Raw genomic sequence first — 111520 nt, 5'->3', positions numbered from 1 at the left:
TCTTCGGGCTGGTCGCTATCGCTCTGACCTGGATGCACCTGTCGATCCGCGCGATGGAGCGCGCTGCGCATGGTGAAGTGCTCGACCAGTTGCCGCAACTGCCCGAGATGCAGGACATTCACCACCCCGAACGCACCGCCATGCCGCGCGTGCTGGAGGACTGGCGGCCGGAGGACCAACAATTCTGGGCCGAAAAGGGCCGTGCCGTTGCACGCCGGAACCTGTGGATCTCGATCCCGGCGCTTCTGCTGGCCTTCTCGGTCTGGATGGTGTGGTCGGTGGTCGTGGCTCGCTTGCCCGCCATCGGGTTCGACTTCACCCCGGGCCAGCTGTTCTGGCTGGCGGCCTTGCCGGGCCTGTCGGGCGCAACGCTCCGCATCTTCTACAGCTTCATGGTGCCGATCTTCGGTGGGCGGCTGTGGACGACGCTGTCGACCGCTTCGCTGCTGCTGCCCGCCATGGGCATCGGATATGCGGTGCAGAACCCCGACACGCCTTACCTGATTTTCCTCGTCCTGGCCCTTCTGTGCGGTTTTGGCGGCGGCAACTTCGCCTCGTCGATGGCCAATATCGGCTATTTCTTCCCGAAGGCCGAAAAGGGCAACGCACTGGCGCTGAACGCGGGGCTGGGGAACCTCGGCGTGTCGGTCATGCAGTTCCTTGTGCCCATCGTCATCACGGCGGGTGTCTTCGGGGCACTTGGCGGGCAACCGCAGACCATGTCCGACGGCGGTCAGCTGTGGATGCAGAACGCAGGCTTCGTCTGGGTGCCCTTCATCCTCGCAGCGACCATAGCGGCCTGGTTGGGCATGAACGACATCGCAGATGCACGCGCCAGCTTTGCCGACCAGGCAGTGATCTTCGGACGCAAGCAGAACTGGTTGATGTGCATCCTCTACACCGGCACCTTCGGCAGCTTCATCGGCTATTCGGCGGGTTTCCCTCTGCTGACGCGCCTGGCCTTTCCCGAAGTGAACGCACTCAACTACGTGTTCCTTGGGCCGCTCGTGGGGGCGCTGAGCCGCGCTGCCACCGGCTGGATCTCGGACAAGTTCGGGGGCGGTCGCGTGACCTTCTGGACTTTCGCCCTGATGATCGTCGCCACCTTCGGTGTGATCAGCTTCCTTGGATTGGGCTCCTTCGTCGGCTTCTTCGCCTGCTTCATGGCGCTCTTCTTCCTGACCGGTGTCGGCAACGCGTCGACCTTCCAGATGATCCCGGTGATCATGGGTCGCGAAATTCCGCGCTTGATGCCGCACTTGGGTGCTGAAGAGCGCAAGCGTCAGATCGCGATGGAGTCCGGCGCGATCGTGGCCTTCACCTCGGCCATCGCGGCCTACGGCGCCTTCTTCATCCCGAAGGCCTACGGCACCTCGATCGCGATGACCGGGTCTGCCGTTGGGGCGCTGTGGGGTTTCCTGATCTTCTACGTGATCTGCGTCGTCATCACCTGGGTGGTCTACACGCGCCCCGGCGGCCTTCTCCACGACATCGAACATGGCCGCACGCCGCAGGGCACCGCAGCCCAGCCCGCTGAATGATTCAGTTGATTTCCCGGGCGGCGGAGCTCGCCGCCCGGACCCAGACACCCGAAAGGACAGCCAAATGAGCCATCTGCTCGACAAACTGAACTTCTTCCAGAGCAAGGAACTGGAGCAATTCTCCGACGGTTGGGGTCAGACCACCCGCGAGAACCGCGACTGGGAGGACACCTACCGGAACCGCTGGCGGCACGACAAGATCGTCCGCTCGACGCACGGTGTGAACTGCACCGGGTCCTGTTCCTGGAAGATCTACGTCAAGTCCGGGATCGTCACCTGGGAGACGCAGCAGACCGACTATCCGCGCACCCGTGCGGGCCTGCCCAACCACGAGCCGCGCGGCTGTGCACGGGGTGCCTCTTACAGCTGGTATCTCTATTCCGCGAACCGGGTGAAGAACCCGTTGATCCGTGGTGCGCTGATGCGGGCGTGGCGGAAGATGCGCGAGACGATGACGCCGGTGGCTGCCTGGGCCGCGATCCAGGGCGATCCTGCCCTGCGCAACTCGATCAACAAGACGCGGGGCAAGGGCGGGTTCGTGCGGGCCACCTGGGACGAAGCGACCGAAATCATCGCCGCCGCCAACGCTTATACCGCGAAGACCTACGGGCCCGACCGTGTCTTCGGTTTCTCGCCGATCCCGGCCATGTCGATGGTGAGCTATGCTGCCGGCTCGCGGTATCTGTCACTTCTGGGCGGCACCTGCATGTCGTTCTACGACTGGTACTGCGACCTGCCGCCCGCTTCCCCCCAGACCTGGGGCGAACAGACCGACGTGCCGGAATCGGCCGACTGGTACAACGCGGGCTTCCTGATGCTCTGGGGCTCGAACGTGCCGCAGACGCGCACGCCCGACGCGCATTTCTACACCGAGGTCCGCTATCGCGGCACCAAGTCGGCCGTGGTCAGCCCCGACTATTCGGAAGCCGCCAAGTTCGGCGACATCTGGTTGAACCCGCAGGCGGGCACCGATGCGGCGCTGGCAATGGCGATGGGTCACGTGATCCTGCGCGAATTCCACCTCGACCGGCAGGCCGAGTATTTCGAGGAGTATGCCCGCAAGTACACGGACATGCCGATGCTCGTTCGGCTCGACGAGAAGGACGGGCATCTGGTGCCGGGCCGGATGCTGCGCGCCGACGACTTCGACGGCAAGCTGGGCGAGGCTAACAACCCCGACTGGAAGACCGTCGCTTATGACGAGGCGTCGGGTCAGATTGTGGCGCCCAACGGGTCCATCGGGTTCCGCTGGGGCGAAGAGGGAAGATGGAACCTCGAAGAGAAAGCGAAGGGCGCTGAAAGCAAGCTGCGCCTCAGCCAGATCATGGATGGCGATCACGATGAGGTCGTAGGCGTCGACTTCCCGTATTTCGGCGGTGCGGCCACGGGCGATTTCGTGAAATGCGATCACCCAGAGGTGTTGACCCGGAACATTCCGGCGCGCCGCGTGAAACTTGCCGACGGTTCCGAGGTGCTGGTTGCCACCGTTTTCGACCTCTTCTGCGCCAACTACGGTCTCGACCGGGGTCTTGGCGGTGACTGGGTGTCCAAGGATTTCAACGACGACAGCCCCTACACCCCCGCCTGGGCCGAAAAGATCACCGGCGTTGAGAGGGAGAAGATCATCGCGGTCGCCCGCGAATTCGCCGGCAACGCCGAAAAGACCCATGGCAAGTCCATGGTCATCCTCGGGGCCGGTCTGAACCACTGGTACCACATGGACATGAACTACCGCGGCATCATCAACATGCTGGTGATGTGCGGCTGCATCGGCCAAGAGGGCGGCGGCTGGTCGCATTACGTGGGTCAAGAGAAACTGCGCCCGCAAACGGGCTGGCAGCCGCTGGCCTTCGCGCTGGACTGGAACCGCCCGCCGCGGCACATGAACTCCACCTCTTGCTGGTATGCTCACACCGACCAGTGGCGCTATGAGACGCTGCGCGCCGGTGAAATCCTGTCGCCCACGGCACCCGAAGGCGACTGGGACATCTCCCTGATCGACTACAACATTCGCGCGGAACGGATGGGCTGGCTGCCCTCGGCCCCGCAGTTGAAGACGAACCCGCTGGAGGTGTCAAAGGCCGCCAAGAAGGCCGGGAAGGAGATCAAGGACTACGTCGCCGAACAGCTGAAATCCGGCGATCTGGAAATGTCCTGCCAGGATCCGGACGCCCCGGAAAACTGGCCGCGCAACCTGTTCGTCTGGCGGTCGAACCTGCTGGGGTCCAGCGGCAAGGGGCACGAATACTTCCTCAAGCATCTCTTGGGCACCGACCACGGGGTGATGGGCAAGGAACTGGGCGAGGAAGGCGGCGTGATGCCGAAGGAGGCCCGCTGGCACGACGAGGCGCCGAAGGGCAAGCTCGACCTGCTGGTCTGCATCGACTTCCGCATGTCCACGACGGCGGTGTATTCCGACATCGTCCTGCCGACGGCCAGCTGGTACGAAAAGGACGACCTCAACACCTCGGACATGCACCCCTTCATCCACCCCCTTCAGGCGGCGGTGGACCCGGCCTACGAGTCGAAATCGGACTGGGAGATCTTCAAGTCGATCGCCCGGAAGTTCAGCGAAGTCGCGCCTGAGGTCTTGGGGGTCGAGACCGACATCGTCCAGCTGCCGCTTCTGCATGACACCGCCGCGGAATTGGCGCAGGCGCATGTGAAGGACTGGAAGAAAGGCGAATGCGACCTGATCCCCGGCAAGACCGCGCCGAACTACATCGCGGTGGAGCGGGATTATCCCAACCTCTACAAGAAGTTCACCTCGGTCGGGCCGCTGCTGGAAAAGCTCGGCAACGGTGGCAAGGGGATCAACTGGGACACCAAGACCGAGGTCAAGCATCTGCGCGACCTGAACGGGGTCGTGCTGGACGAGGGCGTGTCCAAGGGCCAGCCGAAACTCGAAACCGCCATCGACGCGGCCGAGATGATCCTGATGCTCGCCCCGGAAACCAACGGCGAAGTGGCCGTGAAGGCCTGGGAAGAACTGGAGAAGCCCACGGGGCAGCACCATACCCACCTCGCGGAGGGCGCGCATCACACCAAGATCCGCTTCCGCGACATCGCCGCGCAACCGCGCAAGATCATCTCGTCGCCCACATGGTCAGGCATCGAGAGCGAGGAGGTCTGCTACAACGCGGGCTACACCAACGTCCACGAACTGATCCCGTGGCGCACCCTGACGGGCCGCCAGCAACTCTATCAGGATCACGAATGGATGCGCGCCTTCGGCGAGGGCTTCGTCAGCTATCGCCCGCCGGTGGACCTGAAAACCATCACCGCCGCCGTCAACAACGACGCGGCCGAGGGCAGCCCGCACGTGGTGCTGAACTTCATCACGCCCCACCAGAAATGGGGCATCCACAGCACCTATACCGATAACCTCCTGATGCTGACGCTGAACAGGGGCGGACCGGTGGTCTGGATGTCCGAGGTGGACGCGGCCAAGGCGGGCCTTGTCGATAACGACTGGGTCGAAGCCTACAACACCAACGGCGCGCTGACCGCGCGGGTGGTGGTGTCCCAGCGGATCAAGCAGGGGACGCTGTTCATGTATCACGCGCAGGAAAAGATCGTGAACACGCCCGGTTCGGAAAAGACCGGCAATCGCGGCGGCATCCACAACTCGGTGACCCGCGCCACCCTGAAACCCACGCACATGATCGGCGGCTACGCGCAGCTGTCCTACGGCTTCAACTACTACGGCACCGTGGGCAGCAACCGCGACGAGTTCGTGATCGTGCGGAAAATGAAGAAGATCGACTGGCTCGACAAACCCGCAAGCCGGTCCGCAACCCAGAACGTGGAGGCAGCGGAATGAGAGTTCGTGCACAAATCGGAAAGGTCCTGAACCTCGACAAATGCATCGGGTGTCACACCTGCTCGGTCACCTGCAAGAATGTGTGGACGACGCGCGAAGGTGTCGAATACGCGTGGTTCAACAACGTCGAGACCAAGCCCGGCACCGGCTATCCGACGGACTGGGAAAACCAGAAACGCTGGAACGGTGGCTGGGTCCGCTCGGCTTCGGGCAAATTGCATCCCAAGCAGGGCAGCAAATGGCGCATCCTGGCGAACATCTTCGCCAACCCGGCCATGCCCGAGATCGACGACTACTACGAGCCGTTCGATTTCGACTACGACCACCTGAAATCGGCGCCCGACATGACCGCGTTCCCGACCGCGCGCCCCCGCTCGAAGATCACAGGCGAGCGGATGGAGAAGATCGAGAAGGGTCCGAACTGGGAGGAGATCCTCGGCGGCGAATTCTCGAAGCGGTCTCAGGACTACAACTTCGATCAGGTGCAGAAGGACATCTATGGAGAGTATGAAAACACCTTCATGATGTATCTGCCGCGCCTGTGCGAGCACTGCCTCAACCCGACCTGTTCCGCCTCCTGTCCCTCGGGCGCGATCTACAAGCGCGAGGAGGACGGCATTGTCCTGATCGACCAGGAGAAGTGCCGCGGCTGGCGGATGTGCGTCTCGGGCTGCCCCTACAAGAAGGTCTATTACAACTGGGACACCGGCAAATCCGAGAAATGCACCTTCTGCTATCCGCGGATCGAAAGCGGCCAGCCGACGGTCTGCTCGGAAACCTGCGTCGGGCGCATTCGCTATCTGGGCGTGATCCTTTATGACGCAGACAAGATCGCAGCTGCGGCCAGCGCCGAGCGCGAGACCGATCTCTACGGCGCGCAGCTCGACGTCTTCCTCGACCCGAACGACCCCGAGGTGATCGCCGCGGCGCGCCGTGACGGCGTGCCCGAAGACTGGATCGAGGCGGCGAAGGTCAGCCCGGTCTGGAAGATGGCGATGGATTGGAAGGTCGCCTTCCCGCTGCACCCGGAATACCGGACGCTGCCGATGGTGTGGTACATCCCGCCGCTCAGCCCGATCCAGAACGCCGCTCAGGCGGGCCAGATCGCGATGAGCGACCAGATGCCCGACGTCCGCTCCCTGCGCATCCCCGTCAAATACCTCGCCAACATGCTGACGGCGGGCGACGAGGAGCCCATCGTTCACGCCCTCGAACGCATGTCGGCGATGCGGCTCTACATGCGGGCCCTCAGCGTTGACGGCGTGCGCGACGAGGCGATTGCCGCCCGGGTCGGCATGTCCGGTCGGGTGATCGAGGACATGTACAAGATCATGGCCATCGCCGATTACGAGGATCGTTTCGCGATCCCCACGGCGCACCGCGAACAGAACGAGCATGGCGCCGACATCCGCGGCGGCTGCGGCTTCACCGACGGCAACGGCTGTTCCACCGGCGAGGCGGGCAAGACGACGCTCTTCGGCGGCAAGAAAAAGAAATTCGCCCTTCCGCAGGAGACCTTCTGATGCTGGACCGTTCCCTGAAAGCCCTGTCGCTGATCCTGAGCTATCCCTCGCGGGAACTTCAGGAGGCGATGCCCGAGATCGGGACAATTCTTGGTTCCGATCCTCGCATCGCCACCGATACACGCGCTGCGCTGCGCTCGTTGACCGATGGCTTCGCAGACGCCGACCTCTACGATCTGCAGGAGAGTTATGTGATGCTCTTCGACCGCTCGCGGACGCTGTCGCTCAATCTCTTCGAGCACGTTCATGGCGAAAGCCGGGACCGCGGCGGTGCAATGGTCAGTCTGATCGAGACCTACCGGGCAGGCGGGTTCGAGCCCGCCACAACGGAACTGCCGGATCACCTGCCGGTGCTGCTGGAATTCCTGTCGACGCGTCCCTTCGCAGAAGTGCAGGAAACCTTGGCGGACGCGGCGCATATCATCGATGCTCTCGCGGCCCGGCTCGTCCGGCGCGACAGCGGATATGCCGCCGCGTTCGCCGCTCTTTTGCAGCTGTCAGGTGACAAGGCCGACGCCGAAGCGGTGGCCGACATGCTGGCCCAGCCCGATGATGATCCGACCGACCTCGCGGCGCTCGACGCTGTCTGGGAGGAAACGGAAGTCACCTTCGGCCCAGATCCGAACGCCGGTTGTCCGCAGGTCCGCGACATGCTCGCGGCGATGGACAAACCGACCCCGCAACAATTGAACAGGAGTGCATGACATGTTCGGCGACTTCGACATCAACTTCGTCATTTTCGGGGTCATGCCCTATGTCGCGCTGACGATCTTCCTGGTGGGATCGATCGTGCGCTACGAGCGGGACCCCTTCACCTGGAAGAGTTCCTCGAGCCAGCTCCTGCGTCGCAAGCAGCTGATCTGGGGTTCGATCCTGTTCCACGTTGGCATCCTGACCGTGTTCTTCGGGCACCTTATCGGCCTCTTCACGCCGATCTGGGTGCTGGATGCCATCGGCATTCCCTATGCGCTGAAGCAATGGATGGCGGTGCTGATCGGTGGCCCGGCTGGCATCGCCGCCCTGATCGGATCGACCATGTTGATCCATCGCCGCCTGGTCGATCCGCGCATCCGCGTGACATCGACTTTCCCCGACATCCTGATCATGGTCCTGATCTGGCTTCAGCTTGCCATCGGCCTGCTGACGATCACCCAGACACTGCAACACATGGACGGGTCGGAAATGGTCCGTTTCATGACCTGGTCGCAGAGCGTGGTCAGCTGGAACATCAACGCGTGGGTCAACGTCGTCGACGTGCACTGGCTCTACAAGCTGCACATCTTCCTCGGTCTCATCATCACGGCGCTGTTTCCGTTCACGCGGCTCGTCCACATCTGGTCCGGTTTCGCCGCGCCGTTCCGCTACCTGCTGACGCGGCCCGGCTACCAGATCGTGCGGTCGCGCCGCCACCGTCCGCTGGAAGAACGCCGCCGCGCCTATGACAAGGTGCAAGCCAAGCGCGGTCCTACCGCCACGACGCCAGCGGAGTGAGCCAGATGAACGTGGCCCTGTTTCCCGATGTCGTCGTGAACGGCGAAACCATCCCCTCGGCGGCGATCGCCGCCGAGGCCCAGAACCACAGCGCCCCTAAAGACAAGCCGGGGATCGCTTGGCGCAAGGCGGCGCAGGCGCTGGCGATCCGTACGCTGCTCTTGCAGGAGGCGAAGCGGCGCGGGTTGACGCCCGACCCGCTCGAGCTGGCGCCGGGGCGGTTCGAGACGGACGATGAAGCCCTGATCCGCGCCTTGCTGGACGAGGCGCTGGTGATAGAACCCGTCGGTGAAGAGGCCGTGCGCGGGGAATGGGAGAAGGACCCCGCCCGATATCGTTCGGCACCGCTCTGGGATGTCTCGCACATCCTGTGCGCCTGCGATCCGCGCGACGAAGCCGAGTGCGCCGCGGCCGAGGCACGGGCCGTTGCCCTGCTGGCGCGACTCGACGGCGATGCCAAGGGATTTGCCGCTGCCGCGCGCGAAAGCGATTGCGGTTCGAAAGCTTCTGGCGGCCATCTGGGTCAGCTTGGCCCTGGCGACACCGTGCCGGAGTTCGAGGCAGCCCTGCGCTCCCTGAACGAAGGGGCGGTGACCCCGGCGCCCGTGTTGTCGCGCCACGGCTGGCACATCATCCGACTGAATGCCACGGCGCCTGGGCAGGTGCTGCCTTACGACACCGTTCGCTCGAAGATCGCACAGGCGTTGGAAAAGGCAGCCTGGGCGCGCGCCTCCCGCGCCTTCGTGGAGAGCCTCGGCCAAGGGGCGCAGATTTCCGGCGCAAGCCTGACGCCGATCTGAACCACGCGAAAGGACGTGTGATGAAACCGTCAGAGACAGTGACGCGCGGAAGTGGCGACAAAGCGACGAGTCCGAGCCTGCTCGCAAATCCTCTGGACTTCATCAGCGAAGACCACCTGCGTGAACGTCAGATTTGCGCAGTTATCGACGCGCTGGCAACGGCGGACGCTTTCAATCGCCAAAAAGCGACAGCGGTGCTGCGCTTTGTGAACGAGGAACTGAACGTCCACCTGCGCGACGAGGCTGAGGACCTGTTCCCGCTTCTTGCCCGGCGCTGCACAGAAGAGGATGCGATCGAGGGTGCGATCGACCGGATCAGGGCCGATCAGGATGAGGCGATGCGTCTGCTGCCCGAAGTGCGAGCGATGCTCACTCGTTGCCTCGATAGAGGGGCCGATCTGTCCGCCAAGGAGCGCGGAGTGTTGTCCAAGTTTGCGGGGCACGTGCGGCGGCACCTCGTTGCCGAAAACGCGATCCTCTTGCCGATTGCCCGCGCCCGGCTGACCCGGGCCGATCTGCGGATCCTGTCGAAACACATGCGCTCAAGACGCGGGCTGCCAGATTTCCCGGAGACGACCGATGTTGAATGACCTTCTAGCGCGCAATGTGGCGTGGTCGAAACAACGTCACGACGAAGAGCCTGACTATTTCACCCGCCTTGCCGCCCTTCAGGCGCCCGAGTTCTTCTGGATCGGCTGTTCGGACAGCCGGGTGCCGGCCAACGTGGTCGCGGGGCTCGATCCGGGCGAGGTTTTCGTCCATCGCAACGTCGCCAACATCGTTCATTCCTCGGACATGAACCTCCTGTCGGCGCTGGAATTCGCGGTCGATGCTCTGCATGTCCGCGAGATCATCGTTTGCGGCCACTATGGCTGCGGCGGGGTCAAGGCCGCGACCGAGGATCTGCCACACGGTCTGGCCGATCACTGGCTCGAGCCGATCCGGCGCCTGGCCCGCGCTTACGCGGTCGATCTGGGGCGCGAACCCGACCTCGAAGGACAACGTGACCGGCTGGCCGAACTGAACGTCGTCGAAGGCGTTCGGCGTGTCTGCGAAACGCCGATCCTTCAGAAGGCATGGCGTCGCGGGGCTGATGTCCGGGTGCACGGCCTGATTTACGGGCTCAAGGACGGGCGCCTGCGCGATCTCGATTGCAGCATCGGGCCCGGGCATTTCCAGCCTACCCATTCCGCCGAGGAGGCAGCACAATGACCATCCATCAAGCCATCGCGTCACCGGGCTGTGGTTGTGACAGTCAGGACATGCTTCACGCGCTGATCAGCATCGACGAGGCACTGACCCGGATTGCAGGAAATGTAGCACCGGTCGGCCGCACCGAGGCCCTGTCGCTCGACCACGCCTTTGGCCGCATTCTTGCCCAGCCGGTCCGGTCCCGGTCCATGGCACCGGCTTTCGATAATGCGGCAATGGATGGCTATGCAATCGCGACATCGGCCCTCACTGGCGCCGGACCCTGGGTGCTGCCAGTCGTTGCGCGCGTGCCTGCCGGGCAGGCGGTGACGACACCGGTCGCAGGGGCCGTGGCGGCCCGAATCTTTACGGGCGCGCCAGTCCCGGGTGGCGCGGACGCGGTGGTGATGCAGGAGGAAGTTGAGCGTAACGGGGACGTGGTTCATCTGTCCCGCCGACCTGAACCAGGTTTGAACATCCGCCGCGCAGGCAGCGATATGGCGAAGGGCGCGACCGTCCTCGAGAACGGTCGCAGGCTCGGTACTCGAGAGATCGCCGCCTGTGCCGCCGCCGGTGCAGGCATCCTGCGCGTTCGGCGCAGGCTGCGCGTGGCACTGCTTGTCACCGGCGACGAGGTACGCCGCGCCGGGGGCGCGCGCGAGGAAGCCCAGATCTGGGACGTGAACACACCGATGCTGACGGCAGGCCTTGCAGCTGCGGATGTGGACGTCGTTGCCTCGGCTCATAGTGCCGACAACCTTGCCGGTCTTGTCCGTCAATTGGGCGACATGGCGGCGCAGGCCGATCTGGTCATCACCACGGGCGGTATCTCGGTGGGCGAAGAAGATCATGTGAAGTCGGCCGTCATGGCATTGGGCGGCGAAACCCTGTTCAGCGGCGTTGCGATCAAACCGGGCAAGCCGGTGTCGACCGGGCGCATTGGCAAGGCGCACTGGCTTGGCTTGCCCGGCAACCCGGTATCAGCCTTCGTCACGTGGCAGGTCTTCGGGCTGGCGTTGATCCGTGCCCTGAGCGGCGAGGGAGCCACCGCAACCCGGCGGCATGTCGTGACCGCAGGCCCGATCCGCCGCAAGCCCGGGCGCTGCGAACTCCGACCTGCCACGCTGACCGGTTTCGATGCCCAAGGTCGCGAGATCGTCTGTTTCGAGGATGCCACTCATTCGGCCCGTGTCGGCCTGCTTTCCCTCGCGGACGGGCTGATGTTCCTGCCCGCCGACGTCGAATCCTTGCCAGCCGGTGCGCTGGTCGAATTCCAACCTTTCTGCCAATCCTGAAGGAGCCCAGACATGAAACTCGCCTACACGATGGCGCCAGGACGCGGCGATACGGATCTGGTGCTTGAACGGCTGGCAGCGGACCTTGCAGCCCGGGGCCTCAGATGCTGTGGCACCGTCCAGATCAACAGCGAGCGCGCCGATGCCGGCCCCTGCGACATGGATGTGCGGGTGCTGCCCGATGGTCCCGTTCTGCGCATCAGCCAGGATCTTGGCCCGCAGGCGCGAGGGTGCCGCCTCGACCCTGCCGCGCTGGAAACGGCGGTCGGTCTGGTCAAGGTCAGCCTCTCATCCGGCGCGGACCTGCTGATCGTCAACAAGTTCGGAAAGCACGAGGCGGAGGGGCGGGGGTTCCGCGACGTGATCGCCGAGGCGGTTGCGATGGAGATCCCCGTTCTGGTCGGCCTCAATGCGCTCAACCGACCGGCCTTCGAGAGTTTCGCGGAAGGGATGGCAATCCAGTTGCCGTCCGAACCCGCAGCGCTGATGGCGTGGGTAAACGAGGTGACAGCGTCGGCGAACGAACTGGTCTGATTTCGACCGATTGCCGGGATCTACTTTTCCGCTTTCCGAGTTGAAGGTCGGGCGGTCACTGAAAAGAGCATGTACTGCCCAATTTCGGAATTGGGCGGAGCGCACGCCATGCCAATTGGCACGAAAATGTGCGGCTAGGTCCACGCGGGCGTCAAGCTTGATCACCGGACCGGGATCATGGAGGATCGGACCGACTTCAAAGCAACATGAGACGGGTAGGGAATCCCGATGTGCGATCCGTGTGCAGGTCTTCGAAAGCCGGGCGGAGATTGTCTGCGCCGCAGCGGCCATCATTTAACCATGTACTTCTATGATTGATCGCGTCGTCTGAACAGCTGCCGCCAAGACTGACCTGTCTGCCTCTTGGATCCCCAGTTTAGCCAGATCGACCGACAGCTGACCTGAGCCTCCACCATCTGCAGCGGCCCGTGCAGCCCGCCCGCGCGCCCGGCCTTTCAGTGCAGGTTTCGGATCGACCGCCACTGTCGAGGAAGATTGAGGCGTTTTGGACGACACAGCAGTCTCAGCCCCCTGCGCCCCTGAAGCCGCCCGAACCTCCTGCAATTCCTGCTTCAACCTCTCCACCGTCTCCCGCGTCTCGGACAAAGGCGTCGAGTCGTGGCCGAGAGCAGGTCAGAGAATACTGGAACCCCCAAAGGCCGGTGAGGTCGAGCTCTTCAGCAAGACGCAGGACGAAGCGGATGACGGCTTCTACATCGCGGTTCCCGTCATCATGGATCCAGAGGCTGCTGCCCTCGGGGGCATCTTCCAGCCAGCCTCCGTCATCGCCCTGGAAGAGGTCATGCAGCATGGTGCCGCCAGCAGCCTCATAGGCCTCGACGCCAACAAAGACCGCGCGACGATCGGAGGCCCGCACAGAGGTTTCCGTCAGCATGCGCCGGATCTGATAGGGCTCCTTGTTCCAGGACGACCGGATCGCCTCCCAGACCTGCACCTGGCGCTCGTGATCCGGATTGACTGTGAAGGCCATCAGCTGTTCCAGCGTCATTTCATCCTCGGCATAAAGCTCGAGCAGGGCAGGGGCCACGGCTGCGAGTTTCAGGCGCTGTTTGACCACCTGCGGCGTGACGAAGAAGGCGGCTGCGATCTCTTCATCGCCTTGACCCTTCTCCCGCAAAGCAACGAAGGCGCGGAACTGGTCGAGCGGATGCAGGGCTGCGCGCTGCATGTTCTCAGCGAGCGAGTCGTCTTCGGCGAGGATGGTGGACTTGGCATCCCGAACGATGCAGGGAATGGGCGTGGTCTTGGCCAAGCGCTTCTGCTTTACCAGGAGAGACAGGGCCTGGAAGCGTCGGCCGCCAGCGGGGATTTCGAACTTGCCGATCTCGGAACCATCATCCGCCAGAACGGGCCGGACGCTCAGGCTCTGCAACAACCCGCGGCGGGCGATGTCTTCGGCCAGTTCCTCGATGGAGATGCCGGCCTTGATGCGCCGGACGTTGGACTGGCTCAGTACGAGCCTGTCGAAGGGAATGTCCCGGGACGGGGACAGGGTGACTTTCTGGGCAGATTTCGCCATCAGATCTTCTCCACGACGGGCGCCGGAAGCCACTCTTCCGTTCTCACTTCCCGTCACCCCTTTCACAACCCCTCTCTCCCTCTCGACATGTCCACCGCGGTGGACATCACGCAGTTGCTGTCCCAGAACGAGAAAGCCTCTCCAACAACAGTGATGGGTTGAAGTCAGTTTCTCTGCGACCGAGCGTGATGCTGTGGAAATACGCTCCAAAGTCTCGGATGCGATTGCTCATCTGGAGAATTATGAAGATGGCGCATGATGCTTTTTGAGAGCCTATCTTCTTAGCAGCCTTTTCGAAGGTGCTTTCGTGGATTCCCATCATTGGAGCGAGCGTTCTCGCGTGGCTTTCGACATCGTGCCAGTTCCTAAGTGAGTTCGTTGCGAACGATGTAGCCTGGTCACAAACTGTTGTGAGCGTTTGCAGGGGAGGTGTTTGGCTGTTGGTTCCCCTTTCTAAATCTTTTTGTTCTTTTTTAGACTTAGAATGGTGGCGGACAGTTTGCCCGTCATTGGCGGGCAGTTTCATTGTTTCTGGTGCGTCCACCGCGGTGGACATCTGTTTGCATTGAGCCTCCAGTTCGCCGAGCAAAGTACGATACTCCGCGATCGAGAGCTTCCTCCGAAGAACTCGGCGTACCTGATGAGTGAGTTCGTTCTCGGGGTCAGCTTCGTCGATCTGAGCAAGTTTGGTTAGGATTTGCTTTCGCAAAAACACGCGATCCCGACGAGCGTTTTCCATCGCTTGGGCTGTCGCAAGTAGTTCGCCGGCACGCGCGAGCAACGGAGCCAGCGACAACCCATAGCTAATGGACTGACCTTCGGAGGACTTCACTCGGTATCTCTTGCGATTTGGGCTGTCGTGGCGCTTCATGAAACCGAGTTCAACAAAGCGATCGATGTGCCTACGGAGGGTTCGTTCATCGATCCCGCCAACTCGACGGCAGATCTCGTCGTTGGAAGCGAAGACTGTGTCTCCATGCCCAGGCTTGAGAAAGCTCAGCATCGCTTGGAGTGTTTGAACATGTCCTGGACGGAGACCGAACAGGCTGCGAGTATCTCTGAGCGCGCGGAAGACTGCCCAGATGTCGGTTTCAGGTGTTGACGTGGCGGGGGTGCCCTTGCCGACGCCAAAGGTCTGAACGGAAAGCTTTGTGAATGCCATGTTTGTTGAACGACGACCGTTGCGGCCCACAACTTCCCCGGCTCTTCTCGCTGTTCTTGGCGAGAAAAGGCAACAAAATGACGTCCACCGAATCGGTGACTCTTGACCGGTATGTCGGAGATTGCTACATCACAGGTGCTAATCAGATGATGAGGGCTCTCCGGGGGAAACCTTGGGGGGCTCTTTTCTTTTTGGTCTTCGCCTTTCTCCTCTGCTCGTGTTTTTGGTTATGACCGGGGATCAGCTCCCCGAGCCTCTCTCATTCTGCCATTGTTCAAAAAGCTGTCGCAGCGTGGTTTCCGCGCGCTCTTCGAGCCATTGGCCGAATTCCGGGTTGTCCTTGCGGGTGATCTTGATAGCGATCGACTTGCCATCGACTGAAAGTGTGCCGACAGGGCTACCACTATTGTCCTTTACCACGGTCGTTTGGCCACGGGCGCTTTGGTCGGCTGCGCCACGCGCCTTGCTGGAGCAAGCAACATAGACGGCTTGAAACTTGTCCGAGCTTGGAGTGGTGTCAGGCAGAGAGGCAAGTGTCTCACGCGCAATGTCGACAAGCGGAACCTTCTCTGAAAGTGCAGCAAGATCACCCCATTGGCGTCGACCTACGCCATGAGCCGGGCCGATAAGCCGGACAAGTTCGTCAGGCAGCTGCTCGATGACTACACGATGGTTCGACACACCTTGCCGGGTGAGGCCTAGGGCGTCCTGAATGACGCCAGGCTTGTAACCGGCCTCCTGCATCTCTTTGATAAAAATAGATTTTTCAATGAAGGACGGATCCAGCCGCAGGTTGTTTTCCTGACCTTGCGCGATCAGAGAAGCATCATCATCGAGCGTTCGAACGATCGCTTTGACGGTTCCACCAACTCTTCGAATGGCTGCAAGCCTGCGACGCCCGTAGATGATGCGGTATCGATCCGGTTGGTCAGAGGGGCGAACCATGATCGGCACTTGCTGACCATGCTTGCGAATGCTTTCGGCGAGATCTTCAATGCTACTATCTTCCAGGATCAGGCGATCTCGGAGACCATCCATATCGATCCGGTCGGGTTCGATATCTCGGATTGAGTTGGCCGTGATTTCCCGGAGAGAATCCCGCAATCCGCCAACCGAGCCAGGTAGCTTCGAGGATTTGACCGGGGCAGGGGAGGGGGCTGCCGACTCTTTTTCGTCTTTCGGTGGCTGGTTGAAGATATTTCGAGCCATCAGCGACGCCCCCATGCCATTTGGATTGTCTGCTCCAGCTCATCGGCAACGCTGTTCACGCTGGTCAAAGCCCGATCAATGGTCTTCCGAATGAGCTGGCTCGGGTCTACCTCATAGATGGTTTGCTGAGTCATGCCGGCGTCAGAAATGGCTGTCGACTTCAGCATCGGTTCAGTCATGACTTGGCCCGCAAGGATTGAACGCAGGTAGCGTTTCTTTTCTTCTTCGCGATACTTCTTGATGCGGCGGGCCGGGTTCGATCCCGGCTGCCGCAACCCCCAGTCTTCGGCCAGGTTGAACAGCTTGGACAACATCGCCGCCGCCCGGTTGGCCTGATACGGGGTTTCGCGCAAGGCATGCTGAAACGCAACCACATCAGCGCGGGTCACTTCCGCAATGGGCAACGGGCCAAGCCGGGGCCGGATGAAGCGACGGATGATGCTGTGATAATCGCGGGCGGTGGTCGGCTTGCAATGCTGCTCGACATATTCTTCCAGAAAACGGTCGCAGAGCCCCGCCACGGTCGGTGCGCGGCGCTTGGCCTGTCTCTCGGCGGATGGGTCGGAGCCGCGCGCTACGTCGCCCAAAAGCTGCTTGGCCCGTGTCCGGGCCTCGTCGGCGGTCAGGACCCCATGCTGGCCGATGGTGATGCGTCGGGTGCGGCGTCCGGCCCGGTACTGGATCAGGTAGGTCTTCTTGCCGGAAGGATAGACCCGCAATCCGAAGCCGCGCATGTCCCGGTCCCAGACGAAGTATTCTTCATCTGAAACGGTAAGCCCTTCGACGGCACGCTTGGTCAGTTTGAACATATCCAGAACACTCCTTGCTTCCGGCCTGCTTCCGGAAGCTATACGGAAGCAAATGGCGGCGAATTCTGGCGTTAGTCATGGCGTCAGGGCGCAGTCACGGTCAATGTAATTATTTGTTTTTGCGTGATTTTTGTCAGTGTGGCGAAATCTGGCGAAATGCGGCGAAATCGCACTGGCCGTTCTTTTAATCAGTGGGTCGCAGGTTCGAATCCTGCACGGCTCACCACTTTTTCCTAAGACTGACCAGGACGCCGCGTGGCGTGGTTACTTCTTTTCGAAGAACAGCACGACTTCGCCCAGCCGGATGCCAAAGCGCGACACGTAGGCGCGGTTCAGCAGGCGGTCATCGTCCAGCAGCCACATCCAGTCATCGAAATCGACGCGCATCGTTCCGTCTTTCACCGGCAGGTCGATGCGGTATTTCCAGTTGAACGTATCGCCGCGCTCGGTTCCTGACGCGGTGCCCAGAACGCCGGGCGCGGTGCCGGTCCAAGTATCCTCGCCGGTTTTGGTCAGGGTCCAGATGCGCTGTTCAGTGGCGCCGTCGTCATAGACGAAATCTTCGACCAAGGTCAGCGTCTGGCCGTCCCATGTCCCGTTGATGTCAACCGTGAACCGACGGGGGATGTTGCCTAGTACGTCCTGGAACTGCCCATAGGCCACGGTGTGGCCCTCAAAGAACTCTTCGAGGTTCAGCTGGCGGTCTGACAGAAAAGTGGTCGGAACTTTTGGTTTGAAGGCGCAAGCCGCCGTCAGCAGCAGGCAAGCGAAGGCCAGTCGTTTCATGAGACGGGTCATTGCAGGGCCCTCGGGTCGGCGGTGCGGGCATGACCGTTTGCGCCGGGCACATGCGCCGTCTTTTCTGGCGGGGCGGGGCGCATCGTGGCGACCAGCTCGGCCACCTTCAGGCCGAACTTGCGCATCTCCGAGCGGTTCATGATCGCGCCGCTCTCGGTCAGGTACATCCAGTCGGTGACGTCCAGGGTGTGGCCCCCGGCATCTTCGGGCAGAACGATGCGATAAGTCAGCCTGACCGTCGCGCCCGAGATCACGCCGCGGCCTTCGCCGACGATGTCGTCGGCGGTTGCGGTAAAGCTGTTGCCTGCGCCCATGGTCAGGTACCATTTTCGGTTCATCTGCTTACCGTTCGAATAGGTGAAATACTCGGTCAGAGTGCCGGAACTGCCGTTCCATTCCCCGATCATCCGCGCCACGAAGCTGTTCGACATCTTGCCAGTCGGGCCATAGATCAGCCCTTCGGACAGGATTTCCCCGTTCAGATTGTCCTTCAACGAGAAATCGGGGCCGGTTCCGGCATAGTCCGACGGCGATTGCGAGCGAAAGCTGAGAAGGCGGGCTTTGACCGTGATCAGGGCCAATACGGCCAGTGAGGCAATCAGGAGGAATGTCATTTTGCGGGTACCTCTGTAGGCAGCGTCAGGACCATTCCGAACGCGCCGAGTTTCAGGATGCAGGGCAGCACGGCATAGGCGAGGTTGAGCGTTTCCAACGCCTGCGCCGAATTCGCCTGACCGGGCACAAAGCCGCTGCGTTCCAGCAGCGGAAGGGTGAAGAATGCGGCCAGAGCCAGCCCCAGTTTGCCGGCGAAAGACCAGATGCCGAATGCGGCCGAGGCATTCAGCCCCGCGCGTGTCAGCACCACCGAGAACATGGCCGGCAGCACCACCATGTCCGCCCCCAGCGCCGCCCCCGACGCCAGGCAGATCACCGCGAACCCGACCAGGTTGCCGGGCGCCAGCATGGCCGCGCCGACAAAGCCCAGAATGGCCAGCGGCATCGCAATGATCAGTGTCTGTTTCGGGCCAATCCGGTTGCTGAGCCGCGCCCAGAGCGGCACTGTGGCCCCGGCGCTGAGGAAGAACAGGATCAGCAGTGGCCCGGCCTTGCCCGGCAATTGTAGCCGGTCCTCGACGAAGAACAGGAACAGGGTCGAGGTGATCGCAACCGGCAGGCTGTTGACCAGCGCCAGCGCCAGCAGACGCAGGGCCCCGGCCTGACCCAGCCCGTCGAACGAAAGCCCCTGCCCGGTGATGGGCGCGCGCCGCCAGATCGGCAATGTCAGCACCATCGTGGCCAGTGCCAGCCCGCCTAGAAACAGCCCGAAGGCCGGGTAGCCCTGCGCGCCCGCGCCCAGGGCCACGAACAGCGCCGGAGCACTGGCGGCCAGGACCACGCCGGCCAGTTGCCCGCCTTCACGAAAGGCGGCGAGGGTCATCAACTCGCGCGGGGTGGCCTGTTTCGCCAGCGTCGCGCTGCGGCCATAAAGCAGAATGGTGCCCAGGCTGTAGGCGGAAAACAGCAGGATCAGGATCGCCACGAGGGCTCCGACGCTCGCCCCCTGCGGCAGTGAGAACAACAGTGGAAAACCGACCGCCAGACCCCCTGCGGCCAAGACGGCAAAACCCATCTGTGCGCCGGGCCAGCGGTCAATGGCCCAGCCGATCAGCGGGTCTTGCACCAGATCCACCAGCCGGATCAGCAGCAGAACCGTGCCGATCACGCCCAGGCCGATCCCGAGGTTCACCGCTGCGAAACGCGGCAGGTGGATGTAGAGCGGGATACCCGCCGCAGCAAGCATCAGCGCATAGAGGCTGACACGCGGATACAGCATCACTGACCCCGCAGCTGTCGCGTAAAGGCGGCGGACCGGGTGTTGTTGCCCAGGAAGATCGACATGAAACTGCGCTTGATCCCCGGATGGGACAGGGTGCAGGTCTTGCGCCCGTTGCGCCAGAACTCGATCGCGTCGGGGCCTTTGGTGACAGCTACATAGCTGTCACCGGCACCGACCGCCTGATAGCAGGTTTTCAGCTGCGCCTCGATCGGGGCGCTGTTGCCTTGCCGGGCCATCTCGTCCAGCGTGGAGTCGATCAGCGCCTTTTGCTTCAGCGATTTCCGATAGGTCAGCTTCAGCCCGAAATCCTGCGACCAGTTCAGCGGACCGCCGCCTTTGGTAAACAGCTGCGCATCATAGATCGGCAGACCAAGGAACCGGAAGGTGGCGGTGCCACGCTGTTCGGCATCGGGCAGCACGTTGGTGACGGGCGTGGCCGCCAGCCCGGCAGGGGCCAGCAGAACCAGGCTCAGGAGCGCTGCGTTACGGGCTGGCCGTAACTGGGACAGCGACGCTTGGATCAGGTCTCGCATTTTCAGCTCCGATGGTTTGCGGATCGCCGTTCAACAGCCCGACCACATGCATCGCGCTGGCGATTCCGTCTTCGTGGAACCCATGCCGGTTGTAGGCGCCGGCGAACCAGGTCCGATTGCGGCCCTGCATCTCGCGGATCTGGCCCTGCGCCTTCAGCGCGGCCTTGTCGAACACCGGATGGGCGAATTCCACCTCGTCATAGATCTTGTCGGGTGCGATGTCGGTGGACGGGTTCAGGGTGACGAACAGGGGGTCGCTTTCGGGGATGTTCTGCAACCGGTTCATCCAGTAGGTCACGCCCACCTTCCCCGCCTGCGAGCGGTAGGTCCAGCTGGACCAGCAGGCGCGGCGGCGCGGCATCTGGCTAGGATCGCAATGCAGCACCGCGCGGTTGGGCTGATACCGGATCGCGCCCAGCGCCGCGGCCTCGTCGGCGGTGGCGTTCTGGCCCAGAATGGCCAGCGACTGGTCGGAATGGGTGGCCAGGATGATCTCGTCATATTGATCCGAGCGTCCCTGCGTCTGAACGGTCACGCCCAAGGCGTCGCGTTCGACGCTCGAGACCGGCGCGCCCAGGCGGATGTCGCAACCCCGGCCGCGCAACGCGGATTCGAGCCGCCGGACATATTCGATGCTGCCACCCTTGACGGTCCACCACTGGTGCTGGGCGCCGCGTTTGCTGGACAGCAAGGCGTGGTTGCGGAAGAACTGCACCAGCGACCGCGCCGGGAACTGATCGACGAACTCCACCGGAGTGGACCAGATCGCGCCGCACATCGGCATCAGATAGTTGTTGCGGAACCAGTGGCCCAATCGCATCTGGTCAACCAGTTCACCAATCGTAGTGTCATCATCCCGAGCGGCCTCGGGCGCTTCTTTGCCAAAGCGCAGGATGTCGGCGATCATCTTGTAATAGGACGGCCGCACGAGGTTGCGCTTCTGCGCGGTGATGGTGCGCAGGTTGTTCAGGCCATATTCGATGCGTCCATTGTCGATGGTGGCGCCAAAGCTCATCTCGCTTTTCATGACCGGCACGTCCAGTTCACCGAACAGCTTGGTCAGATAGGGATAGGTGGCATAGTTGAATACGATGAACCCGGTATCGACCGGTTGGTCGCCGTTGCGGCCTGCCATCACAGTGCGCGCGTGTCCGCCCAGACGGGGTTCGGCCTCATATAGGGTGACGTCGTGACTTTCTGACAGGTAATAAGCCGCTGATAATCCTGAGATGCCTGCGCCTACAATTGCGATTTTTTTCCGTACGCCCCGGGTTTCGTCGAACATGCCATCCTCTTTATGCGACATTTTACAATAGGATACGCAGGGTAGGCCGGAGCGGATCAAATCCGCGCCATGTTTTTCCCTGATTCCCGCTGATCGGTGGGCAGTGCGTCAGGATTGCATCAATCGCGGTTGTTGGTGATCCGAGGCCCGCCCGTCCGCGTAATGAGCAATGTTATGATCGAGACAACCCAACCCAAAACCGCGGCTGTTCACGCTTCGGCATATGCGAACCGCCCGGCATGAGCAGTTTTGACCGAAAAACCTACTGGATCGTAGGCGCCAGCGAAGGGCTGGGCAGGGCGCTCGCCGAGGCCTTGGGCGGTCAGGGCGCACACCTTGTGCTGTCCGCGCGCAGTGCCGAGCGGCTAGAGCAGATCTGCGCCGCGCTGCCCAATGCTCGCGCGGTGCCGCTGGACGTGACCGATCTGGCGCAGGTGCGCCGCGCCGTCGCCGAGATCGGCCCGGTGGACGGTCTGGTCTACAACGCCGGGGCCTATGAGCCGATGCGCGCGCAGGACTGGCAGACCGAAGCCGCGCTGGCCATCAGCGACGTGAACTATTCAGGCGCGCTGCGGGTTCTGGGGGAAACCGTGCCGGCCATGGTGCAGGCGGGGCGCGGGGATATTACCCTGATCGGGTCGCTGGCGGGCTATCACGGACTGCCTGCGGCGATCGGGTACGGGTCCAGCAAGGCGGCGCTGATATCGCTGGCCGAAACGATGCGGCATGACTTGGCCGGAACCGGGGTGACGGTGCGCATCGTCAATCCGGGGTTCATCAAGACCCGGCTGACCGACAAGAACAGCTTCAAGATGCCGATGCTGATGGAGCCCGAAGACGCCGCGCAGCGCGTGCTGCGCGCAATGGCGCGCCGGCGCTTCCGTACCGACTTTCCGGCGCCGTTCTCGTGGGTCATCCGGCTGATCGACTACCTTCCGGATCTTCTGGTCTATCGCGGAAAATAGACTCTAACTAAAGCGCCCTTGGCAGAACCAGCCTGCCGACATGGTGCCGCCATGGCCGTAGAACAGCCATAGCCGCTCGCCCTGCTCGGTCACCACCACCCAGTAATCGCGCACGCCGCTGCGCCAGTTGGGGTCATCCAGCCACCATTCCGGCGCGATCCGTTCCGGGCCGGTGGCCTGCGCCAGTTGCCAGTCGCGCCCGCGCCAGCGGAAATTGGCGGGCACATCGGGGCGGTCGGGGGCCATCACCGGCTCGGGCCGCCACATCAGCAGGGGGCGCGGGCGCGGCGGGGCGGGCCAGTCGCGCGCCGGTTCCGACCAGGCCGCCGCCAGCGTCTGGGCGGTTTTCTCGGGGATGTGCGAGGCCGCCGGGTGTTGCCGCGTGATCGCCTCGAGCCCCACACGCGCGCCCAGTTTGCCGATCAGATCGTCCAGCGCGGTGTTCCCCTCCAGCCGGTTGCGGACGGCGCGGCTGGCCTCGGCATGGCCGGTCAGGGTGCGGGCATGCACCGGCTCGGTCTGCACCGCCGCAAGGCGCAGCATGTCGATGCCATAGCCTGCGTCGATCTGATCGATTTTCATCTCTAACAAAGGGCGAATGCGGTGTTTGTCATGGCTCGGGCGGGCCAGCCCGATCTCGATGATCTCGGCCGCCTGATCGGTGCGGTGCGCCTCGAGCCGCAGGGTCCGCGCCCCGCGCGCCTTTTCCTCCAGCCGCGCGCACAGGGTCGGCAGCATCCGGTCGATGGCGGCCATCACGTCCTCGGCCAAGCCGATCGGGTTGGGCAGGGTCATCCGCACCGCAAAGTGATGCGGGGGCCGCGCGGGCGAGACCGGCTCGGGCGCGCTGCCCATCGCCTGATCCAGCCGCAGAACCAGACCGCGCCCGAACCGGCGGGCCAAACTGGCACGCGGCTGGCCCAACAGGTCGCCGATCCGCCGCAGGCCCAGCCGGTTCAGCTGCGCCACGGTCTGGTCGTCCAGCCGCAGCGCCGCGATGGGCAGGGGGGCGAGCGCGCCATAGGCCTGCCCCGGTGGCGCGATCCGGGCCCCGCCGCCCACGGCCACCACCTGCGGCGCGGCGCCGCCCTTGGTCCAGTGCCGCCGCTTGCCAGCCCGGGCGCGGGTGGCGCGGGCCTCTTGGGAAATGGCGTCGCCATTGCGGTCCGAGGTGGCCTCTTGCCCGGCATAGCGCGCCAGCGCCCAGGCTGCGCCCAGCGTGTCGGCGATACCCATCTGCACGCTCAGCCCCATGTCGGCGCAGTCGGTCTCGATCACGTCCAGCAGCGCCTCTTCGCCGCCGAACAGATGGGCGCAGCCCGACAGATCGACGATCAGGCCATCGGGGGCCTCTTCGGCGACCCAGGGGCTGAACTTGCCCGCCCAGCGGCGCAGCGCGGTCAGAAAAGCAGCCTCGGCCGGGGCGTTGCGGGGGCGGGTGACAAGGGCCGCGCACATGGCATGCGCATCGCGCACCGGCTGGCCCACGTGCAGCCCGGCGGCCTGTGCCTCGGTATTCAGCGAGGTGATGACCTGCATGTTCGACTGTTCGGCCACCACCGCCAGCGGGCCGGACTGCAGGCCGCGGGCGGCGCGGATCAGCCGTTCGGCCCCCAGACGTGGAAACCACAACGAGAGTATTCGGCGTTTGGGCATCGGGCAGACATCAGATTGTTCTTACTTTGTTCCTATCTGAGAATCATGCGCCGAGTCGAGTCCGCCCTTATCCGCAGGTCAGCCGCTGAATGACTCCGGCTCCGTTCACATAGACGTTCAGCCGGTCGATACGGTAATCCTGCGTGGCGATGTCATCGGGGCCCAGAACGCGGCTCCGTTCCGGCAGGCTGGCCTGAATGGTCGAGACCGGCTGCCCCACGGACTGGGCAAAGGGTTCGCCTTTGCAGAAGGCCAGATCCACCGGCGCGGCTTCGGGTTCCAGCGGGGCGGGCTCGGGTAGGTCGGTTTCCGCGCAGGCGGTCAGCAGGATCAGGATCGGGATCATGCGGTACATTGGCCCTCCTCTTTTCGGCAATGTCGTTTCTGAAATATCAATGGCTTGCAGAGCCTGCCATGAAAGCGCAGTTGAAAACACCCTGCAATTGACGCAGGGTCGTGCGAAATTGACAGGGAGACATAGCAACATGCGTACTCGTGCCGCCGTTGCCCTTCAGGCGGGCAAGCCCTTGGAAGTGATGGAGGTGAACCTCGAAGGCCCCAAGGCCGGTGAGGTTCTGGTCGAGATCAAGGCCACCGGCATCTGCCACACCGATGAATTCACCCTGTCGGGGGCCGACCCCGAGGGGCTGTTCCCGGCCATTTTGGGCCATGAAGGCGCCGGCGTGGTGGTTGAGGTGGGCGAGGGCGTGACCAGCCTGAAGCCGGGCGATCACGTGATCCCGCTCTACACTCCCGAATGTCGCGAGTGTGAATACTGCCTGCACCCCAAGACCAACCTGTGCCAGGCCATCCGCGAGACGCAGGGCAAGGGCCTGATGCCCGACGGCACCTCGCGTTTCTCGACGCTGGACGGGGATCCGATCCTGCACTACATGGGCTGCTCGACCTTCTCGAACCATACGGTTCTGCCCGAGATCGCGCTGGCCAAGGTGCGCGAGGACGCGCCGTTCGACAAGATCTGCTATATCGGCTGCGGCGTGACCACCGGCATCGGCGCGGTGATCAACACCGCCAAGGTGGAAATCGGCAGCCGCGCCATCGTGTTCGGCCTGGGCGGCATCGGCTTGAACGTGATCCAGGGTCTGCGTCTCGCCGGGGCCGACCAGATCGTCGGCGTCGACCTGAACCCCGCCAAGCGCGAGATGGCCGAGAAATTCGGCATGACCGATTTCGTCAACCCCGCCGAGGTCGAGGGCGATCTGGTGCCCTATCTGGTGAACCTGACCAAGGGCGGCGCGGATTACACCTTTGATGCCACCGGCAACGTACAGGTGATGCGCGCGGCGCTGGAATCGGCGCACAAGGGCTGGGGCGAATCCATCATCATCGGCGTGGCGCCTGCGGGGGCCGAGATCTCGACCCGTCCGTTCCAGCTGGTCACCGGCCGGTCGTGGCGCGGCACCGCTTTTGGTGGTGCGCGTGGCCGAACGGACGTGCCCAAGATCGTTGACTGGTACATGGAAGGGAAAATCGAGATCGACCCGATGATCACCCACACCATGGGTCTGGACGACATCAACACCGGCTTCGACCTGATGCACAAAGGCGAAAGCATCCGGTCTGTGGTGATCTACTGACAATCGGAAATTGCAAGGGCGGGGTTTAAACTGCCCTTTTTGCCTCTTATCTTCAGAGCATTGATAAATACCTGAATAGAGAGATTAAATTGACTACTGAAGCAACGGAACGCCTGGCCGTTCTGATCGACGCCGAAAACGTCCCGGCAAAACACGTCGCCGAAATTTTCGAAGAAGTCGCCACATTGGGAGAGGCGAGCCTGCGCCGGATCTACGGCGATTTTTCCGGCGGTATCCCGCAGGGTTGGAGCGCCGAGAAACTGGCGGAATACGCCATCGTACCGCACCAGCAATTCGCCAACACAACCGGCAAGAACGCCGGAGACATCGCCTTGGTGATAGACGCGATGGACATTCTGCATTCGGGCCGTTTCGACGGGTTCGTGCTGGTGTCCTCGGACAGTGATTTCACCCGGCTTGCCAGCCGCATCCGCGAGCAGGGTTTGAGGGTCTACGGCATTGGTGAGCGCAAGACCCCGAAGGCTTTCGTGGCGGCCTGCAACCGGTTCATTCTGATCGAAAACATCAAGAAAGAAAGCGCCGGCGGTGAAAAGACCAAGAAGGCTCCGTCGAAAAAAGACCTGAACCATGCCTACCAGCTGATCCGCAATGTCGTGCTCAAATCCGACGAGCCGGATGGCTGGGTCACCCTGGGCTGGGTCGGCCGCCAGCTGAGCATGAATTACCCGGATTTCGACACGCGGACCTACGGATTCAACCGACTGAGCGATCTGGTCCGTGGAATCGGAAAATTCGAAGAATCTGGCGAGAACGGAAATATCAAGATCCGCTGCAAAGAGAGGTAACGCGACCGCCCAGCCGCGTGGCGGCTCTAGGACCCTGGCCGCGCCGAGGCGCCGGTGTCGGAACGCGGCGAACGCACGCGCAGAACCGGTTTGTTCGGCGATACATTGGCCCGGCTCTCACGCCAGACAACGAATACACCGGACGCGATGATGATACTGGCCCCGACTGCGACCCAGACATCTGGGCGTTCGCCAAAGAAAACCATACCAAAGATCGTGGCCCAGATGATCTGGCTGTATTGGCTGGGGGCGACCACGCCGGCGGGCGCCGCGCGATAGGCCAGAATGATCAGGTGCTGGGCGATCACCGAAAACACGCCGACCAGCGCCATCATGGCCAGATGAAGCAGGGACGGCGGCTGATAGACGGCTGGTTGGGCCAGGCTCATGACCACGATCGCCAGCAGCATCGGATACAGGATCAGCACCGCCGAGCGTTCCTCGTTTCCGATCTTACGCACCAGCACGGATGCGAACGCGCTGCAGAAAGCCGCCATAAGGGCGGCAATGTGGCCCAGGGTGATTTCGGTCGCGCCGGGGCGCAGGACGATCAGCACCCCGATCAGGCCCACGCCCACCGCGGCCCAGCGTTGGGCGCGCACGACCTCGCCCAGTATCGGGATCGACAGGACGGTGACGATCAGCGGAAAGGAAAACAGCAGCGAGTAGACTTCGGCCAGTGGCAGGACTGAGAAGGCGTAGAAGGCACAGGACATACCCGTGACCATCAGCCCCGAGCGCAGCATGACCAACCATGGATGGCGAGGCAGGAAGTTTCCAGTGGCCTTGTCCGCCAGAATCGTGACCGCCATCGGCACAAAGGAAAACAGCGTGGCGAAAAAGATGATCTGCAGCACCGAATAAGTGCCGCCCAGCGTCTTGATCAGCGCGTCATGGGTGGCAAAGACGGCAAAACCGAGAAAGGCAAAGCCAAGTCCCTGAACGGTGGAGTTCTGTTTGCTCATATGGCTGGCCCCGGGCGGTTGGATGCAGTGGTAGGTGTCTGAGGCCTGATTAAACCCAATCGGCAGAGTCGGATAGCCCAAACTTTACCGCTAACATTCCTGCGGGACCGGCCTTTCAGCGCAAGATCGGCGGTGCCCCGGCCGGTTGGCGGGCGGCCGCGACACCGGCCTGCATTCCCGCCCTGATACGGCGGGCCAGCGCCACCCAAGGAGTGGCCGTTTCCGGGGGCAGGGTGCCGTGGGCGACCTTTTCGAACAGGTCCAGCCAATGGGCGAACATCTCGGGTTTCACGTCCGGACGCTCGACATGCACGCGCTGCGGATTGCCGCTGTAGACGCGCTCGAACAGGATGGCGTTGCGCCAGAAAGCGGCGATCTGGTCCTCATGTGCGGGCCAGTCGGTGACGTAACGGTTGAAGATCGGGCCCAGCAGGGCGTCCTGCCGGACGCGGGCGTAGAATGCGGTGACCTGCGCCCGGATCTGGTCGGGCGTGGCGGGAAAACGTGGGGGTAGCACGGGCCGGGACATGGTCGGGGCTTTCAATTCAGGCTCTGTTCCGAGCCGATACCGCGTTTTCCGGCCCGGATGCAGGGGCGGAATTGTCGCGCTGCCCCGGCGTCAGCAGGTGCCGCAGCAGGGCCACCGGGTGTGCCCGCAGGCTCAGGCGGGTGGCGACGTAATCCTCGACCACCTGTTCGCCCAGCGACATCTGCGGCAGATGGGCGGCGGGCTCGTCCAGCGCCTCACCTTCCAGATCCTGCGCGAACAGGGGCAGAGGCCGGGCGGTGGCGATCGCCTTGGCCTGCCACAGCGCCTCGCGCCGGGTCAGGCCGCAGGCGGCAAAGGCATCGGCCTCGGCCAGACGTTCGATCACCGAGGGGCCAAGCCCCGCGCGGCGCCAGACGTCGTCAACCTGGTGGTAGCCGTTGCCGCGCGCGGCGGTCAGCCAGCTGGCGTCCTCCTCGCTCAGGCCCTTGATCTGGCGAAAGCCCAGCCGCAGGGCCAGCCCGCCATGGCCGTCGGGCTCCATCACGTTGTCCCAGAAGCTGGCATTGATGCAGACCGGACGCACCTGCACGCCATGTTCGCGCGCATCGCGCACGATCTGGGCGGGAGCATAGAACCCCATCGGCTGCGAGTTCAGCAGCGCGCAGGCAAAGATGCCCGGGTGGTGGCACTTGATCCAAGCGCTGGCATAGACCAGCAGCGCAAAGCTGGCCGCGTGGCTTTCGGGGAAGCCGTAGGAGCCAAACCCCTCGATCTGCGAGAAGCAGCGTTCGGCAAATTCGGCGTCATAGCCGTTGCGCTGCATCCCGCGCAAGAACAGGGTGCGGAATTCGCTGACATTGCCATGCTTCTTGAAGGTCGCCAGCGACCGCCGCAGCCGGTCGGCCTGTTCGGGGGTGAAGCCCGCGCCGACGATGGCGATCTGCATCGCCTGCTCCTGAAACAGCGGCACGCCCAGCGTCTTACCCAGCACCTCGCCCAGTGCGTCCGAGGGGAAGCTGACCTCCTCCTCGCCATTCCGCCGCCGGATATAGGGATGCACCATGTCGCCCTGGATGGGGCCGGGGCGGATGATGGCGACCTCGATCACCAGGTCATAGAAATTGCGCGGCCGCATCCGGGGCAGGAAGTTCATCTGCGCTCGTGATTCCACCTGGAACACGCCCACCGAATCCGCGCGGCACAGCATGTCATAGACCGCCGGGTCTTCGGGCGGCAGGGTGGCGAGCGTGTAGCTGGTCTGGTGGTGCTGGGCGATCAGGTCGAAGGCCTTGCGGATGCAGGTCAGCATGCCAAGGCTCAGGACATCGACCTTGAGGATGCCCAGGGAATCGATGTCGTCCTTGTCCCAGCAGATGACCGTGCGGTCCTCCATCGTGGCGTTTTCGATGGGCACCAGCTCGTCCAGACGGCCCTCGGTGATGATGAACCCGCCTACATGCTGGGACAGGTGGCGGGGGAAGCCGTTGATCTGATGCACCAGTGTTAGAGTCTGTTTTAGTCGGCGATCCTCTGGGTCGAGGCCGATCTCGCGCATCCGCTCGGCCTCGAGACCCGCGGTCGAGAAGAACCCCCACAGCTGCGACGACAGGGCGGAAATCGTGTCCTCGGTCAGGCCCATGGCGCGGCCCACCTCGCGGATGGCGCGCTTGCCGCGATAGTGGATCACCGTGGCGCACAGCCCCGCGCGGTGGCGGCCATAGCGTTCATAGATGTGCTGGATCACCTCTTCGCGGCGTTCATGTTCGAAATCCACGTCGATGTCGGGCGGCTCGTCCCGCGCCTCGGAGACGAAGCGTTCAAACACCATGGTGCCCATCTCGGGGCTGACCGAGGTGACGCCCAGGCAATAGCAGACCACCGAATTGGCCGCCGACCCGCGCCCCTGGCACAGGATCCCGCGGCCGCGGGCAAAATGCACGATGTCGCGGACGGTCAGGAAGTAGGGCTCGTATTTCAGCTTGCCGATCAGGGTCAGTTCATGCGCCAGCATCGCCTTGACCTTTTCGGGCGCGCCGGCGGGATAGCGCCATTTCAACCCTTCATGCGCCAGCCGATGCAGGCGCTGGGCGGGGGTTTCGGTGCCGCTGACCTCGCTGGGGTATTCATAGCGCAGCTCGTCCAGCGAGAAGGTGAGTTCCTGGCTGAGCGCATACGCGCGGGCCACGGCGCCTTCGTGCCCCTTGAAGATGCGCAGCATCTCGGCCTCGGACCGCAGGCGCTGTTCGCCATTGGCCAGCGCGTGGCGGCCCAGATCGTCCACCTTGCGGCGCAGCCGGATCGCGGTCAGCACATCGGCCAGCCGGCGGCGCGACCCGTGATGCATCATCGGCGCGGCGCTGGCGATGGTGGGCAGGCCTAGATGGCGCGATTCAGTCTCTAATAAATGGAAAAATGCCGTATCCGCCCCGTCATAGCGGGGATGCATCAGCAGATGCATGCGCCCGGCAAAGCGGCGCGTCAGCTGTTGCGCCTGTGTCCGCCATCCGCTCGCGCCGCCGGTCGGACGGCCCGCCTGTGGCCAGAGTAGCAGGTGCAGACCGTCGGAAAACTCCAACAGGTCGGACAGGTGCAGGATGCAGTCGCCCTTGGCCGCGCGCAGCCGTCCGGTGGACAGGAGGCGGCACAGGTTGGCCCAGCCCTGCCGGTTGATGGGCAGGGCGGTGACGGGCGGGGCATCGGTAAAGATCAGCCGTGCCGCCGGGATCAGGCGCGGCACCGCATGCACCGGGAACGAGGGCGGTTTCGGGATGTGATTGGGGCAGGGCGGGCCGATGGGCGTGTTCCGCTCCTCCCACGCGCGGCGTTCACGCACCTTGCGGGCGATCTCGCGCGCCTGGGTGTGGGCGCGGACGATGCCGGCCACCGAGTTGTCATCGGCGATGGCGATGGCGGGCAGGCCCAGGGTGACGGCGCGCTCCATGTACTCCTCGGGGTGCGAGGCCCCGGTGAGGAAGGTGAAGTTCGACGTGATCGACAGCTCGGCATACATGGCGAGTCGTCATTATATTCTTGTTTTGTTCTTTTTCGAGTCCTTGTCTGCATTGCGCAGGAAACGGGTCGCCAATTCAGGTGCGGTGAAGTTCTGGTTCGAGCCCTGAGCGGACGTGTCGTGCATTCGCAGCAAACATCATCTTGGCTGGCTTCAAAGCTATCTTTGCATTCGTGAACCGATTGGATTGCAGCTTGGAAATCTACCTTCCGATCAGCGCGAAATCTGGGCTCAGCTCGTCACAGAGATATGGCTGTTCTTGCGCCCCGTGGTCGAAATGTAACTATTTGATTTCGAAGCTTTCAGTTGCGTGTAAACTCAGTTTCGCCCGCGCGTAAGCCGGTTTCCAATTCAATGTTGTCATAAAGCAAGGCGCGCAAAGTTTGCATCCGCCACCATTACACGCATTCTTAAAAAAGGAGAGATTTCTTAACAATGTCTGTCGACCGACCTTTATCTCACTCTTGGAGAGCATAAACTTCAGGTCTGTCTGAGGCACGACCCCTTCGTTCACGTATAAGCCACAGACTGCTGCCTTGCCCCCAACATTTATTGATGCATACGCGATTATTGTTTCCCCTTTCTGCTGCGCAAGCCACGTTACGGTCGTTTTTCTGAACTGCTGTTCATTGCCTTTTAGCGCGAGGCATCCTTCCAGAAACTGCCCCTCTGCATGCGTGGCTGAAACGGAACAGGCGAGGAGGGTCAGTACGATTGCGATTTTCGAAAGAGAAAAACTCATGGCCTCGCTCCCGGTCTGACTACGGTTTGTTCGACAGTGAGCATTCGATTGCCCGTTTGAACGCCTTTGAGAGATCATCTCCATCGTTCGGAAAAGTCACAAGCAGTCTGCCGCGGTTATCATGAATAGAAATCGGCTTACCCTGCGAGATGAAGGAGCGGAACGTGGCTATGGAGATCGGGCGGCCAGCAAGAAAGTTGTGGCTCATCCCGGAAATCATCGAGCCTCCATAAAGTGCCTCAGGAATCCGAATTTCCCGCGAACCGGACTTCAACGTTAACTTTTTCCTGCCGAAGGAATAATCCCATCCCTTTTTGGATGCGTAGAACGACCAAGCCTGATCATTCTTCGCCTCGAACTCTAAGGATCCATCTTTGGAAAACAGCACCGCGCTACAGAGCGTATAGCGCCCTTTCTGTCCAGTTTGGGCTATGACAAATGTCGCAGGCTTCTTCACTACATACCAATACCCGAATCGTTCAACTTTTTCGCTCTTGCGGGTAGCCGGATCGGCCCACGCGACAGTCGAAAAACAAATGAGCGAAAGCAGGAAAAATGCAGGTCGAGATACTCTTGCTAGGGTCATCAATGGGCAAACTCCTACCTTTCAGAAAATTCAATTCGAGTAGCTTTCTCAGGATAGGGTTCCTCCGGCTTCCGTCATTGAGGTATGTCAAACTCTCGCTGGCTGGCAAAATGACCTGCCCCTGGTTTGCGTTACCTGGCCAACACCGTGCTTCGCCCATGTTTCCGCAAAACAGTTGTGCCTGGTGAACGAAGCGAAAGACAACTTCGTCCACAATGCGCTTATGCAAGGGCGGCGTGGCGAGTGGTCTTGGTTGTTCTGCAAAAAACCTCATCTGCCCAGACCGAAGTGGCACGGTGCCTAGTCACAGCTTGACCCGGTGCAGGCCTCGGCGCGGCTGGTCCTGATCATCGGCCGGGGCATCGTCGGCGCGCGCGGAGGTCAGGGCCAGGAACACGTCCTCGAGATCGGCCTCTTCGGTGCGCACGTCGCGGATGCGGATGCCGGCCAGACGGACCGCCTCTAGCACCTGCTCGGCGCTGGTTTCCGGGCTGCGGTAGTGCAGCGCCAGGCTGCCGTCGTCGCGCAGGCTGGCCTGAACGCCGGGGGCGGCGGGCAGGGCGGTCACGGGGGCCTCGGGGGTGATGACCATGGTGCGTCCGTCCATGCGGCCCAGCAGGTTGGCGGTGCTGTCCTGCGCCACCTTTTCCCCGTGGTTGATGATGGCGATCTCGTCGCACATCTCCTGCGCTTCCTCCAAGTAGTGGGTGGTCAGGATGATGGTCATGCCCTGCTGGTTCAGCTTGCGCACATTGGCCCACAGCATTTGGCGCAGTTCGATGTCCACGCCGGCGGTGGGTTCGTCCAGCACCAGGATTTTCGGGTGGTGCACCAGCGCCTTGGCCAGCAGCAGCCGCCGCCGCATCCCGCCCGACAGCGTGCGGGCATAGGCCTCGGCCTTGTCGCTGAGGCCGACCAGTTCGAGGATCTCGTCGCTGCGCCGCTGCGATTTGGGAACGCCGTAAAGTCCCGCCTGCACCTCGAGCGCGCCGCGGGGGGTGAAGAACGGGTCGAGGTTCAGCTCCTGCGGCATCACCCCGATGGCCGCGCGGGCCTGGCGCGGGTTGCGGTCCTGGTCATAGCCCCAGATCGTCACCTGGCCGGCGGTCTTGAGCACCAGCCCTGCGAGAATGTTGATCAGGGTCGATTTGCCTGCGCCGTTCGGCCCCAGCAGGCCAAAGACCGACCCGCGCGGGATATCCAGGTCAATGCCCTTCAGCGCGTGTTTCTCGGGCTGGCCCTTGCCGCCGCGATAGGTTTTGCGCAGGCCGCGAAGGCTGATCGCTGCATCGGTCATTGCTGGCTCTTGCCCCCGGTTTCTTGATCGCTCATAAACGCACCTAATGCATGCCCGCGAGGCCGACAACCAGTGAAGGATCGCACGCCGTGACAATCGAAGCTCCGGAAACCAAGATCGTCGAGACAAGCCGCGTCGCCTGCGATGGCGGCGAGGGCGCGCTGGGCCATCCGCGCGTCTGGTTGCAGGTCCCCGAAGATCAGGGCTGGGTCGAGTGCCCCTATTGCGATTGCAAATATGTTCTGAAGGACGCACAGCAACACTGATTGCCCGCCCAACCGCAGTCCGCCCAAATCTCGCCGCGATTTTCATCCAGTGCGTTGGTGTGACAAACGTGGGTGTGAATGATGACCGATATGACTGCTGCTGATTCCGGGAATCCGGTTTTTGGATGGGTTGGCTTTTGCCTTGCGGCACTGGCCCTGTTCGCAGCCCTGTTCGTGTTCTGGGCAGGGCCATTCGCGCCGCAGCAATCCACCGGCGTGACGCTGGGCGAACTGGCCGCCGAGTTGGGAAAATCGACCTTGCGGGCCGCTGCGGGGATGGAGCAGCCCGCGCCGGTCGCGCCCACCCGCGATCTGGATGATTTTCTGCAGATCGGCGTCGCCATGCTGGGCGGGTTGGCGATCGTCGTCTCGGTCATCGGCATCCTGCGCCACGAAAAACGCCGCCCGGCCATTGCCGGTGTGGTCATCGGAACGGGCGCGATCCTGTTCCAGTTCTTCGCAGTGGCGTTTTTCGCGTTCCTTGGCGCGCTGGTCATCATGGCGCTGCTGAACAGTTTCTCGGATGTTTTCAGCGGTCTGTTTGGCGGCTAGGGCGCGTTCCTGACTGGTCACCCGGCTGCCCCTGTGGCAGAACCGTCCCTGACTGACGGGGAGAGTGCGCATGAGCAAATTCGGAAAAGGCTGCCATCTGCATCTGATCGACGGATCGGCCTTCATTTTTCGCGCCTATCACGCCCTTCCGCCGCTGACGCGGAAATCGGACGGGCTGCCGATTGGCGCCGTTTCGGGCTTTTGCAACATGTTGCAGCGTTACGTGGATGGCGACCACGGCCCCGATGCGCCGACCCATCTGGCGGTGATCTTCGACAAGGGCTCGCACACCTTCCGCAATGACATGTACGACCTCTACAAGGCCAACCGCGAGGCGATGCCCGAGGATCTGCGCCCGCAGATCCCCCTGACCCGGCAGGCGACCGAGGCCTTCAACATCCCCTGCAAAGAACTGGAGGGGTACGAGGCCGACGACATCATCGCCACGCTGGCCTGTCAGGCGCGCCAGGCCGGGGGCCGGGTGACCATCGTCAGTTCCGACAAGGACCTGATGCAGCTGGTGGGCGACGGTGTCGAGATGCTGGACGCCATGAAGAACAAGCGCATCGACCGCGAGGGGGTGTTCGAGAAATTCGGCGTCTATCCCGAGCGGGTCGTGGATGTGCAGGCGCTGGCTGGTGACAGCGTCGACAACGTGCCGGGCGCGCCGGGGATCGGGATCAAGACGGCGGCACTGCTGATCAACGAGTTCGGTGACCTGGAGACGCTGCTGGACCGGGCCGAGGAGATCAAGCAGCCCAAGCGCCGCCAGACCCTGATCGAGAAGCGCGACCAGATCGAGCTGTCGAAGAAGCTGGTGCAGCTGGATTGCGATATGCCGCTGGATTTCACGCTGGACGATCTGGAGCTTCGCGACCCCGACCCGGACAAGCTGTTGTCGTTCCTGGCCGAGATGGAGTTCCGCACGCTTTCCAAGCGGATCGCCGAGAAGCTGGGGGTCGAGCCGCCGGTGATCGCGGATGCGCCCGCGCCGGTCGCGTCGGATGATCCGCCGGCTGACGAACTGCCGTTCGATGCCAGCAAATACGAATGTGTGCGTGATGCCGCGGCCTTGCAGAAATGGATCGATCAGGCGCATGAACGCGGCTGGGTGGCGGTGGACACCGAGACAACCGGCCTGAACGAGATGGTGGCCGATCTGGTCGGCATTTCGCTGTGCATCGAGCCGGGCGAGGCCTGCTATATCCCGCTGACCCACCGCGACGGTACCAGTGACGACCTGTTCGGCTCGGACGCGCTGGCCGAAGGGCAGATGCCGCTGGATGAGGCGCTGGAGATGCTCAAGCCGGTGCTGGAGGATCCGTCGATCCTGAAGAACGGGCAGAACATGAAATATGACGCCAAGATCTTTGCACGCTACGGCGTGGATGTCGCCCCGATCGACGACACGATGCTGATGTCCTATGCCATGCATGCGGGTGAGCATGGACACGGCATGGACACGCTGTCCGAACGCTATCTGGGCCACACGCCGATCCCGATCAAGCCGTTGCTGGGTTCGGGCAAGTCGGCGATCACCTTCGACAAGGTGCCAATCGACGAGGCCACCGCCTATGCCGCCGAGGACGCCGACATCACCCTGCGCCTGTGGAAGCTGTTCAAGCCGCAGCTGCACCGGGTTCAGGTGACCACCGTCTATGAAACGCTCGAGCGCCCCCTGGTGCCGGTTCTGGCCGAGATGGAGATGCATGGCATCAAGGTCGACCGTGACGTGCTGAGCCGCATGTCGAACGCGTTTGCCCAGAAAATGGCTGCGTTAGAGGCTGAAATCCACGAGTTGGCGGGCGAGAATTTCAATGTCGGCTCGCCTGCGCAGCTGGGCGAGATCCTGTTCGACAAGATGGGCCTAGAGGGCGGCAAGAAGGGCAAGACCGGCAAGTATTCGACCGGCGCCGACGTGCTGGAAGATCTGGCGACCGAGCATGAGCTGCCGCGCCGGGTGCTGGACTGGCGGCAACTCAGCAAGCTGAAATCGACTTATACCGACGCGCTGCAGACCCATATCAACCCCGACACGGGGCGGGTGCATACGTCTTATGCCATCACCGGGGCGAACACGGGGCGTCTGGCCTCGACCGATCCGAACCTGCAGAACATACCGGTGCGCACCGAAGAAGGCCGCCGCATCCGCGAGGCTTTCATCGCCGAGCCGGGCAACGTGCTGGTGTCGCTCGACTATTCACAGATCGAGCTGCGCATCCTCGCGCATATCGCCGATATTCCGGCCTTGAAACAGGCCTTTGCCTATGGGCTGGACATTCACGCCATGACCGCGTCGGAAATGTTCGACGTGCCGCTGGACGAGATGACGCCCGAAATCCGCCGCAAGGCCAAGGCGATCAATTTCGGCGTGATCTACGGCATTTCGGGCTTTGGTCTTGCGCGCAACCTGCGCATTCCGCGGGCCGAGGCGCAGGGCTTCATCGACCGCTATTTCGAACGCTTCCCGGGCATCCGGCGCTACATGGATGACACCATCGCCTTTGCCAAAGAGTATGGCTATGTGCAGACGCTGTTCGGACGCAAGATCCACACGCCCGAGATCAACGCCAAGGGGCCGCATGCGGGGTTCGCGCGCCGCGCGGCGATCAACGCGCCGATTCAGGGCACCGCGGCGGACGTGATCCGGCGGGCGATGGTGCGGATGCCTCAGGCGATCGACGGGCTGCCGGCCAAGATGCTGCTGCAGGTACATGACGAACTGCTGTTCGAAGTGGCAGAGGACGCGGTGGATCAGACCATCGAGATTGCGCGCGACGTGATGGAGAACGCGCCTGATCCGGCGGTGAAGCTGGACGTGAAACTGACCGTGGATGCGGGCAAGGGCGCCAACTGGGCCGAGGCGCATTAGGCAAGCGCCGTGCCACTCATCAAGCCCGGCGGGCCCTCTTCGCGGCAGGTCAGGCCTCGGGCCTGACCAACAGCGCGACCAGCCGACGGGTCAGCGGAGCCACGAACAGAACCACTGCGAAGGCCACCGGCCAGCTGACGCTCCAGGCGCCCATCCAGCTGCAAAGTTCTCGGGACCCAGCCCGATCTCTTTGACCGTTGCGATGCAGGTCACGATGCAGGACATCAGCCCCGACAGGATCAATCCGAACAGGACGGGGGCAAAACGGGCTGGGATCATGCGGCTGTTCCTCTGCTGATTTACCTTTTCATATGCAACATTCGAAATGTGATTTCCAGTGCGCAGGCGCACAGGCCTATCGCATCCAATGCAGAGAGGCGTCGGTGCGCCGGGTCGAGGGCGTGTATTCGGCGCTGACCCAGCCGTCATAACCGCTGTCGTCGATTGCTGCGAACAGTGCGGTGAAATCGGTCTCGTCCCGGCCGGGTTCCGACCTGTCGGGGGCCGATCCGATCTGAATATGCACGATCCTGTCGCGGAATCTGTCCCAGACGGCCTGCGCATTGCCATGGATCATCCGGGCATGAAAGCTGTCGAATTGCAGGCCCACATTCGGACGGTCGATCCGGTCCAGGCACGCGGCGGCCAGATCATAGTCGTTCAGAAAATACTCGGGCTGTGAGACCGGGTTCAGCGGTTCGATCGTGAACTGCTGATGCGGCGCAAAATCCGCGGCCCATTGCAGGTTGCGCACGAAACAGTCCTGCGCGTCCGCCCCCGAGGCATAGCCCGCCATCACATGGATCAGGCCGGGCCTCAACGCCTCGGCATAGCGCAGGACGCGGCGGATGTCGGACTGGAACCGCGCCTCGCCCCCCGGAACGGCCGCATAGCCTGGCTGGCCGCCGGTATAGTTGGGCGGCGGCGCGTTGATCAGTACCAGGTCCAGCCCGTTTGCCAGCAAAGCGCGGCGGGTTTCCTTGGCCGCCAAGTCATAGGGAAACAGGATCTCGACCGCTTTGAACCCTGCATCCGCCGCCGCCTTGAACCGGTCGAGATAGGGCAGCTCGGCAAAGAGCAGCGAGATATTGGCGGCAAATCGGGGCATTGTCCTCTCGGGCTGATGGCGCGCCGACCTTAGTGGCGTGCGGCGTGCAGAGGAAGGGTTTGAAAACGACAATATGTCGAAAATCGGCCAGACCGGCGCGGGCCGATTGTGAAGGGTCGGGGTGTCGCAGCGAATCATTTTCGTGGCGCTGCACCAACAAAAGGGTTGAAACCGATGGCGATGAGTCCGGACCCCGTTCGCGGGCCCAGTTTCACTGCGACCGGTGCGCGGCAATCCGCCCTGTCCGGAAACGGGCTGGCGGTGGCGTCGATGCTGACCTGGGCGGCCGGCTTCCCGGCGGCCGAGATCCTGTTGCAGTCTTGGCCGCCCGTCGCCCTATGGGCAGCGCGGCTGATGCTGGCGGTGGCAGTGATGGTGCCGATCTGGATCTGGATCGACGGACCCGGCGCCGTGCTGCGCGCCCGATGGAGACATGCGGTGCGGGTCGGCGGTTTTGGCCTGGGGCTGGGCATGTTCCTGATCATCCTGGCGCAGAAGCTGACCGACCCGGTGACGGTCGCCATCATCGCCTCGTGCGCGCCGCTGGTGGCCACCCTGCTGGAACTGGCCGCGGGAACCCGTCGCCTGCGCGCGAATTTCGCGCTGGGCGTGGTCGTTTCGATCATCGGCGGGCTGATCGCCACCAGCGCCATCGCGCCCGCGCAGCTTGGGCTGGGTGCGCTCTGCGCGGTCGGGTCCACGACATTGTTCTGCTGGGGCAGCATGGCCACGGCACGCGATTTCCCGGACCTCAGCCAGACCGGCCGCACCACGATCACGCTGGCCGGTGGCGCGATCGTGGCCTCGGTGCTGATCGGACTGGCCAGCCTGGCCGGGTTCGACCTCCGGCCCCAGGGTGCCATCGACACGCAGCAGGCCGGGATGCTGGTCATCTACGCGCTGATATCGCTGGGGCTCAGCCAGGTTCTGTTCATCGCCTCGGTCGGCAAGCTGGGCGTGGCGCTTGCCTCGTTCCACATCAACGTGGCCCCGTTCTATGTGATGGTCATCATGCTGGTGTTGGGAGAAGAGTGGAACTGGACCCGTGCGCTGGGCGCGGCGGTGGTGGCGCTGGCCGTGGTGCTGGCGCAGGACCGGCCCGGGCGGCAGACGGCCTAGCCGTCACCCACCATGTCCGATGGCGCGATGGCAAAGAACTGCCCGCCCGACCAGACGCCGAACTGCCCGTCGTGATGGGTGGCGATGTCCACCAGCCGATAGAAGCTTTTGCGGTCGATCCGCGCCTCAAGGTTCGATCGCACCAGAATGTAGGGGCTCGGCTCACTCGTTTCGGGGTCGATGACCACCCGGATCGGATGATCCGGCCCGGCCGTCACCGTATCGCCGACATGGGTGGTAAACGTCAGAACCCGATTCTCGCCCGCGCCGGTCCGGTCGAAATCGACCGCCACAAACGGCGCGTCTTCGACCGCTATGCCGACCTTCTCGACCGGGGTGACCAGGAAATAGGCGTCCCCTTCTTTCTTAAGAATCGAGGAAAAGAGCTTCACAAGCTCGAACCGGGTGATGGGCGACCCTAGATAATACCAAGTGCCATCGCGCGCGATGCGCATGTCCAGATCGCCGCAGAACGGAGGATTCCACTTGTCCACAGGGGGCAGACCCCGCGGTTTGGCCGCCTTGACCGAGGCCGCCAGACCCTCAGGGGACGGTTTCACAGGATTTTGTCCGCTCATTGTTTTTGCCATTTCCTCGCAGCGCGATACACTTCATCTATACTAAGTCCACGGAAGGGAAAGTCATGACCGAACCTGCCGACCTCGTGTCCGAGATCGAAGCGCTGGAAGCGAAACTGCAACAGGCCAAATCCTCGATCACCCGCCGCTTCATCGGGCAGGAGAGGGTCGTCGACCTGACGCTGACCGCGCTGCTGTGTGGCGGTCACGCCCTGCTGATCGGGCTGCCGGGCCTGGGCAAGACGCGGCTGGTGGAAACCCTGTCCACCGTCATGGGCCTGCATGGCAACCGCATCCAGTTCACGCCCGACCTGATGCCGGCGGACATTCTGGGGTCCGAGGTTCTGGACACCGCCGAGGATGGCAGCCGCCATTTCCGATTCATTCCCGGCCCGATCTTCTGTGAACTGTTGATGGCGGACGAGATCAACCGCGCCAGCCCGCGCACCCAGTCGGCGTTGCTGCAGGCGATGCAGGAACGCACAGTGACCGTCGGGGGCGAGGATCGCGCGCTGGGCGTGCCGTTCCATGTGCTTGCCACCCAGAACCCGATCGAACAGGAGGGCACCTATCCGCTGCCCGAGGCCCAGCTGGACCGTTTCCTGGTGCAGATCGACGTGAACTATCCCGACCGCCAGACCGAGCGTGACATCCTGCTGGCCACTACCGGCGCGGCCGAGGAGGCGGCGCACCAGATCTTCACCAAAGAAGAACTGCTGGCCGCGCAGGTTCTGCTGCGCCGGATGCCGGTGGGCGAGTCGGTGGTCGAACTGATCCTCGATCTGGTGCGCGCGTTCCGCCCCGAGGAACCCGGCGTGTCCGAGCGCGTGTCCGAGACGGTCGCCTGGGGTCCAGGTCCGCGCGCGGCGCAGGCGCTGATGATGACGGTGCGGGCGCGGGCGATGCTGCAGGGCCGGCTGGCCCCAAATGCCGAAGACGTGCTGGACATGGCGCGCCCGGTGCTCAGCCACCGGATGGCACTGAACTTCGCCGCGCGGGCACGCGGTGACAGCTTGGCCGACCTGATCGAAACCACCGCGGCCGGGCTTGTCCGGGCCGAGGCGGCGGCGTGAACGCGGCCCGCACCCTTCGCGAAAGATCCGAGGCCGAGGCGTCCCGGCTGCCGCCCTTGTTGGCGCGGGCCGAACACCTGGCCGGAACCGTGCTGCTGGGCGATCACGGCCGGCGGCGTTCGGGGTTGGGCGATGATTTCTGGCAATACCGGCCGGCGCAAATCGGCGACAGCCGGCGGATGATCGACCACCGGCGCTCGGCCCGCGGCGATCAGCAATATGTGCGCGAACGCGAATGGCAGATTGCGCAGTCGATCATGCTGTGGGTCGATCAGGGCGCCTCGATGCGCTTTGCGTCCGACAAATCTCTGCCCACCAAGGCCGACCGGGCCCGCCTTCTGGGGTTGGCCACGGCGATTCTGCTGGTGCGCGGGGGCGAGCGTGTGGGCCTGACCGGAACCACCCTGCCGCCCCGGCGCGGCAACGCCCAGATCATCCGGCTGGCGCAGGCCCTGTCCGAAGATACCGAGGCCGATTATGCCCCGCCCGAGCACCGCGCCATGATCCCCCATGCCCGCGCCGTGTTCATCTCTGACTTCCTCGGCCCACTGGACGAGGTCGAACTGGCCCTGACAAAGGCCGCCGACCGCGGCGTGCGCGGTGTGCTGCTGCAGGTTCTGGACCCGGGCGAGGAGAGCTTCCCCTATCGCGGGCGCACCATCTTCGAAAGCGTCGGCGGCACGGTCCGGCACGAGACCCTCAAGGCGGGCGACCTGCGCGATCGCTATCTGGCGCGGCTGGCGCGACGCAAGGATGACCTGACCCGCCTATGCCGGGTGACTGGCTGGCAACTGGGCCTGCACCACACCCAAGACAGCGCGCAGGCGGCCCTGTTGTGGCTTTATCGTGCGCTGGACGGAGGGGCGCGATGACAGTTCTGGCGGGCATCGGCTTTACCGCGCCGTGGGTGTTGCTGGGTCTGCTGACCCTGCCGATCCTTTGGCTGATCCTGCGCGCCGTGCCGCCCGCGCCGATCCGACGGCTGTTCCCGGCGGTGACCCTGTTGCTGGGCCTGAAGGACGACGAGAGCGTATCCGACCGCACCCCGTGGTGGTTGTTGCTGCTGCGCATGCTGGCGGCGGCGGCAATTATTGTCGGTCTGGCCGGCCCGGTGCTGAACCCGTCGCGCGACGAAACCGGATCGGGGCCATTGCTGCTGGTGCTGGATGCCAGCTGGGCCGGGGCCACGCGCTGGCCCGCCACACTGGATCAGATCGACGCGCAGCTGACCGAAGCCGGACGGGCCGGGCGCCCGGTCTCGATCCTGCGCCTGACCGAGCCGGAACCGCCCGTCTTCCAGACCGCCGAGGCCTGGCGCAACCGCCTGCCCGGGCTGGTTCCGCAGCCGTGGCAGCCGGACGCGGCGCAGATCGAGCAGGCGTTGGCCGACTTGGCGGGGGTCGAGGGCAGGTTCGACGCGCACTGGTTCACGGACAAGCTGGACTATCCGGGCCGCGAAACCCTACTGTCTGCGCTGCAGGCGCGGGGCGCGGTCACGGTCTATCGCGCGGCGGCGCCGACCCTGGCGCTGCTGCCGGCCACCTATCAGGATGGGGCGATCCGGCTGACCGCGGTGCGCGCCACACCCGGACCGGCGCAGACCGTCACCATCAATGCACAGGGGCGCGACCCGGCGGGCGTGATGCGCCTGCTGCAATCGGTTGAGGTCAGCTTCGACAGCGGCACGACCCAGGCGCAGACCGATCTGGCGTTGCCGTCCGAACTGCGCGCCCGCATCACTCGGTTCGAGCTGCAGGGCCAGCGGTCGGCCGGGGCGGTGTCGTTGACCGATGACAGCCTGCGCCGGCGCGAGGTCGCCCTGATCGCCGGAACCGTCAACCGCGAGGGGCTGGAGCTGCTTTCGCCACTGCACTACCTGACGCAGGTGCTGATCCCCACTGCCGATTTCGTCGAGGGCGGGCTGGCCGAGGTTCTGCCTGCCAACCCTGATGTGATCGTGCTGGCCGATGTGGCCAAGCTGACCCCCGCCGAACAGGCCGGATTGGTCGAATGGGTCGAACAGGGCGGGCTGCTGCTACGCTTTGCCGGTCCGCACATGGCGGCCAGCGATCTGGGCCGCGATGCCGAAGACGTCTTGCTGCCGGTACGGCTGCGCAGCGGTGGCCGCTCGGTCGGCGGCGCGATGAGCTGGGGCGAAGCCAAGGGGTTGGCGCCTTTCCAGGAAGGCTCGCCCTTTTACGGGTTGCGCATCCCCGACGATGTGACCGTCAGCACCCAGGTGATGGCGCAGCCCGACCCGAACCTGGCCGACCGGGTGATCGCCGCGCTTTCGGATGGCACGCCGCTGGTGACGCGCAAGCCGCTGGGCCTGGGTCAGGTGGTGCTGTTCCATGTCACCGCCGATGCCGAATGGTCGACCCTGCCGCTGTCGGGCCTGTTCGTCGAAATGCTCGACCGGCTCGCCGTGGCCTCGGCCGCCAAGACGCGGCAGGTCGAACAGCTGCAAGGCACCACGTGGGAGCCGATTCAGGTGATGGACGGGTTCGGAACCCTGTCCGACGCGGGCAATCTGGCCGGTGTCGATGGCCCCGCGCTGGTGTCCGGCGCATTGGGGCCCGACCTGCGCCCGGGTCTGTATGAAAGCGGCAAGCAGAAGCTGGCCCTGAACGTGCTGACCGAGGACAGCACGCTGCGCCCGATAAGCTGGCCTGCGGATGTGCCCATCAAGGGGCAGGAGGTCAGTGCCGAGACCCCGATCGGGGGTCTGCTGCTGAGCCTCGCCCTGATCCTGCTGGCGGTTGACGTTGTGGCCTCGCTGGCGCTTTCGGGGCGTCTGGGGCTGGCGCGGGCGGCGGCGGTGGCGCTGGGCGTGGTTCTGATCGTACCGCAGGCGAAGGCGCAGACACCGGAAGAGACCGAATTCGCCCTGCGGGCGACCAAGGAATTGGTGCTGGCCCATGTCCTGACCGGCAATGCCCAGGTCGATGATGTCGCCCATGCCGGGTTGCGCGGCCTGTCGCAGACCCTGACCTATCGCACATCCGTCGAACCGGCAGAGCCCATGGGTGTGGACCTCGAACGTGACGAACTGGCCTTCTTCCCGCTGCTCTACTGGCCGATCACACCGGATCAGCCCCAGCCCTCGGCTGAGGCTTATGCCAGGCTGAACGCCTATCTGCGATCGGGCGGGATGATCCTGTTCGACACGCGCGATGCCGACATCGCCGGGTTCGGCGCCGCCAGTCCCAATGGGCGCAAGCTGCAGCAGCTGGCGACTCCGCTGAATATCCCTGCGTTAGAGCCTGTTCCGCGCGATCACGTCCTGACCCGAACCTTCTATCTGTTGCAGGATTTCCCAGGGCGCTATGCCGGAACCGAGATCTGGGTCGAGGCCGCGCCCCCAGACGCTGAACAGATCGAAGGCATGCCCTTCCGCAACCTCAATGATAACGTCACTCCGGTGGTGATTGGTGGCAACGACTGGGCCGGGGCCTGGGCAGTCGACCGGAACGGGCAGGCGTTGCTGCCGGTCGGGCGCGGCTATGCCGGAGAACGCCAGCGCGAGCTGGCCAACCGGTTCGGCGTCAATCTGGTCATGCACGTGCTGACCGGGAATTACAAATCCGATCAGGTGCACGTGCCTGCTCTGCTTGACAGGTTGGGCCAATGACCGGTTCCGTCATCTTTGACCCGCTGATCCCGTGGCCCGCTCTGGTCGCCATTGGTTCGATCGCTTTGGCCGCGACGGTCCTGGCGCTGTGGCGCGGGCTGTCGGGCTGGGCGTTGCGCGGTCTGGCGGCGCTGGTACTCTTGGCGGCCTTGTCCGGCCCGGTCTACCAGATCGAGGACCGCGCTCCGCTGACCGACATCGTGCTGATGATCGAGGATGAAAGCGCCAGCCAAACCCTATCTGACCGCGCCGAACAGACCACGCAGACCGCCGAGGCCCTGGCTGCCGAGATCGAGGCCCGCGACAACACCGAACTGCGCCGCATCACCGTGGGCGACGGCGACGGGGACGAAGGCACTCAGGTCATGGCGGCGCTGAATGCGGCGCTGGCCGAGGAACCCCGCGCCCGCATCGCCGGTATTCTGATCCTGTCGGACGGCATCGTGCATGACGTCGATCAGGCCCCGGATCTGCCCGCGCCGATGCACCTGTTGCAGACCGGTCGCGCGCAGGATTGGGACCGCCGCCTGATCGTGCGCAACGCCCCCGCCTTTGCCATCATCGGCGAGCCGGTCACGCTGACCCTGCGGGTCGAAGACAGCGGCGCCGCGCCCGCCGGTGCAGTCTCGGCCCCGTTGGAAATTGCCGTGGACGGTGGCGAGCCGCAGCAATTCAGCATCCCGATCGGCGTGGATGTCGAGCTGCCGGTGACCCTGCCCCATGGCGGGCGCAACGTCATCCAGTTCACCGTTCCGCAGGCTGATGGCGAACTGACCGACCGCAACAACACTGCCTTGATCCAGATGAACGGGGTGCGCGATCGGCTGCGCGTTCTGCTGGTCTCGGGCTCGCCGCATCCGGGCGGGCGCACCTGGCGCAATCTGCTGAAATCCGACAGCTCGGTCGACCTGGTGCATTTCACCATCCTTCGCCCGCCCGAGAAACAGGACGGGGTTCCGGTGGACGAACTGTCGCTGATCGCATTCCCCACGCGTGAGCTGTTTCTGGAGAAGATCAACGATTTCGACCTGATCATCTTTGACCGCTACAAGCGGCGCGGCATCCTGCCGGCGATCTACCTGGACAACGTGACCAACTATATCAATGACGGCGGGGCGGTGCTGATCGCGGCCGGGCCGGATTTCGCGACCGCCGACAGCATTTTCCGCTCACCCCTGTCCGCGATCCTGCCCGCACAGCCCACGGCCCGCGTGATCGAGGACCGCTATGTGCCCACGGTGACCGACCTGGGTCAGCGGCACCCTGTGACCTCCGATCTGGGCGAGGACGGTGAATGGGGCGCATGGCTGCGGCAAATCGACGTCCAACAACGCGCGGGCGAGGTGTTGATGACCGGGGTCGACGACCGGCCGCTGCTGGTGCTGGACCGGGTGGGTGAAGGGCGCGTGGCGCTGCTGGCCTCGGATCACGCCTGGCTGTGGAGCCGCGGATACGAGGGCGGTGGCCCGCAACTGGAACTGCTGCGCCGTCTGGCTCACTGGATGATGAAGGAACCCGAGCTCGAGGAAGAGGCGCTGTGGGCCGAGGCCAACGGTCAGTCGATGCGCATCATCCGCCAGACCCTGAACGAAGAGGTCGGCCCCGTCACCGTCACCCGCCCCAATGGCGAAACGCTCGAGGTGCCGCTGCGCGAGATGTCGCCCGGCCGGTTCGAGGCGCAGTATTTCGGCCCAGAGATCGGCCTCTACCGCTTGCAGGAAGGGGACCTGACTGCCGTGATCGGCCTGGGCCCGGCCGCGCCGCGGGAATTCGAGCGCACAATCGCCACCCCCGAGATTCTTGCGCCGGTCATGGCGGCCATGCGCGGCGGTGCGATCCGTGTCGAGGACGGGCTGCCGGCCATCCGCAACGTGCGCTCGGGACGCCCGGCGGCCGGACGCGGCTGGATCGGGCTGACCCCGCGCGAGGCGTATGAAACCCGCGACGTGAGTCAGGCGGGCCTGCTCCCGCCCTGGCTGGTTCTGCTGCTGGCGGGGGGCTTTCTGTTGGCCGGCTGGCTGCGTGAGGGGCGTGGCTGAGGCGTTTTAAACAGATTTTCACGCTCTGCCGGAATCCTGTGTCCGAACGGACCGGGAAAATAACAATGAGCCTTGCTGAAAAACTGGCACAGGAACGGCGCGCGCGGTTGGCGGCCGAACGCATGTTGGCATTGAAACAGGCCGAATTGTCATCGGCCAATCAAAAGCTGGGTGAATACGCCCTGGCGCTGACCAAGCGGATCGGCGAAACCCAGGCCGAGGTTGCGACCGTTCGGGACGAGAATGAAAGGGTCAAATCCGACCTGACCATCGCACATGCCAAGATCGAAGTGGCCGAGCGCCGCCTGTGGCATTCGATCCAGACCATTCAGGACGGGTTCGCATTCTTTGACGGCAATGATCGCCTGATCAGCGCCAATACCGCCTATCTGAGCGTATTTGAAGGGCTGGATGAGGTCGCGCCAGGCGTCTCGTATCAACGCATACTCGATCTGCTGACCGACGAGGGGATCATCATCATCGCCGACGAAGAGGCCGAGACGTGGAAAGCCCGTATGCGGCGGCGCTGGGCCCGGATGGCCCCTCCGCCCGAGGTGATCCAGCTGTGGAACGGGCAGTACATCAAGCTGATCGACCAGCGTGGGCAAGGGGGCGACGTGGTCAGCCTGGCGCTGAACATCACCGCCTCGGTCCAGCACGAGACGCAGTTGCAGGCCGCGCGCGACAAGGCCGAGGCAGCCAACCGGGCCAAGTCGGCCTTTCTGGCCAACATGAGCCACGAAATTCGAACCCCGATGAACGGCATCGTCGGGATGACCGACCTGTTGTCGGAAACCCCGATGAACGACGAACAGCGGCTCTATGTCGATACGATCCGCGCCTCGGGCGAGGCGTTGCTGGTCATCATCAACGACGTTCTGGACTATTCCAAGATCGAGGCCGACAAGCTTGAACTGCATCCCGAGAAATTCGACCTGGAACGTTGCATCCTCGAGGTCGCGACGTTGCTGCAACCCACGGTGCGCGACAAGGGTCTGACCCTTCTGGTCGACTACGACCTGTTTCTACCCACGCTGTTCGTGGGCGATCCGGGCCGGGTGCGGCAGGTCCTGACCAACCTGGTCGGAAACGCGGTCAAGTTCACGCCCCAGGGGCATGTGCTGATCCGGGTCACCGGGGTGCCGAATGCCGAACGGAAGACTTGCGACATCCACGTCGCGATCGAGGATACGGGCATCGGGATTCCGCCCGACAAGATCGACCACATCTTCGGCGAGTTCAACCAGATCGAGGACGCCAAATCCCGCGAGTTCGACGGCACTGGGCTTGGGCTGGCCATCAGCAAGCGGCTGATCACGATGATGGGCGGCGCCATCTGGGTTGAAAGCGATCCTGGCAAAGGGTCCTGTTTCGGGTTCCGCCTGACGCTGCCCACCGTCGAGGGCGCGCAGCCCGTTCCGCCGCCGGATCTTGCGGACCGGCTGAAACATGTCGTCCTGGTCGAGGATCTTGCCGTCAACCGGGCGATTCTGGGCAAGCAGCTGCGACGGCTCGGGGCCGAGGTGACGGACTGCGCCACCGGCACCCAGGCCTTGTCGGCGATGCAAGGGTCGGTGGATCTCGTGCTGTGCAACCATGATCTGCCCGACATGGATGGGTTGGAACTGGCGGCGACGTTGCGCAGCCGGGGCTGGGACAAGGTGCCGATCGTGCTGATTTCGGCGAATCCGGGCATCATTCATGCTGACCCCAACCACCACCTGATCCAGGGCGTTCTGAAGAAGCCGATCCCGCGGGCTGAACTGTTCTCGCGCCTGATGGATTTGGGGGGTGGGGTATTGCCGCGACCCAGAGCGGCGGACTTTGCCACTGCCCCGGTGCGCATGGCGAGCGGGAAACGACGTCTCATGCGGGTTCTGGCCGCCGAGGACAACCGGACAAACCAGCTGATCCTGACGAAAATGACCAAGGGCCTGAACATCGAGCTACGGCTGGCGGCCAACGGGCTCGAGGCGATCGCGGCCTATGACGAATTCGAACCCGACCTGATTTTCATGGATATTTCGATGCCGAAGATGGACGGCAAGCAGACGACCGAGGAAATACGGCGCAAAGAGATCGGAACGGGCCGGCACGTCCCGATCGTGGCCCTGACGGCCCATGCGATGATGGGCGACAGAGAAAATATCCTTGCGGCGGGTTTGGATCATTTTCTGACCAAGCCCCTGCAGAAGAAGCTGATCTGCGAAATGATCCAGGCGCATTGCCCGACGGGTGCTCAACCCGTCATTGTCGAGCCAGCCGGTGCGGTTTAGGCGGGCGCCATGTCACAGGAACGAGGTTTTCGCCCCCGCGCCTTGGGCGAAATTGCAATACGCTGCACCAACATGGCGGCGATGGTTGACTTCTAGGAAAACGTCATCGGGCTGACCCGCCTGCATGGCGGTCATGATAGGGCGATCGCATTCTTTCGGATTGCAGAAGGGTTCGACGGGCACACACAGGTTTTGGCGCTGTTTCACCATGGGGCAGCGCCGCGGTCGGGTTTTCACCCCACTGCTGCCGACAAACCCATGACTGGGGCGCAATCGTCGCTGCACCATATCGCCTTGTCTCTTCCGTTTGCGGAACAGGAGGTCGTCATGCGCTGGTATGATCAAATCGGCCAGCCCTATCGCGTCGAACGGTTCGGCTGGATCGGTTGGCGCGGCGTGTTTACCACGGACCCCGAGGGCAACACGGTCGAGCTGGTGGCATATGATGCCTCGATGCTGGATCAGGCCTGATAGGGGCGCACGAATACCGGTTTGTCCGGTTCCGACAAATCAGACCGATACACATAGCCGCCGGTGTCGAAATCCTGCAGGCTCTCCGGATCGGTCAGCCGGTGCCGGATGATGTACCGCGCCATTGAGCCGCGGGCCTTCTTGGCAAAGAAGCTGACGATCTTGGGCGTGCCGCCCTTGTCCTCCATGAAGACCGGGGTGATGACCCGCAGTTTCAGGGCCGTGGGATCGACTGCGCCGAAATATTCCTGGCTGGCGCAGTTCACCAGCGTATCGGTGCCCAGTGCCTCGGCCTGCGCGTTCAGCGCCTTGCTTAGCTGGTCGCGCCAGTAGTCATACAGGTTCTTGCCGCGTCGGGTTTTCAGCCGGCTGCCCATTTCCAGCCGATAGGGCTGAATGGCGTCCAGCGGGCGCAGCAGGCCGTAAAGCCCCGACAGGATGCGCAGATGGTCCTGCGCCCAGGCCAGCTCCTCGGCGTCCAGCGATGCCGCCTCGAGCCCCTGATAGGTGTCGCCGGCAAAGGCCAGTGCGGCCGGCCGGGTGGCCTCGGGCTGCGGCGCGTCGGCAAAGGCGCGGAACCGGTCGCGGTTCAGCCGGGCCAGATCGTCACTGAGGCTCATCAGCTTTTTCAGATCCCCCAGCGTCAGGTTGCGCGCGGTTTTCGCCAACCGGATCGCGTCGTCCTGAAAATCGGGCTGGGTCGGTGCAACGTCCCGCTCTGCCCAGTCCAGCCGCTTGGCCGGAGAGATCACCACCAGCATGTCTGCCCCCTTTTTCGTGCCTGCCCGTCGATACCTAGCCCGCCGCGCGCAGCACGTCCAGAAATGCTGCGGCGAAACGTTCGGCGCGGCGGTCGCCCAGAATCTGCTCCAGCGCGCGTTCGTCGCAAGGGCGCATCTGCGCCACCTTAGCCAGTTGCGCGGCAGAGCAGCTCAGTGGTTTGTCGATCCCGTCCGGGCCTCGGGCCAGCTGCGCCTGCACCTCGAGCAGTCGGTCGTAGATATCGCCCTGTTCGCGCCCTGCCAGCTTGCGGCGCGCCGGATGCAGCGCCTGCGCCTCGCCTGCGATCACCTCAAGGAAGGTATCGCCATAGCGGTCCAGCTTTTTCGCGCCAACACCGCCGATCCGGGCCATCTCGTCCAGCGTCATGGGGCGTTTTTCCGCCATCTCGATCAGCGTGCGGTCGGGAAAGATGACATAGGCGGGCACGCGGGCGGCCTCGGCCAGCGCGCGGCGCTTGGCCTTGAGCGCCGAAAGCAGGGGCGCGTCCTCCTCTGAAACCATCATCTTGACCGCGGGCCGCCGGGTGGCCTTGCGCAGCGTATCCTTGCGCAGGGTGATCTGCGCCTCGCCCTTCAGGATCGGCTTGGCGGCCTCGGTCATGCGCAGCGCGCCGTGGCGTTCGGGGTCGGGGCGCACCAGGTCGTGGCCCATCATCTGTCGGAAGATCGCCTGCCATTGCGGGCGCGACCAGTCCTTGCCAATGCCGTAGGTGGGCAATTCGTCATGCCGCCGCGCGCGGATCTTGTCGGTGTCGTTGCCCAAGAGGATGTCGATCAGGTGGCCCGAACCAAACCATTCCTCGGTGCGCAGGATTGCAGACAGGGCCATGCGCACTGGCGTGGTGCCGTCGAACAGCTCGGGCGGGCTGTCGCACAGGTCACATTTGCCGCAGGGCTCGGCCTGTTCCCCGAAATAACCCAGCAGAGTCTGGCGGCGGCAGTGCAGCGCCTCGGCCAGACCCAGCAGCGCGTTCAGACGGGCATGGTCGGCGGCGCGGCGTTCAGGTGGGGCCAGACCCTCGTCGATCTGGCTGCGGCGCAGGCGGATGTCGTCGGGGCCGAACAGGGTCAGGGTCTCGGCCGGCCCGCCGTCGCGGCCGGCGCGGCCGATTTCCTGGTAATAGGCCTCGATCGATTTCGGGAGGTCCGCATGGGCGACCCAGCGGATGTCGGGCTTGTCGATGCCCATGCCGAAAGCCACGGTGGCCACCACGATCAGCCCGTCCTCGCGCGCGAAGCGGGTTTCGACGATGCGGCGGTCCTCGGCCTCCATCCCGCCGTGATAGTGGCAGGCGCTGTGGCCTTGTTCGCGCAGGGCCTGCGCCAGCACTTCGGTCTTGTTGCGGGTGCCGCAATAGACGATGCCCGACTGGCCCCGGCGTGCGTCGGCGAAATCCAGGATCTGCTTGCGCGGGCTGTCCTTGGCGGCAAAGGCCAGGTGGATGTTCGGGCGGTCGAAGCCACGCAGGAACTTGCGCGGGGGCTTGCCGTCGAACAGTTTCTCGACGATTTCGTCTTGCGTTTCCGCGTCCGCCGTGGCGGTGAAGGCGGCCAGCGGCACGTCCAGCGCGCGCCGCAGCTCTCCGATCCGCAGGTAGTTGGGGCGGAAATCATGACCCCACTGGCTGACGCAATGGGCCTCGTCCACGGCGATCAGGCTGACATTAATCCGCCGCAGCATCCCCAGCGCCGAGCCCGCCGCCAGCCGTTCGGGCGCCATGTAGAGCAGCTTCAGCCGCCCGGCCTCGAGCGCCTCCCACACGGCGTCGGTTTCCTCGGGCGTGTTGCCCGAGGTCAACGCACCAGCCTCGACACCGGCCTCTTGCAGCCCTCGCACCTGGTCGCGCATCAGCGCAATCAGCGGCGAGATCACCACGGTGACCCCATCGCGCAGCAGGGCAGGTAGCTGATAACACAGGGATTTGCCGCCCCCGGTGGGCATGATCGCCAGCACGTTCTCGCCGGCGGTCACGGCATCGACGATCTCTTCCTGCCCGGGGCGGAACTCATCGAATCCAAAGACATCTCGCAGCAGAGGCGCGGCGTCGAACATGTGCGGGGGTGCCCTGTTTCAAGATTTGACTGCTCTTGAACGGACAATCACACAGTCGGAATCGGGGAACAAGAGGTCAGTAGAAATAGACCGCGTTGTTGATGAGGATGATCCGCAGCGCATAGACCCCGATCAGCACCACCAGCGGCGTCAGGTCCAGACCGCCCATGTTGGGCAGAATGCGGCGGATCGGGCCATAGATCGGCTCGAGCAGGCGGTTCAGGCCGTACCAGATCTGGGCGACCAGCTGTTGATGCAGGTTCAGGACCTGGAAGTTGATCAGCCAGCTCATGATCACATGGGCCAGGATGATGAACCAGACGATGTCCAGGATCAGCAGCAGGATTTGGATCAGCGACAGCATGGGCACCTCGTTTTCCGTACGGGCTGAGACCTAAGTGCCCGGGCGGCAATAGGCAAGCCCGCAGTCACAGAACGCTTGCGAAATGGCCCGAAGGCCCGTCTTATGAAATCAAAAGCAGGCAAGGGGCAGAGATGGCAGAGATTTCCAAGCGCAGGCGCATCTGGGGCTGGTGGTTTTTCGACTGGGCCAGCCAGCCGTATCACACCCTGTTGGTGACCTTTGTCTTTGGCCCTTATTTCGCCGGCGTTGCGGCTGAAAATTATGCAACCGCAGGGATGGATGCCGACGCTGCCGCCGCGCAGGCGCAGACGGTCTGGGCCAACTGCCTGACGATCACCGGGCTGATCATCGCTTTCGGCGCGCCGCTGTTGGGGGCCATGGCCGATGTCTCGGGGCGGCGCATCCCATGGATATTTGCCTTTTCCGTGATGTATGCCGTGGGGTCTGCGGCGCTGTGGTTCACGCTGCCGGACGGGTCGAACATGTGGCTGATGCTGTCGGCCTTCGGTCTGGGCTTCGTGGGGGCGGAATACGCGCTGATCTTCATCAACTCGCAATTGCCCGATCTGGGTGATGACAACGAGGTGGGCGAGATCTCGGGCTCGGGCTTTGCCTTCGGCTATTTCGGCGGGCTGATTTCCCTGGCGATCATGCTGGCGCTGTTCGTCGAGCAGCCCAACGGCAAGACGCTGATCGGGATGGAGCCGCTGTTCGGGCTGGACGCCGGCGCGCGCGAGGGCACGCGCTTTGTGGGGCCGTTCACCGCCGGGTGGTTCATCCTGTTCATGGTCCCGTATTTCCTGTGGGTTCGCGACGATCCGGCAGCCGACAAAAAGGGCAGCGTATCCGAAGCGCTGCGCCTGCTGGGAAAATCCGTGGCCGCTCTGCGGTACCGGGTCAGCCTGGCCAGCTATCTGGGGTCATCGATGTTCTACCGGGATGCGCTGAACGGGCTGTACAGTTTCGGCGGCGTCTATGCGCGGCTGGTGCTGCAGTGGGACCTGATCAAGATCGGCATCTTCGGCATCATCAGCGTGCTGGCTTCGGCGGTCTTCGCCTGGATCGGCGGCAAGCTGGACCGGAAATTCGGCCCCAAGCCGGTGATCCTGACTGCGATCTGGGTCTTGATCCTGGTTTGCACCACCATCGTGTCGATGGACCGGTCGCAGATCTTCGGCATCGCCCTGCCCCAAGGGTCGGGCCTGCCGGACATTGTGTTCTTTGGCTGCGGCATCCTGATCGGCGGGATGGGTGGCATTCTGCAATCGGCCAGCCGGTCGTTGATGGTGCGCCACACCGACCCGACCGCCCCGGTCGAGAGCTTTGGTCTTTATGGTCTGTCGGGCCGCGCCACCGCTTTTGCGGCGCCATTGATGATCGGAATTGCAACAACCGCGACCGGCAGTGCGCGGTTGGGGGTGTCTCCGATCGTCGGGTTGTTTATTCTGGGATTGTTCCTAATGCGCTGGGTCAAACCGGAAGGGGATCAGAGCAGATGATTTCATTACGTTTTTTGGTATTTTTGGCAGGAATTGCGCTAGCCGGGGCGGCCGGGGCCCAACCGCTGGCCAAGCAGTTGTTCGGGGCTCAGAAGTACAGTTCGCAACAAAAACCGGCCGCTTTCGGCAGTTATTCGCGCGGATGCGCGGCCGGATCTGTGCAACTGCCCGAGACCGGACCCACCTGGCAGGCGATGCGTCTGTCGCGCAACCGCAACTGGGGCCATCCGCAATCCATCGACTTCGTGCAGGACCTCAGCCGTTTTGCGGCAAAGCAACCGGGATGGAACGGGCTGTATATCGGGGATATCAGCCAGCCGCGGGGCGGGCCGATGACCTCGGGCCACCGCAGCCACCAGCTGGGCCTCGACATCGACATTTGGATGCTGCCCGGTGACAACATGCGCCTGTCGCGCAAGGCGCGCGAGAATATCTCGTCAATCTCCTTGCGCCGCGCGAACGGCGCCTATGTGAATGGCAACTGGACAAAACAGCACCACGCCATCCTGCGCGAGGCGGCCAAGGACAAACGCGTGGCCCGCATTTTCGTGTTTCCGGGTGCCAAGGTGCAGATGTGCAAGGACGAGACCGGCAACCGTGCCTATCTGCGCAAGATTCGACCCTGGTGGGGGCATCATTATCACTTCCACGTTCGGCTGAACTGCCCGCGCGGTTCGCGCGGTTGCGTCAATCAGGATCCGCCTCCCAAGGGCGACGGCTGCGCCGAGGCCGAACAGTGGGTGCGCAACATCTTGAACCCGCCGCCGCCCGACCCCAACGCGCCGCCTCCGAAGAAACGGCGTGAATATGTTCTGGCGGATCTGCCCCAGCAATGCGCCGCCGTCTTGCAGTCCAACTGATCGCCAGCCTGTTTCTGGCCGGTTCCGCCTGGGCGGTCGAAGTCAAATCGGCCGAATATCTGGGCAGCTTTGCATGGCGCGCCAGCCATGACTGGTTCGGCGGTTTCTCTGCCATCCATGTCTCGGAGGATGGGCAGCAGGCCTGGGTGCTGAGCGACCGGGCCATGCTGGTATCGGCCCGCCTCGACCGGGATGGCGATCGGATCGCCGGGGTGCGCATCGTGTATCATGAACCGCTGAAGTCCAGCCGCGGGCGGGCGCTGCGCGGCGGTGTCGGCGATTCCGAGGGGCTGGCGCTGGCGCCCGACGATAGCTTCTACATCTCGTTCGAAGGTGTGCATCGCGTGGCCCACTACGCAACGCCAAAGGCCCGCGGCCGCGTTCTGCCGCGACCCGCCGAGTTCGACGAGCTGGAGCGGAACGGTTCGTTCGAAGGTCTGGCCATCGACGCGCAGGGCCGCCTGTACACGCTGCCCGAGAAAAGCCGAACGGCAAATGGCGACATCCCGGTCTATCGCTGGAACGGGCGCGCCTGGTCCACCCCCTTCGTCCTGCCGCAACGGGGCCGCTTTCTGCCGGTGGCCGCCGATTTCGGCCCGGACGGGCGGTTCTACGTGCTGGAACGCGCGGTGGCTCTGATCGGGTTCCGGTCGCGGCTGCGTCGGTGGCAGGTCGACGGTGATACACCCACGGCCGAAGAAACCCTGTTTCAGACGGCAACCGGAACCCATGACAACCTCGAGGGGCTGTCCGTCTGGCGCGACGGGCAGGGGCGGATGCGGGCCACGATGATCTCGGATGATAATTTTCTGGCGCTGCAACGCACCGAACTGGTCGAATATCTGCTGCCGGATTGACACGGGCCGATCCCGGGCCTAAAAGCGCGGCTTGCTTTGGGAAACCCCCGGGGCCAAGTCGCCGCTACCTTGTCAAAACGGGCATCAGAACATGCAACGCAGCTTTTTCCCCGGCATTCTTGCCATGGCCGCCATCGTCGTGGCCTCGAACATCCTGGTCCAGTTCCTGATCTTTGACGGGCTGCTGACCTGGGGTGCCTTCACCTATCCGCTGGCCTTTCTTGTCACCGACATCATGAACCGCGTCTATGGCGCGGGTCCGGCCCGCAAGGTCGTGTTTGCCGGCTTCGTCACCGGCGTGATCTGCTCGCTGATCGGCAGCCAGATCATGCTGCAGGGCGACGGGTTTACCTACGCCGCCGTGCCGTTGCGCATCGCCGTGGCTTCGGGAACCGCGTTCCTGATCGCGCAGCTGACCGACGTCACCGTGTTCAACGCCATGCGCGAAGGCCGCTGGTGGCGCGCGCCGTTGGTGTCCACACTGGTCGGATCGGCGCTGGATACCGCGATCTTCTTCACCATCGCCTTCTCGGCCTCGGTGACCTTCTTCGGTGCCGAAGCGGATGCGGCCATCAACTGGGCGTGGGAGCCCGTGCCCTTCATGCTGTCGGGCCCCGAGGCGCCCCTGTGGGTGACGCTGGCCTTTGCCGACTGGCTGGTGAAGCTGTCGCTGGCCCTGGTCGCGCTGATCCCCTTCAAGATGATCGTCGCGCGCCTGACCGCACAGCCCGCGTAAGAAAACGCTTTGAGAATGGCACAAGTTGTGTCACCATCCTTTTCAACCGCAACAGATAGAAAAGGAGGTGATCCAGTGTCGAGAAAGAGATTGGAGAGAGGTGTCGGAACAACCGGGGGGACCGCCTGCTAGGGCAGCCCTTGGCGGAGCGCGCGCTCCGGCTGGTCGATTGATCTAACCGACCCGACCTCCTGAACTTTCGAAGGGCCGTCCCGCCGGGGCGGCCCTTTCTGTTTTCGGGTGACGCCTGTAAGGTCACGCCCATGCTGCGCATCACCGATGATATCACCCTGTACGATTGGGAAATGACCGAGAGCTTCATCCGCGCCTCGGGTCCCGGTGGGCAGAACGTCAACAAGGTCTCGACTGCGGTCGAGCTGAGGTTCGAGGCCGCGCGCTCGCCCTCGCTGCCCGATCCGGTCAAGGTGCGGCTGAAACGGCTGGCCGGGCGGCGCTGGACCAAGGATGGCGCGATCATCATCCAATGCGACGAGACCCGCAGCCAGGCCCGCAACCGCGAGATCGCCCGCGCCCGTCTGGCCGAGTTGATCGGCAAAGCGCTGGTCAAACCCAAGCGACGGATCGCGACGAAACCCACCTACGGCTCGGTCAAGCGACGACTGGCGGCGAAAAAGGCCCGGTCCGACGTCAAGGCGCTGCGCGGCAAGGTGGCGGAAGATTGATCTAGCATCTTTCCCTGCCGTTGCTAGTCTGACCGCGTCAAGAGGCAGGGAGGCAAGGCCATGAGGCTGGAGGGAAAAACCGCAATCGTGACCGGCGGCGCATCCGGGTTCGGGGCCGGGATCGTACAGAAGTTCCTGACCGAGGGCGCACGGGTGATGATCGCCGACATCAACGGGGATGCCGCGCGTCACATGGCGGCAACGCTGGGCCCTCTGGCCGACCACCGCCAGGTGGATGTCTCCGACGGCGACTCGGTCCAGGCGATGTCGGATGCGGCGCTGGGACTCTACGGCCATCTGGACATCCTGGTGAACAATGCCGGTGTGACCCACCTGCCGACGCCGCTGGAGGAGGTCAGCGAAGAAGATTTCGACCGCGTCTATCGCGTGAACATGAAGTCGGTCTTTCTGACCGCGCGGACGCTGGTGCCGCATATGAAATCGCGCGGGTCGGGGGCGATCCTGAACGTCGCCTCGACCGCCGGATTGTCGCCGCGCCCGAACCTGAACTGGTACAACGCCTCAAAGGGCTGGATGATCACCGCGACCAAGACCATGGCGGTCGAGCTGGCCCCGTCCGGTGTGCGCGTGAACGCGATCTGCCCGGTGGCGGGGGAAACGCCTCTACTGAAATCCTTCATGGGCGAGGACACGCCCGAAATCCGCGCCAGGTTCTTGTCGACTATCCCGTTGGGCCGGTTCTCGACCCCGCAGGACATGGGCAACGCCGCCTGTTTCCTGTGCTCGGACGAGGCCAGCATGATCACCGGCGCCGCGCTTGAGGTGGACGGCGGCCGCTGCATCTGACTGCCCCTTCATCTGGCCCAAAATATCCCCGCCGGAGGCAGCGCGCACCGGCGCGCTTTCCCGCAGTAAAGGACAAACCCAAATGACCCCCGGACCCAGAAACCTGATCACCGACATACCCGGCCTGCTGGTGGGCAACGCTCAGGACGCGGCCCTGAAATCAGGTGTCACGGTCCTGACCGGGGATCAGCCCTTGCGGGCCTCGGTGCATGTGATGGGGGGCGCCCCCGGCACGCGCGAGACCGATCTGCTGGCCGCCGACAAGACCGTCGACCGGGTGGATGCGATCGTGCTCTCGGGGGGCTCGGCCTTCGGGCTGGATGCCTGTTCAGGCGTGATGGACGGGCTGCATGCCCAAGGTCGTGGGTTTCAGGTAGGGTCGGCCGTGGTGCCGATCGTACCCGGTGCGATTCTGTTCGACATTCTGAACGGCGGCGACAAGGCGTGGGGTGAAAACCCGTACCGCGCTTTGGGCCGGGCCGCATTTGACGCCGCGGCGGAGACGTTCGATCTGGGCAGCGCCGGGGCCGGAACCGGCGCGCTGACGGCCATGTGCAAGGGCGGGCTGGGCTCGGCCTCGGCGATTTTGCCGGGCGGCGTGACCGTGGGTGCGCTGGTTGCGGCCAACCCGTTGGGCAGCGTCACCACCCCGGGCGACCAGCATTTTTGGGCCGCCCCGTTCGAGATCGGGGCCGAGTTCGGCGGGCTGGGGCCGGATGCGGCGTCCGGTCTGGGGGTTCCCGCGCCCAGCCGCAAGGCCCGGGCAATGGGCCATCCCCCGCCCGACAAGGCCAACACGACCATCGCCATCGTCGCCACTGATGCGGCCCTGACCAAACCGCAGTGCCAGCGCATGGCTGTGGCCGCCCATGACGGGATCGCCCGCGCCATCCTGCCCGCCCACACGCCGGGCGACGGTGACTTGGTGTTCGGCGTCAGCACGGGGCGGACCCCTTCGGCCGATGTTGATCTGGCTCTGCTGGGCCACGCCGCTGCCCTGTGCCTGACCCGCGCCATAGCGCGCGCGGTCTACCATGCGAAACCGGCGCCAGGCGACCTTCTGCCGTGCTGGTCGGACCTGAAAAGCACGCCTTGAAAATAGCCCTTTCGAATGCGTCAGGTCACCGCCGCGCGTCAAATTGCGCATTGACTTCGCGGGGGTTTGCTACTGGTTAAAGGGCAGCCAATTCTTATCGGAGCAACGCCAATGAAACGTATCATCGCGACTGCCATCGTCGGCCTGATGGCCGTGCCGGCCCTGGCCGAAGGCGACGCCGAAGCCGGCGCCAAGACCTTCAACAAGTGCAAGTCCTGCCACATGATCGCAACACCCGAGGGCGAGACGATCGTCAAGGGCGGCAAGACCGGGCCGAACCTGTACGGTATCGCGGGCCGTACCGCCGGCGCCGAGGAAGGCTTCAAATACGGCGCCAGCCTGGTTGCGGCCGGTGAAAAAGGCCTGGTCTGGGACGAGGAAAGCTTCGTCGCCTATGTTCAGGACCCCAAGGCGTTCCTGAAAGACTACCTGGGTGAAACCTCGGCCAAGTCGAAGATGACCTTCAAGTTGAAAAAGGGTGGCGAAGACGTCTTTGCCTATCTGCAAAGCGTTTCGGCCGAATAAGCCGCACTTGCCAAAAAACCGGAACAAGTACAAAAGGCCGCAGCCCTGCGGCCTTTCGTGCGCTTGATTGAAACGTCGATCATCGCCAGATTCGTCGCGGACCAACAACGCTGCGCCCGACCCACCAGCGCATCGCGCCCAGTCGCCGATGCCGCCAGAGCGACGCAGTCACATCAGGAGAGGACAGATGGGAATCATGATCCCGGCTTGGGTTCATGGCGAGCTGACACCCGTGGACAAGCTGGAAGCCCACGAAAAGGGGCTCAAGCACAAGGCGGTCTCGGTCTTCGTCGTGCGGGGCACCGAGATTCTGATGCAGCGTCGCGCGCTGGGCAAATATCACACGCCCGGCCTGTGGGCGAATACCTGTTGCACCCATCCCGACTGGGACGAAAACTCCTCGGACTGCGCCGTGCGCCGTCTGCGTGAGGAGTTGGGCATCACCGGGCTTTATCCTGAATACCGGCACCGGCTGGAATATCATGCGGATGTCGGAAACGGGATGGTCGAGAACGAGGTCGTGGACGTGTTCTTGGCGCATGTGCGCGGGCCGCTGAAGATCGAGCCCAATCCCGACGAGGTGATGGAGATCCGCTGGATCGACTATCACGATCTGCTGGCCGAAGTGCGCCGTCATCCCGAACGGTTCACCCCGTGGCTGAAGATCTACCTGCACAACCACGCTGACACGATCTTTGGCCCCGACCTGATCATCTCGGCCAAATCCTGACGCGCCCATCTTGCAAGGGCTGACGAAGCCGCATACATCACGGCGTCATGGCCAAGCAAAAGCAGAAGACAGACCCCAATTACAAGGTGATCGCCGAAAACCGGCGGGCCCGCTTTGATTACGCGATCGAAGAGGATATCGAGTGCGGCATCGTGCTGGAAGGGTCCGAGGTCAAGTCTCTGCGCGCGGGCGGGGCGAACATCGCCGAAAGTTATGCCGCTGTCGAGGATGGCGAACTGTGGTTGATCAACAGCTACATCGCGCCCTACGAGCAGGCCAAGGCGTTCAAGCACGACGAGCGCCGCCGGCGCAAGTTGCTGGTCTCCCGCAAGGAACTGTCGAACCTGTGGGCCGCCACCCAGCGCAAGGGCATGACGCTGGTGCCGCTGGTTCTGTATTTCAACCACAAGGGCCGGGCCAAACTGAAGATCGGCATCGCCAAGGGCAAGAAGATCCACGACAAGCGCGAAACTCAGGCCAAGCGCGACTGGTCGCGCCAGAAACAGCGTCTGCTGAAGGATCACGGCTGACCCGGGCTGCGCCGCGGGTCAGAGTGGATCAGAATGCCATGGTGGCCTGCACCGCCCGTTTCCAGCGCGCATAGGCCGCTTCGCGGTCAGCCTCCGGCAGGATCGGTTCGAACCGTTGGTCCAGCGCCCAGGTGTCGGCAAATCCGGCCTGATCGGGATAGACCCCGGCCTTCATCCCCGCCAACCAGGCCGCGCCCAGCGCCGTGGTTTCCTGCATCACCGGCCGGTCGACCGGCGCGCCCAGGATGTCCGACAGACCCTGCATCGCCCAGTCGGACGCGCTCATCCCGCCATCGACCCGCAGGATCACGTCCGCGTCGGCGCCCCAATCGCCCTGCATCGCGTGCCACAGGTCGCGGGTCTGGAAGGCGATGCTTTCCAGCGTGGCCCGTGCGATCTCGGCCCGACCCGAGTTGCGGGTCAGACCGAACATGGCGCCGCGGCAGTCGGGCTTCCAATAGGGCGCACCCAGCCCGGTGAAGGCGGGCACCAGCACGACATGCTGGTTGGGGTCGGACTGCGCGGCCAGTTCGCCGCTTTGCGGGGCCGAGTCGATGATCTGCAGCGCGTCGCGCAGCCACTGCACCGCCGCGCCCGCGATGAAGATCGAGCCTTCCAGCGCATAGGTCCGCTGACCGTCCAGCTGATAGGCGATGGTGGTCAGCAGCGCAAAACAGCCCGTGCCATAAGTGGATTTCATCATGCCCGGCTGGAAACAGGCCTGCCCGATCGTGGCGGCCTGCTGGTCACCGGCCACGCCCAGAATCGGGATCGCCCCGCCAAACAGGCTGGTCTGGCCGAAATCGGCCGCGCAGTCGTGCACCTCGGGCAGCATCGACAGCGGCACGTCCAGAAGATCGCAGATCTCGGCGCTCCAGTTGCCCTTGTGGATGTCGAACAACAGGGTGCGCGCGGCGTTGGTGGCGTCGGTGGCGTGGACGCGGCCCTGGGTCAGGCGCCAGATCAGGAAACTGTCGATGGTGCCGAACAGCAGCTCGCCCGCCTCGGCCCGGTCGCGCGCGCCGGGTACGGTGTCCAGTATCCACTTGACCTTGGTGCCCGAGAAATACGGGTCGAGCAGCAGGCCGGTTTGGGCGGTCACGTCATCCTCGCAGCCCGCGTCGCGGAACCGCCGGCAGATCTCGGCGGTGCGGCGGTCCTGCCAGACGATGGCGTTGTGGATGGCCTTGTCGGTCGTCTTGTCCCAGACCACGGTGGTTTCGCGCTGGTTGGTGATGCCGATCCCGGCGATTTGGTCGGCCGAGGCACCGACCTCGTCCATCACCTGCCGGCAGACGTTCAGGACGCTGTCCCAGATTTCCTCGGGGTCGTGCTCGACCCAGCCTTCCTGCGGGAAATACTGGGTGAATTCCTGCTGTGCGGTGCCCACGCGCTGCATCTGCGCGTCGAACAGGATCGCGCGCGAGGACGTGGTGCCCTGATCGATTGCCAGAATATAGGTCATGCCCGTGCTCCCCCTGTCATCATTTTCAGGGGACATTAGGCGATTGGTCAGGGCCGTTCCAGACCCCAGTTTCAGGCCACCGGCACGTCGATATTGTCGATTAGGCGCACGCCCTCCAGCCAAGCGGTGGCGAACAGGCGCGCGGGGCGGGTGGCGGCGGTCAGCGGCGTAAGCGTTTCGGCGCAGCGCAGGTCGATATACTCCACTTCGGAAAAGCCTGCCGCCAGCAGCGCGTCGCGGGCCGGCCCCACCAGATCCGCGAACGCGGCGCCCTGCGCTAGTTGCCCGGCCATGTCCTGCATCACCGCATGCATCCGCGCCCCGGTCACCAGCCCCTGGTCCGACAGACGCAGGTTGCGTGAGGACATCGCCAGCCCCGAGGGCTCGCGCACGGTGGGGCAACCGATCACTTCGATCGGGATGTCCAGATCGCGGGCCATGCGGCGCACGACCATCAACTGCTGATAGTCCTTTTCGCCGAAATAGGCTCGGTCCGCCTGCGTCTGCAGGAACAGTTTCGCCACGACGGTCGCCACGCCGTCGAAATGTCCGGGGCGGAATTCGCCCTCCATCACGTCGGTGAGGCCGGCGACGGACACAGTGGTGGCGAATCCGTCGGGATAGATCTGGTCTGGGTCGGGGACATAGATCGCGTCGACCCCCAGCGGCGCCAGCTTGGCCGCGTCGTCCTGCTCGGTGCGGGGGTACTTGGCCAGATCCTCGGGATTGTTGAACTGTTTGGGGTTGACGAAGATCGTCACGATCACCCGGTCGCAATCGGCCCGCGCCGCCTGAGCCAGCGACAGGTGCCCCTGATGCAGCGCGCCCATGGTGGGCACCACGCCGATGGTCTGGCCTGCCCGGCGCCAGGCCTGGGTCATGGCGCGCAGGTCCGGCAGGGTGCGCAGGATGGGCGCGGTCATGCCTTGCCCCCCTTGGCGGGAGCCTGATCGGCAAACACATGCTCGGCTGCGGGGAAGGTGCGGGCGCGCACCTCGGCGGCGTATTCTGCAATGGCAGCCTCGGCCAGCGGGCCCAGATCGGCATAGCGTTTGACGAATTTCGGCTTGAATGCGGTGAAGAAGCCCAGCATGTCATCGACCACCAGGATCTGACCGTCACAGCCCGCCGAGGCGCCGATGCCAATGGTGGGAATGGGCACCTCGGCGGTGATCCGGTCGGCAAGACCCTGCGGAACCTTCTCGAGCACGACGGAAAACGCCCCGGCCTCGGCCACGGCGCGGGCGTCGGCCAGCACCGCCTCGGCCTGTTCGTCGCGGCCCTGCACCTTGTAGCCGCCCAGCGTGTTGATCGACTGCGGCGTCAGACCCACATGCGCCATCACCGGGATGCCGCGCTTGACGAGAAAGCGGATGGTCTCGGCCATCTCGACCCCGCCTTCCAGCTTGACCGCGCCCGCCCCGGTTTCGGCCATCAGCCGCGCGGCGTTGCGAAAGGCCTGTGCCGGGCCTTCCTCGTAGCTGGCAAAAGGCATGTCGATGACCATCATCGCTTTCTCCAGCCCGCGGGCGACGGCCTGGCCGTGCAGGATCATCATCTCCATCGTCACGCCAAGGGTCGAGGTCAGCCCATGCAGCACCATGCCGACGCTGTCGCCCACCAGGACGAAATCGCAATGGGCATCCATCAGCCGTGCCATCGGTGTCGTGTAAGCGGTCAGGCTGACCAGTGGCTCGCCGCCCTTTCTTGCTCGGATATCCTCGGCGTTCGGGGCTTTCTTGCGGGCTGTCGCGCTCATCTTGGGTCCTGTGGACAAGTCATGTTGCAGCGCGGCATAGCAGAGAGCGTCTCCGTTTTCAAAGACCGGTTGCGCCAACAATTCCTTGATTGACCTGAGGTTTGGGGGAACAGTGATTGCAGGCGGCCGCGAAATACCGGGCTGCGACGTAAGCATAGGGGAGGGAATTTTCATGACGAAATCAAGGTATCGCGCCTTTGCGTCCGCCTTGGCGGTGGGCGCCAGCCTGTTTGCGACCCAGGGCTGGGCGCAGTCGGACATCACCATCGCCATGCAGCTGGAGCCGCCGCATCTGGACCCGACCAGCGCCGCCGCGCAGGCCATCGACTCGGTGGTCTATGCGAACGTGTTCCAGGGTCTGACCCGCTTCATGGGGGATGGCTCGATCGTGCCGTCGCTGGCCGAAAGCTGGGACATCTCCGAGGACGGCAAGACCTACACCTTCAAGCTGCATGACGGCGTGACCTTCCACGACGGCACCACGATGGATGCCGAGGACGTGAAGTTCAGCCTCGACCGCGCCACCGCCGAGGACAGCGCCAATGCGCAGAAGGCCCTGTTCGCCGGGATCGAGTCCGTCGAGGCCGTGGACCCGCTGACCGTCAAGATCACCCTGACGGAACCGAACGGCAATTTCCTGTTCAACCTGGCGTGGGGCGACGCGGTGATCGTGGCGCCGGAAAGCATCGAGAACATCAAGACCAACCCGATCGGCACCGGCCCCTACACCTTTGCCGAATGGGTGCAGGGCGATCGCGTCGTCTTGCAGCGCAACCCCGATTACTGGGGCGAGCAGCCGGCGCTGGAAACGGCCACGTTCAAGTTCATCTCGGACCCGACCGCCGCCTTTGCCGCCGTGATGGCCGAGGACGTGGACGTGTTCACCGGCTTCCCGGCCCCCGAAAACCTGCCGCAATTCGAGGCCGATCCGCGGTTCCAGGTGCTGGTCGGCTCGACCGAGGGCGAAACGATCCTGTCCACCAACAACAAGCGGCCGCCGTTCGACGATGTCCGCGTGCGCAAGGCACTGGCCCATGCCATCGACCGGCAGGCCATCATCGACGGCGCGATGTTCGGCTACGGCACCCCGATCGGCACCCATTTCGCGCCGCACCACCCGGCCTATGTCGACCTGACCGGCAACTCGGCTTATGACCCAGAACAGTCCAAGGCCCTGCTGGCCGAGGCAGGGTTCCCGGACGGGTTCGAGACCACCCTGCACCTGCCGCCGCCTTCCTATGCACGGCGCGGGGGCGAGATCATCGCCGCGCAGCTGGCCGAAGTCGGCATCAAGGCCGAGATCATCAACGTCGAATGGGCGCAGTGGCTGGAAAGCGCGTTCAAGGGCAAGGATTACGGCCTGACCATCGTCAGCCATACCGAGCCGATGGATATCGGCATCTATGCCCGGCCGGACTACTATTTCCAGTATGACAATCCCGAGTTCCAGAAGCTGATGGAAACGCTCAACGCCACGACAGACGAGGCCAAGCGGACCGAGTTGCTGCAACAGGCGCAGCGGATCATCGCCGAGGATTACGTCAACGGATACCTGTTCCAGCTGGCGGCGCTGAGCGTGGCCAAGGCCGGCGTCAAGGGCCTGTGGGTCAATGCGCCGACGGCGGCGACCGACCTTGCCGCGATTTCCTGGTCCGAGTGACCGCAAAGGTAGGAGGCCCGGGTGCCCGGGCCTCCGCATTCACCCCAAGGTGCTGGTCCGCATGTATTTTTTGCGCCTTTCGCGTCTTCTGATCTTCAACTTCGCCCTGCTGCTCGCCGGGCTGTTCCATTCGCCCGGTCCGGCCAACGCTCAGGATCTGTTGTCCGAAGGCTTTGCGACAAAGGTGGAAATCCCCGACGAACCCTTGCAGGTCGGCATCGGCATCCATATCGACCAGATCACCGGCGTCGACCAGAAAGCCGAAAACTATGGCGCCGTGGTGGTCATTCGTGGCGAATGGAAAGATCCGGCACTGGCCTTCGATCCGGAAGAAAGAGGGCGAGAGGTTCTGGTGGTCGATCCAAAGAAGCTTGCCGATTACGCGACCTCCATCGGAACGGTCATTCCCGTCTTCGTCATCCAGAACCAGCAGTCCAACCGCTGGATCCACGAATCCGTGGCCGCGGTCTATAGCGACGGCCGGGTCATCTATGTCGAGAAATCGTCCCTGACGTTGCAGGCACCCCATTTCAACTTTCTGAAATACCCGTTCGACACCCAGGAGTTCCACTTCAAGGTGGAATCGATCCTGCCGTCTGAATTCGTGTCCTTCGTGCCGCTACGCGAATTTTCGGGGCTGGGGGATCAGCTGGGAGAGGAAGAGTGGATCCTTGGCAACGACAGGATGGAGAAGAACCACGTCATCGGCGTATCGGGGCGGATCAGCGACCAGGTGGATCTGGTTTTCGAAGGCAAGCGGCACCTGACCTATTACATCATCCGGGTCTTCCTGCCGATGCTGGTTCTGATCACCGTCAGCTGGGCTTTGTTCTTTCTGGATGAATACCGCAAGCGGATCGAGATGTCCGGGGCCAACCTGCTGGTTTTCATCGCCTTCAACTGGGCGATTTCGGCCGACCTGCCCAAACTGGGGTATCTCACCTTCGTCGACTTCATCCTGCAGTGGATGTTTTTGGTCACGGGCGCGATCATTGTCTTCAACGTGGTGCTGCGAAAGATCAAAATTTCGGGGCGCGACGACCTCGCCCGCAAACTCGACAATTACGTTATCAAGTGGATATATCCGCTGGGCTATGCCGCGATCGTGGGCTGGGCGGTTTATGCCTATCTGCTAGCATCTTAGGCGCTGGACCCAGGGCAAAACCGCGCCTAACGTGGCCCTGATGCTTCGCTATGCGCTCAAACGCCTGATTTCGCTGGTTCTCAGCCTTGCGGTCGCCTCGGTGGTCATCTTCGCGGTGATCGAGGTGGCACCCGGCGATCCGGCATCCTTCATGCTGGGGGTGAACGCGCAGCCCGACACGCTGGCGGCCTTGCGCGCCGAGCTTGGCCTGGATGTGCCCAAGATCGAGCGCTATTTCGCTTGGGTCGGCGGGATGCTGACCGGCGATTTCGGCACCTCCTACACCTACCGCACTCCGGTTTCGACCATGATCGCGGACCGGATGTGGGTGTCTCTGCCGCTGGCGCTCTATGCGCTCACGTTGTCGACGGCCATCGCCTTTCCGGCAGGCATCTACGCGGCCTCGCGGCGCGGCCGGCCCGGGGACATCGCGGTGATGGGCGCCACCCAGCTGGGCATCGCGGTGCCGAATTTCTGGTTCGCGATGATGCTGGTGCTGGTCTTTGCGATCAATCTGCGCCTGTTCAACGCGGGCGGCTTTGCCGGTTGGGAAAGCGGCATCTGGACCGGCCTGCATTCGCTGACCCTGCCGGCCATCGCGCTGGCACTGCCGCAGGCGGCGATCCTGGCGCGGGTGATGCGCTCGGCCCTGCTGGACATACTAGGTGAGGATTTCATGCGCACTGCCCGCGCCAAGGGCCTCAGCCGCCGTCAGGCGCTGTGGCGGCACGGGGTGCGCAACGCGCTGATCCCGGTGCTGACGATCATCGGGCTGCAGTTTTCCTTCCTGCTGGCCGGGGCGATCATCATCGAACAGGTCTTCTACCTGCCCGGTCTCGGGCGGCTGGTGTTTCAGGCGATCTCGTCGCGCGACCTGATCGTGGTCGAGTCGGTGGTCATGCTGCTTGTCTTCGCGGTCATCACCGTCAATTTCCTGGTCGATCTGGCCTATGCCGCCGTCGATCCCCGGCTGAGGAGCCGCACATGAGCCGCAACCTGATCCTCGGCGCATGCCTGTCGTCTCTGGTGGTTCTCGCAGCGCTCGTGTCCTTTGTCTGGACGCCCTATGACCACGCCGCACTGAACATTCCTGACAAGCTGCAACAACCCAACGCGCAGCACTGGTTCGGCACCGATCATTTCGGGCGCGATCTGTTCTCGATGATCATGGTGGGCGCGCGCACCTCTATCGCGGTGGCGCTGGTGGCGGTGGGCATCGGCATGGCGCTGGGCGTGCCGCTGGGCCTGACGGCGGCGGCGCGCAAGGGGTCTTGGCTGGACGAGCTGCTCATGCGCGGCAACGATCTGGTCTTTGCCTTTCCCTCGCTGGTCATCGCCATCCTGATCACCGCCGTCTTCGGCGCGGGCGCGATCAACGCGATCATCGCGATCGGCATCTTCAACATCCCCGTCTTTGCCCGCATCACCCGCGGTGCGGCCCTGTCCCTGTGGGAGCGCGAGTTTATCCTGGCGGCCCGTGTCGCGGGCAAGGGCGCGGCGCGGATCTCGGCCGAGCACATCCTGCCCAACGTCGCCAACCTGTTGATCGTGCAGGGCACCATCCAGTTCTCTCTGGGTATTCTGGCCGAGGCGGGTCTGTCCTATGTCGGTCTGGGCGCGCAGCCTCCCACGCCCAGCTGGGGCCGGATGCTGGCCGACGCGCAGACAATGGTCAGTTTTGCCCCGCATTTGGCTCTGATTCCGGGGCTGGCGATCATCGTCACGGTGCTGGGGCTGAACCTGATGGGTGACGGGCTGCGCGACTGGCTCGACCCCCGCATCCGGGTGGCGCGCGCATGAGCTTGCTGGAAATCCATAACCTGTCGCTGTCGATCCACGCCGTCGGCATCCTCAAGGACGTAAGCCTGTCCGTCGATCCCGGACAGATCGTGGCCGTCACCGGCGAGAGCGGTTCGGGCAAGTCGATGACGGCGCTGGCGGTGATGCAGCTTTTGCCCAACGGGGCGCGGATATCGGGGGCGCTGCGACTGGACGGGCAGGACCTGCTGGGCCTGCCCGAGGCCGAGATGTGCGCCCTGCGCGGGGCGGCGATCGGCATGGTGTTCCAGGAGCCGATGACGGCGCTCAACCCGGTCCAGACCATCGGGGCGCAGGTGATGGAGACCATCCTGATCCACAAGGCGATGCCGCCCGATCAGGCCGAGGCCCGTGCCCGCGAGGTTTTGACCCGCGTCGGCCTGCCGCCCGAGAGGTTCCCGCTGGACCGCTACCCGCACGAGTTGTCGGGCGGGCAGCGACAGCGGGTGGTGATCGCCATGGCCATCGCGCTGCGCCCCCGGTTGCTGATCGCGGACGAGCCGACGACGGCGCTGGACGTGACGACGCAGGCGCAGATCCTCGATCTGCTCAAGGGTCTGGTCACGGAATACGGCATGGGCCTGCTGATGATCACCCACGATCTGGCGGTGGTGGCGGGCATGGCCGACCGGATCGTGGTGATGCGCAACGGCGAAGTGGTCGAGGCCGGGCCTACGGGTCAGCTGCTGACCAACATGCAGCATCCCTATACGCGGATGCTGTTCGAGGCCTCGAACCACCAAGTCGAACTGCCCGCCCCGGCGGCCCCGGCGCCTCTGCTTTCGGTCTCGAAGGTGGTGCGCGACTATCGCCTGCCGCGTGCGCGGCTGTTCGAAAAGCCCGGCCATCATCGCGCCGTGGACAATGTGAGTTTCACGCTGAATAGGGGCGAACGCCTTGGGCTTGTGGGCGAGTCCGGTTGCGGAAAATCGACTCTAACACGGGCCATTTTAGGGCTCGAGGAGGTGCAGGGCGGGCAAATTCTGCTGGACGGCCAGCCGGTGTTCACCGGGCACAAACCCAACCTGGCCGTGCGCCGCAAGATGCAGGTGGTGTTCCAGGACCCGTTCGGCAGCTTCAACCCCCGGCACCGGGTTGCCCGCCTGATCACCGAACCTTTTCACCTGCTGGAAACCCCGCCCACCGGGTCGGAACGGCAGGATCGCATCGCCGAGATGCTGACCGCCGTGGGCCTGTCGCCCGACGATGCGTGGAAATACATCCACGAATTCTCGGGCGGGCAGCGCCAGCGCATCGCCATCGCCCGCGCGCTGATTATCCGGCCCGAGCTGATCTTGTTCGACGAGGCCGTCTCGGCGCTGGATGTCTCGGTCCGGGCACGGATCCTCGACCTGCTGGCCGAGTTGTGTGCGACCTATGACCTGACCTACCTGTTCATCAGCCATGACCTGAGCGTGGTGCGCACCATTACCGACCGGGTGATGGTGATGCAGTCGGGTCGGATCGTCGAGCAGGGTGAGACCGAGCGCGTGTTCTCGGACCCGCAGCACCCCTATACGCAAACCCTGATCCAAGCCGTGCCGAAATTGCCCGATCTCGGGCAAGGCGCAGCATGAAACCTCTTTGTTAGAGCCTGTTTTGGAGGCAGAAATGCAAAATCCCATCTGGTTTGATTCTACCTTGTGCCTGATCGGCGGCTATTGGGTCGCGAGCGATGACACGCTTGATCTGACCAACCCGTCCGACGGCACGCCGCTCGGCCGAATTGCGCGCGGTGGGGCGCCGCAGATCGAAGCCGCCGTGCAGGCCGCGCAGGCCGCGCTGGACGGCGACTGGGGCCGGATGACCGCGCCGGAGCGGGGCCGCATCCTGACCCGTCTTGGACAATTGGTGCAGGACAGGATCGAGGAGCTTGCGCTGCTCGAAGCGTTGGATGTTGGAAAACCGCTGACCCAGGCGCGCGCCGACGCTCTGGCGCTGGCGCGCTATTGCGAGTTCTACGGCGGTGCGGCGGACAAGGTGATGGGCGAGACCATCCCCTATCTCGACGGCTACACCGTCTATACCCTGCGTGAGCCGCACGGGGTGACCGGCCATATCGTGCCTTGGAACTACCCGATGCAAATCATCGGCCGCTCGGTCGGGGCGGCGCTGGCCATGGGCAATGCCTGCGTTCTGAAACCGGCGGAAGAGGCCTGTCTGACCGCGCTGGCCTTTGCCCATCTGGCAACCGAGGCGGGGCTACCCGCCGGCGCGCTGAACGTGGTTCCCGGCATCGGGGCCGAGGCGGGCGCGGCCCTGTCGGCGCATCCGGGTGTGCATCATATCTCGTTCACCGGATCCGTGGCGACGGGCGCGCTGGTGCAGCAGGCGGCCGGGCGCAACGTGGTGCCGGTGACCCTGGAACTGGGGGGGAAATCTCCGCAACTGGTGTTTGATGATGCCGATCTGGAGGCCGCATTGCCGTTTCTGGTGAATGCGGGCATCCAGAACGCGGGTCAGACCTGCTCGGCCGGGTCGCGTGTTCTGGTTCAGCGCGGCGTCTATGCCGAGGTCAAGGCGCGCATGGCCGCCGCCTATGCCGACCTGACCGTCGGCCCCGCGACCGAGGATCTGCGCGTTGGGCCCCTGATCTCGGACCGGCAGAAGCAGATCGTGACCGGCTTTCTGGCGCAGGGGGGCGATCTTGAGATCGCAGCACAGGGCCGAATCGTGGATCACGCGCCGCCAGGCGGGGCCTATGTGCGCCCGACTCTGTTTGGTGACGTGCGGCCCGATCATCCGCTGGCGCAGCAGGAAATCTTTGGCCCCGTCCAGATTCTGATCCCGTTCGACACCGAGGAACAGGCCATTCAAATCGCCAACGGCACCGACTATGGGCTGGTGGCCGGGGTCTGGACGCGGGATGGCGCGCGGCAGATGCGGCTGGCCAAACGGCTGCGCGCGGGGCAGGTGTTCATCAACAATTACGGCGCGGGCGGCGGGGTCGAGCTGCCGTTCGGCGGGGTCGGAAAATCGGGCCATGGCCGCGAAAAGGGGTTCGAGGCGCTGTACGGTTTTTCCCAGTTGAAAACCGTGGCCGCCCATCACGGCTGAGCCGGGCTAGACGATCACTTCGATCGCTTCTTGTTCCCCTACGCCAAAGACGCGCTTGTAGCGCTCGATCTCGTCTTTCGGCCCCATCGCCTTTTCGGGGTTGTCCGACAGTTTCACCGTCGGCCGCCCATTGGCCGAGACCGCCTTGCACACCAGCGAGAACGGCGCCAGCGCATCCCCCGGCACCAGACCGCGGAAATCGTTGGTCAGCAACGTGCCCCACCCGAACGAGACCTTCACCCGGCCCGCGAATTGGCCGTGCAATTCGCGGATCTTGTCCACATCGAGCCCGTCCGAGAATATGATCCGCTTCTGGCTGGGATCCTCGCCGCGCGATTTCCACCACTCGATGGCGATCTCGGCGCCCTTGGCCGGATCGCCGCTGTCAATGCGGATGCCGGTCCAGCCGGCCAGCCAGTCGGGTGCGCGGTCCAGAAACCCCTTGGTGCCATAGGTGTCGGGCAGGATGATCCGCAGGTTGCCGTCATGTTCGTCATGCCAGTCGCTCAGCACGTCATAAGGCGCGCGGGCCAGTTCCTCGTCGGTTTCGGCCAGCGCCGAATAGACCATCGGCAGTTCATGCGCATTGGTGCCGATCGCCTCGACCTCGCGCCGCATGGCGATCAGGCAGTTCGACGTTCCCGTGAAAGCCGGGCCCAGCCCCTCGATCATCGCCTGCACGCACCAGTCCTGCCACAGGAAGGAATGCCGCCGTCGGGTGCCGAAATCGGCGATGCTGAGGCCTTCGATCGCGCGCAGTTTTTCGATCTTTTCCCAGACGCGGGTCATGGCGCGGGCATAAAGAACCTGCAACTCGAACCGGCGCATGTCGTTCAGCACCGCGCGCGAGCGCAGCTCCATCAGCACTGCCAAGGCCGGTATCTCCCACAGCATGACCTCGTGCCATTTGCCCTCGAACGTCAGCTCGTACTGGTCGCCCTTGCGTTCCAGGTGATAGGGCGGCAGGCGCAGATTCTCGAACCATTCCATGAAATCGGGGCGGAACATCTGGCGCTTGCCGTAGAAGGTGTTGCCCCGCAGCCAAGTGCTTTCACCCCGGCTGAGGCTGAGCGAGCGGATATGATCGAGCTGTTCGCGCAGCTCGCCCTCGTCGATCAGCTTGGCCAGCGGAACGTGATTCGACCGGTTGATCAGGGAAAACACGACCGTCGTTTGGGGCTTGTTGCGAAACACTGACTGGCACATCAGCAGTTTGTAGAAATCCGTGTCGATCAATGACCGCACGATCGGGTCGATCTTCCATTTGTGATTGTAGACACGGGTCGCGATGTCGACCATGGGGAGCTCCTGCCATTTCCGTTGTTAGATCAATCGGTGCGGTGATTGGCAAGAGTCCCGGATCTGTTAACAATGCCAAGGACAGGTCACAATCCGGGCATAAAGTCCGATCCTTTCGCGATCTAGTGAGGGGGTGGGATGGGACCAGAAGTTTGTAAGTGGTGAATGAGTCTGACGTACGATTTTGATATTGTAACGATTGCTGAAGAGTCCGAGACGGAAAACCCTGAGGCCGGTGCCCAGGTGGCGGGGCGGCATGTCTATGCCGTGTTTCGCGATATCCGCACGGCGGATGCGCTGCGCCGGGCCTCGCCCAGAATCCGCAGGATTTTCGTGGATGCCGGTTTCAGTCTGGAATCCAGACGGACCGGGCTCGAGCGCGATCTGTACCCGGCAGAAGATGCCGAGGCGCGCGCGCTCATCCTGCGCCGGTTGTTCGACAACATTCGGAACCGGGGCGTTCAGGGCCAGTATTGCGGCACGTTCGACATCCTGGCGTTTTTGCAACATGTACGTCGTGCGCAGCCGCTGCCCCGCAGGCCGGTCCAAGAGAGACCAAAGCCGGCCCGGGCCGGTGCCGACGCGAAGAAGACCGCCCGCCGCTCGATCGTGGGCCGGGTCGGGTTCGCGCTGGGGCTGGCGGTCATCCTGTTCGTCGTGCTGAAATATCTGGCGGCCACCGGGGCGACGCCCTGATCAGAGCAGCGCCACACCTGCCGTTTGCATGGCTTGCTCGGCCGCAGCCAGCGACCCGTCTAGGTCGATCGCCCGGCAGGCGTCGGTTCTGACGGTCACGTCAAAGCCCAGCCGGGCCGCATCCACCGCCGAATAATGCACGCAGAAATCGGTCGCCAGGCCCACCAGCGTCAACCGGTCGATCCCGCGCGTGCGCAGATAGCCTTCCAGCCCGGTGGGCGTGGTCCGGTCGTTTTCGAAGAAGGCCGAATAGCTGTCGATCGCGCTCCGGAAGCCCTTTCGCAGGATCAGGTCGGCATCGGTGCGCAGGTCGGGGTGGAATTCGGCGCCGGGTGTGCCCTGCACGCAATGGTCGGGCCACAGGACCTGTGGGCCATAGGGCATTTCGACCAGATCATAAGGTGCCTTGCCCAGATGGGATGACGCGAACGAAGAATGACCTGCCGGGTGCCAGTCTTGCGTCAGGATCACCGCGTCGAAATCTGGCATCATGGCATTGATCGGGGCAACGATCTCATCCCCGTTGGGAACCGCCAGCGCGCCGCCGGGGCAGAAATCGTTCTGGACATCGATCACGATCAGGGCATGGGTCATGGCAGCCTCCTTTGCGTGTGCTATCGGTAGGGGGGCGGGCGGTGGTCGTCAATGCGGTCTCTTGCGTTGCGGGGGGCCGCGCATTAGATCGCGGCCATGTACACGATCGCCGCACTGTATCACTTCACCCGTTTTGCCGACCCGGACGCCCTGCGCGCGCCGCTGCTGGAGCTGTGCCGCGCGCAGTCGGTCAAGGGCACGCTGCTTCTGGCGCATGAAGGCATCAACGGCACCATCGCCGGCCCCCGCGCCGGGATCGACGCGGTGCTGGCGCATATCCGGGCGCTGCCGGGCTGTGCCGACCTGGAATGGAAAGAGGCCACCGCCAGCCAGCCGCCCTTTGGCAAGATGAAGGTGCGCCTGAAGAAAGAGATCGTGACCATGGGCCAGCCGGATGTCGATCCGCGCGCCCGCACCGGCCATTATGTCGAGCCGCAGGACTGGAACGCTCTGATCCGCTCGGATGATGTGGTGGTTATCGACACGCGCAACGACTATGAGGTGTCGATCGGCACATTCGAAGGCGCAATCGACCCTAAAACGAACAGTTTCCGCGATTTTCCCGCTTGGTGGGAGCAGAACAAGCATAGGTTCCACAACAAGCGCGTCGCCATGTTCTGCACCGGCGGCATTCGCTGCGAGAAATCCACCAACTATCTGCTTGGGCAGGGGGTCGAGGATGTCTACCACCTGAAGGGCGGCATCCTGCGCTATCTCGAGGAGGTCCCGCCCGAAGACAGCACCTGGAAGGGTGAATGCTTCGTGTTCGACAACCGCGTGTCGGTGGGGCACGGGCTGGTCGAGGGGCCGCACCAGCTGTGTCATGGCTGCCGCCGCCCGATCCTGCCCCAGGACATGGAGCGCCTTGAATACGAGCATGGCGTGTCTTGCCACCAATGCATCCACGAGACGTCCGAGGCCGACAAGGCGCGGTTCCGCGAACGGCAGAAACAGATCGCGCTGGCGCGGGCGCGAGGCGAAGAGCATCTGGGCGGTCAATAGCGAATCGCGAAAGCGCTTGTGATGGCGGACGCTTCGGTGAAGGATGGCCGAAGCCGAACCGCCGAGGATGACAGATGCCCGCCGACCCAACCACCTTCGAGGACTGGAAGCCCACATTGCTGGCCGCGCTGGGGCTGATTCTGGTCAGCACGATGGCCTGGTATCTGCTGTCGCATCTGAACGAGGCGACCGCGGGCACCACGATCGGGACCGCCACGACGATCGGGCTGGCGTTTTTGCTGGTGTGGCAGACCTGGTACTACATGACTCGGGTCCGCAACCCCAAGCGGCAGCTGCTGCTGATGGGGATCTCGTTCATTCAGGCGGTGCCGTTCCTGTTTGCAGCCGTCTATGGGTCATATGGGTATCACGACCTGTGTGTCGAGGGCGCGCGCCGCCCCAGCGATGTGCTGTATTTCTCGTATGTCACCTTCACTACGGTCGGGTTCGGCGACCTGCGGCCCATCGGCGTCTGCCGGGCCCTGGCCGTGGCCGAGGCCATCACCGGATATATCCTGCTGGGCCTGTTCGTGGCCGCCGCCGTGGGCCTGTACGGCAGCACCCATCGCGCCCGGCGAAACCACTGACGCTTACTTGTTGCGGTCGATCCACTGTGACATGGCACGTTTGTCGCGAAAGCACTCATCCGGGATCGGGCGGCGCTTGCTGCGCGAAATACGTTCGGCAAATGCCACCTGCTTGCCGGTGGGATAGTTTGCAAAGGGCGACGTGTCCCTTGGTTTGTGTGCTGAAATCCAATCGGACATTGACCGTCGGTCACGCTGCGCTTCGACGGGAATCTCCAGCGCGGCCTGATGGGCGATCGCGCGGGCATAGCGCATCTGCCGATCCGTGACCGGAAGTAGGTGATAGTCGTTTGTGGGCTCCATCCGGGCCGTAATCTGCCGGGACCGTTGCATCGTGCAATCCTCCGATCATATGGAACATAAATAGAACATTAACCAAATTTTTCAAGTTTCCTTGCGGTTTCAGCGGCGGAAACTGGCCGATGCCAGTGTTTTATTGACTGACCAATCAACAACCCTTAACTGCGGTTGGAACCCATTTGCCGCTGGCCTGACCGGCGGCCCCGCAAGAAAAGGATCCGCCATGAAATTTCAGCCCACGGCCAGCCATTTCATCGATGGCGAATATGTCGAAGACACCGCAGGCACCCCGATCGACGTGATCTATCCGGCTACGGGCGAGGTCATCGCCCGCCTGCATTCGGCGACGCCGCAGATCATTGAACAGGCTCTAAACAGTGCAAAACGCGCTCAAAAGACCTGGGCGGCGATGACCGGGACCGAGCGCGGCCGCATCCTGCGCCGCGCCGCCGACATCATGCGCGAGCGCAACCGCGAGTTGTCGATCCTCGAAACCCATGACACCGGCAAGCCGTTGCAGGAAACGCTGGTGGCCGATGCGACCTCGGGCGCGGACGCGCTGGAATATTTCGGCGGACTGGCCGGGTCGCTGACCGGCGAGCATATCCCGCTGGGCAGCGGTGATTTCGTCTATACCATCCGCGAGGCGCTGGGCGTCTGCGTCGGCATCGGCGCGTGGAACTACCCCACCCAGATCGCCTGCTGGAAGGGTGCCCCGGCGCTGGCATGTGGCAATGCGATGGTGTTCAAACCCTCGGAAACAACGCCCCTGTCAGCGCTGAAAGTGGCCGAGATCCTGATCGAGGCCGGCGCGCCCAAGGGCATCTACAACGTGGTTCAGGGCTATGGCGATGTGGGCGCCGCGCTGGTCACCGACCCGCGCGTGGCCAAGGTGTCGCTGACCGGATCGGTGCCCACGGGCCGCAAGGTCTATGCCGCCGCCGCCGAGGGCATGAAACACGTCACGATGGAACTGGGCGGCAAGTCGCCCCTGATCGTGTTCGACGACGCCGATATCGAAAACGCCGTCTCGGGTGCGATCCTGGGCAATTTCTATTCCTCGGGCCAGGTCTGTTCCAACGGCACCCGGGTCTTCGTGCAGAAAGGCATCAAAGAGGCCTTTCTGACCCGACTGACCGAACGTCTGGCCAAGGTGAAGATCGGCGACCCGATGGATGAGGCCGTGAATTTCGGCCCGATGGTCAGCGAGAACCAGATGAACATCGTTCTGGGCTATGTCGAGAAGGGCAAGGCCGAGGGCGCACGGCTGGTCCATGGCGGCGCGCGGCTGGATCGCCCGGGCTTCTACCTTCAGCCAACGGTCTTTGCCGACGTGACCGACGACATGACCATCGCCCGCGAGGAAATCTTCGGCCCCGTCATGTCGGTGCTGGATTTCGAAACCGAAGACGAGGTGATGGCCCGCGCCAACGCCACCGAGTTCGGCCTGGCCGCCGGCGTGTTCACCAACGACCTGACCCGCGCCCATCGCGTGGTGGCCGGTTTCGAGGCAGGCACCTGCTACATCAACACCTACAACCTGGCCCCGGTCGAGGCGCCGTTCGGTGGGTCGAAAATGTCGGGCGTCGGGCGCGAGAATTCGAAGCTGGCGATCAACCACTATTCGGAAATGAAAACCGTCTATGTTTCGATGAACGACGTCGAGGCGCCTTACTAGACGATCCCAAACCGGGATTCCGTCCAACTTGCCCTGTTCCCGACATTTGGGGTCGGGAACAGAGCATACGGTGTGCGGGTCCTGTGGCTGACTTCTGAAGCAGAGGGGTGACGCGCCCCCGCTAGTCAGGAGAGAAGCCCAATGAGAACCCATGCACAGGCCGTCGTGATCGGAGGGGGCCTTGTCGGTTGTTCGATCCTCTACCATCTTGCCAAGCTGGGCTGGACCGACGTGATCCTGCTGGAACGGGACGAGCTGACCAGCGGTTCAACGTGGCACGCGGCGGCCAACATCCACGGGCTGCACGACAACAACAACGTCACCCGCATCCAGCACTACACGATGAACCTGTACAAGCAGCTGGAAAAGGAAACCGGGCAGGGCTGCGGCGTGTTCCAGCCGGGCTCGCTGTATCTCGCCCAGACCGAAGCGCGCGAGCACCAGCTGCGCCTGCAAGAGGCCAAGGCGCGGTTCTACGGCTTGAACTTTTATGAGATCAGCCGCGAACAGGCGATGGAGCTGCACCCACTGGCGCAGTTCGACGACATCCGTTGCATCATGTACGAACCTGACGGCGGCAACGTGGACCCCTCGGGCGTAACCCATGCCTATGCCGCCGGAGCGCGCGCGCTGGGGGCCGAGATTCAGCGGTTTTGCCCTGTAATAGGGACTGAACAGCAGCCTGACGGCTCGTGGATCGTGCGCACGGAAAAGGGCGACATCCACACGCAATGGGTGGTCAACGCAGCCGGGTTGTGGGGGCGCGAAGTGGCCGCGCTGGCCGGGCTGGAACTGCCGCTGCAACCGACCGAACACCAGTATTTCGTGACCGAAGCGATTGACGAGGTGGCAGCCCTTGGCCGCCGGCTGCCCTCGATCGCCGACCGCGACGGCGAATATTACTTCCGGCAGGAAGGCAACGGGTTGCTGATCGGCGCCTATGAGAAAGACATGCGGTTCTGGGCCGAGGACGGCACGCCCCTGGATTTCGCCCATGACCTGTTTCCCGACGATCTGGACCGGATCATGGAGAACGTGATCCGCGCGACCGAGCGTGTGCCGGTGGCTGCGACCGCAGGCGTGAAACGGGTGATCAACGGCCCGATGATCTGGTCGCCGGACTCCAACGCCATCTGGGGGCCGGTGCCCGAGCTGCGCAACTATTTCTGCTGCACCGGTATTATCCCCGGATTCTCGCAATCGGGTGGGCTGGGCCTCTTGGCCGCGCAATGGATGATCGAGGGCGAGCCGCAATACGACATGTTCGCCTGGGATCTGGCGCGGTTCGGCGACTGGGCCGACAAGAACTTCACCAAGGCGCGGGTCGCGGACCAATATTCCCACCGCTTTGCCATCCACTTCCCGAACGAAGAACGCAGTGCCGGCCGCCCCGCTCGTGTGCGCCCTGCCTATGAGATGCAGAACCAGATGGGCGCGGTCTTCGGCCTCAACTGCGGCTGGGAACACCCGCTGTGGTTCGCCGACCGGCCCGGAACGGTCGAGACCACCGGCTTCACCCGCCAAAACTGGTTCGAACCGGTGGGCCAGGAGGCCCGGATGCTGCGTGAAAGCGTGGGCGTGATCGACATCTCGAACTTTGCCAACTACGTCATCAAGGGGCCGGGCGCGCATGACTGGCTCGACCGGCTGGTGGCCAACCGAGTTCCGACCGAGGTGGGACGTTCGTGCCTGACCCCGATGATCTCGGTGCGCGGTGGCGTGGCGGGGGATTTCACCATCACCAAGACCGCCGAGGACGAATACATGATGATCGGCTCGGGCATGGCCGAACGCTATCATCAGCGGTTCTTCAACATGGTGGACCTGCCCGAGGGCACCACCTTCGAAGTCGCCACCAACCGCATCGCAGGCTTCAACGTCGCTGGCCCGAAATCGCGCGAGGCCTTGCAACGGCTGACCAACGCCGACCTGTCGAATGAGGCGTTCCGCTTCATGCGCACGGCCACGATCGAGGTTGCCGGGGTCACTTGCCTGGCGATCCGCGTCAGCTTTACCGGCGATCTGGGGTGGGAGCTGCACTGCGCCGAAAGCGACCAAGTCAGACTCTATACTGCGCTTCTGGACGCGGCCCATGCCTGCGGTGGTGGGCCGGTCGGCAGCCGGGCTCTGGGCGCATTGCGGATCGAAAAGGGTTATGGCTCGTGGGGTCGTGAGTATTCTCAGGAGTACTGGCCGCACGAGGTCGGTCTGGATGGGTTGATCAAGCCAGACAAGGATTTCCTGCACAAGGCGGCCTGGCTGGCGATCAAGGACAATCCCGCGCGCGAGGTGTTGTCGATTTTCGAGGTCAATATCACGCACGATGCCGATGCCAGCGGGGGCGAGCCGATCTTTACCCCAGATGGTACGCCCGTCGGGCGCGTCACCTCGGGTGCCTATGGCTACACGGTCGGCAAGTCGCTGGCCATCGGATACGCCAACCCTGATGTCGCCCAGCCGGGTGACGAGGTGTATGTCTTCATCCTGGGCAAGCCGCACAGGGCACGGATCTTGCATGCGCCTCCGTTCGACCCCAAGGGCTTGCGATTGCGTGACCAAAAACCGGTGATGGAGGGCGCCAAGTGACCGAAACCTTTGCCCGCGTTGCCGAGTTTGTTCTAAACCGCCCGGCGGATAAAATGCCCGACAGCGCGCGCGAAGCGGCGGCCCTGATGCTGCTGGATACTTTGGGCATCGTGATTGCCTCGACCCCGATGGAGGCCGGTGTTATCGCCCGCGACACTGCGGCATTGCTGTACGGAACGACCGATCATGCGTTCTCGGCGCGGATGCTGTGCGATGGGCGCCGGGTCAGTCTGGCGGGTGCAGCTTACGCGGCCGCCACGCAGACTGACAATCTCGACGGGCACGACGGCTACAACCCGACCAAGGGGCATATCGGTGTCGTGGCAATACCCGCGCTGTGCGCATTGGCCGAGCACTGCCCTGACCTGTCCGGACCCGATGCCTTGGCGGCCGTCATCACCGGCTACGAAATCGCGGGCCGCGCGGGTATCACGTTGCACGCCACCGTCAGTGACTATCACACCTCGGGGGCGTGGAACGCACTGGGCGTCGCGGCGATGGCGGCCCGCTTGCGGGGCCATTCATCCGACCAGTTGCGCCAAGGCCTTGGCATTGCCGAATATCACGGCCCCCGCAGCCAGATGATGCGCGAGATCGCCAACCCAACCATGCTGCATGACGGCTCGGGCTGGGGCGCGCTGGTGGGAATGTCGGCGGCAATTCTGGCCGAGCGCGGCTTTACCGGCGCCCCTGCCATCACCATCGAGGAGGACCGCGCCGCACCCTATTGGCAGGACCTCGGCACGTTTTGGCAGATGGAACATCAATATGTGAAACCCTATCCGATCTGCCGCTGGGCCCATGCCGCCATAGACGGGCTGCGCACGGTGATGCACACGCACGGTCTGACCCATGACCGGATCGCCCATGTTGATATCAATACCTTTCATGAGGCATGCCAGCTGTTTTCCGGCGTGCCGCAGACGACGTCTCAGGCTCAGTACTCGCTGCCCTTCGCCGTTGCGGTGCAAGCGGTGCACGGCCGGATCGGAGTGGAACACTTGATGGGGTCGGGGCTAGCTGACACGGACGTGGTCGGGTTCATGTCACGAATTTCGGTTCGAACATGCGATCGGCACTCGGCCCGGTTTCCAGCCGGACGCTGGGCGGACGTCTCGGTCACGACACGCGACGGCCGGTTGTTGCACTCGGGGGACACGCATGCCCGGGGTGGCCCCGAAGCGCCGATGTCGCGCCAGGATGTCATTGGCAAATTCCTGGAATTCGCGACGCCGCAGATGGGGGGCGATGCCAAGACGCTGGCCGAGGCTGTTCTCGACCTGGTCGACCCCGATGCGCTGTTCGACCGAGTTGCCAGCTTTCTCTACCCGGGCCTTGACCGGTAACGCCCGCCCCGCCCGATGTCAGGTGTCGGGCAGCAGGGGATAGTCGGCAAGCCGATCATACCGCGATCCCTGCGGAGTCAGGGTCGAGGAGAAAAGCGCGAACCGGTCTACCGGCATGTCTGGCGCATCCGGCAAGAACCCGGAAAAACCCTTGAGCAGAGCCGGATTCGCGCCGCGCTGGATGGTGATGTGCGGCCGAAATCTGCGCCGCGGTACGTCGATGCCCGCCCTTCGCGCCAGTTGCAGAGTTTTCGTCTGCAATTCCTGCAAGGACGGGTTTTTCGCAACGGCCAAGTGTATGGTGTTTCCAAACATTCCCAAACCGTCGAACCGGATGCAATAGGCAGGGTGCTGAACGCGCTCCAATTCGACATGCAGAACGGAAAGTTGTTCTTCCGGCGTGTCCCCCAGAAAAGCCAGTGTGACATGCAGATTCTCTGCCACAACCGGGCGACCTCCGGAAAAGCCGGATTGTAGGACGCGGCAGAACCGCACCAGATCCGGCGTTGCGGGAATGGCCAGAAAACTGCGCATTTCGTCCAGACCTGACAGGCCGGTTCGGGGCCTGTCTCATGGGTTTGTATTTCGGTCAGCCCATCTTGAGCTGGCGGACGAACTTTGCAAGCCTCGGCGCGACGCCCATGGTCGGTTCAAGGTCGTCATTCTGCGTCCGTTTCGACAAGAGCCAGCAGATCTCGGATTTTTTCGCGCGTTCCGGTGCTGGTCTCCAACAGTTCCCGCGCGTCCTTCAAGGGCGATTCCGGTGACCGTTCCGCCGCGTTATCCAGTTCAGCGCTCAAGGCCATCAACCGGCCCACTCGACCGTCCGAAAGGTTGATCTGCGCCCTTGGCGAACCCGCAAACCACGACAGCCGGGCGGCCTCGACATCCTCTCCCAACTCGGTCAGGATCCCTGCGGCTTCCTCAAATTCGCCCAGCTCGGTCAGTGCCGCGGCCCGCAGACGCTGGGTCCGCTCGGATCGGTCGTCTGCCAGTTCTTCCAGCGCCTGTCGCGGCTGGCCTTCCATCATCGCGACGCGGGCGCGCAGCCATGCTCGGTCGCGCTGGCGGGTCCGGTCTTGCCCTTTGTCGACCAGCCGCCGGACTTGCGAGGAAAAACCCAGATCGGCATATCGCTCGGCCAGGGCCAGGGCGGTGTCGGTGCTGAGGCGTTGAACCAGCGACGGATCCATCGCGAAGGTCATGCGGACGAAAGTACCGTCATCCGCCCGTTCTGCCATCAACTGCAGGATACGGTTCTGAGTGCCATCCCAATCGGCGTCCCCCACATGAGCCGAGGAAAGCCGGAATGCCGGTTCAAACTCGTTGAACAGGCTCAGCGCTACGGCATGGCTGCGAGCCATGACGGGCCCGAGTTCCGAGTTCTTCAGTTCAACGGCATAGGCCCCGGCAAGGTCCAGCTGTCTTTGGGTGATCGCGCCACGGTCGGCCCATTGCTGCTCGATCAGCCTTGCCAGAGCCAACGGAGCTTCGACCCGCGCCTTGGGATCCTCGATCACCCTGCTCAGCAACGTTCTGCTGCTTTGCGCGTCTTCCGCGGCTGAGGCGACTTGGGCCTTTGCCAAGTTGGTTTCGGCGCTGACTTCTGGCTCGATGCGCTCCACCGAGCGCAGAATCCTGCGGGCAGCCTCCAGTTCTTCGGCCTTCGTGAAGACCTGCGCCAATCTGGGACCAAGATGGCGCCGCAGATGTTCGGGCAACCGTTGGAACGATTGCTCGACTGTTTCCGGCCGAGCCTCGGGCTGCAACTCTCCTTGGGCGAGCGCGGCCCAAAGCGCTATTGCACCGTCACAACGTTGCAACCCCTCGAATGGTGGCGGCCCGTCGGATGGAAGCGCATCGATGACCGTCGCAATGCCGGCAACCCACTCTGCTTCCTCGGGAACCTGGGAGAGCAGGCCCAACGTTTGTACCGCTTCGGCTCCGAAGCCGAAATAGGTCAGGACCTCGGCAAGCCTGATCACGGCGTCTGGATCGATGCGATCGAACTCTTGGAACAGGGCGCGGCGTAGGTCTGCCACCTGCTGATGGAACGGACGGCCATCTGTCCAGGACTCGAAGTCCAATGCGGCGTCCGAGATGCAGGCCGGCCCAGGTTCCAGAATTGGCAATGGCAAATTCGCCATGAAGCCCAACTCGTCCAAAACCGAGGTTATCGCCAGGTTTGGTGACAGGTCGGACCCAAGCAAAGTCGGCGGAGGCGGCGTCGAGGCGCGCGGCCCGACGCCCGACAGGTCGAGATCGACGATCTCGCGGTCGGCACTCTGCAGGAAGCGGGTGGCTAGACGGTCTTCGATGTCTTGCCGGCTCAGGCGCAGTAAAGGTTCGGCCAGATGGCTCAAAGGCAGGTCTTTGGCCGGTGTCGCCTGGTCCACGCGGGGAAGAACCGGTGGCGGGATATCGAGATCGGGCAAGGGCAGCGCCTTCCCCGGAGCGATGTCCACCACGACCATCGTGTCCTTGAACAGAAAAGCGGTTGCCGCACATTCGCAGCCGAATTCCATTTCCAGCGGCGCGCCCGGCTGCGCTTGCGTGAGGCCCGAAAGCCGGTTGCCCGACAGGCGTGTAAATACCGATTTCATGTCGAACACCACGTCGGTCAGGGCCAGCGAAAGGGTGGCCCCCTTCTTGCGATGTGTCAGCCGCCAGGAGGTTCCGCTCGGAACCTGCACGACCAGCCGGGTATAGCCGTCATGTTCGCCCGATCGCACCGGAATGGTGGTTTGCGCCGCTGCTCCTCCGGTCGCGGCCCCCAGAAAAGCAAATACCAGAGCCAGCCTTCGCATCATGCCGCCGCCTGCTTGATTTCCTTTAGCGCTTCTTCCAGTTCGGTGAAATTCGGCCGGTTGTGGGTCGGCGTGTTCTGCCGTCCGACCTCGATACACATCGCCGCGTTGTGGTTGTGAAGGTTGGCGACCAGAACTTCCTTGATCAGTTGGTAGAAATGGTTGTCTTCCTCGACGACCGCTTTCAGCTTTCCGGCGAACGGGCCGACTAGGCCATAAGCCAAAAACACCCCCAGGAAGGTCCCGACCAATGCGCCCCCGATCAACTTGCCCAGAACCTCCGGCGGCTGGTCGATCGACCCCATGGTCTTGATCACACCCAGAACCGCAGCAACGATTCCCAAGGCCGGCAGGCCGTCGGCAACCGTCTGAAGAGCGTGGCTGGAATGCATGGCATGTTGAAAATTGGCTTCCATGCGTTTCTCCAGAACCTCTTCGACCTGGTGCGGGTCATCATAGTTCATCGCCGCAGACCGCAAGGTGTCGCAGATCAGGTCGACGGCTTCCTTGTCGGCCTGAATCTTGGGATACGCCGCGAACAGAGAGGAGTTTTCCGGATCCTCGATATGCCCCTCGACCTCGACCGGGTTGGACCGGGCCAGCCGGATCAGTGAAAACAAAAGGCACAACAGGTCCCGATAGTCTTCGGGTTTCCATTTTGGGCCCTTGAACACCTTTCCCAGATCCTTGACCGTATGCTTGACCGCGGACATGTCGTTGCTGATCAGGAAAGCGCCGACAGCGGCCCCACCGATCATCATCATCTCGAAAGGCAGGGATTTCAGGATGATGGCCATCTTGCCGCCGGCGGCAAGATAACCGCCGAAAACCATCGCGAAAATGACGACAATACCAAGAATTCCAATCATGCTTGCTCTCCGACAGGGCGACATTTGGAGTGGTGGGGCAACGGCCTACTCCGTAGGTGCGTTGGCATTGCGGCCTGCCAAGACGACACTGATCGTATAGGCCACCTGAGGGTTCAGCCCGGCCATGATGCCGGCGGCCGTATCCGAGGGCATGCGCGCCAGGAAACCCGCGGCGAATACAGGGTCCATCGTTTCGAACAACTTTGCGGCATCCTTCGGCTTCATGTTCTGGTAGACATCGGTCAGACGCGCCAGATCCCGCTCGGCCGCCTGGTCGGCAACGGCCAGAGTTTCCCGCAGCGACTCTTCGGCCTTACGCAGATCGGCGAGGCGCTGTGAGATCGTCTTTTCCGCGATCTCGACTACCTTTTCCTTCTCGCGCAGCATGTTCTCCCGCTGTCGGAGCGCGGTTTCCCGTTGCGACAGCTCGGCCAGAAGCGCGTTCAAGTCCGAGGCTTGGGGTTGTGGATCGTGGTGCTCGGCCGCAGCTTTGGGTGCGCGGGCAAGGGCGGGCCCCGCCTCAAGCCCCAATCGGATGACGGCGGACCCGATCATCAAGGCGGAGATCAGGGTCAATACCCCTCCGCGCTCCCGCGGTTGCGCGTGTTGCGGGGCGGAGGTCATTGTCGCGCCTCGCCGCGTTGAGTCGTATGACGGAAGAACAGGACGCCTTTGGGCATCGCCTTTGCCTCCTCGGCGCCCTTCTCCGAACCGCCCCTTGCGTCAGGCTCGTCGTTCGGCTCGGTATCACCTTCGCCCGAGGCGTCTTTCGCTGTCTCTTCACCTGCGCTCGCACCATTTTCTGTTTCGCCGCTTCCTGCGTCGGCTACGCCCGCTTCGGACTCGTTGAATTCTGGTTCGGCCGGTGCCGTGGGCGGTTCGTCAGGTCGAACCAGGTCGTCAGGTTGCGGCGGTTCGTTCTTTTTTTCGGTATCCGAGCCAGTCGCGGGCACCACATCGTGCATCGAGGCCATGATCAGCTCTAGCCGTTTGGCAACCGATTCCGCGCGTTCGGTCAGGCCTTGCAGTCGCTGCCCAGACTGATCCGAGGCCGCTCGCGCAGCGTCCAGGGATTTTCTCAGCTCTTCCGCCTGGGCGGACAGCACGGAAACCGCCCCGCCGACCCCTTTCTCAAGGTCGGTGAACCGCTTGAGTCGCCGGGCCAGAACGAAACAGTACAAGCCCGCCCCAAGCGCGCCTGCCGCCAGAAGAATGTCCGCAATCAGCTCCAATTTCGCCTCCTAGTTCAACACGAATTCCATGACCAGAACGTCACGCACCCGGCCCTCGCCCACGACCATGCCGATGCGCCGCAGCAAGTGGCCGCGAATCCGCACCAACGCCAGCGAGTCCTCGAGGTCCGACAGATCGACTGCGCGCAGATAGCTGTTCATGACATCCACGATTCGGGGTTTCATCGCCTCGACTTCCGAGGCATATCCGGCCTCGACCTCGAGCTGAGCATGGAATTTCAGGTGCCGCGAATCGCCGGTGGTTACCGCAACGATGACCTCCGGCAGGTCGATGAACTGAACGTTCGGCGCCGCATGGCCGGCGGGGGACTTTTCCGCCGTTTCTTCATGCGAATCTCGGCCCAGCGGCAACAGCCCTGAACTGGTCATAAAGTACCCGCCGGCAGCGCCAGCCAAGGCCAGCACGAGCCCAACGATCAGCCCTGCTTTACCCGATTTTTCAGGGACTTCTGCCTGTTCTGCAGTCGCGTCCGTCATGGCGTCCTCATTCTTGCGTTCGGACACCGTCATAACCCTGCAGGGACTAACCGATTGTTAAGGGCAATCGTCCAAACAAGGGACGAGCCGCACAGAATGTCGGCGAGTCGGAGGTGAGCGTGCAGCAGATCGGAACTGTCTGGGCAAGTTTGGACAGGCGCAAGCAAATCATCGTGGCGGGCGCCGCGATCCTGGTATTCCTGAGTGTGCTGGCCATGTCGCGGCTGGTGACTTCTCCATCGATGACCCTGTTGTATGCCGGGCTGGAAAGCGGCGCGGCGGGCGACATCGTTCGCGCACTGGATCAACGCGGCGTCGCATATGAGATCCGGGGCGGTTCGATCTATGTGCCAGCCTCCCAGCGGGATGAACTGCGCATGACGCTGGCGTCCGAGGGCCTGCCGGCCAATGGCAATCGGGGCTATGAACTGCTCGATTCGCTCAGCGGGTTCGGCACCACGTCGCAGATGTTTGACGCCGCCTATTGGCGCGCGAAAGAGGGTGAACTGGCCCGCACCATCGTCAGCAGTCCCCATGTCAGCCAGGCGCGGGTGCATATCGCGAACGGGTCGTCCAACCCGTTCCAGCGGTCGGTCGCCCCCACGGCCTCGGTCTATCTTGTGCCGGCTGGCGCCCGGGTGACGGCCGAGCAGGCCAAGGCAATCCGATTCCTGGTCGCCTCGGCGGTGACCGGATTGGCGCCCGAGGATGTTGCGGTGATCGATTCCAACGGCGCGGTCGTCGGCCCGCAAGAGGCCACGGTCGCTGCCGATACGGCCGACGACAAGGCCAAGCAGCTGCGCGAGCGGGTGTTGCGCCTAGTCGAGGCGCGTGTCGGGCCCGGAAATGCCGTGGTCGAGGTGAGCGTCGATACCGTGACCGAGACCGAGTCGATCCGCGAGCGGCGGTTCGATCCCAAGGGCCGCGTTGCCATCAGCACCGATATCGAGGAACGCTCGGACAGCTCGCGCAACCAGTCTTCGGACGTCACCGTGGCGTCGAACCTGCCGGATGGCGATGCCGCCGGCGGGGACGAATCGAACTCGACCGCGACCCAGACCCGCGAGCGTGTGAACTACGAGGTGTCCGAGACCGAATTGGAAGTGCATCGCGCCCCGGGGGCGATCAAGCGCCTGACCGTGGCGGTCATGGTAAACGGCACGCGCACGGTGGATGCGTCGGGAGCGTCGGTGTTCCATCCGATGCCCGACACCGAGCTTGAGGCCCTGCGCGAACTGGTGGCCTCGGCGGTCGGCTTCGATGCCGAACGCGGGGACGTGATCACGCTCAAGTCGATGGAATTGCCGCAGGTGGAGCCGCAGGGAACCCTGGCCACGGCCTCGATCTGGCAGAACATTCATCTGGACACGATGTCGTTGATCCAGATGGCGGTATTGGCGATCGTGTCGCTGGTGATGGGGCTGTTCGTGATCCGTCCGATCCTGACCACCGCTCCGGTCGCGGCATTGCCGCCGGCGGCCGAGCGGTCGACGGCACCGGATGCCCAATATCTGGTCGGCGAGATCGCCGACGGCCAGGATCAGGATTTCGCGCCGCTTGCCCCGGCCGCCGACCAAGGCGCGGTCCCCGCAATTGCGCAAGCCACGTCCGAGGATGCGGTCGCGCGTCTGCGCAGCATGATCGGCGACAAGCAGGAGGAAACGGTCGAAATCCTGCGCAGCTGGCTTGAGGAAAGCGAGGAGAAGGTGTGATGTCGATAGCCCATCTGCTCGAGGATTTCACCGCCCAGGCCGAAGGCGCCCCGATGCGCCTTCTGGACGAGGAAGCGTTGGAGGAAGAACGGTTCGCAGCCTTTGAAAAGGGATACGGGGCCGGCTGGGAGGACGCGTTGCAGGCTCAGGGACAGGGCCGGGCTGCCCTGACCGAAGAGTTGCGCGCCGCCTTCGCGGACCTGTCTTTCAGCTATCACGAGGCGTTGACCCGCATGACCTTGTCGCTCGAGCCGATGTTCCAGTCGCTCGTGCAGGTGGTTCTGCCGCAGGCCATCGATCAGGGTTTTGCCGCGCGCGTAGTCGAACAGTTGTGCGAACTGTCACGTGAACAGGTCGCCCAGCCGGTGCACCTGGTCGTGCCTCCGGGCGCGGCCGAGGACGTCTCGGCGCTGTTGCCCGGCGGCATCGACCCCGCACCCAAGGTGGTCGAGGACCCGGCACTGCAGCCTGGACAGGCGCGGTTGCAGGTCGGCACGGCCCGAGCCGAGGTCGATTGCGCGGCGCTGTTGGAGGCGATCGCCGCAGCGTTCAACGCGTATGTATTCGAGGCAAAAGAGGCTTTGTCAAATGAGTGAAAACCAGCCCCCCAAACCGGAAAAATACAACCCGTTCGAGACGGTGCCGATCGAAGTGACCGTCTCGGTCGGCCGGGCGCGTCCGTTGGTTCGCGACCTGCTGAACATGGGCGAAAACGCGGTTCTGGCGCTGGACAAACGTGTCGAGGATCCGGTCGACCTGTATGTCGGCGATCAACTGGTTGCGCGTGGTCTGCTGGAAGAGATGGAGGGGGAGCATGCCGGCCAGCTTGCCGTGCGCCTGACCGAGATATCGGATTTCAAGACCGGGCTGGGATGATGCGCGGCGGATTCTGGCTGATCCTCGCGGCGGTGTTGCTGGCGCCGGCACTGGCTTCGGCCCAGGAGCTGTCGCTGTCTCTGGGCGAGGGCGGCTCGATATCGGCGCGCACGATCCAGTTGATTCTTCTGATCACCGTGCTCAGCCTGGCGCCCGGGCTGGCGATCATGGTCACCTGTTTTCCGTTTCTCGTGACGGTTTTGGCAATTCTGCGGCAGGGGATCGGGCTGCAACAGTCGCCGCCCAACATGCTGATCGTCAGCCTGGCGATGTTCCTGACCTATTTCATCATGGAACCGGTTTTCACCCAGGCCTGGGACACCGGAATCCGGCCGATGGTCGAGGAAACGATGGACGTCGAGCCTGCGTTGGAGCGTGCGCTGGTGCCGTTTCGCGAGTTTATGGCCGCGCGGCTGGATGCCGATACGTTCCGGGCGATGGCTGCCCTGCGGCCGAATGGCGAAACGTTGGAGCTGTCGCCGCAGGCGCCTCTGTCGGTGCTGATGCCGTCCTTCATGCTGTCCGAGATCGCCCGCGCGTTTCAGATCGGGTTCCTGATCTTCCTGCCGTTCCTGATCATCGATCTGGTGGTAGCCGCGGTGCTGATGTCGATGGGTATGATGATGGTTCCCCCGGCTACGGTGTCGCTTCCGTTCAAGCTGGCGTTCTTCGTCATCGCCGACGGGTGGTCGTTGATCGCGGGAGCGCTGGTGCGCAGCTACTCGTGAGGCGGAGCGTCACCTCAGGATCGTGAACCGGGCGCGCAACCCCTGTTCGCCGGCCTCGAACCGCAGGGAGCCGCCGTGTTGTTCGGCCACGGTCGCGACGATGGTCAGGCCAAGGCCGAACCCGTCCGACGAGCCGGTGTTGGACCCGCGCCGGAAAGGGGCCATCAGCGCCTCGATATCGGTGACCGTCAGGTCGGTGCCCTTGTCCTCGACGATGACCGTGGCGGTTTCGGCATCGGTCTCCAGCGCAACCCTGGCGTGCCGACCGTATTTCAGCGCGTTGTCGATCAGGTTGGTCAGCGCCCGCCGCAGCGAGATCGGGCGGGCCATCACCAGGATGCGCCGGCTCTCCGGCAGGCTGGCGTGGCCGCGCCGGGACATGAATAAAGAGGAGGCGCCTTCGACTTCGACCGGGGCGATCTGCTGCAGATTCACCGGCAGGTCCATGTCCTGGTAATCGGCCACCAGCGACTCGACCAGCGAGGTCAGTGAGATCTGCCGCGGTTCCTCGACGCTCAACTCCGACCGGGTATAGGTCAGCACGCTTTCGATCATCCCGGTCATCTGGTCGACGTCCGATTCCAGCTTTTCGCGCAGGTCGGGGTCGGGGATCAAGGCCGCGCGCAGCCGCACCCGCGCGGCAGGGGTGCCCAGATCGTGGCTGACCCCCGACAGGACCGTGGCGCGTTTTTCCAGCTGTGCGCGTTCATCCTGAAGATAGTCGTTCACGGCCGAGACGATGTCGCGCAGCTCGGCCGGGCCGGCAATGTCATAGCTTTGGGGACCGCCATGCCGGCGCCGGTCGCGCAGCGCCTGTGCGAAGCGGGCGAAACTGTCGGTGGCATTGCCGATCGATGTGAGGATAGCGGCCAAGGCTACGACCGCCGCCAGGATCGCCGGCAAGCGCAGATCGGTCGGCGCGGCACCGCACCCCCAGACCCGTGTTCCGTCCACCTGCTGCCAAGCACCGCGGCCGTACCGGGCGATCAGGACCGGTTCGCTGCAATAGGTGGCCAGCAGCCGGGTCAGGTTTCCCATTTTCTGCGGACCGGTCTGATCGCTGCCTGAAACGATGTCGGACACCGGATAGACCAGCCGGTCGGACATCACGGCCAGTGTCAATTCGCGCCCACCCAGCGGCGCGGAACTGTCGGTCAGGATCGACAGGTTGGTTACGAAGCGCCGCTCCTGCAGGCCAGGCAGCTGTTCGAACTCGCCGGCCTCTGCCAGCCGTGCGGCCTGCGGAGACAGCGGCGTGGTCGTGATGTCAGGCAGGGCGCCGCGCCCGGTACGCAAATTCTCGTAGACGGCAAACCCGGCCGCGTAGGCCCGGGTCAGGTAACGGTCCCAGTTGCGGGCCGAAGCAAACCACAGCCCGGCCGCCAGCAGCCCGGCGGCGAAGGCACTGATGGCCCAGACCCAGCCGAGACTGCGCAGGCGCAGGGTCATGCCTCGTCTTCCACGGCCACGTCGCAGGCAAAGACGTATCCCACCCCGCGCGCGGTGCGCAGCATCTGGGGATCCTTGGGGTTGGCCTCGATCTTGGAGCGCAGACGCCCGACCAGAACATCGATGGCGCGGCCCTGAGCCTCGGGCTTGTCGCCGCTGCCGGTCACGTCCAGCGCGGCGGCGATCTCGTCGCGGGTCAGGGGGATGTGGGGATTGGCCAACAGCACCTTGAGCAGCGCGGTTTCCCGCTGCGAAAGAGACACTTGATAGCCGTCGGGGGCATGCACCTCGTCGCGTTTTCCGTCATAGACCCAGCCGCCGAAGCGGAACGTACGGATCCTCCGGCGATAGGCCAGAGACGGCGTGCGCCGCGCGCGCTGCATCACCGCCCGCACGCGCGCCAGTAGCAGCTGCGGGTTGAACGGCTTGGCGATGTAGTCATCGGCGCCCACTTCGTAGCCGGCCATGCGCTGGTGATCGGCCGACAGGGCCGACACGAAGATGATCGGGACGTCCTGTTCTCGGCGCAGGCGGGCACAGATCTCGACCCCGTTCTCGTCACCCAGCATCACGTCCAGCAGGATCAGGTCGATGCGGCCCGATTTCAGGTGCGCACGCACCTGGTCCTCGGTTGCGGCCGGCAGGGCGATGAACCCGTTCTGCTGAAAGAACTGGGTCAGCATCGACCGGATCTCCGGATCGTCGTCGACAACCAGCAAACGTGGAATGCTCACGTTCGTCCTCCCTGAGTTTCCCTACGACGCTGCCCTCAATTGTAACGGACTGCAACGGATTCAAGATCAACGTAACATGCTGTAACAAAAGCCGGGAAAAATTGCCTCCGGCGCCGGGTTCGGGCCAGATTTTCCGTTGCCTGATGACGGTTTGTTTCCGGTAATATTCGGCATCGCCGCCCAAACGGCGGTATGACATAGGTTCTGGGAGGATACCGAACATGAAACGTTTTGCATTCGCCACGGCGTCGTCGCTGGCCGTTCTGGCCGCGTCCTCGGTCATGGCCGAGCCGCAGGCCGAAGTTCTGCACTGGTGGACATCGGGGGGCGAGGCCAAGTCGGTCGCCGTTCTGCAGGAGGAATTCGCGGCCAATGGCGGCACCTGGACGGACATGCCCGTCGCGGGCGGTGGCGGCGACGCGGCAATGACCGCGCTGCGCGCCCGGGTTCTGGCCGGCAACGCGCCGACCGCGGTTCAACTTAAGGGCCCGGCGATCCAGGAATGGTACGAAGAAGGCGTTCTGGCCGACATCTCGAACGTGGCCGAGGCCGAGGGCTGGGACAAGGTTCTGCCCGCTTCGATCGCGGCGCACATGAAGTGCGAGGGCACCTGGTGTGCAGCGCCGGTGAACGTGCACCGGGTCGACTGGATCTGGGCCAATGCCGACGTGCTGGCGGCCAATGGCATCGAGATGCCGACCACTTGGGACGAATTCAACGCCGCCGCCGAGAAGCTGCAGGCCGCGGGTGTGATCCCGCTGGCCCATGGCGGTCAGGCCTGGCAGGACGCGACCGTGTTCGAAACGGTCGTTCTGGGCCTTGGCGGCCCCGAGTTCTACAACAAGGCGCTGGTCGAGCTGGACGCCGAGGCGCTGACCTCGGACACGATGGTCAAGGTGTTCGACCAGATGCGCACTCTGCGTGGTTTCGTTGACGAGAACTTCTCGGGCCGCGACTGGAACCTGGCCACCGCCATGGTCATGAACGGCGAGGCCGCCTTCCAGATCATGGGCGACTGGGCCAAGGGCGAATTCCTGGCTGCAGGCAAGGAACCGGGCAAGGATTTCCTGTGCGCCTCGACCCCCGGCGACGGATACCTGTATAACGTAGACAGCTTTGCGATGTTTGACGTGGAAGGTGACGACAAGCGCGCCGGGCAGGAATTGCTGGCCAAGCTGATCGTCGCGCCCAAGTTCCAGGAAGTGTTCAACCTGAACAAGGGGTCGATCCCGGCCCGGACCGACGTGTCGCTGGACAAATTCGACATGTGCGCCAACATCTCGGCCGAAGACATGGCGACCTCGTCCGAAAACGGCTCGCTGCTGCCGTCCTATGCCCACGGCATGGCGCTGCGCGGGTCACAGGCCGGTGCGATCACCGACGTGGTGACCGCGCATTTCAACTCGGACATGTCCTCGCAAGAGGCCGTGCAACAACTGGCTGACGCAGTGGCCAACAGCTACTGATCTCCAACCCGCCCTGCCCCCATGCGCGGGCAGGGCACCTTTCTCCCCGGAGGCTCAAATGTCGGAATGGCTGGAAAACCACCTGCCCAAGGTGGTGCTGGCACCCTCGTTCATTGCCGTATTGATCTTTGTCTACGGTTTCATCGGATGGACGGCCTGGGTATCGCTGACCCGCTCGAAACTGCTGCCGAAATACGAGATCAAGGGCTTCGTGCAATACGAACGCCTGTTCGACTCGCCCCGCTGGGACACGGCAATCAACAACCTGTACATCTTTGGCGCGCTGTTCATCGTGATCGCGATGGTACTGGGCCTGGCGCTGGCCATCCTGCTGGATCAGAAGATCCGCGTCGAAGGGTTCATCCGCACGATCTACCTGTACCCGATGGCGCTGTCGATGATCGTCACCGGCACCGCGTGGAAATGGATCCTGAACCCCGGTCTGGGGATTGAAGCCACCGTTCGGGGCTGGGGGTTTGAAAACTTCACCTTCGACTGGCTGGTGAACCCCGATTTCGCGATTTATACGATCGTGATGGCGGCGGTCTGGCAAAGCTCGGGCTTCGTGATGGCGCTGTTCCTGGCCGGGCTGCGCTCGGTCGATGGCGAGATCATCAAGGCCGCGCAGGTCGACGGCATCCCCACCTGGCGGATCTACACGGCAATCATCATCCCGTCGATGGCGCCGATCTTCCTGTCGGCCTTCATCGTGCTAGCCCACCTTGCAATCAAGAGTTTTGACCTGGTCATCGCCCTGACCGGCGGCGGCCCCGGCTATGCCACCGATCTGCCGGCTACCTACATGTACGCCATGGCGTTTTCGCGGGGCGACATCGGCCAGGCGGCGGCGTCGGCGATGATCATGATGCTGGTCGTCTTTGCGATCGTGGTTCCTTACCTTTACTCAGAACTGAGGGCGAAAAATGACTGATCTGTCGATGCCCCGAACCCGTGCGCAGGGCACGGCCGGCAAGACCGCGCTGCGCTGGCTGCTGTATGTCCTGCTGGGCCTGTTCGCGCTGTATTACCTGATGCCGCTGTTCGTGATGGTCACGACCTCGCTGAAAAGCCTCGAGGAGATCCGCACCGGCAGCCTGATCGCACTGCCCCGCGACGTCACGCTCGAGGCGTGGAAAACCGCCTGGTCCAGTGCCTGCACTGGGATTCAGTGCGAAGGGTTGCGGCCCTATTTCTGGAACTCGGTGCTGATCGCGGTGCCGGCGGTGATCCTGTCGACCCTGCTGGGCGCGCTGAACGGGTATGTCGTGGCGCAGTGGCGGTTCCGCGGGGCCAACATCATCTTTTCGCTGATGCTGTTTGGCTGCTTCATCCCGTTCCAGGTTGTGCTGCTGCCGATGGCGCGGCTGCTGGGGCTGATGGGGCTTGCGGGCACCATTCCGGGCCTGATCTTCGTCCACGTGATCTATGGGCTGGGCTTCACCACGCTGTTTTTCCGCAATTACTATGTCACCATTCCGGCCGAGCTGACCAAGGCGGCGCGGGTGGATGGGGCCGGGTTCCTGCGGATCTTTTGGTCGATCTTCCTGCCGCTGTCGCTGCCCATCATAGTGGTGACGGTGATCTGGCAGTTCACCCAGATCTGGAACGACTTCCTGTTCGGCGTTTCGTTCAGCCAAGCGGGCACGCAGCCCGTGACCGTGGCACTCAACAACATCGTCAACTCAACCACCGGCGTCAAAGAATACAACGTCGACATGGCAGCCGCGATCATCGCGGGGTTGCCGACGCTGCTCGTCTATGTCGTTGCCGGCAAGTATTTCATCCGCGGCCTGACCGCCGGTTCCGTGAAGGGATAACCCATGGCTCCCATCCTCGATATCAAAAAACTGTACAAGAATTACGGCGCAACCGAGATTCTCAAGGACATCAACATCTCGATCGAACCGGGCGATTTCCTGGTGCTGGTCGGGCCGTCGGGCTGCGGCAAGTCGACCCTGCTGAACTGCATCGCCGGGCTCGAGCCGATCTCGGGCGGGACGCTGTCGATCGGCGGCAAGGACATGACCCATGTCAGCCCCAAGGACCGCGACATCGCGATGGTGTTCCAGTCTTACGCCCTGTACCCGACCATGTCGGTGGCCAAGAACATCACCTTTGGCATGAAGGTGCGCGGGGTCGATCAGGCGACACAAGACGCCAAGCTGAAAGAGGTCGCCGCGCTTCTGCAGATCGAGCCGTTGCTGAACCGTCGCCCCAGCCAATTGTCGGGTGGCCAGCGGCAACGTGTGGCGATGGGCCGGGCGCTGGTGCGCGACCCCAAGCTGTTCCTGTTCGACGAACCGTTGTCGAACCTCGACGCCAAGCTGCGGGTCGAGATGCGGACCGAGATCAAGAAGCTGCATCAGACGCTGGATGCCTCGATCGTCTATGTGACCCATGATCAGATCGAAGCGATGACCCTGGCCACCAAGATCGTGGTGTTGAAGGGCGGCGTGGTGCAGCAGATCGGCACCCCAGCCGAGATCTACAACCGCCCCGCCAACCTGTTCGTGGCCGATTTCATGGGGTCGCCGGCAATGAATTTGATCCCGGCGCGGGTCCAGCGCAACGGGACCGGCACGCAGGTCGCAATCGCGCGTGCGGGGGGCGATCCGATCGTGCTGACGGACACGCGCGATCTGCACCTGCCTGAAGAGGTGATCCTGGGCCTGCGCCCCGAGGACATCGCCGAGGCCGGGTTCCGCGCCGGCGCCGGCGTGCAGGAGGCTGCCTGCCTGGTCGATATGGTCGAGCCGGCGGGGGCGGACACCTATGTCGTTTCGGAACTGGGCGGCAAACAAGTGACCGCGCGTCTGCATGCCGAAACCAGCGCCAGGGCCGGGCAGATGCTGAACCTGGCCTTTGACATGAGCAAGGTGTCGTATTTCGCCAAGGACACGGGCGAGCGGCTGAACTGAGCCGCTTATTCGGGCACGAAAATGCCGCGCATATCGGATGCGCGGCGTTTTTGCGGTTCGGTCCGGCGGGGTCAGCCGGTGGTTTTCAGGTCGCGGATCAACTGATCCAGATTACCCTTGCGGGCATCCAGCATCGCGCCGATCTCGGTGCGCTCGGTCAGCAGCAGGTTCACCCCTTCGATGAACATGTTGTAAAACTTGTCGCGGCCCGATTTGTCCGACACCAGGAAGGTTACCTCAAACGGGGCTTCGCCGCGCAGCTTGACGGTGCTGCGCACCTCGTATCCGGCCTTGATCTTGCGGGCCGATTTCACAGTGACCTGACCGCCGATGAACTCGCGGAACCGGCGGCCATATTTGCGCGAGATATAGCCCTGGAACGCTTTGGTGAATTCGCGCAGTTGCGCTTGGCTGGCGCTGCGCGCATCCGCCCCCAGCGCATAGCGCGCCATGATCGGCACATCGGCGTATTGCACGAAGATCTTCTCGAAATCGCGCAGCATCGCGCTTTCGGATTTGCCCGATTCGATGACGCGGTTGATCTCGGCCACCACCCTGTCGACCAAGACCTTGGCCGATGCCTCGGTCAGGGCCAGCGCGGGCAGGGGAAGGGTGGCTGCCGCCACGCCGGCCAGGGCGGTGGAGACGAAACCGCGGCGGGTCAATGTGTCATTCGGCATAGGGGTCCTCGTAGGGGTCAAGATAGGCGTCCGCGGCCGGATCGCCATCAAGGTCGGCATAGGGGTCCGAGTACAGATCCAGATAGGTATCTTCATCGTCGCGTGCCAGTTCGAACCGGCGGTTCTGCAGATAGATCAGGCGCGCCTGCGCATAGCTGTCGGCGCTTTCATAGAGGATAGAATCGACAGTGTCCGAGAACCTGCCCCGATCGCCCATACGGCGCACGACCTCGGCATAGAGGCCTAGGTTGTCGGCTGGGCGGGTCGGCGCCAGGTCGATCGGGTTGGTGAACAGGTTCACCACCACGCCGACCGCGTCGCGCGTGGTGGACGGGCCGTAGAAGGGCAGCTCGACATAGGCGCCCTCGCCGAAACCCCAGACATGCAAGGTTTCGCCGAAATCAGTATCGACCTGCGGCAGGTTCAGCTCGTCCGCCGGTTTGGACAGGCCGAACCCACCGACAGTTGAGTTGATCACGAAGCGCAGCAGGGCGTTTCCGGACTGTTTCAGATTGCCCTGAAGCAGGTAATCGACGGCCTGCCCGGGCAAGGTGATGTTCTCGGCGAAGTTGTTGAAACTGGTCACCATCGGGTCGGGCACGATCTTGACATAGCCCTTGGACGCCGGGCGGAACAGAAATCGGTCCACGCCCAGGTTGAACTTGTGTATGCCCCGATTGGTTTTTTCGTAGGGGTCGAAAACCTCGCCCCGCGTCGCGGCATCCTGTGGCTGGCTGGCGCAAGCCGACAGCACCGCCAAAAACGCGGCAAGGGCGACATGTCTGAAACGGATCCGGCTCGACACGGTCTCATTCACTCCCGTTCGCCCGGATGTAAGGCAACCGGACACTCAATCAATACTCTTGGCCTGTTCGCACCGGCCCAATTCTCCGGCAGATAGTTGCTTTCTGCCCGAAATGAAACTCCTAGCGTGTTACCTGCGCACATCCGCAAGGTAAAGTGGCCGGCGTTCAACACCTCGGGGACAAGAGAAAACGCGCCGTTTCGCAGACTGGCGGGGAAATGACGGTTTTGCGTCTTTTCGCGAATCCCGTTCCCGGTTAGCGTCCCGAAAACAGACCGGAAGCTGAGGACAAGAACATGAGCATCGCGGCAAAACTGGAATCCATGGGCGTGACCCTGCCGGACGCCCCGGCGCCGGCGGCGAATTACGTGCCGTTCGTGCGGGTAGGCAACATCGTTTATGTCTCGGGCCAGATCTCGAAGGACGATGCATTGATCACCGGCAAGCTGGGCGCCGACATGGATGTCGCGGCCGGTGCAGCGGCGGCTCGGGTCTGTGCCATCAACCTGCTGGCCCAGGTCAAGGCGGCCTGCGGCGGGGACATCGACAAGCTGGTGCGTGTGATCAAGCTGACCGGTTTCGTGAACTCGACCGCCGATTTCACCGACCAGCCGCAGGTGATCAACGGCGCGTCCGATTTCTTGGTCGAGGCGCTGGGCGAAGCCGGCCGCCATTCGCGTTCGGCCGTCAGCGCCGCGTCGCTGCCGCTGGGCGTCGCGGTTGAGATCGAAGGGATTTTCGAGATCCAATGACACCGTCTCTGCCTCGTGTGTTCATGGGCGCGCCGATTGCGCATCGGGCGCTGCATGACATTCGCCAGACCCGCCCGGAAAACAGCCGGGCTGCCATCCGGGCCGCCATTGCTGCGGGCTACGGGATCGAGATTGACCTGCAGATGACGTCGGACGGCCATGCCATGGTTTTCCACGACTATGACCTGACGCGCCTGACCGGCCAGTCCGGCGCGATCCAGCAGATCACCCGGGCCGAGGCCGCAGACCTTCCGCTGCTGCACGGGGACGAGGGGATCCCCTCGCTTGAGGAAGTTCTGCAACTGGTGGCGGGCCGCGTGCCGTTGCTGATCGAGTTCAAGGATCAGCACGGTGCGATGGGGCCTGTGGACGGGCGGCTGGAACGGGATGCGGTCGCGCTGCTGAAGTCCTATGACGGTCCGGTCGCGCTGATGTCGTTCAACCCCAACTCCGTGGCCGAGCTGGCCCGGCTGGCGCCGGAGATTCCGCGTGGGCTGACGACCTGTTCCTACAAGCCCGAAGTCGAGCATCTGCCGGCCGAGGTCTGCGACCACCTGCGCGACATCCCCGATTTCAACCGGGTTGGCGCCAGCTTCATCAGCCACGAGGTGCAGGACCTGGCCCGACCCCGCGTCGCCGAGTTGAAGGCGCAAGGCGTGCCGATCCTGTGCTGGACGGTGCGCTCGGCCGAACAGGAGGCCGAGGCGCGAAAGGTGGCCGACAACGTGACCTTCGAAAACTATCTGGCCGCCATTCCGGGTTGAACCCGGCTGCCGGCGTCACAGATAGTTCAGGGGGACGCAGGAGGGCACATGGACCAGTCACAGATCGAGATCCGGGTTCTGTCGACGCTGGATCAGATCCCGGCGGCCGAATGGGACAGTTGCGCCTGCCCCGAGGCCGCCGACGGCACCCGCCCGCTGGACCCGTTCACCACGCACCGGTTCCTGCGCGCGCTGGAAGACAGCGGATCGGTCGGGCGGGGCACAGGCTGGCAGCCGCAATACCTGACCGCCTATCTGGACGGCCTGCTGATCGGGGCCGCGCCGATGTATGCCAAGTCGCACAGCCAGGGCGAATACATCTTCGATCACAGCTGGGCCCATGCCTATGAAAACGCGGGCGGGCGGTATTACCCGAAATTGCAGATCGCGGTGCCCTTCACCCCGGCCACCGGACGGCGGTTCCTGACACGGCCCGGCTATGACGGGATCGCCATGTCGGCGCTGGTGCAGGGGGCGGTGCAACTGGCCGCCGACAACCGCCTGTCTTCGCTGCACGTCACCTTCTGCACCCAGGCCGAGGCGCTGGCCGGGCAGCAGATGGGCCTACTGGCGCGCGACTCGCAGCAGTTTCACTGGCTGAACGATGGCTATGCCGATTTCGACGATTTCCTCGCCGCCCTGTCCTCGCGCAAGCGCAAGAACATCCGCAAGGAAAGGGCGCAGGCCAACGCCTTCGGCGGCGAGATCCGAGCCCTGACCGGCGCCGATCTGCGCCCCGAACACTGGGACGCGTTCTGGGACTTCTATCAGGATACCGGTGCGCGCAAGTGGGGCTCGCCCTATCTGACGCGGCAATTCTTTGACATCGTTCACGAAACCATGGCCGATGACGTGGCGCTGGTGCTGGCCGAGCGGGGCGGATACCCGGTGGCCGGCGCGCTGAACTTCATCGGGCGCGAAACCTTGTTCGGGCGCTATTGGGGCTGCACCGAACATCATCCCTGCCTGCATTTCGAACTGTGCTACTATAGGGCGATCGACTTTGCCATCGCGCAGGGGCTGGCCCGAGTCGAGGCCGGCGCGCAGGGCGAACACAAGCTGGCGCGCGGCTATCTGCCCACGCGCACGCACAGCCTGCACTGGATCGCCGATCCCGGCTTTGCCGACGCCGTGGCGCGGTACCTTCAGGCCGAGGCCCAGGCGGTAGGCGAAGAGATCGAGATTCTGACGGATTACGGCCCGTTCAGAAAAGCCAACCCGGAGGAACGGCAATGAGCGAACTTCTGTCCACCGAGACCCGCGGCCCGCTGCTGGACCCGCTGTTCAGGAACGGCTGGACCATGGTCGAGGACCGCGACGCGATCACCAAGACCTTCATCTTCGACGATTTCGTCGATGCCTTTGGCTGGATGACCAAGGTGGCTATCTTTGCCGAAAAGTGGAACCACCACCCCGAATGGTCCAACGTCTATCGCACGGTCGAGGTGGTTCTGACCACCCATGACGTGGGCGGCCTGTCGTCTCAGGACGCCAAGCTGGCGCGCAAGATGGACAGCCTGCTTTAGCCGCGGTCGCCGCGCGACCCCATTCCGCCGGCCAGCAGGGCAACCTCACCCAGCCGCTGGAACTCGGCCGGGGTCACGGTGCCATCGCTGACATCTATTTCGCGCGGAATACCTGTGGTGCGGTTGCCCACCATCCGAACGCTGCGCGCGGCCGGATTGATGTCGAGGCAGCGCGTCTGATAGCAGGTCAGACCCGATGTGTTGATCTGGATGCGGGCCTGCCCGTCGGGGCCGGTAACAACAGGGGACTGTGGCACCTCGCAGGCGGTCAGAGCGACCATGGCGCCGATCCCAGCCAGTGTTTTCATGTAGGCCATCAAGATCCTCCTTGCCGTTTATCCGGCCATTTGCAGGCGCCCGGGCGGGCACCTGCGGTTGGGTTTCCTTTTAGCGGTCAGATAACCGCCAGCAGGCCTTCTCCGGCCGAAATCTCGCAGGCACCGGGGCTTTCCTCGAGGTTCAGCGCCACGACCTTGCCGTCTTCGACCAGCATCGCATAGCGCTTGGAGCGCGCGATCAGGCCGGCGGGCGGGGCGTCGAAATCCATGCTGATCGCCTTGGTGAATTCTGAAGCCGGATCGGCCAGCATGGTCAGCCCTGCCGCGGTCGCACCCGTGGCCTCGCCCCAGGCCTTCATCACGAAGGGGTCGTTGACCGACACGCAGATGATCTCGTCAACGCCCTTGGCCGCGAACTGGTCCTTGGTGCGCATGAAGCTGGGGACATGGGCCGAGTGGCAGGTGGGGGTGAACGCGCCGGGCACGGCAAAGATCACCACCTTGCGGCCCTTGACCTTGCTGGAGAGCCGCACCTCTTCCGGTCCGTTTTCGCCCATCTGGATCAGGGTTGCTTCGGGCAGGGTGTCGCCGGTTGAAATCATCTTCATGCTCCTGTCGATTGAAATTGCAAACTCGCTCCTTGCCGCAATATAGGTGGGCGGGTGGCACAAGCCACGGGAAATCGACAGGGGGCGGACCAGATGAGCCATATCGTCGTGATCGGAGCCGGACAGGCGGGGTCGTCACTGGTGGCCGGGCTGCGCAAGGGCGGGTTTGACGGGGCGATCACCCTGATCGGGGCTGAGCCCGTGCTGCCCTATCAGCGCCCGCCGCTGTCCAAGGCCTACCTGCTGGGCGAGATGGAATTGGAACGGCTGTTCCTGCGCCCCGAGAGTTTCTATGCCGAAAACAACATTACCCTGCGGCTGGGTCAGCAGGTGACGGCGATCGACCCGGCGGCCAAGACCGTGACCATCGGCGACGAGGTGATCTCCTACGACCAGCTTGCCCTGACCACCGGTTCGCATCCGCGCTGCCTGCCCGCCGCGATCGGCGGAGACTTGGAGGGCGTGCATGTGGTGCGCACGCTGGCCGATGTGGACGTGATGGCCCCCGCCGTGATCGAAGGCGCTCGGGCGCTGATCGTGGGCGGCGGCTATATCGGGCTCGAGGCCGCAGCCGTCTGTGCCAAGCGCGGCGTGCAGGTGACGCTGATCGAGATGGCCGACCGCATCCTGCAGCGTGTCGCCGCGCCCGAGACCAGCGACTATTTCCGCGCGCTGCACGGCACCCATGGCGTGGACATCCGAGAAGGCGTCGGGCTGGAGCGGATCACCGGTGAGAATGGCAAGGTCACCGGCGCGGTGCTTGGCGACGGGACGGAACTGGTGGTTGATTTCGTGGTGGTCGGCGTGGGCATCACCCCGGCCACCGAACTGGCCGAGATGGCCGGGCTTGCCATCGAGAACGGCATTAAGACCGACGTGCAGGGCCGCACCTCTGCCCCCGATATCTGGGCGGCGGGCGATTGTGCCTCGTTCCCCTACAAGGGCCGACGCATCCGTCTGGAAAGCGTGCCCAATGCGATCGACCAGGCTGAGGTGGTGGCGCAGAACATGCTGGGCGCGGGCAAGGATTACGTGGCCACGCCCTGGTTCTGGTCGGACCAGTATGACGTGAAGCTGCAGATCGCCGGGCTGAACACGGGCTATGACCACGTCGTCACCCGCAAGGGCGAGGGGGCGACCACCTCGTTCTGGTATTACCGGGGCGATCAGTTGCTGGCGGTGGACGCGATGAACGACCCGCGCGCCTATATGGTCGGTAAGCGCCTGATCGACGCGGGCAAAACCGCCGATCCGGCAGTGGTGGCCGATTCCGCAGCGGATCTGAAGCCGCTGCTCAAGGCGTGAGGATCATCGCCGGAGATTTCCGGGGCCGGGCGCTGGCCTCGGTCGGCAAGGGGGACGCGGGTGCGCATCTGCGCCCCACCACCGACCGGGTGCGCGAAAGCCTGTTCAACGTGCTGAACCACCTTGTCGACTTCGATCGGCTGCGGGTGCTGGACCTGTTCGCCGGCACTGGTGCCTTGGGGCTCGAGGCGCTGTCGCGCGGTGCGGCGCATGTCACCTTGGTTGATGATGGGCGGGTGGCGCAGGGGCTGATCCGCAAGAATATCGACCTGACCCGCAGCGCCGACCGCACCGCCCTGATCCGCCGCGACGCGACACGGCTGGGCGACAATCCCGGCGCGCCGTTCGACCTGATCTTCCTCGACCCGCCCTATGGCAAGGGAATGGGCCAAAAGGCGCTTGCCGCGGCGCTCAAGGGCGGCTGGCTGGCCGATGATGCGCTGGTGGTCTGGGAAGAGAACGCCCCGATGGCCCCGCCCGAGGGCTTCACGCTGCACGATGCGCGCAAATACGGCGACACCCATATCTCGCTGATGTGGCGGGGCTGAACCGCCTGTTTTTGGACCCGGGGCCGCGCCGTGCTATGTTAAGGGACATGGACCGCACCATGCCCATTTTCCCGCTGGTTCCCGCGCAAAGCGCCGAGGCCACGACCGGACCCGAACCCAAATCGCGCCGCGCGCCCGTCTTCATCCAGGACGCGGTGACGCCATGGGGGCAAGAGACGCTGTTGCTCGCCCTATGGCGCGCGCAGCAGGATCAGGATCAGTAGGTCGGGTGGAACTTGCCGCCCGGCGACAGGGTAAAGATCTCGACCCCGTCCGCGGTGACACCCACGGAATGTTCGAACTGCGCCGACAGCGACTTGTCGCGGGTCACGGCGGTCCAGTCATCGGCTAGGGTCTTGGTCTCGGGGCGGCCCAGATTCACCATCGGCTCGATGGTAAAGAACATGCCCTCTTCCAGAACCGCGCCGGTGCCGGGGCGGCCGTAATGCAGCACGTTGGGCGGTGCGTGGAACACCCGGCCCAGCCCATGCCCGCAGAAGTCGCGCACGACGCTCATGCGGTGCGATTCGACGTAAGCTTGGATGGCATGGCCGATATCGCCGAAGGTATTGCCCGGCTTGACCATCTCGATCCCCTTGAACAGGGCGTCATGAGTCACCTGGATCAGCCGCTCGGCCTTGCGCGGCAGCTTGCCTGCCACATACATGCGGCTGGTGTCTCCGAACCAGCCATCGACGATCACCGTCACGTCGATGTTCAGGATGTCGCCATCCTTCAGCTTCTTCTCGCCCGGGATCCCGTGGCAGACCACGTGGTTCACGCTGATGCAGCTGGCGTGCTGATAGCCCTTGTAGCCGATGGTGGCCGACTTGGCGCCGGCATCCTCGACCATCCGGGTGATGATCCGGTCGATCTCGCCCGTGGTCTGGCCGGGAAAGACATGCTCGGCGATGTCATCCAGAATCCGCGCCGCAACCGCCCCTGCCGCGTGCATGCCGGCAAAGTCAGCCTGTTCGTAAATGCGGATGCCGTCCTTCGTCAGGCGGCCACGATGTTCCTTCATCAACGCGGGGCTCCAATTGTTGCGCGCGATACCCTCTTTACGCTGCTTGTGCAGAAAGTGCCAGAGGGCGCACGGTCGCGAGCGTCAGAGTTTGTTGCCGATCCAGACGCCTTTGGGCGTGATTTGGGTCGCATAGACCAGCCGTTCAACCCCTTTCGCTGCCGCAGCGTCAAATTGCGCCGCATAGGCCGGGTCGATATCGGCGGCCAGCGCGAACCGCGCGCAGTCGGTGCGTTGCACCAGATACAGCATCACGGCCCGGTGCCCGGCCTCGACCATCGCCGCCAGTTCGCCCAGATGCTTGGTGCCGCGTGCGGTCACGCTGTCGGGAAATTCGGCCAGACCGGGCTGGCGCGACAGGGTCACGCTTTTCACTTCGACATAGGCGTCCGGCAACCCCGCCTCGCTCAACAGGAAATCGACGCGGCTGCTGGCCCCATATTTCACCTCGGGCCGGACGGTGCCATAGGCGGCCAGTTCGGGGATCTCGCCCGCCTCAAGCGCGGCCCGCAGCGCGCGATTGGGCACCGAGGTATCGACCCCGGTGAAATGGCCGTTCTCGTGCTCGACCAGCCGCCAGCCGAATTTCAGTTTCTTCCTGGGGTCGTCATTGGGTTCCAGCCAGATTTTCATGCCCGGCTCGGCCAGTCCCATCATCGAACCGGGATTGGCGCAATGGGCCGTCACCTCGCGCCCGTCCTCCAGTACGCAATCGGCCAGAAAGCGTTTGTAGCGGCGGATCAGGCGGGCGGGAACAAGAGGGGTTTGAAAGCGCATGGTTCCGGGCCTATACCTGCCTCAAATGTCGATCAAGAGGAGAGCGCGCCATGCCCAACCCAACCGCCGCAATGCTGGTGATCGGGGATGAAATCCTGTCGGGCCGCACCCGCGACGCGAACATGCACTTTCTGGCGCAGGAATTGACCAAGCATGGCATTGACCTGAAAGAGGTCCGCATCGTCAGCGATGACGCCGAGGCCATCGAAACCGCCGTCAAGGCGCTGTCGCAGGCCTATGACCATGTGTTCACCAGCGGGGGCATCGGCCCGACCCATGACGACATCACCGCCGATTGCATCGCCTGCGCCTTCGGGGCCCATATTGACGTGCGCGATGATGCCCGTGCCCTGCTGCAGGCGCACTACGACCAGGCCGGGTTGGAGCTGAACGCCGCACGGCTGCGCATGGCGCGCATCCCCGATGGCGCGACGCTGATCGACAACCCGGTCTCGACCGCGCCGGGATTTACCCTGGGCAACGTCCACGTGATGGCCGGGGTGCCCTCGGTGTTCCGGGCGATGGTGGCCAGCGTGCTGCCCACCCTGACCGGAGGCAAGCCACTGTTGTCGCAGACCCTGCGCGTAGACCGGGGAGAGGGCGACATCGCCACCAATCTGTCGACCCTGGCGCAGGATTTCGACGACCTGTCGATCGGTTGCTACCCGTTTCAGATCAACGGCGTGTTCGGCGCCAACGTGGTGGTGCGCGGCACCGACGGCGCCCGTATCGACGCCGCCATCACCCGCCTGGCAAGGGAGCTTGACCTGTGAGGCCCGACTGGGCCGCCGTCGTCGACGGCACATGGCCCGCCGCGCGGTACACGCAACTGGGTCCTTTCCTGCTGCGCGAAGGGCTGGGAGGCGGCTCGCGCGTGTCCGCGGCCAGCCGTATCGGCCCGGTCACCCCGCCGGATATCGACGCGGCCGAGGCGGCCATGCAGGCGATGGGCCAGAAACGCATCTTTTGCCTGCGCCCGGGTGATGAGGCACTGGACGAAATGCTGGCCGCGCGGGGCTATGAGATCCTCGATCCGGTCAACATCTATGCCTGCCCGGTCGCGCGGCTGACCGAGCAGCCGGTGCCGCCGGTCACCGTCTTTACCCTGTGGGAGCCGCTGGCCATCATGCGCGAGATCTGGGCGCAGGGGGGCATCGGCCCCGAACGCCTTGCGGTGATGGAGCGCGCCTCCGGCCCCAAGACCGGCCTGTTGCTGCGCCACCGCGATCAGCCGGCGGGCACCGCCTTCGTGGCCATCCACGACGGCATCGCCATGCTGCATGCGCTCGAGATCGTGCCGGCCCATCGCCGGCAGGGGCTGGGCCGCTGGGCGATGCGCGCCGCGGCCTTTTGGGCGCTGGACAATGGCGCCCATACCCTTAGCGTGATCTGCACCAAGGCGAATGAGGGGGCCAACGCGCTCTACCGCTCTCTGGGGATGGAACACGTCGGAGAGTACCATTACCGCCAGCTGGTCTGAGAGGAGAAAGACAGCCGTGACCGACACCGACATGCCCACCGCGCTGAACCTGCCGATGGTGGACCCGCTGCCGCCCGAAACGCAGAAGTACTTTGACATCTGCACCGAAAAGCTGGGCATGATTCCCAACGTGCTGAAGGCCTATGCCTTTGACATCGACAAGCTGAATGCCTTCACGGCCATGTACAACGACCTGATGCTGGCCGACAGCAACCTCTCCAAGCTCGAGCGTGAGATGATCGCGGTCGTAGTGTCGTCGATCAACCGCTGCTTCTATTGCCTGGTGGCGCATGGCGCGGCAGTGCGGCAGATGTCGGGCGATCCCAAACTGGGCGAGATGCTGGTGATGAACTACCGTGTGGCGCCTCTGGATGACCGCCAGCGTGCGATGCTGGACTTTGCGGCCAAGATGACCACCGCCAGCGCCGAGATCGAGGAGCCCGACCGCCAGCGCCTGCGCGACGTGGGGTTCTCGGATCGCGACATCTGGGACATCGCCAACGTGGCCGGGTTCTTCAATATGACCAACCGGGTGGCCAGCGCAACGGCGATGCAGCCCAATGACGGCTACCACGCCCAGTCGCGATGATCCGCCGTGCCGCCTTGCTGATCTGGCTGCTGGGCGGGCCGGTTGCGGCCCAGACCCTGACGCTGCCTGACAGCGCCCGGCAGGTCAGCGAACGCATCAGCCCCTTGGACAGCTATGACATGCCGATCGGGCCTTTTGCCGACGGCTCGGTGCCGGTGCGTCCGGTCGAAGGGCGGGTCGAGCGGATCACCTGGCGCCTGCAGGCGGGGTCCAGCACCACGCTGCAGTTGCTGGCGCCGCTGCGTGACCATCTGAAGGCACAGGGCTATGACATCGTGTTCGAATGCGAGGCCCGCAACTGCGGCGGTTTCGATTTCCGCTTTGCCATCGAGGTGGTGCCGACCCCCGACATGAACGTGTCCATCAACGATTATCGCTTTCTGTCCGCGACGCGCGGCGAAGAAGTGCTGACCCTGCTGGTCAGCCGCAGCCCACCCGATGGGTATCTGCAGATGATCCGCGTCACACCCCAAGGCGCAAAACCGCCGCCCCTGGTGGTCGAAGAGACGGTTCAGGGCGCAGGCGGCCTTCTGTCCGATCTGACGCGCGATGGCCATGTTATCCTGGATGATTTGAGTTTCGAATCCGGCGCCGTCGCACTGGGCGAAGGTCCGTTTGCCTCGTTGGCCTTGTTGGCCGCCTATCTGGCGGACAATCCGGGGGCGCGGCTGGCGTTGGTCGGCCACACCGACGACACCGGAGACCTGCAGGCGAATATCGATGTCAGCACCCGCCGTGCCCAGGCCGTGCGAACCCGCCTGATCGAACGGCACGGCGTTGCCCCCGATCGGGTACAGGCGCAAGGGGTGGGATATCTGGCGCCGTTGACGTCGAACGCCACCCCGGAAGGCCGCGAACTGAACCGCCGGGTCGAGGCGGTGCTGCTGGTCAACTGAGCCTTGCCAAAAAAATGGCCCACGCAGGACGCGCGGGCCGTTCAGGTGCCACCGGGAGAATTACCAGTCCATCGGCCCCTTTTCAGCGAAGGAGTCGACAAGAAAATCAATGAAGGCGCGCACCTTGGGCTGGGTAAACCGGCCCGGCGGGTACACTGCATAGATGCCCTGTACCTCGTCCGGCAGCGACGGCATAGCGTCCACCACCTTGCCCGATTTCAGCGCATCCGCATACAGATAGCTGGGCAGATAGGCGATACCCAACCCCGAGATCGCCGCGTTCAGCAGCGACTGCCCGTCATTCACGCTCAGCCATCCGGCCGTGCGCACCTGCCGCTTTTCGCCCGACGGCGCCGTCAGTTTCCAGACATTGCCCGAGGACTGGCTGGAGTAATGCAGCAGCTTGTGTTCGTTCAGATCGTCGATCTTTGCGGGCAGCCCAAAGCGTTCCACATAGCTGGGGGCGGCCACCATGCGTTTGACCGTTTCCGTCAGCTTGCGGGCGCGCAGGGTGCTGTCTTCCAGCTCGCCGATGCGGACGGCCACGTCGAACCCTTCCGAGATCAGCTCGACATAGCGGTTGTTCAATACCATGTTCACGGTGATGTCGGGATAGGCGGCCAGGAATTCAGACAGGACCGGCGACAGGTGATTCACGCCGAAATCCGTCGCGACCGAGATCCGCAGCAGGCCCGACGGCGCCGATTGCATCGAGGTCACCAGCGCGTCGGCCTCTCCGGCGTCGTTCAACACACGGCGGGCGCGGTCGTAGTAGGCCAGCCCGATCTCGGTCGGCGAAACGCGGCGCGTCGTGCGGTTCAGCAGCCGCGCGCCCAGCCGGGCCTCGAGGCTCGACACATGCTTTGACACGGCTGATTTGGAAATGCCCATCTTCTTGGCCGCATCGGTGAAACCACCTTGGTCCACCACATTGGCAAAGGCCTCCATTTCGGTCAGTCGGTCCATTCTCGTTCCCCAGGTCTTCTGTTCGTTGTCCGACCATGGCCTTGAATCTGGGCGGAAACGGGGCAGACATGGGATAATATCAGGGTTTCGAATTGGATCGTTTGCGCTTCGGAAACGCGGAAACAGTGGTGTCTTGGGCGTTTGACGCCCTGATGTTCCGGCGGTTTTTGGAGCATTTGCCTGCGCATGTTACGCTGGGATCGGCAATTCCTTGACCAAGGAGATGATGATGAAGATCATATTCGCGTGCATATTCTGCCTTGTGGCATCGGTCGCGCAGGCCGGAGGGCCAACCGCATCCAATCCCGACGCCAAGGTCTATTTCGTGGATCCATCCGATGGCGACGCGGTGACGTCGCCGGTGACCATCGTCTTCGGTCTCAGCGGCATGGGGGTCGCACCGGCCGGGACCGAAAAGGAGAACACCGGCCATCATCACCTGCTGATCGACCGCCCGCCGCTGGGGCAGGGCGAAGACGGGGCCGACGAACTGTCCAATGGCCTGCCGTCAGACGCGCATCACATGCATTTTGGCGGCGGCCAGACCGAGGTAACGCTGGACCTAGCCCCCGGCCCGCATACGCTGCAACTGGTTCTGGGCGACGCCGGGCATGTGCCGCACTCCCCGCCGGTCTTGTCCGAGGTGATCACGATCACCGTCGAGGAGTGACCGACGGCCGCGCTCAGAGCGCAGCGGCCAGCCGGGTGCCTTGGTTGATCGCCCGCTTGGCGTCCAGTTCCGCGGCCACATCCGCGCCGCCGATCACATGCGGGGTGATCCCGCGTTCGATCAGCGCATCGGCCAGCGACCGCTCGGGCACCTGTCCGGCGCACAGAACGATCGTATCGGCCTTGATGACGGTCGGGTCGGCGCGCTCTTCTCCGAACGAGACATGCAGCCCCTCATCATCGATGCGCTCATAGTTCACGCCGCCGACGAAGTTCACGTCCTTCATCTTCAGCGTCGCGCGGTGGATCCAGCCGGTGGTCTTGCCCAACCCCTTGCCATGCGCCTGTTTTTTGCGCTGCAGCAGCGTGACCTGCCGCTTGGGTGCCTCGGACTGAGGGCCTTCGGGCGCGAGGCCCGAGCGGTGTTGTTCGGGGTCGGCGACGCCCCATTCCTTCATCCACAGGGGCAGGTCGGTGGTGGGCGAATGGCCCTCCTCCAGCAGGTATTCCGACACGTCAAAGCCGATGCCGCCCGCGCCGATCACGGCCACCGATTTTCCTACCGGAGCCTTGTCGCGCA

General features: G+C 63.8%; 108 protein-coding genes and 4 pseudogenes (2 of these 112 only partly in view). 65 read left to right on the top strand and 47 right to left on the bottom strand.

All coding sequences use genetic code 11. From position 1 onward, the window contains the following. The 10 genes from AC2FMM_RS08150 to AC2FMM_RS08105 all read left to right on the top strand — a co-directional run. Window positions 1-1541 carry the 3' portion of a nitrate/nitrite transporter gene (locus AC2FMM_RS08150; RefSeq protein ID WP_109565320.1) on the top strand. The gene continues 1183 nt to the left of window position 1, outside the view, so the window shows 1541 of its 2724 coding nt (coding positions 1184-2724); its start codon lies beyond the left edge, outside the window; its stop codon occupies window positions 1539-1541. Between the two features lie 64 nt (window positions 1542-1605). Then, window positions 1606-5364: a nitrate reductase subunit alpha gene (locus tag AC2FMM_RS08145; RefSeq protein WP_496796288.1), complete on the top strand. Its 3759-nt coding sequence runs from the start codon at window positions 1606-1608 to the stop codon at window positions 5362-5364. Beyond that, window positions 5361-6887 (top strand): nitrate reductase subunit beta, encoded by a 1527-nt coding sequence (gene narH, locus AC2FMM_RS08140; protein WP_496711602.1) that lies wholly within the window; start codon window positions 5361-5363, stop codon window positions 6885-6887. The genes AC2FMM_RS08145 and narH overlap by 4 nt, the downstream gene beginning before the upstream one ends. Beyond that, window positions 6887-7591 (top strand): nitrate reductase molybdenum cofactor assembly chaperone, encoded by a 705-nt coding sequence (gene narJ, locus AC2FMM_RS08135; protein WP_210730707.1) that lies wholly within the window; start codon window positions 6887-6889, stop codon window positions 7589-7591. Before narH ends, narJ begins: the two co-directional genes overlap by 1 nt. A gap of 1 nt (window position 7592) precedes the next feature. Beyond that, entirely contained in the window at window positions 7593-8378 is a 786-nt protein-coding gene (gene narI / locus AC2FMM_RS08130) for a respiratory nitrate reductase subunit gamma (protein WP_496796287.1), read from the top strand. Window positions 8379-8383: 5 nt separating this feature from the next. Next, window positions 8384-9178: a peptidylprolyl isomerase gene (locus AC2FMM_RS08125; RefSeq protein WP_496796286.1), complete on the top strand. Its 795-nt coding sequence runs from the start codon at window positions 8384-8386 to the stop codon at window positions 9176-9178. Between the two features lie 20 nt (window positions 9179-9198). After that, window positions 9199-9768 carry a hemerythrin domain-containing protein gene (locus AC2FMM_RS08120; RefSeq protein ID WP_496796285.1) on the top strand — a complete coding sequence of 190 codons (570 nt, stop codon included), beginning with the start codon at window positions 9199-9201 and terminating at the stop codon, window positions 9766-9768. Continuing rightward, the gene (locus AC2FMM_RS08115) at window positions 9758-10390 is read left to right on the top strand and encodes a carbonic anhydrase (RefSeq protein ID WP_425101390.1); all 633 of its coding nucleotides are present in this window, start codon (window positions 9758-9760) and stop codon (window positions 10388-10390) included. Before AC2FMM_RS08120 ends, AC2FMM_RS08115 begins: the two co-directional genes overlap by 11 nt. Next, a complete protein-coding gene (locus AC2FMM_RS08110; RefSeq protein ID WP_496796284.1) occupies window positions 10387-11664 on the top strand; it encodes a molybdopterin molybdotransferase MoeA in 1278 nt (425 codons plus the stop codon). Before AC2FMM_RS08115 ends, AC2FMM_RS08110 begins: the two co-directional genes overlap by 4 nt. Window positions 11665-11676: 12 nt before the next feature. Then, a complete protein-coding gene (locus AC2FMM_RS08105; protein ID WP_496711606.1) occupies window positions 11677-12198 on the top strand; it encodes a DUF2478 domain-containing protein in 522 nt (173 codons plus the stop codon). Window positions 12199-12961: 763 nt separating this feature from the next. Here AC2FMM_RS08105 and AC2FMM_RS08100 read toward each other — a convergent pair. The 10 genes and pseudogenes from AC2FMM_RS08100 to AC2FMM_RS08055 all read right to left on the bottom strand — a co-directional run. Next, window positions 12962-13738 (bottom strand): annotated as a pseudogene (locus tag AC2FMM_RS08100) (ParB/RepB/Spo0J family partition protein); the annotation flags it as partial. 106 nt (window positions 13739-13844) lie between these two features. Continuing rightward, entirely contained in the window at window positions 13845-14900 is a 1056-nt protein-coding gene (repC, locus tag AC2FMM_RS08095; RefSeq protein ID WP_148380009.1) for a plasmid replication protein RepC, read from the bottom strand. A 240-nt stretch (window positions 14901-15140) separates the two neighbouring features. After that, on the bottom strand, window positions 15141-16124 hold the full coding sequence (gene repB, locus AC2FMM_RS08090; RefSeq protein ID WP_496796283.1) for a plasmid partitioning protein RepB: 984 nt from the start codon (window positions 16122-16124) through the stop codon (window positions 15141-15143). Beyond that, window positions 16109-16318, bottom strand: a pseudogene (locus AC2FMM_RS08085) (plasmid partitioning protein RepA); the annotation flags it as partial. The gene repB and the pseudogene AC2FMM_RS08085, both read right to left, overlap by 16 nt. Window positions 16319-16471: 153 nt before the next feature. Further along, window positions 16472-16918 (bottom strand): annotated as a pseudogene (locus AC2FMM_RS08080) (integrase arm-type DNA-binding domain-containing protein); the annotation flags it as partial. A gap of 264 nt (window positions 16919-17182) precedes the next feature. Next, the gene (locus AC2FMM_RS08075) at window positions 17183-17704 is read right to left on the bottom strand and encodes a DUF3833 family protein (RefSeq protein WP_170364402.1); all 522 of its coding nucleotides are present in this window, start codon (window positions 17702-17704) and stop codon (window positions 17183-17185) included. A gap of 8 nt (window positions 17705-17712) precedes the next feature. Beyond that, complete coding sequence (locus AC2FMM_RS08070; RefSeq protein ID WP_496796282.1) at window positions 17713-18330, bottom strand: DUF3833 domain-containing protein; 618 nt, start codon at window positions 18328-18330, stop codon at window positions 17713-17715. Next, a complete protein-coding gene (locus AC2FMM_RS08065) occupies window positions 18327-19550 on the bottom strand; it encodes an MFS transporter (RefSeq protein ID WP_496796281.1) in 1224 nt (407 codons plus the stop codon). Before AC2FMM_RS08065 ends, AC2FMM_RS08070 begins: the two co-directional genes overlap by 4 nt. After that, window positions 19550-20086 carry a hypothetical protein gene (locus AC2FMM_RS08060; protein ID WP_496796280.1) on the bottom strand — a complete coding sequence of 179 codons (537 nt, stop codon included), beginning with the start codon at window positions 20084-20086 and terminating at the stop codon, window positions 19550-19552. Before AC2FMM_RS08060 ends, AC2FMM_RS08065 begins: the two co-directional genes overlap by 1 nt. Continuing rightward, complete coding sequence (locus AC2FMM_RS08055; RefSeq protein WP_496680092.1) at window positions 20037-21371, bottom strand: NAD(P)/FAD-dependent oxidoreductase; 1335 nt, start codon at window positions 21369-21371, stop codon at window positions 20037-20039. Before AC2FMM_RS08055 ends, AC2FMM_RS08060 begins: the two co-directional genes overlap by 50 nt. A gap of 239 nt (window positions 21372-21610) precedes the next feature. Here AC2FMM_RS08055 and AC2FMM_RS08050 point away from each other — a divergent pair, with 239 nt between their 5' ends. Further along, window positions 21611-22336 carry an SDR family NAD(P)-dependent oxidoreductase gene (locus tag AC2FMM_RS08050; RefSeq protein ID WP_496796279.1) on the top strand — a complete coding sequence of 242 codons (726 nt, stop codon included), beginning with the start codon at window positions 21611-21613 and terminating at the stop codon, window positions 22334-22336. Window positions 22337-22339: 3 nt separating this feature from the next. Here the strand turns inward: AC2FMM_RS08050 and AC2FMM_RS08045 are convergent, their stop codons facing one another. Together AC2FMM_RS08045 and AC2FMM_RS08040 are read right to left on the bottom strand one after the other, a co-directional pair. After that, window positions 22340-23992 carry a DUF6504 family protein gene (locus AC2FMM_RS08045; protein WP_496796278.1) on the bottom strand — a complete coding sequence of 551 codons (1653 nt, stop codon included), beginning with the start codon at window positions 23990-23992 and terminating at the stop codon, window positions 22340-22342. 67 nt (window positions 23993-24059) lie between these two features. After that, entirely contained in the window at window positions 24060-24347 is a 288-nt protein-coding gene (locus tag AC2FMM_RS08040; protein WP_496689475.1) for an I78 family peptidase inhibitor, read from the bottom strand. 130 nt (window positions 24348-24477) lie between these two features. On the opposite strand from AC2FMM_RS08040, the gene AC2FMM_RS08035 reads away from it, so the two are divergent. Then, the gene (locus AC2FMM_RS08035; RefSeq protein WP_496680086.1) at window positions 24478-25590 is read left to right on the top strand and encodes an S-(hydroxymethyl)glutathione dehydrogenase/class III alcohol dehydrogenase; all 1113 of its coding nucleotides are present in this window, start codon (window positions 24478-24480) and stop codon (window positions 25588-25590) included. A gap of 89 nt (window positions 25591-25679) precedes the next feature. Further along, window positions 25680-26396 carry an NYN domain-containing protein gene (locus tag AC2FMM_RS08030; protein ID WP_496689477.1) on the top strand — a complete coding sequence of 239 codons (717 nt, stop codon included), beginning with the start codon at window positions 25680-25682 and terminating at the stop codon, window positions 26394-26396. Between the two features lie 26 nt (window positions 26397-26422). Here the strand turns inward: AC2FMM_RS08030 and AC2FMM_RS08025 are convergent, their stop codons facing one another. From AC2FMM_RS08025 to AC2FMM_RS08000, 6 genes are all read right to left on the bottom strand, one after another. Beyond that, the gene (locus AC2FMM_RS08025) at window positions 26423-27361 is read right to left on the bottom strand and encodes a DMT family transporter (RefSeq protein ID WP_496796277.1); all 939 of its coding nucleotides are present in this window, start codon (window positions 27359-27361) and stop codon (window positions 26423-26425) included. A gap of 115 nt (window positions 27362-27476) precedes the next feature. Continuing rightward, entirely contained in the window at window positions 27477-27890 is a 414-nt protein-coding gene (locus AC2FMM_RS08020; RefSeq protein ID WP_496796276.1) for a group III truncated hemoglobin, read from the bottom strand. A gap of 16 nt (window positions 27891-27906) precedes the next feature. Next, complete coding sequence (locus AC2FMM_RS08015) at window positions 27907-30861, bottom strand: error-prone DNA polymerase (RefSeq protein WP_496796275.1); 2955 nt, start codon at window positions 30859-30861, stop codon at window positions 27907-27909. Window positions 30862-31144: 283 nt separating this feature from the next. Then, window positions 31145-31603, bottom strand: coding sequence for a hypothetical protein (locus tag AC2FMM_RS08010; RefSeq protein ID WP_496796274.1), 459 nt, complete (start codon window positions 31601-31603; stop codon window positions 31145-31147). Between the two features lie 19 nt (window positions 31604-31622). Next, a complete protein-coding gene (locus AC2FMM_RS08005; protein WP_496796273.1) occupies window positions 31623-32189 on the bottom strand; it encodes a hypothetical protein in 567 nt (188 codons plus the stop codon). 304 nt (window positions 32190-32493) lie between these two features. After that, complete coding sequence (locus tag AC2FMM_RS08000; RefSeq protein ID WP_496796272.1) at window positions 32494-33486, bottom strand: ABC transporter ATP-binding protein; 993 nt, start codon at window positions 33484-33486, stop codon at window positions 32494-32496. 89 nt (window positions 33487-33575) lie between these two features. Here AC2FMM_RS08000 and AC2FMM_RS07995 point away from each other — a divergent pair, with 89 nt between their 5' ends. From AC2FMM_RS07995 to polA, 3 genes are all read left to right on the top strand, one after another. Then, complete coding sequence (locus tag AC2FMM_RS07995; RefSeq protein ID WP_170440022.1) at window positions 33576-33752, top strand: zinc-finger domain-containing protein; 177 nt, start codon at window positions 33576-33578, stop codon at window positions 33750-33752. Window positions 33753-33833: 81 nt separating this feature from the next. Further along, window positions 33834-34304 (top strand): hypothetical protein, encoded by a 471-nt coding sequence (locus AC2FMM_RS07990; protein ID WP_496796271.1) that lies wholly within the window; start codon window positions 33834-33836, stop codon window positions 34302-34304. Between the two features lie 70 nt (window positions 34305-34374). Further along, window positions 34375-37176, top strand: a complete 2802-nt coding sequence (polA, locus tag AC2FMM_RS07985; RefSeq protein WP_496796270.1) for a DNA polymerase I — start codon at window positions 34375-34377, stop codon at window positions 37174-37176. Window positions 37177-37225: 49 nt separating this feature from the next. On the opposite strand, the pseudogene AC2FMM_RS07980 reads toward polA, so the two are convergent. Next, window positions 37226-37401: pseudogene (locus AC2FMM_RS07980) on the bottom strand (DUF2798 domain-containing protein). A gap of 130 nt (window positions 37402-37531) precedes the next feature. Beyond that, window positions 37532-38284: a hydroxypyruvate isomerase family protein gene (locus AC2FMM_RS07975; RefSeq protein ID WP_496796269.1), complete on the bottom strand. Its 753-nt coding sequence runs from the start codon at window positions 38282-38284 to the stop codon at window positions 37532-37534. Window positions 38285-38458: 174 nt separating this feature from the next. Here AC2FMM_RS07975 and AC2FMM_RS07970 point away from each other — a divergent pair, with 174 nt between their 5' ends. Continuing rightward, complete coding sequence (locus tag AC2FMM_RS07970) at window positions 38459-39403, top strand: DMT family transporter (RefSeq protein WP_496796268.1); 945 nt, start codon at window positions 38459-38461, stop codon at window positions 39401-39403. On the opposite strand, the gene AC2FMM_RS07965 is transcribed toward AC2FMM_RS07970, so the two are convergent. After that, window positions 39400-39981 carry a DUF1285 domain-containing protein gene (locus AC2FMM_RS07965; protein ID WP_496796267.1) on the bottom strand — a complete coding sequence of 194 codons (582 nt, stop codon included), beginning with the start codon at window positions 39979-39981 and terminating at the stop codon, window positions 39400-39402. The genes AC2FMM_RS07970 and AC2FMM_RS07965 overlap by 4 nt on opposite strands. A gap of 65 nt (window positions 39982-40046) precedes the next feature. Between AC2FMM_RS07965 and AC2FMM_RS07960 the strand changes: the two genes are divergently transcribed. From AC2FMM_RS07960 to AC2FMM_RS07940, 5 genes are all read left to right on the top strand, one after another. After that, on the top strand, window positions 40047-41054 hold the full coding sequence (locus AC2FMM_RS07960) for an AAA family ATPase (protein ID WP_496796266.1): 1008 nt from the start codon (window positions 40047-40049) through the stop codon (window positions 41052-41054). Beyond that, the gene (locus AC2FMM_RS07955; RefSeq protein ID WP_496796265.1) at window positions 41051-41926 is read left to right on the top strand and encodes a DUF58 domain-containing protein; all 876 of its coding nucleotides are present in this window, start codon (window positions 41051-41053) and stop codon (window positions 41924-41926) included. The genes AC2FMM_RS07960 and AC2FMM_RS07955 overlap by 4 nt, the downstream gene beginning before the upstream one ends. After that, complete coding sequence (locus tag AC2FMM_RS07950) at window positions 41923-44685, top strand: DUF4159 domain-containing protein (RefSeq protein WP_496796264.1); 2763 nt, start codon at window positions 41923-41925, stop codon at window positions 44683-44685. Before AC2FMM_RS07955 ends, AC2FMM_RS07950 begins: the two co-directional genes overlap by 4 nt. Beyond that, window positions 44682-46724, top strand: coding sequence for a hypothetical protein (locus AC2FMM_RS07945; protein ID WP_496796263.1), 2043 nt, complete (start codon window positions 44682-44684; stop codon window positions 46722-46724). The genes AC2FMM_RS07950 and AC2FMM_RS07945 overlap by 4 nt, the downstream gene beginning before the upstream one ends. A gap of 65 nt (window positions 46725-46789) precedes the next feature. Then, the gene (locus AC2FMM_RS07940; RefSeq protein ID WP_496796262.1) at window positions 46790-49000 is read left to right on the top strand and encodes a response regulator; all 2211 of its coding nucleotides are present in this window, start codon (window positions 46790-46792) and stop codon (window positions 48998-49000) included. Window positions 49001-49012: 12 nt separating this feature from the next. On the opposite strand, the gene AC2FMM_RS07935 is transcribed toward AC2FMM_RS07940, so the two are convergent. Continuing rightward, complete coding sequence (locus tag AC2FMM_RS07935) at window positions 49013-49210, bottom strand: hypothetical protein (protein ID WP_496796261.1); 198 nt, start codon at window positions 49208-49210, stop codon at window positions 49013-49015. Between the two features lie 117 nt (window positions 49211-49327). Between AC2FMM_RS07935 and AC2FMM_RS07930 the strand changes: the two genes are divergently transcribed. Next, the gene (locus tag AC2FMM_RS07930; protein ID WP_496712403.1) at window positions 49328-49471 is read left to right on the top strand and encodes a hypothetical protein; all 144 of its coding nucleotides are present in this window, start codon (window positions 49328-49330) and stop codon (window positions 49469-49471) included. Here the strand turns inward: AC2FMM_RS07930 and yaaA are convergent. From yaaA to AC2FMM_RS07915, 3 genes are all read right to left on the bottom strand, one after another. Continuing rightward, window positions 49462-50232, bottom strand: coding sequence for a peroxide stress protein YaaA (gene yaaA, locus AC2FMM_RS07925; protein WP_496796260.1), 771 nt, complete (start codon window positions 50230-50232; stop codon window positions 49462-49464). The genes AC2FMM_RS07930 and yaaA overlap by 10 nt on opposite strands. A 34-nt stretch (window positions 50233-50266) precedes the next feature. Continuing rightward, the gene (gene recQ, locus AC2FMM_RS07920) at window positions 50267-52306 is read right to left on the bottom strand and encodes a DNA helicase RecQ (protein ID WP_496796259.1); all 2040 of its coding nucleotides are present in this window, start codon (window positions 52304-52306) and stop codon (window positions 50267-50269) included. A 76-nt stretch (window positions 52307-52382) separates the two neighbouring features. Next, window positions 52383-52670, bottom strand: a complete 288-nt coding sequence (locus AC2FMM_RS07915; protein ID WP_005980077.1) for a YggT family protein — start codon at window positions 52668-52670, stop codon at window positions 52383-52385. A gap of 131 nt (window positions 52671-52801) precedes the next feature. Here AC2FMM_RS07915 and AC2FMM_RS07910 point away from each other — a divergent pair, with 131 nt between their 5' ends. The 10 genes from AC2FMM_RS07910 to smpB all read left to right on the top strand — a co-directional run bounded on the left by AC2FMM_RS07910 (window position 52802) and on the right by smpB (window position 60993). Continuing rightward, window positions 52802-54169, top strand: a complete 1368-nt coding sequence (locus AC2FMM_RS07910) for an MFS transporter (protein WP_496796258.1) — start codon at window positions 52802-52804, stop codon at window positions 54167-54169. Beyond that, entirely contained in the window at window positions 54166-55029 is an 864-nt protein-coding gene (mepA, locus tag AC2FMM_RS07905; protein WP_496680045.1) for a penicillin-insensitive murein endopeptidase, read from the top strand. The genes AC2FMM_RS07910 and mepA overlap by 4 nt, the downstream gene beginning before the upstream one ends. Further along, window positions 55002-55886: an esterase-like activity of phytase family protein gene (locus AC2FMM_RS07900; RefSeq protein WP_496796257.1), complete on the top strand. Its 885-nt coding sequence runs from the start codon at window positions 55002-55004 to the stop codon at window positions 55884-55886. The genes mepA and AC2FMM_RS07900 overlap by 28 nt, the downstream gene beginning before the upstream one ends. 91 nt (window positions 55887-55977) lie before the next feature. Next, a complete protein-coding gene (locus AC2FMM_RS07895) occupies window positions 55978-56622 on the top strand; it encodes a queuosine precursor transporter (RefSeq protein WP_496742509.1) in 645 nt (214 codons plus the stop codon). Window positions 56623-56885: 263 nt separating this feature from the next. Then, the gene (arfB, locus tag AC2FMM_RS07890; protein WP_496713701.1) at window positions 56886-57305 is read left to right on the top strand and encodes an alternative ribosome rescue aminoacyl-tRNA hydrolase ArfB; all 420 of its coding nucleotides are present in this window, start codon (window positions 56886-56888) and stop codon (window positions 57303-57305) included. A 60-nt stretch (window positions 57306-57365) separates the two neighbouring features. Continuing rightward, window positions 57366-58112, top strand: coding sequence for an SDR family oxidoreductase (locus tag AC2FMM_RS07885; protein WP_496713699.1), 747 nt, complete (start codon window positions 57366-57368; stop codon window positions 58110-58112). A gap of 82 nt (window positions 58113-58194) precedes the next feature. Next, a complete protein-coding gene (locus AC2FMM_RS07880) occupies window positions 58195-59208 on the top strand; it encodes a P1 family peptidase (protein WP_496742511.1) in 1014 nt (337 codons plus the stop codon). A gap of 111 nt (window positions 59209-59319) precedes the next feature. Continuing rightward, entirely contained in the window at window positions 59320-59733 is a 414-nt protein-coding gene (locus AC2FMM_RS07875) for a c-type cytochrome (protein WP_496713695.1), read from the top strand. 187 nt (window positions 59734-59920) lie between these two features. After that, window positions 59921-60463, top strand: coding sequence for an isopentenyl-diphosphate Delta-isomerase (idi, locus tag AC2FMM_RS07870; RefSeq protein ID WP_093964071.1), 543 nt, complete (start codon window positions 59921-59923; stop codon window positions 60461-60463). Window positions 60464-60510: 47 nt separating this feature from the next. After that, window positions 60511-60993 carry an SsrA-binding protein SmpB gene (gene smpB / locus AC2FMM_RS07865; protein WP_496680035.1) on the top strand — a complete coding sequence of 161 codons (483 nt, stop codon included), beginning with the start codon at window positions 60511-60513 and terminating at the stop codon, window positions 60991-60993. Between the two features lie 28 nt (window positions 60994-61021). Here the strand turns inward: smpB and glpK are convergent, their stop codons facing one another. From glpK to panB, 3 genes are all read right to left on the bottom strand, one after another. Next, window positions 61022-62458 carry a glycerol kinase GlpK gene (glpK, locus tag AC2FMM_RS07860; protein ID WP_496796256.1) on the bottom strand — a complete coding sequence of 479 codons (1437 nt, stop codon included), beginning with the start codon at window positions 62456-62458 and terminating at the stop codon, window positions 61022-61024. A gap of 71 nt (window positions 62459-62529) precedes the next feature. After that, window positions 62530-63381, bottom strand: coding sequence for a pantoate--beta-alanine ligase (gene panC / locus AC2FMM_RS07855; protein ID WP_496689536.1), 852 nt, complete (start codon window positions 63379-63381; stop codon window positions 62530-62532). Next, entirely contained in the window at window positions 63378-64217 is an 840-nt protein-coding gene (panB, locus tag AC2FMM_RS07850) for a 3-methyl-2-oxobutanoate hydroxymethyltransferase (RefSeq protein ID WP_496680030.1), read from the bottom strand. Before panB ends, panC begins: the two co-directional genes overlap by 4 nt. Window positions 64218-64389: 172 nt before the next feature. Between panB and AC2FMM_RS07845 the strand changes: the two genes are divergently transcribed. From AC2FMM_RS07845 to AC2FMM_RS07820, 6 genes are all read left to right on the top strand, one after another. Further along, window positions 64390-65877, top strand: coding sequence for an ABC transporter substrate-binding protein (locus tag AC2FMM_RS07845; protein ID WP_496796255.1), 1488 nt, complete (start codon window positions 64390-64392; stop codon window positions 65875-65877). A 61-nt stretch (window positions 65878-65938) separates the two neighbouring features. Further along, window positions 65939-67021 (top strand): ligand-gated ion channel, encoded by a 1083-nt coding sequence (locus AC2FMM_RS07840; RefSeq protein WP_496796254.1) that lies wholly within the window; start codon window positions 65939-65941, stop codon window positions 67019-67021. Between the two features lie 40 nt (window positions 67022-67061). After that, the gene (locus AC2FMM_RS07835; RefSeq protein ID WP_496796253.1) at window positions 67062-68009 is read left to right on the top strand and encodes an ABC transporter permease; all 948 of its coding nucleotides are present in this window, start codon (window positions 67062-67064) and stop codon (window positions 68007-68009) included. Then, the gene (locus AC2FMM_RS07830; RefSeq protein ID WP_496796252.1) at window positions 68006-68821 is read left to right on the top strand and encodes an ABC transporter permease; all 816 of its coding nucleotides are present in this window, start codon (window positions 68006-68008) and stop codon (window positions 68819-68821) included. The genes AC2FMM_RS07835 and AC2FMM_RS07830 overlap by 4 nt, the downstream gene beginning before the upstream one ends. After that, the gene (locus AC2FMM_RS07825; protein WP_496796251.1) at window positions 68818-70416 is read left to right on the top strand and encodes an ABC transporter ATP-binding protein; all 1599 of its coding nucleotides are present in this window, start codon (window positions 68818-68820) and stop codon (window positions 70414-70416) included. The genes AC2FMM_RS07830 and AC2FMM_RS07825 overlap by 4 nt, the downstream gene beginning before the upstream one ends. A gap of 34 nt (window positions 70417-70450) precedes the next feature. Continuing rightward, on the top strand, window positions 70451-71896 hold the full coding sequence (locus AC2FMM_RS07820) for an aldehyde dehydrogenase family protein (RefSeq protein WP_496796250.1): 1446 nt from the start codon (window positions 70451-70453) through the stop codon (window positions 71894-71896). Window positions 71897-71902: 6 nt separating this feature from the next. On the opposite strand, the gene pncB is transcribed toward AC2FMM_RS07820, so the two are convergent. Further along, window positions 71903-73195, bottom strand: a complete 1293-nt coding sequence (gene pncB / locus AC2FMM_RS07815; RefSeq protein WP_496796249.1) for a nicotinate phosphoribosyltransferase — start codon at window positions 73193-73195, stop codon at window positions 71903-71905. A 165-nt stretch (window positions 73196-73360) separates the two neighbouring features. Between pncB and AC2FMM_RS07810 the strand changes: the two genes are divergently transcribed. Further along, entirely contained in the window at window positions 73361-73891 is a 531-nt protein-coding gene (locus AC2FMM_RS07810) for a hypothetical protein (RefSeq protein ID WP_496689549.1), read from the top strand. Here AC2FMM_RS07810 and pncA read toward each other — a convergent pair whose 3' ends face one another. Further along, window positions 73892-74485 (bottom strand): bifunctional nicotinamidase/pyrazinamidase, encoded by a 594-nt coding sequence (pncA, locus tag AC2FMM_RS07805; RefSeq protein ID WP_496713247.1) that lies wholly within the window; start codon window positions 74483-74485, stop codon window positions 73892-73894. Between the two features lie 96 nt (window positions 74486-74581). Here pncA and trhO point away from each other — a divergent pair, with 96 nt between their 5' ends. Together trhO and AC2FMM_RS07795 are read left to right on the top strand one after the other, a co-directional pair. Next, window positions 74582-75487: an oxygen-dependent tRNA uridine(34) hydroxylase TrhO gene (gene trhO / locus AC2FMM_RS07800; RefSeq protein WP_496796248.1), complete on the top strand. Its 906-nt coding sequence runs from the start codon at window positions 74582-74584 to the stop codon at window positions 75485-75487. A gap of 74 nt (window positions 75488-75561) precedes the next feature. Further along, the gene (locus AC2FMM_RS07795; RefSeq protein WP_496680019.1) at window positions 75562-76074 is read left to right on the top strand and encodes a potassium channel family protein; all 513 of its coding nucleotides are present in this window, start codon (window positions 75562-75564) and stop codon (window positions 76072-76074) included. A gap of 3 nt (window positions 76075-76077) precedes the next feature. Here the strand turns inward: AC2FMM_RS07795 and AC2FMM_RS07790 are convergent, their stop codons facing one another. Then, window positions 76078-76407 carry a hypothetical protein gene (locus AC2FMM_RS07790; RefSeq protein ID WP_496689552.1) on the bottom strand — a complete coding sequence of 110 codons (330 nt, stop codon included), beginning with the start codon at window positions 76405-76407 and terminating at the stop codon, window positions 76078-76080. Between the two features lie 190 nt (window positions 76408-76597). On the opposite strand from AC2FMM_RS07790, the gene betB reads away from it, so the two are divergent. The 3 genes from betB (at window position 76598) to AC2FMM_RS07775 (ending at window position 81984) form a co-directional block, all read left to right on the top strand. Further along, window positions 76598-78052 carry a betaine-aldehyde dehydrogenase gene (gene betB, locus AC2FMM_RS07785; RefSeq protein ID WP_496796247.1) on the top strand — a complete coding sequence of 485 codons (1455 nt, stop codon included), beginning with the start codon at window positions 76598-76600 and terminating at the stop codon, window positions 78050-78052. A gap of 141 nt (window positions 78053-78193) precedes the next feature. Then, window positions 78194-80638: a GcvT family protein gene (locus AC2FMM_RS07780; RefSeq protein ID WP_496796246.1), complete on the top strand. Its 2445-nt coding sequence runs from the start codon at window positions 78194-78196 to the stop codon at window positions 80636-80638. Next, the gene (locus tag AC2FMM_RS07775; RefSeq protein WP_496796245.1) at window positions 80635-81984 is read left to right on the top strand and encodes an MmgE/PrpD family protein; all 1350 of its coding nucleotides are present in this window, start codon (window positions 80635-80637) and stop codon (window positions 81982-81984) included. Before AC2FMM_RS07780 ends, AC2FMM_RS07775 begins: the two co-directional genes overlap by 4 nt. A gap of 18 nt (window positions 81985-82002) precedes the next feature. On the opposite strand, the gene thpR is transcribed toward AC2FMM_RS07775, so the two are convergent. The 6 genes from thpR to AC2FMM_RS07745 all read right to left on the bottom strand — a co-directional run bounded on the left by thpR (window position 82003) and on the right by AC2FMM_RS07745 (window position 87390). Beyond that, window positions 82003-82518, bottom strand: a complete 516-nt coding sequence (gene thpR, locus AC2FMM_RS07770) for an RNA 2',3'-cyclic phosphodiesterase (RefSeq protein ID WP_496796244.1) — start codon at window positions 82516-82518, stop codon at window positions 82003-82005. Window positions 82519-82643: 125 nt separating this feature from the next. Next, complete coding sequence (locus AC2FMM_RS07765) at window positions 82644-84791, bottom strand: hypothetical protein (protein WP_496796243.1); 2148 nt, start codon at window positions 84789-84791, stop codon at window positions 82644-82646. Beyond that, window positions 84791-85660 carry a flagellar motor stator protein MotA gene (gene motA / locus AC2FMM_RS07760; protein WP_496689642.1) on the bottom strand — a complete coding sequence of 290 codons (870 nt, stop codon included), beginning with the start codon at window positions 85658-85660 and terminating at the stop codon, window positions 84791-84793. The genes AC2FMM_RS07765 and motA overlap by 1 nt, the downstream gene beginning before the upstream one ends. A 45-nt stretch (window positions 85661-85705) precedes the next feature. Beyond that, window positions 85706-86284 (bottom strand): MotE family protein, encoded by a 579-nt coding sequence (locus AC2FMM_RS07755; RefSeq protein WP_496796242.1) that lies wholly within the window; start codon window positions 86282-86284, stop codon window positions 85706-85708. Next, window positions 86281-86892: a hypothetical protein gene (locus AC2FMM_RS07750; protein ID WP_496680007.1), complete on the bottom strand. Its 612-nt coding sequence runs from the start codon at window positions 86890-86892 to the stop codon at window positions 86281-86283. The genes AC2FMM_RS07755 and AC2FMM_RS07750 overlap by 4 nt, the downstream gene beginning before the upstream one ends. Before the next feature lie 9 nt (window positions 86893-86901). Beyond that, window positions 86902-87390: a flagellar basal body-associated FliL family protein gene (locus tag AC2FMM_RS07745; RefSeq protein ID WP_496680006.1), complete on the bottom strand. Its 489-nt coding sequence runs from the start codon at window positions 87388-87390 to the stop codon at window positions 86902-86904. A gap of 119 nt (window positions 87391-87509) precedes the next feature. Here AC2FMM_RS07745 and fliF point away from each other — a divergent pair, with 119 nt between their 5' ends. The 4 genes from fliF to fliP are packed head-to-tail and all read left to right on the top strand — an operon-like array spanning window position 87510 to window position 90706. Beyond that, the gene (gene fliF, locus AC2FMM_RS07740) at window positions 87510-89102 is read left to right on the top strand and encodes a flagellar basal-body MS-ring/collar protein FliF (protein WP_496796241.1); all 1593 of its coding nucleotides are present in this window, start codon (window positions 87510-87512) and stop codon (window positions 89100-89102) included. Then, on the top strand, window positions 89102-89698 hold the full coding sequence (locus AC2FMM_RS07735; RefSeq protein WP_496796240.1) for a FliH/SctL family protein: 597 nt from the start codon (window positions 89102-89104) through the stop codon (window positions 89696-89698). Before fliF ends, AC2FMM_RS07735 begins: the two co-directional genes overlap by 1 nt. Next, entirely contained in the window at window positions 89691-89978 is a 288-nt protein-coding gene (locus AC2FMM_RS07730; protein WP_496795127.1) for a FliM/FliN family flagellar motor switch protein, read from the top strand. Before AC2FMM_RS07735 ends, AC2FMM_RS07730 begins: the two co-directional genes overlap by 8 nt. Beyond that, window positions 89975-90706, top strand: coding sequence for a flagellar type III secretion system pore protein FliP (gene fliP, locus AC2FMM_RS07725; protein WP_496689651.1), 732 nt, complete (start codon window positions 89975-89977; stop codon window positions 90704-90706). The genes AC2FMM_RS07730 and fliP overlap by 4 nt, the downstream gene beginning before the upstream one ends. Window positions 90707-90715: 9 nt before the next feature. Here the strand turns inward: fliP and AC2FMM_RS07720 are convergent, their stop codons facing one another. Together AC2FMM_RS07720 and AC2FMM_RS07715 are read right to left on the bottom strand one after the other, a co-directional pair. Beyond that, window positions 90716-92155, bottom strand: coding sequence for a sensor histidine kinase (locus tag AC2FMM_RS07720; protein ID WP_496795126.1), 1440 nt, complete (start codon window positions 92153-92155; stop codon window positions 90716-90718). Beyond that, window positions 92152-92889 (bottom strand): response regulator transcription factor, encoded by a 738-nt coding sequence (locus tag AC2FMM_RS07715; protein WP_496679997.1) that lies wholly within the window; start codon window positions 92887-92889, stop codon window positions 92152-92154. The genes AC2FMM_RS07720 and AC2FMM_RS07715 overlap by 4 nt, the downstream gene beginning before the upstream one ends. A 221-nt stretch (window positions 92890-93110) precedes the next feature. Between AC2FMM_RS07715 and AC2FMM_RS07710 the strand changes: the two genes are divergently transcribed. From AC2FMM_RS07710 to AC2FMM_RS07695, 4 genes are read left to right on the top strand one after another with little or no spacing between them, the layout of a single operon-like run. Continuing rightward, window positions 93111-94355: an ABC transporter substrate-binding protein gene (locus tag AC2FMM_RS07710; RefSeq protein WP_496710856.1), complete on the top strand. Its 1245-nt coding sequence runs from the start codon at window positions 93111-93113 to the stop codon at window positions 94353-94355. A gap of 58 nt (window positions 94356-94413) precedes the next feature. Continuing rightward, a complete protein-coding gene (locus AC2FMM_RS07705; RefSeq protein ID WP_496679993.1) occupies window positions 94414-95286 on the top strand; it encodes a carbohydrate ABC transporter permease in 873 nt (290 codons plus the stop codon). Then, window positions 95279-96172 carry a carbohydrate ABC transporter permease gene (locus AC2FMM_RS07700; protein ID WP_496679991.1) on the top strand — a complete coding sequence of 298 codons (894 nt, stop codon included), beginning with the start codon at window positions 95279-95281 and terminating at the stop codon, window positions 96170-96172. The genes AC2FMM_RS07705 and AC2FMM_RS07700 overlap by 8 nt, the downstream gene beginning before the upstream one ends. Window positions 96173-96175: 3 nt before the next feature. Continuing rightward, the gene (locus AC2FMM_RS07695; protein WP_496795124.1) at window positions 96176-97273 is read left to right on the top strand and encodes an ABC transporter ATP-binding protein; all 1098 of its coding nucleotides are present in this window, start codon (window positions 96176-96178) and stop codon (window positions 97271-97273) included. A 71-nt stretch (window positions 97274-97344) separates the two neighbouring features. Here AC2FMM_RS07695 and AC2FMM_RS07690 read toward each other — a convergent pair whose 3' ends face one another. Then, window positions 97345-97953 carry an MlaC/ttg2D family ABC transporter substrate-binding protein gene (locus tag AC2FMM_RS07690; protein ID WP_496710853.1) on the bottom strand — a complete coding sequence of 203 codons (609 nt, stop codon included), beginning with the start codon at window positions 97951-97953 and terminating at the stop codon, window positions 97345-97347. Next, window positions 97943-98770 carry an MlaA family lipoprotein gene (locus AC2FMM_RS07685; protein ID WP_496679987.1) on the bottom strand — a complete coding sequence of 276 codons (828 nt, stop codon included), beginning with the start codon at window positions 98768-98770 and terminating at the stop codon, window positions 97943-97945. The genes AC2FMM_RS07690 and AC2FMM_RS07685 overlap by 11 nt, the downstream gene beginning before the upstream one ends. Before the next feature lie 284 nt (window positions 98771-99054). Here AC2FMM_RS07685 and AC2FMM_RS07680 point away from each other — a divergent pair, with 284 nt between their 5' ends. The 4 genes from AC2FMM_RS07680 to AC2FMM_RS07665 are packed head-to-tail and all read left to right on the top strand — an operon-like array spanning window position 99055 to window position 101800. Then, window positions 99055-99510, top strand: a complete 456-nt coding sequence (locus tag AC2FMM_RS07680; protein WP_496679985.1) for a RidA family protein — start codon at window positions 99055-99057, stop codon at window positions 99508-99510. After that, window positions 99507-100274 (top strand): glycerophosphodiester phosphodiesterase family protein, encoded by a 768-nt coding sequence (locus tag AC2FMM_RS07675; RefSeq protein ID WP_496796239.1) that lies wholly within the window; start codon window positions 99507-99509, stop codon window positions 100272-100274. Before AC2FMM_RS07680 ends, AC2FMM_RS07675 begins: the two co-directional genes overlap by 4 nt. 48 nt (window positions 100275-100322) lie before the next feature. Beyond that, window positions 100323-101510 carry a GNAT family N-acetyltransferase gene (locus AC2FMM_RS07670; RefSeq protein WP_496796238.1) on the top strand — a complete coding sequence of 396 codons (1188 nt, stop codon included), beginning with the start codon at window positions 100323-100325 and terminating at the stop codon, window positions 101508-101510. Continuing rightward, window positions 101507-101800 carry a 4a-hydroxytetrahydrobiopterin dehydratase gene (locus AC2FMM_RS07665; protein ID WP_496679980.1) on the top strand — a complete coding sequence of 98 codons (294 nt, stop codon included), beginning with the start codon at window positions 101507-101509 and terminating at the stop codon, window positions 101798-101800. Before AC2FMM_RS07670 ends, AC2FMM_RS07665 begins: the two co-directional genes overlap by 4 nt. Here the strand turns inward: AC2FMM_RS07665 and AC2FMM_RS07660 are convergent. Both AC2FMM_RS07660 and AC2FMM_RS07655 read right to left on the bottom strand, forming a co-directional pair. Next, window positions 101797-102117 (bottom strand): hypothetical protein, encoded by a 321-nt coding sequence (locus AC2FMM_RS07660; RefSeq protein WP_496689351.1) that lies wholly within the window; start codon window positions 102115-102117, stop codon window positions 101797-101799. The genes AC2FMM_RS07665 and AC2FMM_RS07660 overlap by 4 nt on opposite strands. 77 nt (window positions 102118-102194) lie before the next feature. Beyond that, a complete protein-coding gene (locus AC2FMM_RS07655; RefSeq protein WP_496680145.1) occupies window positions 102195-102680 on the bottom strand; it encodes a peroxiredoxin in 486 nt (161 codons plus the stop codon). Between the two features lie 99 nt (window positions 102681-102779). Between AC2FMM_RS07655 and AC2FMM_RS07650 the strand changes: the two genes are divergently transcribed. Genes AC2FMM_RS07650 through AC2FMM_RS07640 form a run of 3 tightly spaced genes read left to right on the top strand, consistent with a single transcriptional unit; the run spans window position 102780 to window position 104763 of the window. Then, complete coding sequence (locus tag AC2FMM_RS07650; RefSeq protein ID WP_496796237.1) at window positions 102780-103991, top strand: NAD(P)/FAD-dependent oxidoreductase; 1212 nt, start codon at window positions 102780-102782, stop codon at window positions 103989-103991. Beyond that, window positions 103988-104539, top strand: a complete 552-nt coding sequence (gene rsmD / locus AC2FMM_RS07645) for a 16S rRNA (guanine(966)-N(2))-methyltransferase RsmD (RefSeq protein WP_496796236.1) — start codon at window positions 103988-103990, stop codon at window positions 104537-104539. Before AC2FMM_RS07650 ends, rsmD begins: the two co-directional genes overlap by 4 nt. A 47-nt stretch (window positions 104540-104586) precedes the next feature. After that, complete coding sequence (locus tag AC2FMM_RS07640; protein ID WP_496796235.1) at window positions 104587-104763, top strand: hypothetical protein; 177 nt, start codon at window positions 104587-104589, stop codon at window positions 104761-104763. Here the strand turns inward: AC2FMM_RS07640 and map are convergent. After that, window positions 104757-105563 carry a type I methionyl aminopeptidase gene (gene map / locus AC2FMM_RS07635; RefSeq protein ID WP_496689358.1) on the bottom strand — a complete coding sequence of 269 codons (807 nt, stop codon included), beginning with the start codon at window positions 105561-105563 and terminating at the stop codon, window positions 104757-104759. The two genes, AC2FMM_RS07640 and map, sit on opposite strands and share 7 nt — an antisense overlap. Window positions 105564-105647: 84 nt before the next feature. Further along, window positions 105648-106340 (bottom strand): DNA/RNA nuclease SfsA, encoded by a 693-nt coding sequence (gene sfsA / locus AC2FMM_RS07630; protein WP_496796234.1) that lies wholly within the window; start codon window positions 106338-106340, stop codon window positions 105648-105650. Between the two features lie 50 nt (window positions 106341-106390). On the opposite strand from sfsA, the gene AC2FMM_RS07625 reads away from it, so the two are divergent. From AC2FMM_RS07625 to AC2FMM_RS07610, 4 genes are read left to right on the top strand one after another with little or no spacing between them, the layout of a single operon-like run. Beyond that, a complete protein-coding gene (locus tag AC2FMM_RS07625; RefSeq protein WP_496796233.1) occupies window positions 106391-107113 on the top strand; it encodes a competence/damage-inducible protein A in 723 nt (240 codons plus the stop codon). Then, on the top strand, window positions 107110-107820 hold the full coding sequence (locus tag AC2FMM_RS07620; RefSeq protein ID WP_496679967.1) for a GNAT family N-acetyltransferase: 711 nt from the start codon (window positions 107110-107112) through the stop codon (window positions 107818-107820). The genes AC2FMM_RS07625 and AC2FMM_RS07620 overlap by 4 nt, the downstream gene beginning before the upstream one ends. Window positions 107821-107851: 31 nt before the next feature. After that, window positions 107852-108409 (top strand): peroxidase-related enzyme, encoded by a 558-nt coding sequence (locus tag AC2FMM_RS07615; RefSeq protein WP_496689420.1) that lies wholly within the window; start codon window positions 107852-107854, stop codon window positions 108407-108409. Next, complete coding sequence (locus tag AC2FMM_RS07610) at window positions 108406-109305, top strand: OmpA family protein (RefSeq protein WP_496742576.1); 900 nt, start codon at window positions 108406-108408, stop codon at window positions 109303-109305. The genes AC2FMM_RS07615 and AC2FMM_RS07610 overlap by 4 nt, the downstream gene beginning before the upstream one ends. Before the next feature lie 60 nt (window positions 109306-109365). Here the strand turns inward: AC2FMM_RS07610 and AC2FMM_RS07605 are convergent, their stop codons facing one another. Then, the gene (locus tag AC2FMM_RS07605; protein WP_149774265.1) at window positions 109366-110271 is read right to left on the bottom strand and encodes a LysR family transcriptional regulator; all 906 of its coding nucleotides are present in this window, start codon (window positions 110269-110271) and stop codon (window positions 109366-109368) included. Between the two features lie 226 nt (window positions 110272-110497). On the opposite strand from AC2FMM_RS07605, the gene AC2FMM_RS07600 reads away from it, so the two are divergent. Further along, on the top strand, window positions 110498-110941 hold the full coding sequence (locus tag AC2FMM_RS07600; protein WP_496689422.1) for a DUF4399 domain-containing protein: 444 nt from the start codon (window positions 110498-110500) through the stop codon (window positions 110939-110941). A gap of 13 nt (window positions 110942-110954) precedes the next feature. Here AC2FMM_RS07600 and AC2FMM_RS07595 read toward each other — a convergent pair whose 3' ends face one another. After that, window positions 110955-111520: the end of an FAD-dependent oxidoreductase gene (locus tag AC2FMM_RS07595; RefSeq protein ID WP_496796232.1), read on the bottom strand. The gene runs 1462 nt beyond the window's last position; 566 of the gene's 2028 nt are visible here — the last part of the coding sequence; the start codon falls outside the window, past its right edge — the gene reads right to left on this strand; the stop codon is at window positions 110955-110957.

It is taken from the genome of Ruegeria sp. BHSC043, from assembly GCF_059612985.1.
Note: the sequence above shows the minus strand (reverse complement) of the source record. Positions and strands in the feature narration are given on the sequence as shown.

Excerpts from the sequence above, each read along its gene's own strand:
- AC2FMM_RS08060 (WP_496796280.1), bottom strand. The coding sequence starts at position 20,086 with ATGCGAGACCTGATCCAAGCGTCGCTGTCCCAGTTACGGCCAGCCCGT.
- AC2FMM_RS07665 (WP_496679980.1), top strand. The coding sequence starts at position 101,507 with ATGAGCGAACTTCTGTCCACCGAGACCCGCGGCCCGCTGCTGGACCCG.
- AC2FMM_RS08050 (WP_496796279.1), top strand. The coding sequence starts at position 21,611 with ATGAGCAGTTTTGACCGAAAAACCTACTGGATCGTAGGCGCCAGCGAA.
- AC2FMM_RS08145 (WP_496796288.1), top strand. The coding sequence starts at position 1,606 with ATGAGCCATCTGCTCGACAAACTGAACTTCTTCCAGAGCAAGGAACTG.
- AC2FMM_RS08075 (WP_170364402.1), bottom strand. The coding sequence starts at position 17,704 with ATGAAACGACTGGCCTTCGCTTGCCTGCTGCTGACGGCGGCTTGCGCC.
- recQ (WP_496796259.1), bottom strand. The coding sequence starts at position 52,306 with ATGTTCGACGCCGCGCCTCTGCTGCGAGATGTCTTTGGATTCGATGAG.
- mepA (WP_496680045.1), top strand. The coding sequence starts at position 54,166 with ATGATTTCATTACGTTTTTTGGTATTTTTGGCAGGAATTGCGCTAGCC.
- AC2FMM_RS07900 (WP_496796257.1), top strand. The coding sequence starts at position 55,002 with ATGCGCCGCCGTCTTGCAGTCCAACTGATCGCCAGCCTGTTTCTGGCC.
- map (WP_496689358.1), bottom strand. The coding sequence starts at position 105,563 with ATGAAGGAACATCGTGGCCGCCTGACGAAGGACGGCATCCGCATTTAC.
- AC2FMM_RS07885 (WP_496713699.1), top strand. The coding sequence starts at position 57,366 with ATGAGGCTGGAGGGAAAAACCGCAATCGTGACCGGCGGCGCATCCGGG.
- AC2FMM_RS07930 (WP_496712403.1), top strand. The coding sequence starts at position 49,328 with ATGCGCTGGTATGATCAAATCGGCCAGCCCTATCGCGTCGAACGGTTC.
- repB (WP_496796283.1), bottom strand. The coding sequence starts at position 16,124 with ATGGGGGCGTCGCTGATGGCTCGAAATATCTTCAACCAGCCACCGAAA.
- AC2FMM_RS07680 (WP_496679985.1), top strand. The coding sequence starts at position 99,055 with ATGAGCATCGCGGCAAAACTGGAATCCATGGGCGTGACCCTGCCGGAC.
- AC2FMM_RS07790 (WP_496689552.1), bottom strand. The coding sequence starts at position 76,407 with ATGCAACGGTCCCGGCAGATTACGGCCCGGATGGAGCCCACAAACGAC.
- AC2FMM_RS07935 (WP_496796261.1), bottom strand. The coding sequence starts at position 49,210 with ATGGTGAAACAGCGCCAAAACCTGTGTGTGCCCGTCGAACCCTTCTGC.
- panB (WP_496680030.1), bottom strand. The coding sequence starts at position 64,217 with ATGAGCGCGACAGCCCGCAAGAAAGCCCCGAACGCCGAGGATATCCGA.
- AC2FMM_RS08000 (WP_496796272.1), bottom strand. The coding sequence starts at position 33,486 with ATGACCGATGCAGCGATCAGCCTTCGCGGCCTGCGCAAAACCTATCGC.
- motA (WP_496689642.1), bottom strand. The coding sequence starts at position 85,660 with ATGATTGGAATTCTTGGTATTGTCGTCATTTTCGCGATGGTTTTCGGC.
- narI (WP_496796287.1), top strand. The coding sequence starts at position 7,593 with ATGTTCGGCGACTTCGACATCAACTTCGTCATTTTCGGGGTCATGCCC.
- AC2FMM_RS07845 (WP_496796255.1), top strand. The coding sequence starts at position 64,390 with ATGACGAAATCAAGGTATCGCGCCTTTGCGTCCGCCTTGGCGGTGGGC.
- AC2FMM_RS07895 (WP_496742509.1), top strand. The coding sequence starts at position 55,978 with ATGCAACGCAGCTTTTTCCCCGGCATTCTTGCCATGGCCGCCATCGTC.
- AC2FMM_RS07745 (WP_496680006.1), bottom strand. The coding sequence starts at position 87,390 with ATGACGGACGCGACTGCAGAACAGGCAGAAGTCCCTGAAAAATCGGGT.
- AC2FMM_RS08020 (WP_496796276.1), bottom strand. The coding sequence starts at position 27,890 with ATGTCCCGGCCCGTGCTACCCCCACGTTTTCCCGCCACGCCCGACCAG.
- AC2FMM_RS08055 (WP_496680092.1), bottom strand. The coding sequence starts at position 21,371 with ATGTTCGACGAAACCCGGGGCGTACGGAAAAAAATCGCAATTGTAGGC.
- smpB (WP_496680035.1), top strand. The coding sequence starts at position 60,511 with ATGGCCAAGCAAAAGCAGAAGACAGACCCCAATTACAAGGTGATCGCC.
- AC2FMM_RS08015 (WP_496796275.1), bottom strand. The coding sequence starts at position 30,861 with ATGTATGCCGAGCTGTCGATCACGTCGAACTTCACCTTCCTCACCGGG.
- AC2FMM_RS08045 (WP_496796278.1), bottom strand. The coding sequence starts at position 23,992 with ATGCCCAAACGCCGAATACTCTCGTTGTGGTTTCCACGTCTGGGGGCC.
- AC2FMM_RS07965 (WP_496796267.1), bottom strand. The coding sequence starts at position 39,981 with ATGAGCGGACAAAATCCTGTGAAACCGTCCCCTGAGGGTCTGGCGGCC.
- sfsA (WP_496796234.1), bottom strand. The coding sequence starts at position 106,340 with ATGCGCTTTCAAACCCCTCTTGTTCCCGCCCGCCTGATCCGCCGCTAC.
- panC (WP_496689536.1), bottom strand. The coding sequence starts at position 63,381 with ATGACCGCGCCCATCCTGCGCACCCTGCCGGACCTGCGCGCCATGACC.
- AC2FMM_RS07765 (WP_496796243.1), bottom strand. The coding sequence starts at position 84,791 with ATGCGAAGGCTGGCTCTGGTATTTGCTTTTCTGGGGGCCGCGACCGGA.
- AC2FMM_RS08115 (WP_425101390.1), top strand. The coding sequence starts at position 9,758 with ATGTTGAATGACCTTCTAGCGCGCAATGTGGCGTGGTCGAAACAACGT.
- AC2FMM_RS07970 (WP_496796268.1), top strand. The coding sequence starts at position 38,459 with ATGGCGATGAGTCCGGACCCCGTTCGCGGGCCCAGTTTCACTGCGACC.
- repC (WP_148380009.1), bottom strand. The coding sequence starts at position 14,900 with ATGGCATTCACAAAGCTTTCCGTTCAGACCTTTGGCGTCGGCAAGGGC.
- AC2FMM_RS07840 (WP_496796254.1), top strand. The coding sequence starts at position 65,939 with ATGTATTTTTTGCGCCTTTCGCGTCTTCTGATCTTCAACTTCGCCCTG.
- AC2FMM_RS07690 (WP_496710853.1), bottom strand. The coding sequence starts at position 97,953 with ATGCCGAATGACACATTGACCCGCCGCGGTTTCGTCTCCACCGCCCTG.
- AC2FMM_RS07610 (WP_496742576.1), top strand. The coding sequence starts at position 108,406 with ATGATCCGCCGTGCCGCCTTGCTGATCTGGCTGCTGGGCGGGCCGGTT.
- AC2FMM_RS07755 (WP_496796242.1), bottom strand. The coding sequence starts at position 86,284 with ATGACCTCCGCCCCGCAACACGCGCAACCGCGGGAGCGCGGAGGGGTA.
- thpR (WP_496796244.1), bottom strand. The coding sequence starts at position 82,518 with ATGCGCAGTTTTCTGGCCATTCCCGCAACGCCGGATCTGGTGCGGTTC.
- AC2FMM_RS07915 (WP_005980077.1), bottom strand. The coding sequence starts at position 52,670 with ATGCTGTCGCTGATCCAAATCCTGCTGCTGATCCTGGACATCGTCTGG.
- AC2FMM_RS08065 (WP_496796281.1), bottom strand. The coding sequence starts at position 19,550 with ATGCTGTATCCGCGTGTCAGCCTCTATGCGCTGATGCTTGCTGCGGCG.
- AC2FMM_RS08110 (WP_496796284.1), top strand. The coding sequence starts at position 10,387 with ATGACCATCCATCAAGCCATCGCGTCACCGGGCTGTGGTTGTGACAGT.
- AC2FMM_RS07700 (WP_496679991.1), top strand. The coding sequence starts at position 95,279 with ATGACTGATCTGTCGATGCCCCGAACCCGTGCGCAGGGCACGGCCGGC.
- narJ (WP_210730707.1), top strand. The coding sequence starts at position 6,887 with ATGCTGGACCGTTCCCTGAAAGCCCTGTCGCTGATCCTGAGCTATCCC.
- yaaA (WP_496796260.1), bottom strand. The coding sequence starts at position 50,232 with ATGCTGGTGGTGATCTCTCCGGCCAAGCGGCTGGACTGGGCAGAGCGG.
- AC2FMM_RS07810 (WP_496689549.1), top strand. The coding sequence starts at position 73,361 with ATGAGTCTGACGTACGATTTTGATATTGTAACGATTGCTGAAGAGTCC.
- AC2FMM_RS08120 (WP_496796285.1), top strand. The coding sequence starts at position 9,199 with ATGAAACCGTCAGAGACAGTGACGCGCGGAAGTGGCGACAAAGCGACG.
- idi (WP_093964071.1), top strand. The coding sequence starts at position 59,921 with ATGGGAATCATGATCCCGGCTTGGGTTCATGGCGAGCTGACACCCGTG.
- AC2FMM_RS07640 (WP_496796235.1), top strand. The coding sequence starts at position 104,587 with ATGGACCGCACCATGCCCATTTTCCCGCTGGTTCCCGCGCAAAGCGCC.
- AC2FMM_RS08070 (WP_496796282.1), bottom strand. The coding sequence starts at position 18,330 with ATGACATTCCTCCTGATTGCCTCACTGGCCGTATTGGCCCTGATCACG.
- trhO (WP_496796248.1), top strand. The coding sequence starts at position 74,582 with ATGTACACGATCGCCGCACTGTATCACTTCACCCGTTTTGCCGACCCG.
- AC2FMM_RS07940 (WP_496796262.1), top strand. The coding sequence starts at position 46,790 with ATGAGCCTTGCTGAAAAACTGGCACAGGAACGGCGCGCGCGGTTGGCG.
- AC2FMM_RS07825 (WP_496796251.1), top strand. The coding sequence starts at position 68,818 with ATGAGCTTGCTGGAAATCCATAACCTGTCGCTGTCGATCCACGCCGTC.
- fliP (WP_496689651.1), top strand. The coding sequence starts at position 89,975 with ATGATGCGCGGCGGATTCTGGCTGATCCTCGCGGCGGTGTTGCTGGCG.
- AC2FMM_RS07735 (WP_496796240.1), top strand. The coding sequence starts at position 89,102 with ATGTCGATAGCCCATCTGCTCGAGGATTTCACCGCCCAGGCCGAAGGC.
- AC2FMM_RS08005 (WP_496796273.1), bottom strand. The coding sequence starts at position 32,189 with ATGACCCTAGCAAGAGTATCTCGACCTGCATTTTTCCTGCTTTCGCTC.
- AC2FMM_RS08010 (WP_496796274.1), bottom strand. The coding sequence starts at position 31,603 with ATGAGTTTTTCTCTTTCGAAAATCGCAATCGTACTGACCCTCCTCGCC.
- AC2FMM_RS08035 (WP_496680086.1), top strand. The coding sequence starts at position 24,478 with ATGCGTACTCGTGCCGCCGTTGCCCTTCAGGCGGGCAAGCCCTTGGAA.
- AC2FMM_RS07605 (WP_149774265.1), bottom strand. The coding sequence starts at position 110,271 with ATGGACCGACTGACCGAAATGGAGGCCTTTGCCAATGTGGTGGACCAA.
- AC2FMM_RS07615 (WP_496689420.1), top strand. The coding sequence starts at position 107,852 with ATGCCCACCGCGCTGAACCTGCCGATGGTGGACCCGCTGCCGCCCGAA.
- AC2FMM_RS07960 (WP_496796266.1), top strand. The coding sequence starts at position 40,047 with ATGACCGAACCTGCCGACCTCGTGTCCGAGATCGAAGCGCTGGAAGCG.
- arfB (WP_496713701.1), top strand. The coding sequence starts at position 56,886 with ATGCTGCGCATCACCGATGATATCACCCTGTACGATTGGGAAATGACC.
- AC2FMM_RS08025 (WP_496796277.1), bottom strand. The coding sequence starts at position 27,361 with ATGAGCAAACAGAACTCCACCGTTCAGGGACTTGGCTTTGCCTTTCTC.
- AC2FMM_RS07820 (WP_496796250.1), top strand. The coding sequence starts at position 70,451 with ATGCAAAATCCCATCTGGTTTGATTCTACCTTGTGCCTGATCGGCGGC.
- AC2FMM_RS07835 (WP_496796253.1), top strand. The coding sequence starts at position 67,062 with ATGCTTCGCTATGCGCTCAAACGCCTGATTTCGCTGGTTCTCAGCCTT.
- AC2FMM_RS07675 (WP_496796239.1), top strand. The coding sequence starts at position 99,507 with ATGACACCGTCTCTGCCTCGTGTGTTCATGGGCGCGCCGATTGCGCAT.
- AC2FMM_RS07705 (WP_496679993.1), top strand. The coding sequence starts at position 94,414 with ATGTCGGAATGGCTGGAAAACCACCTGCCCAAGGTGGTGCTGGCACCC.
- AC2FMM_RS07600 (WP_496689422.1), top strand. The coding sequence starts at position 110,498 with ATGATGAAGATCATATTCGCGTGCATATTCTGCCTTGTGGCATCGGTC.
- AC2FMM_RS07945 (WP_496796263.1), top strand. The coding sequence starts at position 44,682 with ATGACCGGTTCCGTCATCTTTGACCCGCTGATCCCGTGGCCCGCTCTG.
- glpK (WP_496796256.1), bottom strand. The coding sequence starts at position 62,458 with ATGACCTATATTCTGGCAATCGATCAGGGCACCACGTCCTCGCGCGCG.
- AC2FMM_RS07875 (WP_496713695.1), top strand. The coding sequence starts at position 59,320 with ATGAAACGTATCATCGCGACTGCCATCGTCGGCCTGATGGCCGTGCCG.
- narH (WP_496711602.1), top strand. The coding sequence starts at position 5,361 with ATGAGAGTTCGTGCACAAATCGGAAAGGTCCTGAACCTCGACAAATGC.
- AC2FMM_RS07695 (WP_496795124.1), top strand. The coding sequence starts at position 96,176 with ATGGCTCCCATCCTCGATATCAAAAAACTGTACAAGAATTACGGCGCA.
- AC2FMM_RS07910 (WP_496796258.1), top strand. The coding sequence starts at position 52,802 with ATGGCAGAGATTTCCAAGCGCAGGCGCATCTGGGGCTGGTGGTTTTTC.
- AC2FMM_RS08125 (WP_496796286.1), top strand. The coding sequence starts at position 8,384 with ATGAACGTGGCCCTGTTTCCCGATGTCGTCGTGAACGGCGAAACCATC.
- AC2FMM_RS07730 (WP_496795127.1), top strand. The coding sequence starts at position 89,691 with ATGAGTGAAAACCAGCCCCCCAAACCGGAAAAATACAACCCGTTCGAG.
- AC2FMM_RS07710 (WP_496710856.1), top strand. The coding sequence starts at position 93,111 with ATGAAACGTTTTGCATTCGCCACGGCGTCGTCGCTGGCCGTTCTGGCC.
- AC2FMM_RS08040 (WP_496689475.1), bottom strand. The coding sequence starts at position 24,347 with ATGTACCGCATGATCCCGATCCTGATCCTGCTGACCGCCTGCGCGGAA.
- AC2FMM_RS07720 (WP_496795126.1), bottom strand. The coding sequence starts at position 92,155 with ATGACCCTGCGCCTGCGCAGTCTCGGCTGGGTCTGGGCCATCAGTGCC.
- AC2FMM_RS07795 (WP_496680019.1), top strand. The coding sequence starts at position 75,562 with ATGCCCGCCGACCCAACCACCTTCGAGGACTGGAAGCCCACATTGCTG.
- pncB (WP_496796249.1), bottom strand. The coding sequence starts at position 73,195 with ATGGTCGACATCGCGACCCGTGTCTACAATCACAAATGGAAGATCGAC.
- AC2FMM_RS07830 (WP_496796252.1), top strand. The coding sequence starts at position 68,006 with ATGAGCCGCAACCTGATCCTCGGCGCATGCCTGTCGTCTCTGGTGGTT.
- AC2FMM_RS07655 (WP_496680145.1), bottom strand. The coding sequence starts at position 102,680 with ATGATTTCAACCGGCGACACCCTGCCCGAAGCAACCCTGATCCAGATG.
- AC2FMM_RS07950 (WP_496796264.1), top strand. The coding sequence starts at position 41,923 with ATGACAGTTCTGGCGGGCATCGGCTTTACCGCGCCGTGGGTGTTGCTG.
- AC2FMM_RS07780 (WP_496796246.1), top strand. The coding sequence starts at position 78,194 with ATGAGAACCCATGCACAGGCCGTCGTGATCGGAGGGGGCCTTGTCGGT.
- AC2FMM_RS07625 (WP_496796233.1), top strand. The coding sequence starts at position 106,391 with ATGCCCAACCCAACCGCCGCAATGCTGGTGATCGGGGATGAAATCCTG.
- AC2FMM_RS07880 (WP_496742511.1), top strand. The coding sequence starts at position 58,195 with ATGACCCCCGGACCCAGAAACCTGATCACCGACATACCCGGCCTGCTG.
- AC2FMM_RS07660 (WP_496689351.1), bottom strand. The coding sequence starts at position 102,117 with ATGGCCTACATGAAAACACTGGCTGGGATCGGCGCCATGGTCGCTCTG.
- AC2FMM_RS07975 (WP_496796269.1), bottom strand. The coding sequence starts at position 38,284 with ATGCCCCGATTTGCCGCCAATATCTCGCTGCTCTTTGCCGAGCTGCCC.
- AC2FMM_RS08105 (WP_496711606.1), top strand. The coding sequence starts at position 11,677 with ATGAAACTCGCCTACACGATGGCGCCAGGACGCGGCGATACGGATCTG.
- AC2FMM_RS07670 (WP_496796238.1), top strand. The coding sequence starts at position 100,323 with ATGGACCAGTCACAGATCGAGATCCGGGTTCTGTCGACGCTGGATCAG.
- AC2FMM_RS07650 (WP_496796237.1), top strand. The coding sequence starts at position 102,780 with ATGAGCCATATCGTCGTGATCGGAGCCGGACAGGCGGGGTCGTCACTG.
- AC2FMM_RS07990 (WP_496796271.1), top strand. The coding sequence starts at position 33,834 with ATGACCGATATGACTGCTGCTGATTCCGGGAATCCGGTTTTTGGATGG.
- pncA (WP_496713247.1), bottom strand. The coding sequence starts at position 74,485 with ATGACCCATGCCCTGATCGTGATCGATGTCCAGAACGATTTCTGCCCC.
- betB (WP_496796247.1), top strand. The coding sequence starts at position 76,598 with ATGAAATTTCAGCCCACGGCCAGCCATTTCATCGATGGCGAATATGTC.
- polA (WP_496796270.1), top strand. The coding sequence starts at position 34,375 with ATGAGCAAATTCGGAAAAGGCTGCCATCTGCATCTGATCGACGGATCG.